The organism is Enterococcus raffinosus, assembly GCF_019175485.1.
GTDB lineage: Bacteria > Bacillota > Bacilli > Lactobacillales > Enterococcaceae > Enterococcus_A > Enterococcus_A raffinosus.
Genome location: NZ_CP072888.1, coordinates 808,014 through 923,356, shown reverse-complemented (window position 1 = coordinate 923,356; position 115,343 = coordinate 808,014). Strand labels below are relative to the sequence as shown.

110 protein-coding genes, 4 tRNA genes, 3 pseudogenes and 1 riboswitch (1 of these 118 only partly in view) are annotated in these 115,343 nt (G+C 39.4%); of the genes and pseudogenes, 33 read left to right on the top strand and 84 right to left on the bottom strand.

Annotated features, from left to right (window positions below; translation table 11 throughout):
* The 5 genes from J9537_RS04575 to J9537_RS04555 all read right to left on the bottom strand — a co-directional run.
* On the bottom strand, window positions 1-271 hold the 5' portion of the coding sequence (locus tag J9537_RS04575) for a PTS lactose/cellobiose transporter subunit IIA (RefSeq protein WP_218256881.1). 59 nt of this gene lie to the left of the window's left edge; 271 of the gene's 330 nt are visible here — the first part of the coding sequence; the start codon lies at window positions 269-271; its stop codon lies beyond the left edge, outside the window.
* A 23-nt stretch (window positions 272-294) separates the two neighbouring features.
* The gene (locus J9537_RS04570; protein ID WP_010746588.1) at window positions 295-612 is read right to left on the bottom strand and encodes a PTS sugar transporter subunit IIB; all 318 of its coding nucleotides are present in this window, start codon (window positions 610-612) and stop codon (window positions 295-297) included.
* Window positions 613-731: 119 nt separating this feature from the next.
* Entirely contained in the window at window positions 732-3,410 is a 2,679-nt protein-coding gene (locus J9537_RS04565; RefSeq protein ID WP_218256880.1) for a sigma-54-dependent transcriptional regulator, read from the bottom strand.
* 205 nt (window positions 3,411-3,615) lie between these two features.
* Window positions 3,616-5,691 (bottom strand): DNA topoisomerase III, encoded by a 2,076-nt coding sequence (locus J9537_RS04560; RefSeq protein WP_218256879.1) that lies wholly within the window; start codon window positions 5,689-5,691, stop codon window positions 3,616-3,618.
* A complete protein-coding gene (locus J9537_RS04555; protein ID WP_010746591.1) occupies window positions 5,630-6,001 on the bottom strand; it encodes a DUF1033 family protein in 372 nt (123 codons plus the stop codon). Before J9537_RS04555 ends, J9537_RS04560 begins: the two co-directional genes overlap by 62 nt.
* Before the next feature lie 241 nt (window positions 6,002-6,242).
* Here J9537_RS04555 and J9537_RS04550 point away from each other — a divergent pair, with 241 nt between their 5' ends.
* Entirely contained in the window at window positions 6,243-7,490 is a 1,248-nt protein-coding gene (locus J9537_RS04550) for a multidrug efflux MFS transporter (RefSeq protein WP_028021108.1), read from the top strand.
* A 78-nt stretch (window positions 7,491-7,568) separates the two neighbouring features.
* Window positions 7,569-7,799, top strand: a complete 231-nt coding sequence (locus J9537_RS04545; protein WP_218256878.1) for a hypothetical protein — start codon at window positions 7,569-7,571, stop codon at window positions 7,797-7,799.
* Window positions 7,800-7,846: 47 nt separating this feature from the next.
* Here J9537_RS04545 and mnmA read toward each other — a convergent pair whose 3' ends face one another.
* Window positions 7,847-8,965 carry a tRNA 2-thiouridine(34) synthase MnmA gene (mnmA, locus tag J9537_RS04540; protein WP_218256877.1) on the bottom strand — a complete coding sequence of 373 codons (1,119 nt, stop codon included), beginning with the start codon at window positions 8,963-8,965 and terminating at the stop codon, window positions 7,847-7,849.
* A gap of 183 nt (window positions 8,966-9,148) precedes the next feature.
* On the opposite strand from mnmA, the gene J9537_RS04535 reads away from it, so the two are divergent.
* Window positions 9,149-9,523 carry a GntR family transcriptional regulator gene (locus J9537_RS04535; protein ID WP_218256876.1) on the top strand — a complete coding sequence of 125 codons (375 nt, stop codon included), beginning with the start codon at window positions 9,149-9,151 and terminating at the stop codon, window positions 9,521-9,523.
* Window positions 9,523-10,899, top strand: coding sequence for a PH domain-containing protein (locus J9537_RS04530; RefSeq protein WP_218256875.1), 1,377 nt, complete (start codon window positions 9,523-9,525; stop codon window positions 10,897-10,899). The genes J9537_RS04535 and J9537_RS04530 overlap by 1 nt, the downstream gene beginning before the upstream one ends.
* Window positions 10,900-10,938: 39 nt before the next feature.
* Here J9537_RS04530 and lepB (J9537_RS04525) read toward each other — a convergent pair whose 3' ends face one another.
* The 8 genes from lepB (J9537_RS04525) to J9537_RS04490 form a co-directional block, all read right to left on the bottom strand.
* Window positions 10,939-11,481: a signal peptidase I gene (gene lepB, locus J9537_RS04525; RefSeq protein WP_218256874.1), complete on the bottom strand. Its 543-nt coding sequence runs from the start codon at window positions 11,479-11,481 to the stop codon at window positions 10,939-10,941.
* 137 nt (window positions 11,482-11,618) lie between these two features.
* Window positions 11,619-12,224 (bottom strand): metallophosphoesterase, encoded by a 606-nt coding sequence (locus J9537_RS04520; protein WP_010746599.1) that lies wholly within the window; start codon window positions 12,222-12,224, stop codon window positions 11,619-11,621.
* A 116-nt stretch (window positions 12,225-12,340) separates the two neighbouring features.
* Complete coding sequence (locus J9537_RS04515; RefSeq protein WP_010746600.1) at window positions 12,341-12,985, bottom strand: hypothetical protein; 645 nt, start codon at window positions 12,983-12,985, stop codon at window positions 12,341-12,343.
* A gap of 357 nt (window positions 12,986-13,342) precedes the next feature.
* On the bottom strand, window positions 13,343-13,663 hold the full coding sequence (locus J9537_RS04510; protein ID WP_218256873.1) for a hypothetical protein: 321 nt from the start codon (window positions 13,661-13,663) through the stop codon (window positions 13,343-13,345).
* 61 nt (window positions 13,664-13,724) lie between these two features.
* Window positions 13,725-14,072, bottom strand: a complete 348-nt coding sequence (locus J9537_RS04505) for a DUF1831 domain-containing protein (RefSeq protein WP_010746603.1) — start codon at window positions 14,070-14,072, stop codon at window positions 13,725-13,727.
* A 64-nt stretch (window positions 14,073-14,136) separates the two neighbouring features.
* Window positions 14,137-15,282 carry a cysteine desulfurase family protein gene (locus J9537_RS04500; RefSeq protein ID WP_218256872.1) on the bottom strand — a complete coding sequence of 382 codons (1,146 nt, stop codon included), beginning with the start codon at window positions 15,280-15,282 and terminating at the stop codon, window positions 14,137-14,139.
* 61 nt (window positions 15,283-15,343) lie between these two features.
* Entirely contained in the window at window positions 15,344-16,315 is a 972-nt protein-coding gene (locus tag J9537_RS04495; protein WP_218256871.1) for a ribose-phosphate diphosphokinase, read from the bottom strand.
* A 135-nt stretch (window positions 16,316-16,450) separates the two neighbouring features.
* Window positions 16,451-17,002, bottom strand: coding sequence for a hypothetical protein (locus J9537_RS04490; protein WP_218256870.1), 552 nt, complete (start codon window positions 17,000-17,002; stop codon window positions 16,451-16,453).
* A gap of 101 nt (window positions 17,003-17,103) precedes the next feature.
* On the opposite strand from J9537_RS04490, the gene J9537_RS04485 reads away from it, so the two are divergent.
* Window positions 17,104-19,011, top strand: coding sequence for a M13 family metallopeptidase (locus J9537_RS04485; protein WP_218256869.1), 1,908 nt, complete (start codon window positions 17,104-17,106; stop codon window positions 19,009-19,011).
* A 196-nt stretch (window positions 19,012-19,207) separates the two neighbouring features.
* On the opposite strand, the gene J9537_RS04480 is transcribed toward J9537_RS04485, so the two are convergent.
* The 7 genes from J9537_RS04480 to J9537_RS04450 all read right to left on the bottom strand — a co-directional run bounded on the left by J9537_RS04480 (window position 19,208) and on the right by J9537_RS04450 (window position 27,480).
* Window positions 19,208-20,044 (bottom strand): SDR family NAD(P)-dependent oxidoreductase, encoded by an 837-nt coding sequence (locus tag J9537_RS04480; RefSeq protein ID WP_010746608.1) that lies wholly within the window; start codon window positions 20,042-20,044, stop codon window positions 19,208-19,210.
* A gap of 92 nt (window positions 20,045-20,136) precedes the next feature.
* The gene (locus J9537_RS04475) at window positions 20,137-20,754 is read right to left on the bottom strand and encodes a hypothetical protein (RefSeq protein WP_218256868.1); all 618 of its coding nucleotides are present in this window, start codon (window positions 20,752-20,754) and stop codon (window positions 20,137-20,139) included.
* A 40-nt stretch (window positions 20,755-20,794) separates the two neighbouring features.
* Entirely contained in the window at window positions 20,795-22,915 is a 2,121-nt protein-coding gene (locus J9537_RS04470; RefSeq protein ID WP_218256867.1) for a hydantoinase/oxoprolinase family protein, read from the bottom strand.
* Between the two features lie 24 nt (window positions 22,916-22,939).
* Entirely contained in the window at window positions 22,940-24,268 is a 1,329-nt protein-coding gene (locus tag J9537_RS04465; RefSeq protein WP_218256866.1) for a citrate transporter, read from the bottom strand.
* Between the two features lie 144 nt (window positions 24,269-24,412).
* Window positions 24,413-25,717, bottom strand: a complete 1,305-nt coding sequence (locus J9537_RS04460) for an MFS transporter (RefSeq protein WP_218256865.1) — start codon at window positions 25,715-25,717, stop codon at window positions 24,413-24,415.
* 39 nt (window positions 25,718-25,756) lie between these two features.
* Window positions 25,757-26,608, bottom strand: a complete 852-nt coding sequence (locus tag J9537_RS04455) for a shikimate dehydrogenase (RefSeq protein WP_218257327.1) — start codon at window positions 26,606-26,608, stop codon at window positions 25,757-25,759.
* Window positions 26,609-26,625: 17 nt separating this feature from the next.
* Window positions 26,626-27,480 carry a sugar phosphate isomerase/epimerase family protein gene (locus J9537_RS04450; protein WP_218256864.1) on the bottom strand — a complete coding sequence of 285 codons (855 nt, stop codon included), beginning with the start codon at window positions 27,478-27,480 and terminating at the stop codon, window positions 26,626-26,628.
* Between the two features lie 279 nt (window positions 27,481-27,759).
* On the opposite strand from J9537_RS04450, the gene J9537_RS04445 reads away from it, so the two are divergent.
* The gene (locus J9537_RS04445) at window positions 27,760-28,662 is read left to right on the top strand and encodes a LysR family transcriptional regulator (RefSeq protein ID WP_218256863.1); all 903 of its coding nucleotides are present in this window, start codon (window positions 27,760-27,762) and stop codon (window positions 28,660-28,662) included.
* Between the two features lie 148 nt (window positions 28,663-28,810).
* Here the strand turns inward: J9537_RS04445 and J9537_RS04440 are convergent, their stop codons facing one another.
* Both J9537_RS04440 and J9537_RS04435 read right to left on the bottom strand, forming a co-directional pair.
* On the bottom strand, window positions 28,811-29,512 hold the full coding sequence (locus tag J9537_RS04440) for a hypothetical protein (RefSeq protein WP_218256862.1): 702 nt from the start codon (window positions 29,510-29,512) through the stop codon (window positions 28,811-28,813).
* A gap of 39 nt (window positions 29,513-29,551) precedes the next feature.
* Window positions 29,552-30,211: a hypothetical protein gene (locus J9537_RS04435; protein WP_218256861.1), complete on the bottom strand. Its 660-nt coding sequence runs from the start codon at window positions 30,209-30,211 to the stop codon at window positions 29,552-29,554.
* 183 nt (window positions 30,212-30,394) lie between these two features.
* A riboswitch (THF riboswitch) is annotated at window positions 30,395-30,491 on the top strand.
* Window positions 30,492-30,526: 35 nt separating this feature from the next.
* Between J9537_RS04435 and J9537_RS04430 the strand changes: the two genes are divergently transcribed.
* The 3 genes and pseudogenes from J9537_RS04430 to J9537_RS04420 form a co-directional block, all read left to right on the top strand.
* Window positions 30,527-31,057: a folate family ECF transporter S component gene (locus tag J9537_RS04430; RefSeq protein WP_010746618.1), complete on the top strand. Its 531-nt coding sequence runs from the start codon at window positions 30,527-30,529 to the stop codon at window positions 31,055-31,057.
* 317 nt (window positions 31,058-31,374) lie between these two features.
* Window positions 31,375-32,274 carry a WaaS/CpsH family glycosyltransferase gene (locus J9537_RS04425; RefSeq protein WP_218256860.1) on the top strand — a complete coding sequence of 300 codons (900 nt, stop codon included), beginning with the start codon at window positions 31,375-31,377 and terminating at the stop codon, window positions 32,272-32,274.
* Window positions 32,267-32,359: pseudogene (locus tag J9537_RS04420) on the top strand (helix-turn-helix domain-containing protein); the annotation flags it as partial. The gene J9537_RS04425 and the pseudogene J9537_RS04420, both read left to right, overlap by 8 nt.
* Before the next feature lie 124 nt (window positions 32,360-32,483).
* Here the strand turns inward: J9537_RS04420 and J9537_RS04415 are convergent.
* From J9537_RS04415 to agaF, 10 genes are all read right to left on the bottom strand, one after another.
* Window positions 32,484-33,419 (bottom strand): hexose kinase, encoded by a 936-nt coding sequence (locus J9537_RS04415; RefSeq protein WP_218256858.1) that lies wholly within the window; start codon window positions 33,417-33,419, stop codon window positions 32,484-32,486.
* An 11-nt stretch (window positions 33,420-33,430) separates the two neighbouring features.
* Window positions 33,431-34,423, bottom strand: coding sequence for a tagatose-bisphosphate aldolase (gene lacD / locus J9537_RS04410; RefSeq protein ID WP_218256857.1), 993 nt, complete (start codon window positions 34,421-34,423; stop codon window positions 33,431-33,433).
* Between the two features lie 12 nt (window positions 34,424-34,435).
* The gene (gene nagA, locus J9537_RS04405; RefSeq protein ID WP_218256856.1) at window positions 34,436-35,584 is read right to left on the bottom strand and encodes an N-acetylglucosamine-6-phosphate deacetylase; all 1,149 of its coding nucleotides are present in this window, start codon (window positions 35,582-35,584) and stop codon (window positions 34,436-34,438) included.
* Window positions 35,585-35,600: 16 nt separating this feature from the next.
* Entirely contained in the window at window positions 35,601-36,773 is a 1,173-nt protein-coding gene (locus J9537_RS04400; protein WP_218256855.1) for an SIS domain-containing protein, read from the bottom strand.
* A gap of 14 nt (window positions 36,774-36,787) precedes the next feature.
* Complete coding sequence (locus J9537_RS04395; protein WP_218257326.1) at window positions 36,788-37,516, bottom strand: GntR family transcriptional regulator; 729 nt, start codon at window positions 37,514-37,516, stop codon at window positions 36,788-36,790.
* Window positions 37,517-37,645: 129 nt separating this feature from the next.
* Window positions 37,646-38,689 carry a PTS system mannose/fructose/sorbose family transporter subunit IID gene (locus tag J9537_RS04390; protein ID WP_218256854.1) on the bottom strand — a complete coding sequence of 348 codons (1,044 nt, stop codon included), beginning with the start codon at window positions 38,687-38,689 and terminating at the stop codon, window positions 37,646-37,648.
* On the bottom strand, window positions 38,679-39,482 hold the full coding sequence (locus tag J9537_RS04385) for a PTS mannose/fructose/sorbose/N-acetylgalactosamine transporter subunit IIC (RefSeq protein WP_218256853.1): 804 nt from the start codon (window positions 39,480-39,482) through the stop codon (window positions 38,679-38,681). The genes J9537_RS04390 and J9537_RS04385 overlap by 11 nt, the downstream gene beginning before the upstream one ends.
* Window positions 39,483-39,506: 24 nt before the next feature.
* Window positions 39,507-39,989 (bottom strand): PTS N-acetylgalactosamine transporter subunit IIB, encoded by a 483-nt coding sequence (gene agaV, locus J9537_RS04380; protein WP_218256852.1) that lies wholly within the window; start codon window positions 39,987-39,989, stop codon window positions 39,507-39,509.
* Window positions 39,990-40,009: 20 nt separating this feature from the next.
* Window positions 40,010-40,285, bottom strand: coding sequence for a preprotein translocase subunit YajC (yajC, locus tag J9537_RS04375; RefSeq protein WP_218256851.1), 276 nt, complete (start codon window positions 40,283-40,285; stop codon window positions 40,010-40,012).
* A gap of 1 nt (window position 40,286) precedes the next feature.
* The gene (gene agaF / locus J9537_RS04370; protein WP_218256850.1) at window positions 40,287-40,724 is read right to left on the bottom strand and encodes a PTS galactosamine/N-acetylgalactosamine transporter subunit IIA; all 438 of its coding nucleotides are present in this window, start codon (window positions 40,722-40,724) and stop codon (window positions 40,287-40,289) included.
* Between the two features lie 1,871 nt (window positions 40,725-42,595).
* Here agaF and J9537_RS04365 point away from each other — a divergent pair.
* The 6 genes and pseudogenes from J9537_RS04365 to J9537_RS04340 all read left to right on the top strand — a co-directional run.
* The gene (locus tag J9537_RS04365; protein ID WP_218256849.1) at window positions 42,596-42,805 is read left to right on the top strand and encodes an SH3 domain-containing protein; all 210 of its coding nucleotides are present in this window, start codon (window positions 42,596-42,598) and stop codon (window positions 42,803-42,805) included.
* Between the two features lie 11 nt (window positions 42,806-42,816).
* Entirely contained in the window at window positions 42,817-43,029 is a 213-nt protein-coding gene (locus J9537_RS04360; protein WP_028021003.1) for a DUF2922 domain-containing protein, read from the top strand.
* Between the two features lie 68 nt (window positions 43,030-43,097).
* Window positions 43,098-43,481 (top strand): hypothetical protein, encoded by a 384-nt coding sequence (locus J9537_RS04355; protein ID WP_028021004.1) that lies wholly within the window; start codon window positions 43,098-43,100, stop codon window positions 43,479-43,481.
* A 48-nt stretch (window positions 43,482-43,529) separates the two neighbouring features.
* A complete protein-coding gene (locus J9537_RS04350) occupies window positions 43,530-44,147 on the top strand; it encodes a DUF2922 family protein (protein ID WP_218256848.1) in 618 nt (205 codons plus the stop codon).
* Window positions 44,148-44,230: 83 nt separating this feature from the next.
* Complete coding sequence (locus J9537_RS20780) at window positions 44,231-44,323, top strand: type I toxin-antitoxin system Fst family toxin (RefSeq protein WP_111945260.1); 93 nt, start codon at window positions 44,231-44,233, stop codon at window positions 44,321-44,323.
* Between the two features lie 152 nt (window positions 44,324-44,475).
* A pseudogene (locus J9537_RS04340) lies at window positions 44,476-46,020 on the top strand (IS1182 family transposase); the annotation flags it as partial.
* Between the two features lie 197 nt (window positions 46,021-46,217).
* On the opposite strand, the gene J9537_RS04335 reads toward J9537_RS04340, so the two are convergent.
* Together J9537_RS04335 and J9537_RS04330 are read right to left on the bottom strand one after the other, a co-directional pair.
* A complete protein-coding gene (locus J9537_RS04335) occupies window positions 46,218-46,775 on the bottom strand; it encodes a hypothetical protein (protein WP_218256846.1) in 558 nt (185 codons plus the stop codon).
* An 11-nt stretch (window positions 46,776-46,786) separates the two neighbouring features.
* Complete coding sequence (locus J9537_RS04330; protein WP_218256845.1) at window positions 46,787-47,734, bottom strand: hypothetical protein; 948 nt, start codon at window positions 47,732-47,734, stop codon at window positions 46,787-46,789.
* Window positions 47,735-48,114: 380 nt separating this feature from the next.
* On the opposite strand from J9537_RS04330, the gene J9537_RS04325 reads away from it, so the two are divergent.
* Window positions 48,115-48,570 (top strand): hypothetical protein, encoded by a 456-nt coding sequence (locus J9537_RS04325; protein WP_218256844.1) that lies wholly within the window; start codon window positions 48,115-48,117, stop codon window positions 48,568-48,570.
* A gap of 270 nt (window positions 48,571-48,840) precedes the next feature.
* Here the strand turns inward: J9537_RS04325 and J9537_RS04320 are convergent, their stop codons facing one another.
* The 18 genes and pseudogenes from J9537_RS04320 to J9537_RS04235 all read right to left on the bottom strand — a co-directional run bounded on the left by J9537_RS04320 (window position 48,841) and on the right by J9537_RS04235 (window position 73,351).
* Window positions 48,841-50,163 (bottom strand): LPXTG cell wall anchor domain-containing protein, encoded by a 1,323-nt coding sequence (locus J9537_RS04320; protein ID WP_218256843.1) that lies wholly within the window; start codon window positions 50,161-50,163, stop codon window positions 48,841-48,843.
* 275 nt (window positions 50,164-50,438) lie between these two features.
* Complete coding sequence (locus J9537_RS04315) at window positions 50,439-50,939, bottom strand: STM3941 family protein (RefSeq protein ID WP_280640438.1); 501 nt, start codon at window positions 50,937-50,939, stop codon at window positions 50,439-50,441.
* Between the two features lie 127 nt (window positions 50,940-51,066).
* The gene (locus tag J9537_RS04310; RefSeq protein WP_218256841.1) at window positions 51,067-52,122 is read right to left on the bottom strand and encodes a hypothetical protein; all 1,056 of its coding nucleotides are present in this window, start codon (window positions 52,120-52,122) and stop codon (window positions 51,067-51,069) included.
* Window positions 52,123-52,131: 9 nt separating this feature from the next.
* Window positions 52,132-53,214 (bottom strand): DUF5105 domain-containing protein, encoded by a 1,083-nt coding sequence (locus tag J9537_RS04305; protein ID WP_218256840.1) that lies wholly within the window; start codon window positions 53,212-53,214, stop codon window positions 52,132-52,134.
* A 74-nt stretch (window positions 53,215-53,288) separates the two neighbouring features.
* Window positions 53,289-54,080 carry a helix-turn-helix domain-containing protein gene (locus J9537_RS04300; protein ID WP_218256839.1) on the bottom strand — a complete coding sequence of 264 codons (792 nt, stop codon included), beginning with the start codon at window positions 54,078-54,080 and terminating at the stop codon, window positions 53,289-53,291.
* 52 nt (window positions 54,081-54,132) lie between these two features.
* A complete protein-coding gene (locus J9537_RS04295) occupies window positions 54,133-55,623 on the bottom strand; it encodes a coiled-coil domain-containing protein (RefSeq protein WP_218256838.1) in 1,491 nt (496 codons plus the stop codon).
* A complete protein-coding gene (locus J9537_RS04290) occupies window positions 55,623-56,333 on the bottom strand; it encodes a hypothetical protein (protein WP_218256837.1) in 711 nt (236 codons plus the stop codon). The genes J9537_RS04295 and J9537_RS04290 overlap by 1 nt, the downstream gene beginning before the upstream one ends.
* 114 nt (window positions 56,334-56,447) lie before the next feature.
* On the bottom strand, window positions 56,448-57,542 hold the full coding sequence (locus J9537_RS04285; protein ID WP_218256836.1) for a coiled-coil domain-containing protein: 1,095 nt from the start codon (window positions 57,540-57,542) through the stop codon (window positions 56,448-56,450).
* 16 nt (window positions 57,543-57,558) lie between these two features.
* Window positions 57,559-58,299: a hypothetical protein gene (locus tag J9537_RS04280; protein ID WP_218256835.1), complete on the bottom strand. Its 741-nt coding sequence runs from the start codon at window positions 58,297-58,299 to the stop codon at window positions 57,559-57,561.
* 32 nt (window positions 58,300-58,331) lie between these two features.
* Window positions 58,332-58,895 (bottom strand): signal peptidase I, encoded by a 564-nt coding sequence (gene lepB / locus J9537_RS04275; protein ID WP_218256834.1) that lies wholly within the window; start codon window positions 58,893-58,895, stop codon window positions 58,332-58,334.
* Window positions 58,896-58,930: 35 nt separating this feature from the next.
* Window positions 58,931-59,668 carry a hypothetical protein gene (locus tag J9537_RS04270; protein ID WP_218256833.1) on the bottom strand — a complete coding sequence of 246 codons (738 nt, stop codon included), beginning with the start codon at window positions 59,666-59,668 and terminating at the stop codon, window positions 58,931-58,933.
* A gap of 28 nt (window positions 59,669-59,696) precedes the next feature.
* Complete coding sequence (gene lepB / locus J9537_RS04265) at window positions 59,697-60,179, bottom strand: signal peptidase I (protein ID WP_218256832.1); 483 nt, start codon at window positions 60,177-60,179, stop codon at window positions 59,697-59,699.
* Window positions 60,180-60,217: 38 nt separating this feature from the next.
* On the bottom strand, window positions 60,218-62,371 hold the full coding sequence (locus tag J9537_RS04260) for a glucosaminidase domain-containing protein (RefSeq protein ID WP_218257325.1): 2,154 nt from the start codon (window positions 62,369-62,371) through the stop codon (window positions 60,218-60,220).
* Window positions 62,372-62,383: 12 nt separating this feature from the next.
* On the bottom strand, window positions 62,384-64,135 hold the full coding sequence (locus tag J9537_RS04255) for a sortase family protein (protein ID WP_376713197.1): 1,752 nt from the start codon (window positions 64,133-64,135) through the stop codon (window positions 62,384-62,386).
* 60 nt (window positions 64,136-64,195) lie between these two features.
* Window positions 64,196-64,870: a pilin N-terminal domain-containing protein gene (locus tag J9537_RS04250; protein ID WP_218256831.1), complete on the bottom strand. Its 675-nt coding sequence runs from the start codon at window positions 64,868-64,870 to the stop codon at window positions 64,196-64,198.
* Between the two features lie 3 nt (window positions 64,871-64,873).
* On the bottom strand, window positions 64,874-69,829 hold the full coding sequence (locus J9537_RS04245; RefSeq protein ID WP_245001288.1) for a SpaA isopeptide-forming pilin-related protein: 4,956 nt from the start codon (window positions 69,827-69,829) through the stop codon (window positions 64,874-64,876).
* A 22-nt stretch (window positions 69,830-69,851) separates the two neighbouring features.
* A complete protein-coding gene (locus tag J9537_RS04240) occupies window positions 69,852-71,654 on the bottom strand; it encodes a SpaH/EbpB family LPXTG-anchored major pilin (RefSeq protein ID WP_245001287.1) in 1,803 nt (600 codons plus the stop codon).
* Between the two features lie 587 nt (window positions 71,655-72,241).
* Window positions 72,242-73,351 (bottom strand): annotated as a pseudogene (locus J9537_RS04235) (tyrosine-type recombinase/integrase).
* Window positions 73,352-74,468: 1,117 nt separating this feature from the next.
* Here J9537_RS04235 and J9537_RS04230 point away from each other — a divergent pair.
* On the top strand, window positions 74,469-75,959 hold the full coding sequence (locus J9537_RS04230; protein WP_218256830.1) for an AcpB/EbpR/MafR family transcriptional regulator: 1,491 nt from the start codon (window positions 74,469-74,471) through the stop codon (window positions 75,957-75,959).
* A gap of 206 nt (window positions 75,960-76,165) precedes the next feature.
* Here the strand turns inward: J9537_RS04230 and J9537_RS04225 are convergent, their stop codons facing one another.
* Window positions 76,166-76,753, bottom strand: coding sequence for a hypothetical protein (locus J9537_RS04225; RefSeq protein ID WP_218256829.1), 588 nt, complete (start codon window positions 76,751-76,753; stop codon window positions 76,166-76,168).
* Window positions 76,754-76,780: 27 nt separating this feature from the next.
* Window positions 76,781-77,332, bottom strand: a complete 552-nt coding sequence (locus J9537_RS04220) for a DUF4854 domain-containing protein (RefSeq protein ID WP_218256828.1) — start codon at window positions 77,330-77,332, stop codon at window positions 76,781-76,783.
* Window positions 77,333-77,807: 475 nt separating this feature from the next.
* On the opposite strand from J9537_RS04220, the gene J9537_RS04215 reads away from it, so the two are divergent.
* The 3 genes from J9537_RS04215 (at window position 77,808) to J9537_RS04205 (ending at window position 78,075) form a co-directional block, all read left to right on the top strand.
* Window positions 77,808-77,880, top strand: a tRNA-Asp gene (locus J9537_RS04215).
* An 11-nt stretch (window positions 77,881-77,891) separates the two neighbouring features.
* Window positions 77,892-77,981 (top strand) — tRNA-Ser (locus tag J9537_RS04210).
* A gap of 6 nt (window positions 77,982-77,987) precedes the next feature.
* A tRNA-Ser gene (locus J9537_RS04205) sits at window positions 77,988-78,075 on the top strand.
* Between the two features lie 58 nt (window positions 78,076-78,133).
* Here the strand turns inward: J9537_RS04205 and J9537_RS04200 are convergent.
* The 6 genes from J9537_RS04200 to J9537_RS04175 form a co-directional block, all read right to left on the bottom strand.
* A complete protein-coding gene (locus tag J9537_RS04200; protein WP_218256827.1) occupies window positions 78,134-78,988 on the bottom strand; it encodes a DUF7916 family protein in 855 nt (284 codons plus the stop codon).
* On the bottom strand, window positions 78,985-80,037 hold the full coding sequence (locus J9537_RS04195; RefSeq protein WP_218256826.1) for an oxidoreductase: 1,053 nt from the start codon (window positions 80,035-80,037) through the stop codon (window positions 78,985-78,987). Before J9537_RS04195 ends, J9537_RS04200 begins: the two co-directional genes overlap by 4 nt.
* 37 nt (window positions 80,038-80,074) lie before the next feature.
* Window positions 80,075-80,401, bottom strand: coding sequence for a PTS sugar transporter subunit IIB (locus J9537_RS04190; RefSeq protein ID WP_010746631.1), 327 nt, complete (start codon window positions 80,399-80,401; stop codon window positions 80,075-80,077).
* Between the two features lie 12 nt (window positions 80,402-80,413).
* Entirely contained in the window at window positions 80,414-81,856 is a 1,443-nt protein-coding gene (locus J9537_RS04185; RefSeq protein WP_218256825.1) for a glycoside hydrolase family 1 protein, read from the bottom strand.
* A 97-nt stretch (window positions 81,857-81,953) separates the two neighbouring features.
* Window positions 81,954-83,396, bottom strand: a complete 1,443-nt coding sequence (locus J9537_RS04180; RefSeq protein ID WP_218256824.1) for a PTS sugar transporter subunit IIC — start codon at window positions 83,394-83,396, stop codon at window positions 81,954-81,956.
* A 3-nt stretch (window positions 83,397-83,399) separates the two neighbouring features.
* Entirely contained in the window at window positions 83,400-83,732 is a 333-nt protein-coding gene (locus J9537_RS04175) for a PTS lactose/cellobiose transporter subunit IIA (protein WP_010746634.1), read from the bottom strand.
* Window positions 83,733-84,011: 279 nt separating this feature from the next.
* Between J9537_RS04175 and J9537_RS04170 the strand changes: the two genes are divergently transcribed.
* The 3 genes from J9537_RS04170 (at window position 84,012) to J9537_RS04160 (ending at window position 85,543) form a co-directional block, all read left to right on the top strand.
* The gene (locus tag J9537_RS04170; RefSeq protein WP_010746635.1) at window positions 84,012-84,725 is read left to right on the top strand and encodes a GntR family transcriptional regulator; all 714 of its coding nucleotides are present in this window, start codon (window positions 84,012-84,014) and stop codon (window positions 84,723-84,725) included.
* Window positions 84,726-84,910: 185 nt separating this feature from the next.
* Complete coding sequence (locus J9537_RS04165) at window positions 84,911-85,105, top strand: hypothetical protein (RefSeq protein WP_218256823.1); 195 nt, start codon at window positions 84,911-84,913, stop codon at window positions 85,103-85,105.
* Between the two features lie 63 nt (window positions 85,106-85,168).
* Window positions 85,169-85,543, top strand: coding sequence for a DUF1801 domain-containing protein (locus J9537_RS04160; protein ID WP_218256822.1), 375 nt, complete (start codon window positions 85,169-85,171; stop codon window positions 85,541-85,543).
* Window positions 85,544-85,623: 80 nt separating this feature from the next.
* On the opposite strand, the gene efp is transcribed toward J9537_RS04160, so the two are convergent.
* From efp to J9537_RS04140, 4 genes are all read right to left on the bottom strand, one after another.
* Complete coding sequence (gene efp / locus J9537_RS04155; protein WP_010746638.1) at window positions 85,624-86,187, bottom strand: elongation factor P; 564 nt, start codon at window positions 86,185-86,187, stop codon at window positions 85,624-85,626.
* 172 nt (window positions 86,188-86,359) lie between these two features.
* Window positions 86,360-86,992, bottom strand: a complete 633-nt coding sequence (locus tag J9537_RS04150) for a YczE/YyaS/YitT family protein (RefSeq protein ID WP_218256821.1) — start codon at window positions 86,990-86,992, stop codon at window positions 86,360-86,362.
* 370 nt (window positions 86,993-87,362) lie between these two features.
* Window positions 87,363-87,860 (bottom strand): HD domain-containing protein, encoded by a 498-nt coding sequence (locus tag J9537_RS04145; RefSeq protein WP_010746640.1) that lies wholly within the window; start codon window positions 87,858-87,860, stop codon window positions 87,363-87,365.
* A gap of 130 nt (window positions 87,861-87,990) precedes the next feature.
* Window positions 87,991-88,752: a TrmH family RNA methyltransferase gene (locus J9537_RS04140; protein ID WP_218256820.1), complete on the bottom strand. Its 762-nt coding sequence runs from the start codon at window positions 88,750-88,752 to the stop codon at window positions 87,991-87,993.
* 139 nt (window positions 88,753-88,891) lie between these two features.
* Between J9537_RS04140 and J9537_RS04135 the strand changes: the two genes are divergently transcribed.
* The 4 genes from J9537_RS04135 to J9537_RS04120 all read left to right on the top strand — a co-directional run bounded on the left by J9537_RS04135 (window position 88,892) and on the right by J9537_RS04120 (window position 91,063).
* Window positions 88,892-89,164 carry an acylphosphatase gene (locus J9537_RS04135; RefSeq protein ID WP_010746642.1) on the top strand — a complete coding sequence of 91 codons (273 nt, stop codon included), beginning with the start codon at window positions 88,892-88,894 and terminating at the stop codon, window positions 89,162-89,164.
* A 104-nt stretch (window positions 89,165-89,268) separates the two neighbouring features.
* Window positions 89,269-90,204, top strand: a complete 936-nt coding sequence (gene yidC, locus J9537_RS04130; RefSeq protein WP_218256819.1) for a membrane protein insertase YidC — start codon at window positions 89,269-89,271, stop codon at window positions 90,202-90,204.
* Between the two features lie 233 nt (window positions 90,205-90,437).
* Window positions 90,438-90,623: a type II toxin-antitoxin system HicA family toxin gene (locus J9537_RS04125; RefSeq protein ID WP_010746644.1), complete on the top strand. Its 186-nt coding sequence runs from the start codon at window positions 90,438-90,440 to the stop codon at window positions 90,621-90,623.
* A gap of 53 nt (window positions 90,624-90,676) precedes the next feature.
* A complete protein-coding gene (locus tag J9537_RS04120; RefSeq protein ID WP_218256818.1) occupies window positions 90,677-91,063 on the top strand; it encodes a type II toxin-antitoxin system HicB family antitoxin in 387 nt (128 codons plus the stop codon).
* A gap of 95 nt (window positions 91,064-91,158) precedes the next feature.
* On the opposite strand, the gene J9537_RS04115 is transcribed toward J9537_RS04120, so the two are convergent.
* From J9537_RS04115 to J9537_RS04090, 6 genes are all read right to left on the bottom strand, one after another.
* On the bottom strand, window positions 91,159-92,358 hold the full coding sequence (locus J9537_RS04115) for an ABC transporter permease (protein WP_218256817.1): 1,200 nt from the start codon (window positions 92,356-92,358) through the stop codon (window positions 91,159-91,161).
* Entirely contained in the window at window positions 92,355-93,041 is a 687-nt protein-coding gene (locus J9537_RS04110; protein ID WP_010746647.1) for an ABC transporter ATP-binding protein, read from the bottom strand. The genes J9537_RS04115 and J9537_RS04110 overlap by 4 nt, the downstream gene beginning before the upstream one ends.
* Window positions 93,042-94,256: an efflux RND transporter periplasmic adaptor subunit gene (locus J9537_RS04105; protein ID WP_218256816.1), complete on the bottom strand. Its 1,215-nt coding sequence runs from the start codon at window positions 94,254-94,256 to the stop codon at window positions 93,042-93,044.
* Window positions 94,257-94,259: 3 nt separating this feature from the next.
* On the bottom strand, window positions 94,260-94,733 hold the full coding sequence (locus tag J9537_RS04100; RefSeq protein WP_218256815.1) for a hypothetical protein: 474 nt from the start codon (window positions 94,731-94,733) through the stop codon (window positions 94,260-94,262).
* Between the two features lie 369 nt (window positions 94,734-95,102).
* Window positions 95,103-95,438, bottom strand: a complete 336-nt coding sequence (locus tag J9537_RS04095; protein ID WP_218256814.1) for a hypothetical protein — start codon at window positions 95,436-95,438, stop codon at window positions 95,103-95,105.
* 325 nt (window positions 95,439-95,763) lie between these two features.
* A tRNA-Glu gene (locus J9537_RS04090) sits at window positions 95,764-95,835 on the bottom strand.
* A 241-nt stretch (window positions 95,836-96,076) separates the two neighbouring features.
* Here J9537_RS04090 and J9537_RS04085 point away from each other — a divergent pair.
* The 4 genes from J9537_RS04085 (at window position 96,077) to J9537_RS04070 (ending at window position 100,612) form a co-directional block, all read left to right on the top strand.
* Window positions 96,077-96,706: a CBS domain-containing protein gene (locus J9537_RS04085; RefSeq protein ID WP_010746651.1), complete on the top strand. Its 630-nt coding sequence runs from the start codon at window positions 96,077-96,079 to the stop codon at window positions 96,704-96,706.
* 11 nt (window positions 96,707-96,717) lie between these two features.
* Window positions 96,718-97,530, top strand: coding sequence for a pyruvate, water dikinase regulatory protein (locus J9537_RS04080; protein ID WP_218256813.1), 813 nt, complete (start codon window positions 96,718-96,720; stop codon window positions 97,528-97,530).
* 68 nt (window positions 97,531-97,598) lie between these two features.
* The gene (locus J9537_RS04075; protein ID WP_218256812.1) at window positions 97,599-99,533 is read left to right on the top strand and encodes a fructose-1,6-bisphosphatase; all 1,935 of its coding nucleotides are present in this window, start codon (window positions 97,599-97,601) and stop codon (window positions 99,531-99,533) included.
* 137 nt (window positions 99,534-99,670) lie between these two features.
* The gene (locus tag J9537_RS04070) at window positions 99,671-100,612 is read left to right on the top strand and encodes an AEC family transporter (protein WP_218256811.1); all 942 of its coding nucleotides are present in this window, start codon (window positions 99,671-99,673) and stop codon (window positions 100,610-100,612) included.
* Window positions 100,613-100,674: 62 nt separating this feature from the next.
* On the opposite strand, the gene glyS is transcribed toward J9537_RS04070, so the two are convergent.
* The 11 genes from glyS to hisG form a co-directional block, all read right to left on the bottom strand.
* A complete protein-coding gene (gene glyS / locus J9537_RS04065) occupies window positions 100,675-102,753 on the bottom strand; it encodes a glycine--tRNA ligase subunit beta (RefSeq protein WP_218256810.1) in 2,079 nt (692 codons plus the stop codon).
* 1 nt (window position 102,754) lies between these two features.
* Window positions 102,755-103,642: a glycine--tRNA ligase subunit alpha gene (gene glyQ, locus J9537_RS04060; protein WP_218256809.1), complete on the bottom strand. Its 888-nt coding sequence runs from the start codon at window positions 103,640-103,642 to the stop codon at window positions 102,755-102,757.
* 623 nt (window positions 103,643-104,265) lie between these two features.
* The gene (locus tag J9537_RS04055) at window positions 104,266-105,093 is read right to left on the bottom strand and encodes a histidinol-phosphatase (protein WP_218256808.1); all 828 of its coding nucleotides are present in this window, start codon (window positions 105,091-105,093) and stop codon (window positions 104,266-104,268) included.
* A gap of 15 nt (window positions 105,094-105,108) precedes the next feature.
* A complete protein-coding gene (gene hisIE, locus J9537_RS04050) occupies window positions 105,109-105,744 on the bottom strand; it encodes a bifunctional phosphoribosyl-AMP cyclohydrolase/phosphoribosyl-ATP diphosphatase HisIE (RefSeq protein ID WP_218256807.1) in 636 nt (211 codons plus the stop codon).
* Between the two features lie 108 nt (window positions 105,745-105,852).
* Window positions 105,853-106,611 (bottom strand): imidazole glycerol phosphate synthase subunit HisF, encoded by a 759-nt coding sequence (gene hisF, locus J9537_RS04045; protein ID WP_218256806.1) that lies wholly within the window; start codon window positions 106,609-106,611, stop codon window positions 105,853-105,855.
* Entirely contained in the window at window positions 106,608-107,327 is a 720-nt protein-coding gene (gene hisA, locus J9537_RS04040; protein ID WP_218256805.1) for a 1-(5-phosphoribosyl)-5-[(5-phosphoribosylamino)methylideneamino]imidazole-4-carboxamide isomerase, read from the bottom strand. The genes hisF and hisA overlap by 4 nt, the downstream gene beginning before the upstream one ends.
* Window positions 107,324-107,950 (bottom strand): imidazole glycerol phosphate synthase subunit HisH, encoded by a 627-nt coding sequence (hisH, locus tag J9537_RS04035; protein ID WP_218256804.1) that lies wholly within the window; start codon window positions 107,948-107,950, stop codon window positions 107,324-107,326. Before hisH ends, hisA begins: the two co-directional genes overlap by 4 nt.
* Before the next feature lie 13 nt (window positions 107,951-107,963).
* Window positions 107,964-108,557 carry an imidazoleglycerol-phosphate dehydratase HisB gene (gene hisB / locus J9537_RS04030; RefSeq protein ID WP_218256803.1) on the bottom strand — a complete coding sequence of 198 codons (594 nt, stop codon included), beginning with the start codon at window positions 108,555-108,557 and terminating at the stop codon, window positions 107,964-107,966.
* Window positions 108,554-109,612, bottom strand: coding sequence for a histidinol-phosphate transaminase (hisC, locus tag J9537_RS04025; protein WP_218256802.1), 1,059 nt, complete (start codon window positions 109,610-109,612; stop codon window positions 108,554-108,556). Before hisC ends, hisB begins: the two co-directional genes overlap by 4 nt.
* Window positions 109,609-110,889, bottom strand: coding sequence for a histidinol dehydrogenase (gene hisD / locus J9537_RS04020; protein ID WP_218256801.1), 1,281 nt, complete (start codon window positions 110,887-110,889; stop codon window positions 109,609-109,611). Before hisD ends, hisC begins: the two co-directional genes overlap by 4 nt.
* Entirely contained in the window at window positions 110,886-112,445 is a 1,560-nt protein-coding gene (hisG, locus tag J9537_RS04015) for an ATP phosphoribosyltransferase (protein WP_010746665.1), read from the bottom strand. The genes hisD and hisG overlap by 4 nt, the downstream gene beginning before the upstream one ends.
* A gap of 306 nt (window positions 112,446-112,751) precedes the next feature.
* On the opposite strand from hisG, the gene J9537_RS04010 reads away from it, so the two are divergent.
* Complete coding sequence (locus tag J9537_RS04010; protein ID WP_218256800.1) at window positions 112,752-113,180, top strand: hypothetical protein; 429 nt, start codon at window positions 112,752-112,754, stop codon at window positions 113,178-113,180.
* The gene (locus tag J9537_RS04005; protein ID WP_218256799.1) at window positions 113,161-113,535 is read left to right on the top strand and encodes a hypothetical protein; all 375 of its coding nucleotides are present in this window, start codon (window positions 113,161-113,163) and stop codon (window positions 113,533-113,535) included. The genes J9537_RS04010 and J9537_RS04005 overlap by 20 nt, the downstream gene beginning before the upstream one ends.
* A gap of 27 nt (window positions 113,536-113,562) precedes the next feature.
* Here the strand turns inward: J9537_RS04005 and recO are convergent, their stop codons facing one another.
* Together recO and era are read right to left on the bottom strand one after the other, a co-directional pair.
* Entirely contained in the window at window positions 113,563-114,339 is a 777-nt protein-coding gene (gene recO, locus J9537_RS04000) for a DNA repair protein RecO (RefSeq protein ID WP_245001286.1), read from the bottom strand.
* Window positions 114,340-114,411: 72 nt separating this feature from the next.
* Window positions 114,412-115,311 carry a GTPase Era gene (era, locus tag J9537_RS03995; protein WP_218256797.1) on the bottom strand — a complete coding sequence of 300 codons (900 nt, stop codon included), beginning with the start codon at window positions 115,309-115,311 and terminating at the stop codon, window positions 114,412-114,414.
* Between the last annotated feature and the right edge of the window lie 32 nt (window positions 115,312-115,343).

The window sequence follows — 115,343 nt, the reverse complement described above, 5'->3', positions numbered from 1 at the left end:
TAATGCCCGTCATCAGATGGTCCTGACTATGAACCGCTAACAATGTCACGGTCATTGGATTACCGCTAGCTTCTTCTGTCAATAGCCCTGTTTGAGAATGATGTGCTTCAACTAACGCCTGATCTGCTGCTGCAAGTTTTTCTTGAGCCAAAGCGAAGTCGCCATCTTTAGCTGCTTGAATCGCTTCCATTGCATCACTCTTTGCGTTACCAGCATTAATGATTAGACCCATTACTGCTTCTAATTGTTCTTGACTCATTGTATCGCTCATTTGCTTAGCTCCCCTTCTACTTCTTATTTCATAAGATTAAGCGCAGTATTTAAAACAGCTTCGCCGTTCATCATGCCGTAATCTTTCATATCGATAACATCGACTGGAATTCCTTTGTCTGCTAATTTTGTTTCAAATTGACCTTTCATAAAACGAACTTGAGGGCCTAATAGCAAAACATCGACTGGTTTGCTTGCGTCTTCTAATTTTGCATCTGCTTCTGAAGCTGAAACTGCGAAGATATCAGATTCTAATCCTTGATCAGCTGCTGCTTTTTCCATTTTAGTTACTAATAAACTAGTGCTCATTCCTGCCGCACAAACTAACATAATTCTTTTCATGTAAAACACTCCTTAGTTTTTAATTGTTCACTTTATATAAAGCAAGATGCGTGCCAACTTTTTTACCGCACAGAAGGCGCCGTGATAAGGTTTTCATTTTACACACAAAAAAACTAGGATTACACACTGTGCAATCCTAGTTCGATTCGATTATCTTCAAGAGTCTTTACAATGTAAGCAATGTCGTCTTCGGTAAAGCGAACCTCAAATTGTTTTTCAATCAGGGATAGATTGGCCGCAGTTTGATTAAAGCGGCTACGATACTGCTGGTGGAAACATTTGACATCCTCAAAAGCAGGACGTTCTTCCCCTTTTTTTATTTTGTCTACTAAGAACGCGATGTGTATACTCAGTGCCTGCATCGCTGTATTCTCGATAATAAGCTCCTGATCTTTACGAATTAATTGTAAAACATCGTCGATTAACAGGAACAACGTCTTTACATCTATCTCAGGTGAAAAGTTTTTAGTTAATGAATCCACCATTTCTGGGAGCGTGATCGTGCTGCCTAATAAATCTTGAAATTCTAGAATTTTATCCCGCTTGAATAAGTTCATGGCTGGGATAAAAGGAATTTTTTGATAATGAATTTCCATAGTGCCTACAATCGCTACAATGTCTTTATGTGTAATCAGCTGGTCGATACGATGCTTAAAGCTTTCTCGCTCCAAAGACTGCATTTGAATAATCTCAAATTCTTCCAAGTTAACGATTTGTGAGACGACTTCATTTAATCGTTTCGAAACACCTTCTCCGGTAAAGCAGGCTACGATAATAACTTTCTTTTCATCCTTCTGAGTTGGTTCTTCTAGACGTACCATTGTTTGGAACATGGAGATAACACTCGTATAGATTTCTTCTAACGAACGCCCTAACGTTGCTAAGCGCAAGCTTTCCAATACTAACATGGTACTTGCCATTGAAATCACTCGTGTCCGAATCCCCATTTCATGAAAGATTAGATTGCCGAAATTATTTGGGGAGCCCATATCTGTCAAAAGAATGATTCCTTCTGAGAATTCTTCCCGTTTCTTCTGGATGTAATTTTTAATTTGAGCATACATTTTTTCAGTATTTAACGTCAGCGGCATATTAAAGGCGATGCCATTCGTTGTTCCCAGAAGTTCTTGCACCGTCTCCAGCATACTCGAAGCTGTCGACTTGCCATGCATCACAACAAGAACTGCGACTTGCCGTTCATCGATTTGCTGTTCCTCTTGATTATCCATAGTAAGAAACATCGTGATAAAGCCGATCTCGTCTAATGGAATCATGATATTGTAGGCTTCTTCAATGCGATTAGATAATTCAATCGCCACTTGAAATTCTTTTGAATAGTTCCGACGAATATCATTCAAATTAGGATGTGAAATAAATTGATTCCCACGAATTCGTTCAATCGTTGAATTGATATGCAGCGCAAAGGCAAACCGAACCTTCTCATCATATTCCCGATTCATTTGAATCGAAGCAAAATCGTAAAGCTCATTGACCAGCTTCCAGAGGTCATCAGAAATAATTTCACGATAGGCATTGCTGTGAGAAAGTTCTTCAACATAAGTCTCAAAGTATTGATCCACATCATCGGAAATCAATTCTTCTAGATCGATTTCTGATAGGTTTTCCCGTCCGAGCTTTTCCAACTTGTACGTGATCGAATGGTAAACCTCCATATCTTTGTTAGGGTCTTGTCCCCAAACAACTTCCTCCGTACCTGGCTTTAAGGTTAAGTAAAGATTTCTCTTATCCATGAATGGCGTCAGCTTATCCTGAACCTCGTTCATTCGTAGTAACCCTTTTTGTACAACTAGAGGCAGGTCCTCTTCCACAATCATCAATTTTTCTGAATCGCTATTGGTTTGATGATGAAGGAAGGCCTTGGCACAGACTAATTTTAAATCACGTTTTAACTGACCAATATTCCCTTCTGCATTATATAGAAGAAATGCTAATAGACTTCGCTTATCAATCGCGATTTCCTGCATCAACCGATTCGCCTCTTGCTGTAGAAATTCTTTGATGATAGCTAAGCGTTCATCTAAAGAACGTTCCGCCAGAGAAGGCAACTCTATCTGCATTGGAATTCGACGATTAAATGTTGATAGGAACATAGAGCTGGTCTCGGTCGTTGCCCCTATAATCTGAACAGATGCTTGTTTCTCTTGTCCATCTCCTAAAGATCGAAAAGTCCCTTTATCAATGAAGGTGAAAAGCATTTCTTGTCCTTCTGGCGGCAGACGATGAATCTCATCTAAGAACAAAATTCCTCCATCCGCCTGTTCCATCAACCCAACCCGTGTTTCTTCTGCACCTGTAAATGCTCCCCGCTTCACACCAAATATGTGTCCATATAGGAGCTGAGGATTTTGTGCGTAATCTGCACAATTGAAAGTAACAAATGGTGCACTTTCGTCTAACACTTTAGCGGAGACAGCAAAACGATACATACATTCTGCAAACATCGTCTTTCCAGTTCCCGTCTCGCCAAAAATAATCGTATGTAATCCGCGTGGAGGATATAAAATAGCCGCTTTAGATTTTTGAATTTGACTTTTTAACGAATCCTCACGACCAATCAAATTGTCAAAGTTAATATGTCCTTCAGTCGAAACTGTCGTTAGCTGAAATTTTACTGGGCGACCGTCAATTTTTTTTACTTTTCCATCTTTCGTCAGTTCATTTAAGTAACGACTGACATTAGTGCGGTCAACACCTAGCTGCTCCGCCAGTTCTTGTGCAGTCTGTTCGTTAGGATTTGCTCTTAATGCGTCTAATACTTCATCTTTTCTAGATTTCAAAAAAATCCCTCCCGAAAATGGTATAAACCATTTATATTGTAACCCTTTTCTTTTTGAATTTCTAGTCTCTACTCATTCAAAATACCGCTGATCTATTTTACATTGAAAATAATTAAATGTATACAAAACTCTCCTTCTATAAGTCACTTTTTATAATCGTGACTTATAGAAGGAGAGCCGATAAAAATGTTTGAGTTATTTTTGCCTAATCTTTATTTTCCATCGCTGCTTTCAGTGCCGCAGCTAATGGACTTTCCTGTGGTTCTTCCTGTTCGTTCACTTTTTTCAGTAAGCGGCGCTCTTCATGCTTCGTCATTTTTTTCGAGCGTTCTTTCTTATCTAACATTTTTTCTGTCGTCCCGTCATATTTGCAACGGAAATACGAGCCATTTTTTCCATCAATGATTTCCATTTTGCGGTGACATTGAGGGCAGCGATGGTTCGAGACTTTTGGATCTTTCCGGCGGCGGTAACTACACTCTGGGTTCGTACAAATATAGATTTTTCCGTCACGAGTATTCTTTTCTCGCAGTGGCGAACCACACTCTGGACATTTTTTGGCAGTTATCGAGAAATCTTGATACTTTTTGTCGCTGTGTTTTACTTCACTGACAAGTTTCTTTGTATCTGATTCAATCTCCTGCAAGAATTGCTTACTGCTATACTTGCCGTTGGCGATTGCCTCTAACTGCTTCTCCCATTTTTCAGTCAGCTCTGGCGTCACTAATGAAGGGTTAACAAGCTCTAGTAATTGCTTGCCTTTTGGTGAAACCATCAAACCACTAGTCGTTCGTTCCATCAACTCAGATTTAATCAACTTTTCGATGATCTCCGCGCGAGTCGCTGGTGTCCCTAAGCTATGCTTTTCCATTTGAGCCAGCAGTGTGCCCTCATTCAATGGTTTAGGCGGTGTGGTCAATGCTTTTTCGATCGTAAAGTTCGGTACGATCTTCATTTCCTCAGACCATTGAATGGATTTTTTTGCTTCTTCTGCTGGTTTCCATCCAGCAACTAGAACTTTATTTTGACGGAAGGTAAAGGTTTCCTTTTGGAAGGTTACCGTTACTTTTTGTTGGCTCTCTTTATGTGCATCAGCGAATAAGCCCAAGAAACGGGTTACGATCATATTATAGATACGCTGTTCATCCGTTGAAAGCTTTTCGAAACGCGGACGTTGCTCTGTCGGGATCAACGCATGATGATCCGTTACTTTACTGTCTTGGAATACACGCTTCTGTTTTACTTGTGCCCCATTTTTGATATACGTTTTTACTTCTGGTGCAAAATCAATGATTGCTTGCAAACGTTCTTTCATCGTAGCCTTCATATCATTGGTTAGGTATTTGCTGTCTGTTCGCGGATACGTCACGATTTTATGAGTTTCGTACAAGCTTTGAACCAAGGACAATGTCTTTTTGGCTGAAAATTGATAACGAGCATTCGCTTCTCGCTGGATTTCCGTCAAATCATACGGCAGCGGTGCCGGCTCTGTCTTTTCTTTTTCCGTAATATCTGTCACGGTTCCTTTTTGCTTAGACAGCTCTTTGACTAATTTTTCGGCTGTTTCGCGTTCTGTGAGTCCATATGGATTCTTTTGATTAAGCTTAGCTTTTTGTCCTTCGACCTCTAACGAAATGACAAAATAATTTTGTGGACGGAATTTTTCGATTTTCTTTTCCTGCTGACGAACCATTGCAAGTGTTGGCGTTTGTACTCGACCAGCGGATAGGCTGTCTTCATATTTAACAGTCAATGCGCGGGTAACATTTAGCCCAACTAGCCAGTCTGCTTTTGCTCGCGCCAATGCAGAGTGATACAAATTATCATACTCTTTTGCGGGCTTCAGGTTTTTAAAGCCATCCTTGATCGCTTTATTCGTCTGTGACGAAATCCACAGGCGCTTCACTGGTTTTTCGAACCGTACATATTCTAAAATCCAACGTGCAACAAGTTCTCCTTCACGCCCCGCATCTGTTGCGATCACCGCTTCTGAAATATCTTTACGTTTTGCCAGCTGCTGAATGGATTTTAGTTGTCCACGCGTTTTAGGTAAAGGTTTGATCCCAATATATTTAGGAATCATCGGTAAAGTTTCCATCTGCCAGCTTTGCCATTCTTTATTCAAATCCTCTGGCATTTTTAGGCCCAATAAATGACCAAGGGCCCAAGTCACGACAACATTGGGTCCTTCAAAATAGTTTTTATTTTTTTGATTGGCGTTAAGCACCTTGCTCAAGTCTCTTGCAACACTTGGCTTTTCCGCTATAATTAGCTGTTTCATAAAGTTCCTTTCTGCTATCAACCGTTAATGGCTGTTCATCTTTTAATAGTGCAAGCCCCCAATACTGCTGTAAATAGTCATCACACTCTTCACACCAGCGTTCGTCCTGCTCTTTCCAAAATGCGCTCAAAAAATTATGCTTTGCATTACTATATGTATTGGTCTTTTGGAGTTCACTCCAACGATGTTCATAATAGGCTACTGCCGCGTCAAAATCTTCAAAAGCCGCGGTTTCTTGAATATCTTCTTGCCATTCTTCAAAGAACCACCAAGGTTCGTTATCGCCGTACATGGTTATTACTTGATACATCCCGCTACCCTTCTTTCCACCTCAATCATAAGTATCATGAAATAAAAATTCAAGAAAAATGTTTCCGGTTGAAACAAGTTCAAGAAAAAAATAGATAACCGCAAGAATTTTGCAGAAAAATATTGCTTTTTTCTTAATTCTATCCTAACACAAAGCGACAGGATTTTATATGGTCCTTAAGAGAGTTATAATGAAAATGTTTTTTGAAAATTTCATAGTTTTGAAAGAAGGCCTTCTCAATTTGAGTAAAATCAAAAGTAAATTATTTCAACCTCGTCCCACTTGGCAAAAGAATCTGATCGTTTTATGGTTCGGTACTTTTATGGCCGGCATTGGTTTTAGTCTGGTCATGCCTTTTATGTCCTTATACATAGATTCATTAGGCCATTATAGTAACCAACAGTTGAATTTTTGGAGCGGAATTACTTTTTCATCCACCTTTTTGATCACTGCGATAGTTTCTCCTTTATGGGGACGCTTAGCCGATCAGAAAGGGCGAAAGCTGATGCTGTTGCGTGCATCCCTTGGTATGGCAATCGTCATTAGTTTAATGGGAACTGTCAGTAATGTCTATCAGCTGATCGGCTTGCGCCTACTTCAAGGCGTCTTTTCCGGCTATATCAGTAACGCAACAGCCTTAGTTGCTACGGGAACCCCTCGCGAAAAGAGTGGTCAGGTACTTGGTACGTTAGCGACCGGTGCAGTAACTGGAAACCTACTTGGCCCACTAGTTGGTGGCGTCACAGCCTCAGTTTTTGGTTATCGTTTAACGTTTTTCATTACCGGCAGTATTCTATTTCTTGTCTTTTTGCTCAGTGTTCTATTCGTTCACGAAGAATTTACTCCGATCGAGAAGAAAGATATGATGCCTGCGAAGGAAATTTTTCACAGCTTGAAGTATCCACATGTCGTCATTGGCATGTTTGTCACCACCTTGATTATCCAAGCGTCGAATAACTCCATCAGTCCGATTATCAGTCTGTATATTCGGCAATTGATGCATAATCATGGCAACGTTACTTTAGTCAGCGGAATCATCGCTTCAATTCCTGGAATTGCCACCTTGATCGCAGCTCCTCGTTTCGGCCGCCTCGGCGATAAGATTGGCAGCGAAAAAGTTTTAGGAATTGGCTTGATTTTTGCGATGTTGGTCTTTTTACCGATGTCCATCGTTACGAATGTTTGGCAACTGGCTTTTTTACGTTTCTTGGTCGGGATCTCCGATGCGTGTCTCTTACCTGCCGTTCAAGCGCTAATTACGAAGTACTCACCCCAAGAAGCAGCCGGGAGAATTTTCAGCTATAATCAGTCCTTTCAAGCGGCCGGAAATGTGGTTGGCCCGATGATTGGTTCAAGCGTTTCATCAATCTTTGGATACCGCGGAGTCTTCATTTCAACCTCCGCTCTTGTTTTGACCAATTACCTATTGGTTCATCGCAACACGAAGGAAATCGCTGAAAAATATCATCAAACACAGCATACGCACTAATGTCCAAGACATATTAATGGCAACTTTTTCGTTAGTTTTTTATACTAATAAGTGATTCTAATGAAAGAAGTGAACAACATGCTTGAAGGCCAATTAAAGTTTTTAGACTTTTTCCTAAACAGTACGATTGAAGGAAAAGAAGACGAGGCAAAGGAAATCTTAGTAAAGAGTTTCGCAGATCAAGAAACAGAGGCACTAAGTCTTGAAGAATTCAAAAAGCTCCAAGAAAAGCTTTTTCCTCTGATCAAACCAGAGAAACTAAACGAAGTAAAAGTTGCAATGGCACATTTTGCTCAAAGTCTTGCATAAAAAAGTCATCGTCGAAAATCGACGATGACTTTTTTTGATCTTATCTATTAAATATATTGTAACTCTTTTGTTTCTTGATACGCGTGATCAATCAGACCGCCGCCTAAGCATTCCATACCGTCATAGAAAACAACAGCCTGTCCTGGTGTAATCGCACGAACAGGATCATCAAAGATCACTTCTGCTCGGTCGTCTTCCAATAAACGAACTGTTACCGGTACATCTTGCTGACGATAACGGAACTTCGCTGTACATTTGAATTCTTTTGGTCGGTCTTCGTTCGTAGTGAAGTGAATTTCACTAGCATCTAAACTAGTAGCATACAGTGCTTCATGATGGAAACCTTGACCGACATACAAGGTGTTCGTAGATAGATCCTTTCCTACGACAAACCATGGATCGTTGGTTTTTCCACCGCCGCCGATACCAAGACCTTGGCGCTGACCAATTGTATAGTACATCAAACCATCATGTGTTCCTTTTTCTTCACCATCTAAGGTGACCATCTTCCCTTTTTTAGCAGGTAGATAATTGCTTAAGAATTGCTTGAAATTCTTTTCACCGATGAAGCAGACGCCCGTTGAATCTTTTTTCTTAGCAGTGGCTAAACCAGCTCGTTCTGCGATTGCGCGAACTTCTGGTTTTTGCATGCCGCCAAGTGGAAACATCGTCTTCGCTAACTGTTCTTGTGACAATTGACTCAAGAAATAGGTTTGGTCTTTATTATTATCCACACCACGCAGCATATGGACAACCCCATTTTCGTCTTTTTCAACTTGGGCATAATGTCCTGTTGCTACATAATCCGCACCTAATTCCATCGCGTAATCTAAGAAAGCCTTGAATTTGATTTCCTTGTTACACATCACATCAGGATTAGGTGTGCGGCCTGCACGGTATTCCGCCAAGAAATATTCAAAGACACGATCCCAATATTCCTTTTCGAAGTTGACAGAATAATAAGGAATTCCGATTTGGGCAGCGACTTTCGCCACGTCCTTATAATCTTCTGTCGCGGTACAAACACCGTTTTCATCAGTGTCGTCCCAATTTTTCATAAAAATGCCGACTACATCATAGCCTTGTTCCTTTAACAACAAAGCAGTTACTGATGAATCGACGCCGCCGCTCATTCCTACGACGACTCGTGTGTTGCTGTTAGACACAGTATCACCATCATTTCAATATAGATTCCGAAAACTCTACGATTTGAAGGTCGCAACTTTTCAGTATGACGAATTATACAACATAAATCTTAAATTTTCGATAGATAATTCTTTGAGAATCGATTTTTATTGCTCTTTTGTATCATTTGTATTAATATAAATGATACAAAGGAGGGCGAGAAAATGATTTTAGAAATTGATCCCCATTCTGAAGAGCCCATTTACTTACAATTACGAAAACAGATCATTATCGGTATTGCTCGCGGCGAATTAAAGCCGAATGAGCAGCTGCCGACCGTCCGGCAATTTGCGGATGAGCTTGGTGTGAATACGATGACTGTCTCTAAGGGTTATCAACAACTGCGAGAAGAAGGCTATCTGATCACTGATCGCCGCAAAGGAACCTTAGTCGCTCCGCTGCCTGTCACTTCTAAGGTAACAAGCGAAGAAAATTTGACTTTACTATTGGCAGAACTTTACTTGTCTGAGCCTAACGAAAAAGCGGTTCAGGAAAAAGTTCACAGAATTTTGACGAGCTTCAGAAAGGACGATGCCTGATGTTATCTCCTCTTATTTTGGGTATATTAATTTTTTGCAACTTTATCATGGCTTTTACCAATTCAATAGCGGCTAAACCGCATAACTATGTCATCGTGGAAAATACATTTCCCGCAGATAAAATCGATGATCCAAAAGTTCTTTCTTTTAGAAAAAAATATCGGAAGCGCCAATTTCAACTGGCTTCTATCCTGACTATACTAGATTTGAGCTTGCTTATTCCTATGAAAGATTCGATCTTCATGATGCTATTCTTCGTTCTTATATTTATCACGATCGCTGCTGGCTACTTGCTGCAAATTCGCTACATCCGCAAGGGGCATCAATTAATTATAGAGAACAACTGGCAACTGACAGAACAACCGATTCAAGTAAACACAGCACTAGTCATCGAAAAAAATCGAAAACTTGTCTCTCCTTGGTGGTTTGCGGTCTCATTTGGACTCTTGCTTCTCTTGACGTTTGTCCTTCATAATCAAGGAATGGAAAGCTTGACTTGGGTCCTATTCATCACCTGTGGCCTTACCGTGGCTTTATTTGTTATCGGTTGGTGGGCTATTAGTCGATTACCGGTACGCGCATTAACAGATGATCAAACGATTAATCGTCAATACAATGACCTGACAAAATTCTATTGGTCAGCCTTTATGGCGGCGACAAGCTTCTTTGTAAATCTGATCATCTACCTTCCATTATTGACGGTGAATCTCAGTGATCGCTTCTTTGAGGTTTTAATGATCAGCGAATTTTTACTGATTTTTCTTTTCTGCGGTCTTACCTTCTGGTGGCTGTTTCGGTTACGAAACAAGCAGGATCAATTACTGACACAAACACCCAGTTTTCGCTATACTGGCGATGATTATTACTGGCGCTATGGCATTTATTACAACCCAGATGACAGACGGCTAATGATTCCTGATCGCATCGGGTTGAATATTACGATCAACTTGGCACGTGTAGGGGGGAAAATTTTTATCGGATTGATTCCGATTATATTGATTGCTGCTATGCTGATCGTAGTAGTTCCTTTATATGTGCTAGACTATCATCCTGATCCGTTAACCTATGAAGTAAAACAAGAAAGCGTCCTACTAGACGGTCCGTACTATCGTGAACAAAAAATTTCGTTCCAGGATATAGAAAAAGTGTCCCTAATTGAGCAGCTCCCTCCCACAGGAATGAAAGTCAATGGGCTTGCAACGGAGAACTACGCCATCGGCAGCTTTAAAGTCGGCGGAAAATCCGCAACGCTTTTTGTGGATCATCAATCGAAACCCATCTTAAAAATCACAACGAAAAAAAGAGATTACTATTATACTAATACTGATTCTTCTGTAACAAAGCAGGCTTACCAAAGCATTCAAGCACGTAAGTAACAGAAAACGCCCTCTTCAAAAATTGAAGAGGGCGTTCATTTATTCTACAGTACCCATTCGGTTGATGGGCCAAAAGACAAATTTAACATTGGTTAGAATGTCCTTTTGATTAATCATCCCAATGATTCGACCATCCTTGGAGATCCGACGATTATCTCCTAAAACAAAGAGCTGTCCTTCTGGTACCTTTTCATTGCCAAACAAGCTCTGCAAATCGAAATCAAAGGTCAGCGGTTCCCCATCGGTTAAGTTGCCTTTGTACTCATCCAAATAGGGCTCATCGTACTTCTTCCCATTGATGTAGAGCTGATCATTTTTGTAAGCAACCGTATCTCCTGGCAAACCGATCACCCGTTTAACATATTCTCTTCCCGGATCATCTGGTGCTGGAAAGGTCACGACATCAAAACGTTCGATTTTGGCATGCTTTAAACCAAACATCCGCTCACCATCATTCAATGTTGGCTTCATGGAATCTCCAATCGCCTCAACAGGTGTAAATACATAGTGACGCAAGGCAAGCACCGCTCCAATCATAACAACATATAAAAGAATTGTCTTGACTACTTCTTTTATTTTCACTTTTTCGCCTCCTTATAAACATCTCTGTTATCGCTTACTTCCACTGTACCACAGAGGCATGCCCATGAGAACGGCAAATTGGATTTTGCCATAAGATCAATGAGCGCAGAAAAAAGAAAGGAACAAACTGTCCCTTTCTACTTCAACTTCTTAATTTCCGCTTCTTTGTAATCAGCAATCTCATCAATCAAATTTTCAGAAATCGGTGTACCAAAAGGTAAAGAGGTCTTGAGAAATCCACGTTCCGGCGCATCGACACCCACATTGATATCTTCTGCAATCGGCATACTGTAGTTATGGATGTGCCCGTGCAGGTTTCGAATATTCAATGTCTTCCCTAAAAGCATTGGGTAATGAGTCAAATAGTACTGATGATGATTAAATTTAACGATCGCACCTACATCATGAAATTCAAACTTGTCTTCTCCATTGGGAAGCTTCGGATCATGGGAAGCTAAATATCGGAAAAAGGTGCGAGAATCATGGTTTCCCTTGATAAAAACAATCTTGCCTTTTAATTGAACCAATTGGTTTAAAATATCTCTAAAGCCTCTTTCATATTGCGGATGCATCGCTACATCTCCCAAATGATAAACCGTATCCTTTTCATTTACGACAGCATTCCACGCGTCGATCATTTGCTGATTCATCTCTTCCACCGAATCAAATAAACGTGGCGCAAAATCGTTGTCACCTAAAAGATTCTCGTGAAAATAGTGTGTATCTGATATAAAATATTTCATTCTCATCACCTACAAACGAATTCTGATTCTTATCTTTATTTTACCATCTCTTCTAAAAAAAAGCCCACTTGTCATCATTGCCTAGTCAGAGATTCTCGTGAAAAAAGGCTACCACTTTAAAACTGGTAGCCTTGCTTTTGTAAAAGCGTTTGATATTTTAATTTAATAATCGAAATGACTGCTTCTAGTTGCGTTAAATCTTCTACTTTCGTTGCATCGAATTCCTTTGTGCGCTTAAAGGATTTTCCTGTATCAATCAAATGGAAGATTTGATTCCACTTTTCGAATTCGGATAGATTTGTGATGTTGGCGATTGGAAATGCCGCGCCGTCACAAATTTCCCATAAACGGAAGATTAAAAAGGCCGTATCGATCACTTCAAATTTTTTTCTTTTCTTACTGCAGGCAACAATCACTTTTTCAGGATTGTATTCCAAGTACCAATCTAAGAGAATAAAAAAAGCTTCCCAACGATAGCTATCGCGGAACATTTTTTGCGTGTCGGGCATATCACGAAATATCAACGGAACCAAGTAGTTCTTCTTATATTTCCAACAAGGAATCCCGTCTATAAAGTAATCAACGTAACGGGTCAAATAACTGTTTCCCTCGTAATCACTAATATAATAATCCTCTACACCATATTTTTGGAACTCTTTCGTCAGATGGGCACAGTCTTCAATGGAGACGGTCAGCCCTGACAAGAGACGGAAATCAGAAATAATTTTGTGATGCTCGATTGTATGTATCTTGTGAACCAACTTCTCACCTTCGTTTCCAACAAATTTCTTAGTATCAGTGTACCATAATCTTTAAAGATTTAAGCTTTTAAGTACCAAAAATATTTAGAAAAAAAGGTGAATATAGAAAAATAGAAAGCGTATTATAATCTGATATCCGTGAATTTAATGGAGTAATCGAAAAAGAACGATTATTTCTAAACTAAAAATAACAACTGTTTTCAGAGAATGCAACTCAAAAAAAGTGTCCAAAAGTTTGTTCATCACAACTTTTGGACACCCTAAGAAGCCTTCTCTTTTCAATATTCACATGATTCTTCTTACTTCATTAAAAACGCTACTTGTACAGGAAGAGCAACTGATGACTCCCCTTGCTGTTTAAGCTTCGACGATCTTTTTCTTGATTCCTTCAAAATCGTTCTCCAAAACCTCGTTTCCCGACACCCATACAACCTTCGCATCTTTTGCTCGTTCTGCGTAAAGTGCTCTATTTGATCTAGGGATAACGATGACATCTGCCTGTGGGAGCTCCTCTGAAAAATCATCACTGATAAATTCAACCGTCCAATCGGGCGCTAGTATTTGTCTTATCCCTCTTTGAAATTTAAAGGGATGCATCAACGCAATCATTCCATTGGGCGAGCCAACAGTTTGCTGACGGTTATTAAATGACCATATCCAAATGACTTTCCTACTCATTCGCTTCAGTCCTTTTTTGTTTTGCTAATAAAAAACAGACCTCATTCATTAAATCTCACAATTAAACTTCTTCTTTTACAAAGAGCCCACGATCGATCATACCGTCCATCAGAAAGTAAAATTTTTCTTGAACCATTTCTTGCTTCGAATCTTTAAAGATATCTACTGCTTTTAAGCCATTTGCCGTTGTTACCGACATTTTCATCGTATGGATATCTTTTGATACCGTAATTTTTAGTTTGAAGCCTTCTTTGCTTTGTGGTGTTGCCTGTAAAGGACGAACCAATTGGAAGTTACCAGAACTTGTTTCTGTAAAGCCATTGTCTCGCAGTGTATAGCGTTTAGCCGTTGGTGCTAACGCATATTGATATTTTGATCCCTTAATCGTCGCTTTTTCTGTAAATGCCATTTACTCACCTCATCGTTTTTTTCTTTCACTCTTAATTATAAAGATAAGCATGAGCCATTTCAATCTACTTTGTTAGTTCTTGTAAACTAGCAACGAGCTGTTCAGCAAAATAGTCCACTTGCTCCATGGTATTTCCGTAGCCAAAACTTACACGTAGTGATTCCTTTACTTCCTGAGCGTTCTTTCCGTACATGGCTTCTAATACATGGGAAGGATCGATCGTTCCTGCTGTACAAGCAGAACCAGTTGAGACGGCAATGCCTCGTAAATCCAGCTTCATCAACAACAAATCATTGATAATTCCCTTGAAACGAAGATTCAGTACATGAGGCAGCTTATTGTTCAAATCGCCATTCACCTGATAGTTGACTCCTGCTTGATCCAAGGTAGTTAAAATCTTATGAGTGAATTGATCATACAGCGCGCGACGTTTTTCTCGTTCCTCTTCAGTCAGTAATTCAACCGCCTTTGCCATACCGCAAATCCCGGCCAAGTTTTCCGTTCCCGCACGACGTTTCTCCTCTTGTTCGCCGCCTCGAAGCAATGGAGGTAACTTGGCATCGTCACTTTTGTACAAGAAACCGACTCCCTTTGGCCCATTGATCTTATGGGCGGAGATACTCAAAAAATCAATCCCTAATTCATGAGGACGAATGAATTGATTGCCATAGGCTTGAACCGCATCCGTATGGAAATAAGCCGGATGTTCCTTCAACCGTTCTCCGATTTCTTTGATAGGCATCAAATTCCCAATCTCATTATTGCCATACATGATGGAAACTAAGATCGTATCTGGCCGCAAACTGGCGTCAAAATCGGCTAAGGAGATGTTACCTTTGCGATTTACTGGCAAATAGGTCACGTCAAACCCTTGCGTCTCTAAATACTTCATCGTATTAATTACCGCAGGATGTTCAATCTGAGTAGTGATCAAATGCCGTCCTTCTGCTTGTCGGCCAAAAGCGGTCTCTAAAATAGCCGTGTTATCTCCTTCTGTTCCGCCGCTGTTAAAGATGATCTCATGATATTTCACACCGAGACTCTTGCCGATCACCTCTCGCGCCATTTCCAATTTTCCGGCAGCTTGTCGACCAAAAGAATGAACACTTGATGGATTACCAAAAGTATCCGCCATGATTTCTGTCATCGTCGCGATGACTTCTGGATGCATAGGGCTTGTCGCCGCATGATCTAAATATATATTTTCCACAAACTTTTAAACCTCTCTTCATAGTCAGTGCTTCGACAAAAAAAGGGCTTAATGCCCTTTTTTATTCGAAATCTTTTTGTTCCATCGTAAACAATGGGCTGACTGATTCATTTTGATGGATACGTTTGACTGCTTCTCCCATCAGCACAGAACAACTAATAATGGATAATTTTTCTGGATGGCGCTCTGTATCAGTCAAGACAGAATCTGTAATGCAGATGTCCTTGATGTCCGCGGCATCTAAATTCTCTTTTGCTGGAGGTGATAGTAGTCCATGAGAGGCACAGGCAACCACTTCTTTAGCGCCAGCTTTCTTCAATGTTTTTGACGCATTGGAGAAAACCTTTCCCGTATTTAAAATATCATCCACCATAATACAGCAACGACCTTCGACATCACCAATAACGTAACCAGATTCAGGATTTCCCTCTTCTGCAACATCCACGATCGCGATGGCAGTATCCAAATACTCCGCTAGACTGCGGGCACGCTGAACACCACTATTTTTTGGAGAAACAACAACATAATCATCCCCAACCATTCCACGGCGACGATAATAATGCGCGAACAATGGCATCGTAAACAAATTATCAACTGGAATATCAAAGAATCCTTGGACCTGCACAGTGTGTAAATCAAGAGTCAAGACTCTTGTTGCCCCTGCGTCTGAAAGTAAATTCGCAATCAATTTTGCTGTGATCGGCTCATGCGGCTTTGCTGTACGATCCTGTCTGGCATACCCATAGTAAGGCAAGACAACATTGATTGTTTTCGCACTTGCTCGTTTTAACGCATCGATCATGATCAATAATTCTAAATAATAATCATTCACCGGCTCATTGGTTGATTGGATCAAATAAACATCGAATCCGCGAACTGTCTCTTCCAAATTAATAGCGATTTCTCCATCACTAAACTGCTTGACAGTACTTTTCCCTAATGGCACGCCACAGACATCGGCGATTTTTTCAGCCAATGGTTTATTTCCATTTAGGCTAAAAATTTTAAACTTTTCATTACTTTCTTCTGACATGGTGTCCCTCCAAGTATTTTTGTACCACCAGTTTAACATATTTTGAGTTATTTGATGTAGATTTTACTTTTTGTTTAGGCGGATAAATACGATGATTTGAAAAATTTGATCTGACATCTCTAATAAAATCCGCGGTCAGCTTCTTTGTGCCACCAAAGATATCGTGCCGTTTCCCCATTCAGCAGGAATTACTGCATCACTTTTACCCCAATTGTCGTGGATTTTATAAAATTTTTGTCCGTCCGAGTTTTCCATGAAGCCATGAACGACTACCCAATGATTTTTATAGCTGCTGCCAAACAATTGCAAGAGTCCGATCATCACAGGCTCTCCCTTCAAAATGCGTTTGGTCACACGCTGCCAAGACCCCGCCACTGTTCCGCGAGCACGATAAGAAATTCGATAGCGGCGAAAAAAGCGATTTAAACCTAAAGAAATCTGTAGCGGTACAGTTGGAAAATCAATCGGCTGCAACAAAGGCTGCAGCGCTTGAATCAGCGCTTCATTTTGTTCATTCTCTTTTTTTCTTAACCCATTCGGCAAAATACGGTCATCTATTTGATCTTGCCAATAGGCTAAAAGAACACTACTGGCATAGGTTCCACATAAAAAACCGCGCGGTGTTTTCCAATCACGGTAAGGTTCAAAGCTGTTTAGCTCTATCCATTGATCCATTGGATAATTCATTTTTGCCACCTCCGAATCATTTTCTTTTGTGTATCTTCTTAAGTTATATCATAATGGATAGTAGCTAAAAGAACTAGAAAAAAAGGATGGAGGAATCTATTTTGAACAAAGCATTAATCAAAGAAGATCTATATGAAGCGGTTAATGGCGAATGGATCAAGGAAGCGACGATCCCAGCAGACAAACCAGCAACCGGCGGGTTTCAGGACCTTGTAGATGGCATTGATGAGCTATTAATGGCAGATACCAAAAAAATGAGTGAGGACGCTTCACTCATTCCCAATGATTTGATGAAAGAATACATTGCCTATTATCGACTAGCCAATGATTATCAAAAACGGGATCAAGATGGCGCATCACCCATGCTCCCTTTATTGAAACGCGTGGAAGATGTAAAGGACCTTACGGAGCTCGAACAGCAATTAACCAGTTGGGTGCTGGACGGACTGCCTTTACCCTTTGGCGTTGACGTAGATGCGGACATGAAAAATACAAAAATCAATGCTTTATTTGCCGGAGCTCCTAGCTTGATCTTACCGGATAAAACTTATTACGAGGCGGAACATCCACAAGCGCTACAATTGCTGGCCGTCTTTAAAGAAATGACAATGAAGCTTTTTGAACTTGCAGGCTATGAAACAGCTGTCGCAGAACAAATCACAGATGAAGCCCTGCAATACGACAAATTGTTGGCTCCTTACGTAAAAAGTGCAGAGGAAAATGCCGACTACAGTAAAATGTACAATCCTGAAAGCGGCGACGCCTTCATTAAGCATAGCCAGCATTTAGATTTAAAAAAGCTATTGACTGGATTGGTCGGTGAGGTTCCCGAAAAAATCATCGTGACTGAACCTGCTTATTTTGACAAGCTAGATGAATTAGTGAATCCAACCACCTTCCAACCGATGAAAAGCTGGATGTTAGTGATGACGATCAATGCCTTGACGGCTTATCTCAGCGAGGAATTTCGTCAAGTCGGCGGCATCTACAGCCGCACACTTTCTGGCGCCCCAGAAGCCCGTTCACAAGAAAAAGCAGCGTTCTATTTGGCTTCCGGCCGCTTCGACCAAATCGTCGGCGACTACTACGGAAAGAAATACTTCGGCGAACAGGCAAAAAAAGACGTGGAACAAATGGTTCAACGAATGGTCGGCATTTATCAAGAGCGTCTAAACAATAATACTTGGTTAAGTCAGTCAACTCGTGAAAAAGCCATCGTTAAGTTAGGTACATTAGGTATCCATGTTGGATATCCAGAAAAGATCCCATCAATCTATACACAATTTAAAGTAACACCAGCAGAAAAAGGCGGCACTCTTTTAGGTAATGCGCTGCACTTCAGTCATCTTAAACGGAAAGAAGACTATGCTAAATGGAATCAACCTGTTGAACGGGATGAATGGGAAATGAGTGCAGATACAGTGAATGCTTATTACCACCCATTCCGCAATATCATTGTTTTTCCAGCAGCGATTCTTCAAGCGCCATTTTACAGCCTAGAGCAATCCAGCAGTGCAAATTTCGGCGGCATCGGTGCGGTAATTGCTCACGAAATCTCTCACGCTTTTGACAACAATGGCTCACTCTTTGACGAATATGGGAACTTGAACAATTGGTGGACAGCAGAAGATCAGCAGCACTTCCAGGAACTAGCTGATCAAATGATCGCTGAATTTGACGGTCTAGAAATTGCCGGTGGAAAAGTAAATGGCAAGCTGACGGTCTCAGAAAACATCGCCGATGCGGGTGGCTTGAGCTGTGCACTTGAAGCTGCTAAAAAGGACAAAGACGTTGACCTTGAAGGCTTCTTTATTAATTGGGCAACCATTTGGCGCATGAAGGCGCGCCAAGAGTACACACAACTACTTTTATCAATTGATGTGCATGCGCCAAATAAATTACGGGCCAATGTTCAAGTGAAGAATTTGGCAGATTTTTACCAAACCTTTGATGTCCAACCAACAGATGCGATGTATTTAGCACCAGAAAAACGAGTAAGTATTTGGTAATCTCTTTTTACCTAAAACAATAAGTTCGAAGAAAGCACTCCCTGTTTTCTTCGAACTTTTTTAGTTATGGAGATTAGCAATTGATTATATTTTCTAAGATTTCTCGTTAGGATACCTAGTTAAATCAACCGCAGGTATTTCTTTAAACCGCATAAAAAAGAACCCTGACAAATGTTGTCAAGGCTCTGGCGATGTATTAAGCTTTTGGTTTCTTAGAATCAATAGCGTATTGACGGCGACCGCCTGGTTTTGGTACAAGATCGCCGATCATATTCCCGAAGCCGCCTTCCACACGTAATTCGTGACCGTTCGTATAATCTGAACGCTTACTCGCAAGGTATAATACCGCATTCGCGATATCTTGTACTTCACCGATGCGGCGGTTGGCAGTCATTCTTCTTCTGCCTTCTTCTACTTCCGCATCTTCATAGAATTTCGTTGATAACGGTGTTTTTACGAAGCATGGTAATACACAGTTGCTGCGTACTCCATATTGTCCCCATTCACCGGCGATCATCTTAGACAGCATGTTCACACCCGCTTTACTTGGGCTGTATGCGCCTGAGTAAGTTTCCGGTGCAATCGAAGCAATCGTAGAAATGTGGACCATCCGGCCGGATTGCTGCTCGATCATCACACGACCAATTCGTTGCGAAACTAAGAAATACCCATTCAAGTTCACATCAATTGTACGCTTCCACTCATCCAAGGCTAAGTCCTCTAATGGACTGAAGGTCAAGATGGCTGCTGTTTGAACCAACACATCAATTCTTCCAAAATCTTCTTTTACCGTTTTCGCTAATGCGTCTACCTGCTCTTCAACTGTTGAATTGCAGGCATAGCCTTTCGCCTGAACGCCATATTTTTTAGCTAACTCTTTCGCATAGCTTTCAGTCGCTTCTTCATTTAAGTCGACTAAAGCTAAGTTTGCCTTTTGCTCCGCGAAGTCATTCGCGATTTTGCGTCCCATTCCACCTAAAGCTCCCGTGATTACGACCACGTCGCCTGCTAAATCTAACCATGATTTTTCCATTATTTCCGCTCCTTAAAGGTTTTCTTTCTTTAAATATACTGAATCCTACCAATGGATACTAATTCTTTTTTTCAATCAATCTATAGTCTTGTTCAATCAATCATCAGCAATTGCTTTGCTAGCTCCTGACTGTAATCAGGAGCGACTGGATAAAGCAAAAGTACATTTAATAAAATTGGCGAAAAGTTCAAATCTAATAACTCTTTTGCAAAGCTTGTCGCCGCGATTTCACTCAAGGAATGTACACGTGCCTGGCGTTTAAATGGCCCTGTTTGATAGGTCAATTGCTTTTGCGTCGTATAAGATTCCAGTTGATTTTCCAGATAATGATAGAGCTCGTGGGCTAATAAAATCTCCTCCACTCGCCGATCCTTCAAAAATTCCTGCTCCGCTAAAAAGGTTTCTGCTTCTCTCAGCAGACTCTGATTGATTCGAATTCGATTAGGTAATTGAAACTCTGCTAATACAAAACGAAAATTTTCCGCTTTTATTTCCTCTTCAAAATACTCAATCTCTATGGACTCTTGTTGGCAAAACGCCCATAAATCTGTCGAAGTAAATTCGCTAGCAGTCTCTCTGCCACATGCTATTGCTTTATTTAACAAATCCCAGCGTTGAGTTTCAGGAATTTTTTTATACAGATGATCTTGTGATAATAAATACTCCGCATATTTTTCATCTTTCTGATCCAATAAAGCACAAAAATTCATAAACAACGCCCTTTCTGATTTCTAGTTTCCTATCCCCTTGCTAAATATAACGGTTTGCGGCAATAATAATTATCTCATCGGTTCCCATAATTTCGCTCATCTCAATTTCCATTAACATGGTTAATTGAGAGAAATCGGTACTTGAAAAATCTAACAATCGTGGACCAACACAGAAATAGTAATCTGGTCGGATAATCAGATCACTCTGATAATTCGCCATGCTTTCCCACAGCTGATTAACGACCTCAAAATAACTTTGAATCGTTGTTTTAACTACTTCAGCGTGTTCACGTTGCACACGAATAAATCCTTTTTTATCAATGACACGAATCCCATTACCTTTTTTCGTACTGGTTCCATAAATATTAAAATAATCAGTTGAGTTCAGTAGTTTGATCTGTTCAGACGGCAAACGAAAATCCTGAACAGCAATTTCTCTAGCTTCTGCTTCTGTAGCTGCACTTTGCAGCTCTGTTGCTTGTGCAGCAGTAGAACCGGAGGCGCGAGCTGTTATTTTTTGCGTCTGAGGATCGATTTCAATATGAACTTCAACGCTGTCTTCCGTCGCTCCACTTTCAATTGCCATATCGGTGACTTCCTGTTTAATCGCCTGAATGTCCTGCTTCGTCGGACTAGGAACAATCCGCTCAACAACATCTTGGACCGCGGCTAAAGCCACACCAATAGAAGAAATTACCTCAGCATTTTCCGGAATTTTATAATTCAATTCCATTCGCTCTGCCGCAAACTTAATCAGCGATGCAACGCCACCGCCTACACCAACAAGCGTCATTTGATTTTTTTCTAATTGGTACTTTTTGGCCAGTGAGCGAATAACGGGTTCGATCTTTTCGACCGCTTTTGCCAAAATTTGACGAGCAACATCTTCTACCGTAGTATTCAGATATTCCGCTAAAGGGGCCATTGCCTTTCTTGCGGAATCCACATTCCCATATGAGAAATCTTCCTCCGTAACATACCCTAAAACATTGGCCGCACAGGAATTAGTAATCGTAATACACTTTCCACTCGCAAGTCTTATGGCTACATAATCTGCCGGATCTCCCTCTTTTGGTGAGTAAAGCTCCAGTTTTGGATCAATGATTTCTTCTTCAGGTGTATACACAGCGTATTCTAACCCCGCGATATGAGCGCTCCGGGGTCCGACATCCTTCACACCATTCTTGTTCACACGGATCATACTTCCGCCGGCGACACCTAAAACTCGGACATCCAATGAATTCACATAGGTTTTATGGCCTGATATTTCTGAATAATCAATGACCGGGCGACCATTTTTAATAACTCCTAGATTCGTTGAGGTTCCACCAACTTCAAAATAAATACCATTTGAAGTCCGTAAATACATTAAAGCCCCCATAACACTAGCGGCAGGACCCGATAGCATCGTTAAGACTGGACGTTTTTTCATTTCGACAACATCCATCAGTCCGCCATCTCCTCGCATGATCATTAGAGGAACATCTACACCAGAAGAACGGACACTTTCTTCAGTAGAATTAGCCGTCTCCAGCATCTTTGGCAGAATAGAAGCATTGATCGTTGCGGTACGCGTCCTTCGTGATAAACCATAGAGCTTGGTCATTTCTGAGGCTAAAGTCACTGGTATATTTTTTCTTCTAGCTACCTCAGCAATCTGTTCTTCCAAACATAGATTATCCACGCCGAATGCTGCTGATGCGACAAGCACATCAATGCCTTCTTTTACCAATTCATCAATTACTGTTTCGATTTCTTCTTCTGTAATATTTTTTTGTGAAATATAACGTGAAACCACGCGGATACTTCTACCAGTTCCTAAATCAATATCCTTTAGATTGGTTTGAGGACGCGCCAACCAACCTTCAATTCCTGCTTTGGCTGTACTAATAATCCCGATTTTTGCAACATCGCCTTCTAACAAAGCATTGGTCGCCTGAGTAGTACTGTGAGCAACAAAGACGACTTCTTCCGGTGCAATATCAAACTCCTCTAAACATTTTAAAAAGGAATTGACCACACCTTCAGCTACTCCTTGCTCGCTGTCATGGGTTGTTTTTACCGAAGATTTTCCGATAATTTCTTGGGTATCATTGTCGATTGCTACCGCTTTTGTATGGGTTCCACCGACATCGATCCCGATTCGAACACGTCGTTTCATGTTTGAGACACTCCTTTTTTAAATCTATAGCGGATTATTGAGGAAAAAGTTCGCGATTTCTAAAACTAACGCGACTGTTGTTCCAGGAATCAGCGCGACTTTCATATAATCTACCGCATTGATCCGATTAAAGCCCAATCCCCATGCATTCCATGAAATCGTAATATCAAAGTGAGCCATGCCAATCAAGACAGACGCAAATAAAGGATACAAAAAGGTCGTTGGAAAATTTGTCGTTTGACTCACCACAGCAAGCAGAGCCGCTCCTGAACCAATCAATGAAAGCGGTCCTTTGAACCAAGTCAATGGAGCCAAAATTCCAAAGGCAATACATAAAATTAACGGTGAAGACGGAATCCAGCTGCCAATAATTTCTTGAAAATAAGGTGCCGCGTAAACTGCCGCATCATTGAACATCGCCAAGGTGATCCAAAAAGCAATCAACGCTGACATATCCTTTACCCCTTCAGTAAATATCCGTGAGATCGTCCGACACACTTCACGAAAGTTCCCCGTCAATCCACCGCAAACACCCAGCCCATACAAGCTCGCTAAAATAAAACACAAAATCACAGGCAACTTAAATACAATCACCCCAACGACAGGCAAAAAAGGGGTAATGAGTGAGATACCGGGTGCATCTACCACTTCACTTTGCTTCACTGCTGCCCAAGAATACGTGAGATTTTCCATTTTCAAATAAACCATTGACGCTAATGAGACTACTGTAATCATCACCACAAAAGCCAAAATACCAAAAGGAAAATAGTCGTTATAGGTGTATTCTTGACCGCCGTTTGAATTTAAAAAGAAGGCGGAATATTGCCCAAAATTAATCGGGTTCAAAAAAATGCCCGCTGCGACTGAACCAGTAAAGGAGAAAAAGCCGACAACCTTTGGGATACCGATTGAAAACAGGATTGGTAAAACAATAACTGCAATCGCAATCACTGAGCCGCCTCCCGTCATTGATGTAAAAATAAACCCACTGATGATATTGACGATCGCTAAAATTACCGCTGGATTATCTCCTCCCAGCTCAACACTTTTTCGAATGATTGTGGCTGCAATACCAGTATCTAGTAAAATCCGCCCAAAAAAAGCGCCTAAGAAAATATTCATAACAGAAGCACCATATTTTTCTGGTGCCGTTTGATACACTTGTCCCAGCATATCGTGAACAGTCAATCCATCAAATGCCGCATTCGGTGATAGCAAGTTTCCAATAATTGGTAAAAATGTCCAAATCGTTGCCATAATGAAAAAACCGATCATTAAGTTATGACCTTTTATACAATAGATGACCATCCCTGCAAAGGAACAGATTAACAATAACCCAATTAAAATATTCATGGGTACCTCCTTCAAACCCTGAGTCTCTGCTTTCATAATTGACTATTGAAAAAACATTCACATGTTTATTCATAATATGAAAACAAGGAGGAGACTGATTCTCTAAAAATCAGTCCTTCCTCCGTAAGTATTATTCAATTCCTGTTAATCCTTCAGCTTCTCAAAAGCACTATAGCCAAAAATCTTTTTGTGCTGTAGAACAAGATAGCTCATCATAACGATTGAGATGACACCAAACATTAACAATAAGCCCATCATGATATACACCGCTTGGGCTTCACCTACTGATTTAGTCATGTAAGCGACAAAGTATGGTAAAGCCACACTGGCGATACTCATCCAAGTATAATAGATTCCTGTATTTCTACCTTTTCTACCTGGTGAGAACATTTGGCGAACACTTAGTCCAGCTTGCAACGCACCACCTGCTGCGAAGAATCCCAGACAAGCGATACTGATATAGATCACCGTAATATTATGAATAAGCAACACTGCAACCAAAGGAATCGTTGTAAAGATTGCATCGATGAACAATACCTTCACCGGATTCCATCTTAATTTACCCATCATAAAGGCCCAGAAAAGAACAGCGATAATAGACCCAATCGTATAAACAGACGTCAGACTCGCTGCCTGCATTTCTGTCATGCCGGCATTGCTCAAACCATATGCCTTTGTATATTGTTGGCCACCGTACATAATGAACATACAAACAAAACCGTAAAACATCGTAGTAAAATTAACCAGCTTGTTTGGTTGAACCAGCATCTTCGCTTTTGCTTCATCAATTTCTTTTTGAACCAAATCTTCTGAAGACTCTAACGCTTCCTCTACGGAAGAATCACTTTTCGCTTTTTTACTAGCCTTCATATCGTCATCATAAGCAAATGGGCAAAGAATTGACATAATTACACAAATAAGTGCCAATACTCCCGGTACGATGATACTCATAGAGTTTTGTCCAGCTTCTGCAAAACGAACAACCATTAATGGGAAGATTACCCCAGCGATGGAGACAAATAATTTAATTCCTAATAGTGCCGAAGCCGCATATTTAGGTGTCGCTTCTTGTGCTGCCGGATACAACGCCGCATCCCACATCCCTGAGTTAGCGATCCCAACAATGAAAGCCGCAACATAGGCGATATATACGTTAGTTGACAGTAATAAAACGACGAAGAACAGAAGATATAGCACAGAGCCTCCGACAGCCAACACTTTCCGACCAACCTTGTCTGAAATTTCTCCACCGATCCAAACAGAGATCAGCTTCCCGAAACCTGTAAACGTGATCGCCATTGAAACAGCCGCCGCCCCAGCGGTAGCATCTGTGTAGCCCCATTTGTCAAAAAAGTATGAGGCATTTTGACTCAGGCTCAGTGTCTGCATTCCGTGAGTAAAATAGGCCAAATACACAAAAATCAGTGACGGTAAATATTTCTTTCTCATATAATAATTAACTCCTACTCGTTTATTTAGCTCCAACTGCTATTTTTCTTTTGTTGGAAGTGCCTGTCCAGTGAAAATTTCAAAGGCAGCTTTTCCTTGCCCTAACAGCATTCCTTCACCAGTCACGGTGTCACAACCTTTTTCTCTAGCATCTTTGATCAGCTGTGTTACTGGAGGATTATATACCGCGTCTGCTACCACTAGTTTTTCATGAAGCATACTCGTATCACTGATTGGTGTTCTCGTTGAACCTTCACCCATTCCAACAGTCGTACCATTCACTAATACGTCTGCTTCAGCGATTTTTTGTTTCAATAATTCCGCATCTCCCAAATCATGGATGGCAACCGCTAAATCTGGATAGAATTTTTTGATCCGTTCTACTGTTTCTTCACCCTTCACAAAGAAGTCATCCTTGATATTGAAGATATCAATAGCAGCCGCTTCTTCGATCGCTAATTGAACCTGGATCGCTGTTGCCGCCCCACCAGTTCCTAAAACAACAAATTTCTTTCCTTTAGGATCCACATTATTCGCTTTCAGATTATCAACAAAGCCAATACCATCTGTGATGTGTCCGGTTAATTTTCCATCCTTATTTTGGAAGGTATTAATCGCACCGACCATTTGAGCCGCAGGAGATAACTCATCCATGTATTTCGCTGCTTCGCCCTTACAAGGCATCGTCACGTTGCCCCCAGGCATATTGAAAGTACGAACAGACTGTATTGCCTTTTCAACTTCGTCGATTTGCACATCGAACGCAAGATAAACAGCATCAATCCCTAATTGTTCAAATCCATAATTGTACATCGCTGGTGATCCTGAATGTCCTACTGGACTACCGATCAATCCATATAATTGTGTTTTACCTGATACGCCTTCTAACATATTTTTATCCATCCTTTTTAATCTTCTAGTAGTTCTGGCCAAGCTTGCTTGATAACATCTATACTTGTTTCATAGTTCATTTGAGCTGATTTTTCATATCCTAGGCTTAAGATTGGATCAGAGATCACTTCGGTACCAATCACACGAGGTTTGATGCCGTGTTCTTTGATTGCTTTCAAGAAACCAACGGTATCTCCCCAGCCTGTTCCCGGGCAAAGACGATCATGCATGGATTCATCACGTAAAATCGTATCTGGGTAGCGGCGTTCTAATACGTCACAGATTTGAACAGAGACCACTTTTTCTGCTGGAACTTCTTTTAAATCTTCCGCTAATGTTTCCGCTCGTGCCCAATGCCATGTATCTAGGATCAGCATGCCGTTGTCACAACCCGCGCCCTTGACAATATTCCAAGCACTCGCTAAATCTGGAACACCACTATACGGCATAAATTCCAAACCAATCACTAATTCCTTCGCCCGTGCGCACAATTCCTTGAAGGCCTGAATATGAACTTCTGCTGGATATTTTTCCATCAAACCACAGTTGATATGGCCTACGCCAAACAAACGAGCCATATGATAAACGGTTTGTTCTTTGAATTGCTGCAATAGCGTTTCTGGTGTTTCTTGCGTTTTATTTGGATCCGCCCATAAGGTGATATACTCTACTTCCGTCACCTTCATGTCGTTTTCTTCTAAAATTTCTAACATGCGTTCGTCAGAATAGCCTTGCTTGATAGCTAACATATACGTTTCAGCACGAAGACCAATGCCATCAAAGCCTGCTGCTTTCGCAATTTTCACCCGTTCTTCAAAGTCAATTTCCATACCCAAAGTATACGAACTGATCGTTAATGGTACTTTTTTCATTTCTTGCTCTCCTCCTAAATCGTCTCTCAGTTATTCAAAAGTTATTTCTTTCACATGCTAGGCTGCAGTCCCTTAATAAATGAAAGCTTTTTTGATGTGAAAACTATAGGGTCCATAATGTATCTGCTTTCACAATCAAATCTTGTTTTCATTTTAACGTGAGAATTTTTAAAATTCTAATTGGTTTTTCTCGAACAATCTATAGGTAAAACATATAGGTTTTGCTATACTTATAGAAAAGCTTTATGAAGTTGTTAAAAATACCCGGGAGTGAGGCAGATGAATTTACAACATTTGAAATATTTTGATGTATTGGCCAGAGAGCAGCATTATACCCGTTCCAGTAAAATACTGAATGTTACACAGCCAAGCTTGAGCAATGCGATCGCCTCTTTAGAAGATGAGCTAGGCATCACCTTATTCGAGAAAAAAGGCCGGAATGTGGTCTTGACGAAACCAGGAAAAATCTTTCAAGATTATGTCGCCCGTACTTTGGGTACACTGGATGACGGGATAGAAACAGTGACAAAAATCAGTAAAGGCAGCGGCTTTATCAGCTTTGCTTTTCTGCCCGTTTTAGGAACGACTTTTGTACCAAAGCTTGTTCGAGGCTTTCATGACGCAAATCCTGATAAAGAGATTCTTTTTGATTTTCATACTTCTTCTGGGGTAACAAAAGAAATCGTGGATGGCATCAAAACGATGCACTACGATATTGGTATCGCCTCCTACCTACCCGACGAACCTAGCGTAGAATTTCTACCCATCGCTAGCCAAGAATTAGTCGTTATCGCGCCCCTTGATCACCCATTAGCGCAGTTTGACAATATTTATTTGGAGCAAACACAACCCTATGAGCAGATCGGCTTCAGCAAAAGCAGCGGTCTGAGGAATGTGATTGATGAAATATTCAAAAAAAATAATTGCAGCTACAATATCGTATATGAGGTGACCGTTGATCAGGTTATTGCCGGCCTTGTCAGTCAAGGGTTTGGGATCGCTGTTGTGCCAAATATGACCATCTTGAAGCAACTGCCGTTGAAAACGATTCACCTAAAAAATGTGATACAGGATCGTTCCTTTTATCTAGTCACGAACAAAGAAGCCTATCTAACACCAGCGGTCATTAGTTTCAAAGAATTCGTCTTGGCGCATTCGGATCCGAAAGAGATCGTTTATTAAAAAACAAACTTGAAATCAACAAAGTGGAATTCATGATGTTCAATCCTCATTATATTAATCATTTTTTCTAATTTTCTGGAGCATACTAGTCTTCAACGTATTGCCCATTTAAAGAAGCAGGACGTTCTTATCGTCCTGCTTCTTTAAATTAACGACTATGGGCTCTTTTCTTTGAACGGATCAATGAGTGGATGGTCACTTCATTGCAGTCGTCCGCCATAATTTCTGTAAATCGGCGAACCCCGTCTTTCTCAAAAATTGTCAGCTTTGTCAGCATCTCAAATAATATATAGAGCTCCGCACCTGACTTGCTGATATCGGCATGTTTGAAGGTCACCATATGCTTCTTGCCATTCGCATCAGCAAAATATGCCTTATAACAAAAATCGTAATTCTCCTTATCAGCAAAAGCAGCAGCTCTCTGTTCTTCTGGATAGTTCTGTGTCGCATAGCTCAAGATTTCGTCGAATTTGTCATAAGTCGGTGCCGCAGCCGCACGAAAACACTTTGTTTCAGGACGAATCCCCCGTGTCCATTCCGAAAACTCCGCACGATTCTTGAACAGTCGATTTCGTACGATCTCCCATTCACTGTATTCAAAGTAGTCGTAGAAATACAAACAAAAATCGCGCTTTGTATTGTTGGGCTTGCCTTCTAAAAAGATTTTGCAGATCAAGTCTTTGCAAATAAAGGAGTAGTCATCCATCACCATCGCATTTCTCACTAGAAGAACCAATCCATATTCGATCACTACATCTTCATTTTTTGTTTCGTTATAGTACTGTTGAATCCTCTTTTCTAAAGAATCTCGATTCATTTGGAGCAGTTGTCTTTCTTGTAAAGGCTGCACGTTTTTCCCCCTCTTTCTAATACCATTGTTTTTTCTAGCTTATAGATCTCCCACAACTGTTTTGCAGTCGGGAAACACGACCTCCGCAAACTTTCGATTCCCATCTCTTTCAAAGATTGTCAGCTTTGTCAGAATCGTTAGCAGTACCTTTAACTTCTTAGTCGACATGCTGATATCCGCATTTTGAAATTTTTGTTTATGCTTTTTCCCCTGTGCATCCTTAAAGACGGTTTCGAAAAAGTAGTCGCAGCTTTCTTTCACTTGATGGGTATGGCTCCCATCACCGTAATAACGCTCAAAAAGCCAATCCCGTGCTTTATCCGTAGGCGCAGATGCTGCTCGAACACACGTCGTTTCGGGACGAATCAAGCGTGTATATTCCGAAAATTCCGCTCTGTTCTTGAACAACCGCGCTCTTACAAGCTCCCATTCACGGTAGTCAAAGAAATCATAGAAATACAAGCAATAATCTCGTAATTTATCACTTGGTTCACTTGTTAAGAAAATTTCCTTGATCAACTCTTGACAGACAAATGAATAATCATCCATCGTAATCGCGTTAAAAACTAGAACCGCCAGATTATATTCCAGTACAGCATCTGTATCATGGGTTTCTTCATAGTATTGCTGGATCCGTTTTTCCAAGTTCTCCCGCTTCATTCGAAACAGCTGCCTTTCATTCAACGGCTTTACAGACATATTCAGACCTCTTTTCTCTATAGCTTAGATATAGTTCTATCATACCTCTAAAATAAGCCGAAAATTACCCAAAATTAATAGTGAAAAAAAAGTTTTTCCGATAATTGAAAGTTACGCTTGAAAAGATTGTTTCCTTTTTCATTCTGTGCTAGTATTTCTTCAGGGGAACTCTCCCAAAAATAAATCAGAGTAGAAAATAAAGCGTTAAGTGCTGGAGGGATGGGATGTTGCCTTCTGGACGAAAGACTTGGTCTGCGGTTTTATTTTCGCATTCGCTGCATGAAGATGTAGCAGCCCTATAAGGAGATGCTAGAAATGAAGAAACACCTCGATGCTAGAAGCATCACAACGATGGCGCTATTGATCGCCATGATGGTCACTCTGTCTCGGATACTAGGAATTGAGACGCAATTTCTCAAAGTCAGCTTTACCTTTATCCCACAAATCATTATGGGAATGCTCTTCGGTCCATTTTGGACGGGGATCGGTGCGGTTATCGCTGATTTTATCGGTATGTCACTTTTTGCAAAGGCACCCTTTTTCATTGGTTTTACCATCAATGCCTTTCTTGAAGGAGCGATCTACGGATACTTCTTCTATAAGAAAGAGATCACTTGGAAAAACTCGATTCAAGCGGTGCTAGTTACGACGATTGTGATCAACTTGATCCTAACTCCGCTTTGGCTGGCGATGATGTACCATGTGCCATTGAACAGCTGGGTAATTTGGGCACCACGTTTGATTAAAACCGTGATTTGGATTCCGATTCAAGCCATCATCACCTATTTCTTAGGTGGCGTATTGCCCTACAAGCAATGGATCGCACGCTTCAATCGCGCACACTAATTTTATAGAAAAGATTACGTTTGTTTGAAAGTAGTTCTTTCTTTCACATCGTAAATTCCTTTAGAGGCTGTCTTATCCCATAGACAGCCTCTTTTTTGGTCATTCACAATTTTCACACTTAAGTAGGCTAATAGCGCCTTTTTAGAAAGAATAAAGGAGTCCTGTTCAATCAATATAGCGTGATGCAAACCGCACGTGAACAAAAAATTTTTCATTTCTTATGAGGTTTATGTGTTATTTTTCTCAAGCATAATTATCGCTATTGACTTTGGAAAGCGCTATGCTAGGTCAAATTTAATAAGAAAGCTGGGAGAAAAATGAAAAATTCTGATGTTTTGATTGTCCCTAAGGACCGTTCACTATACTTTTTCCCTGCCATCTCAGAAATGAGTGTTTGTTCAGGGAAAGAATTACTTGCAGCAAGCAACGAGACATTACGTCACTACTTGAAAAATTTTCAATTGATCATATTTTTAGATTTCGGCTTTGAACCAGAAATGGCGGCACGAATCCGCCCCTTCACAAAAGCCAAGATCGTTCTATTCTTCTGGAATCACTTCAAATTAGAGCATTATCGAAAATTGAACGACGCACAAAAAGAACCCGCAATTGATGAGATCTACCATTTCGATCCATTAGAAGCGCGGGATCTAGGGCTAAAACATAACAGCTCCTTTTATACACAATCAGTCGGTGAGTCCGTGCATAAGACTGAATACGATATTTTCTTTGGCGCCAATGACAATGGACGAAAGCAGCAGGCGTTGGAATTAAAAGACCGATTCGAGTCTCTTGGCCTTGCGACTCATTATCATATCCTGCCTAAACGAGGCAATGAGCAAGAAGGCTACTTGCCCTATAACGACTATTTGCAGCTGGTTAAACGCAGTAAAGGCATCCTTGAAATCCTACGTGCTGGCCAATACGGAGTGACTCTGCGAACATTCGAGTCCTTATTTTTGCAGAAGAAACTTGTTACAGCGAATGCGATGCTGCCTTTTTACCGGCTGTACGATCCGAGAAATGTCTTCATGATCGAACCAGATCTAAGTAAGCTGACGGCATTCTTGAATATCCCTTATCATCCAGCCGATCAAGAAATGCTGGATTTCTTCGAAGCTAAGAATTGGGTCAAACGCTTTGTTGATTACGATCCGACACTTTTTGAGGAGTTCGAGTATTACCCAGAGCTGATGGCGCATGAGAGTGCGTTGTAGAGGGGTTCGCTTTAATACGCCAGAAAGTATCTGCAGGATTTTGCAGTGCCAGCCAGGCGATATCATTGAATATGTGGAAGAGTAAGTAAAAAGTCGTGCGAGTGCACGGCTTTTTTTAGTTATAACGACATCTTTTTCCCAAAACATTCACTTCGAATACTGAAAAAAGAGTGTGACTATACGACTATCACACTCTTCCCAAAACTTGATTAAATTTTTTCGACTTGGATCTGTGAAAAATACTGCTCAAAGTTGTCACGATTAATATGCCCGGTTTTCTTCTCCAGCGTATTCAAAATCCCTGTCGTCATCGCGGTTTTGATCGTTGTCTCGGGATCATACTGACGACTGATCCCATACGCCAAACCAGCTAAAGTTGCATCACCTGAGCCTACTGGGTTGACGGCAGTAATTTTAGGAATCGACACACGATAAATGTCTTGCTGATGTTTGACTACCGCTCCTTGGGCGCCTAAAGAAACAATGACCCATTCGACACCAGTGAACAATTCATTTCTTAATGCTGCTTTAAAGGCCGATAAATCTTCTAGTGAAACACGTTGTCCTAAGAGCTCTTGGATTTCTTCAGCATTTGGTTTGATCAAGTAAGGTTTCTGCTCACTTAGCAAGCTTTGCTTCAGACTTTCGCCAGAAGTATCTACTAAAGCTTTCACTTCAACCTGTCCGGCTAGATTCAGCAATGTCTGATAAAAATCACTTGGAAAACCTTTTGCTAAGCTGCCGGAGATCGTTAAGCAATCGGCGCCAGACAAAAGCTTCTTAAACAGCTCTAAAAAAGCTGACTGCTCTGCTGCACTAACTGTCGGACCACTTTCCAAAATTTCCGTTTGCTTCCCTTCATGAAGAATGGCAATTGAGTTTCGCGACTCCTCTTTAATTGGTGAGAAACGATGAGAAATGCCTTCCTTGTCCAGCTGTTCCATGATAAACGCACCATGATGCCCACCGATCACTCCAGTAGCGATCACTTCGCCACCTAATTCATGAATCACCCATGTGACATTCAGCCCCTTGCCGCCGGCAGTCTTCGAAACCTTCGCTACACGATTCACGGTATCCAGTTTAAAGCTCGTTAGCGGATAGGAGACATCGATTGAGGGATTCATTGTTACTGTAACAATCATCCGTGTTCCTCCTAATCTCTTACTTGTACTTTATCGTGCCATGAACTCGCACATTGCTTAATCACCGCATTTAAGCTTTCGATATTGTGTTTGCCTTCTGTTTTCAACCATTCTCTAGCTGCAGCTTCACCTTTTTCAATAAACGGCGCCACACCATTTCTCCAAGTTGCACGTCCACAGAGGACACCGTTGAAGGTTGAACCGGAGTCCTTCGCAAATATTAGGGTCTCTTGGAAGAGCTGAGCTGAAACACCGGCGCTCAAAAAAATGAATGGCAGATGAGTCGCCTCACTCTGTTCTTTGAAATAAGTTCTCGCTTCTTCTTTTGAATAAACCGTCTCGCCTTTCGCAAAGCCCTCCACGTAGTTCATATTCACCGGAACCTCTACTTTTAAAACATCGACCTTGTATTGCGGCTTTGAAAATTCCTTCATCATGTCGTTCACTTTATGCGGTTTTACCTTTGCATAGTCAAGTGACGCAGCATCTGCGATGTTGGCATCATAAGAAACTAATTCTAAATAGAAAGGAATATCCTCCGCTACGCATTCACTACCTAAACGTTCAACAAAAACATGCTTCAAATGATTGATCCGCGCGTCTTCATCAATATCATAATAAAGTAGGAATTTCACCGCATCGGCTCCCGCATCTTTGATTCGTAAGGCGGACCAGTCTTCTAATAGATCCGGCAGGCGCCCCGGTGTAGAAGCATCGTAGCCCGTTTTTTCATACGCCAGCAGCAATCCTGCGTCCTCCGCCCGAACCTTGGCTGCGGGTAGACCATATTCTGGATCTAATAAGATCGAAGAGGCATAGGGCGTTAACTCTTCTGAGACGAATGCTTTGAAGGTTTCGATATGTTCGGCAGTCACTTCGGCTCCCAAGGCTTTGATCATTTTTTTCAATGCACCCCGCTGATCGATCGCTAAAGCCCCAATCAAGCCATCCGGTGTTGACAATCTGTCCATCGCTGCCTTTTTTCCTTTAGTAAGTTCTAGCATTTATTTTCGCTCCTAATCTTTCGAATACACTTTTTTTCCATCCAAATATGTTTCTGCCAGAGACAGCTCTGGTTCAATGATTAAAAAGTCAGCGGCACGTTCTGGTTGGATACTGCCGCATTGATCCTCAATCCCGACGCTCTTAGCTGGAACATACGAGGCCATCTTGATTGCTTCTTCGGCGGTCGCTAGATTCCAATCCACAACATTTCTTACGCCTTCAAACAATTCCAAAATACTGCCAGCTAAACTGCCTCCTTCTTTCAAGCGTGCCGCTCCATCCTTCACGATGACCGCAAATTCTCCTAAAGTCGACTCACCTTCTGGCATTCCGCCAGCCCGCATACAGTCGGTGATCAAGACGATCTGCTGGGAGGTTTTGGCCTTCAGCAACACATCCACCGCTGCAGGATGTACGTGATGCCCATCAGTGATCACCTCAGCAAAAGAGGCCTTGGTGGTCATCGCTGCACCTGCCATCCCCGGCTCCCGATGAGTAAAGCCGCTCATGCCGTTAAATGTATGAACAAAGATACTCGCACCCGCATCAACCGCCGCTTTCGCCTGCTGATACGTGGCCGAACTATGAGCAAGCGCCACCTTAACCCCTTGATTCGTCACTGTTTCAATAAAAGTTAATGCCCCTTCACGCTCCGGTGCAAGCGCGATTTTTTTGATTAAACCGCCTGACAATTCCTGCCAATGAGCAAAAGTTGCTAAGTCTGGATCTTTAAAATAGATCGGATTTTGTGCACCCTTATGTTCTTCCGTGAAAAATGGACCCTCAAAGAAGATGCCTTGGATCTTCGCGCCTTCCACGTCTTGGTAATGCTCTCCGATTAATTGGCTGACTTGATTCAAGCTCTCCACATCCGACGTTAACGTCGTAGGCAAAAAGGAAGTGACCCCGCAGCTTAATAAGCCTCGGGAAATTTCATTCAGACCGTCAAAATCCCCATCCATCACATCATGACCCTTATAACCATGAATATGAGTATCCACTAAGCCCGGTGCGATCCACTTGCCAGAATAATCCAAGATTTCACCAGTGGGTTCAGTTTTGCTGTAGCGTCCAAACAAACCATCCTTTACCTCTAGATAACCGCCTATTTCCATCCCGCTTCTTAAAAAGAAGCGATCCGCTTTGATATAATAATGCATCCTTTTCACTTCTTTCTTATTTGGAAAATTCGTGGATCGTCACACCTTTCACGACCCGATTGACAGTTCCCGTCGATGAAGGAGTATCAGGAGTATTGTTAACTTTGACCGAAGTCAATAAAGCAATCGTTTGCCCGATGACGATGTCTGCCAACGCTAAGTAGCCATCCGGCAGCAGCATCTCTCCCTGTTCAAAAGTAAAGGTCTTTCCGCTAAAGTTGCTCTTTCCGGCTTGACCAATCCCCACTACTTGAGGTGCGATCTTATCACCTGCTACCTCCTCCAAAATATCCAAATCATATTGACGGGTGTACTCATCATTATTCACAAAAACAAAGACCAACGTCTTGTCATTGATAAAGGATTTTGGCCCGTGGCGAAATCCCATCGATGAATCAAAGACAGTCGCGACCTTGCCTGCCGTCAACTCTAATACCTTCAGCTGTGCCTCACGAGTCAAACCAGCCAAGCTGCCAGAACCAAGATATACGATCCGGTCATAGTCACCTGCTAGGAATTGTTGGATATCTGCTTCTCTATCAATCACTTCACGGCCTAGCCTATTCAACGTCCGAACATAGGCTGCTTTGGTCTCCACCGCCGTTTGATCAAAAACCAAAAGTCCCATCAAGGTCATACAAGAAAAACTACCGGTCATAGCAAACCCCGCATCATTCGACCGTGACGGCATCAGCAACAATAAATTCCGGTCATCATCGGCCGCCGCTTTGGCTAAGCTGCCGTCTTTTGCACAGGTGATGGTCAAATGAAAAATATTCTTAACATAGGCATTTGCCACTTCAACCGCCGCGATGCTTTCTGGACTATTTCCGCTGCGAGCAAAAGAGACAAGTAAAGTTGTTTGGTCTGCAAATAAATATTCTTCTGGAGCCGCCACGATATCAGTGGTCGCTAAGCTCTCAAAAATGAAGCTGGTGCTATTCCCCGTTTTAGATAAATACGGCTTAAGTGTATCTCCAACATATTGCGATGTACCCGCACCAGTAAAGACAACCCGTACTTTACCATCCGCAGAGGCTTTGACCTTTTCTAGAAAAAACCGAATTTCCTCTTGCTGCTGTTGATAAATTTGGAACGCTTCTTCCCATAGTTCTGGCTGTTGTTTGATCTCACGAGTCGTGATCTCAGCCCCCATTTTTTCTAGTTCTGCCGTTGCTAATTGAAACATCAATGAATTCCTCCTTAATCTTTATGATGGACGATTTTATATCGAAACTGATCCGCCCGCGCGACACTCATCGTAAATTCAATGATCTCATTTTTCGTATTGTAGGTTTTTCGCAGCAAATTCAAGACTGGTGCACCTGGACAAATCTTTAAGATTGAAGCATCCTGTTCCTCAGCAATCCCTGCATAAAACTCTTCTTCGGCCACGCGGATAATCTGACGGTAATTCTCGCGAAAAATGTCATACATGGCTTTTTTCTCCAACTCTGCCTTCTCCAATGTCATAAAAAACTGCAAAGGTAAGTACGTCATCTCCAGCATCATTTCGAGCCCATCGGCGCATCTCAGACGTTCAATCTCGATCAACTTGGTTCCTAAGGTGACATTTAACTGCTCCGCTAAATACTTATTCGCTTCGATTTTTTGAAAACTCAAGACGTCTGTACGGGGTGTTTTCCCCAATGATTTCATTTGCTCCGTAAAGCTATAGGTATTAGACAAGTTCAGTGCCGACTCACGAATGTTCGATACAAAGGTTCCTTTGCCATGACGGCGATAGATATAGCCTAATTTCTCCAGCTCCTGCAAAGCCAATCGAACCGTTGTCCGACTCAAGCCATACGTACTGGACAACTCTCGTTCTGACGGCAACAAAGTATTCGCCACATATTCTTTTTCGATTTTCTCTTTCAGCAGCGTAACCAATTGGTCATACAATGGTTGATTTTTGACGTTATTACTCATATGCCAGTCCCTCTTCTTCATCATTTTCATTCACTCGCATCCTACTCACAACACACTGGTTACAACCAGACCCAGTAAGGCAAAACAAGAAATACCTCTCACCTTTGAGATAAGAGGTATCTAATTGGCTTATGATGGCCAGATATTCGGCCAAATGCCAAAGCCAGAGCCCAGCAAACCGATAATCAGTAGGAATCCAATACATTTCAATGGTGTCCAACCACGTTTTGACATTAGTAGATACAGCAGCATTGTCAGCGCCAATGGAATGATCTGTGGTAAAATGCCGTCCAAGATCTCTTGGATGTTGATCACTACCGGTGCTTCTTCGTTCCGATTGAAGGTCACTTCGTATTCACCAGAAGGTAATTCCTTGACACCCAAAGCTTTTTCATCTGTACCAGCATCCTGCACTTCATCCGTCAGCTTACCATTAGCATCTTTTTTATAAACAAACTCGTCGTATTTATGCATCTGACTTTCCGGTACCACTGCCGTCACGGAATGCACATTATTGGTTGTCCCATTCGGGATCTCGATATTCACCTTCGTCGCGCCATAGACACAAGTCAATGAGCCGACGACAAAGATCCCCAGTATACTTGCTGCACGAGTGAACTCTTTAGCATTTTCCGTTAAAATACCGATCGCATCAGTCCCCAGTTTGTAAGACCAGTTCATCAAGAAGAAACGTATAGCAAATTGAGCAACGTTGAATACCAACAAGAAAATAAATGGCGCAGCGATACTTCCGTTGATCGCCATATTTGACGTGATCCCCGCAGTAATCGGCACTAAAGTAAACCAGAACAACGCATCCCCAATCCCGCCTAATGGACCCATCGCTGCGACCCGTACCGCACGAATCGTTGGGATATCTGATTTATTTTGTTCCATTGATAGAACGATTCCCATTACAAAAGTAACTAAGAATGGGTGGGTATTGAAGAACTCTAAGTTGTGGCTCATTGAAGCGGCCAAATCATCTTTGTTTTTATGGATTTTCTTTAATCCTGGTAAAATACTGTACAGCCAGCCTCCGGATTGCATCCGCTCATAGTTGAAAGAAGCCTGTAAGAACAGTGAACGCCAGGCCATCTTATTCAATGTTTTTTGATCTAGTTGTTCTGAAGGTGCTTGATCCTTATATGTCTCTGGAATATTATATGCCATCCTCTTCGCCTCCTAAATCATTCGATACTTTTGCTGTTTTGAATTTGGATTGGATTTGATAATCCCAGAATGCTAACGCAAAACCGATGAATGCTAGAATCAACAATGCCGGACCACTCAAGCTCGGCGCTGCCATAACGATCGTGGCTAGCCCAAAGCCCATGAAGTAAAAGCCCCACATATCCCGTGACATCATCACCTTCAATAGAATCGCAAAACCGACATAACGCATCATGCCCCCAGCAGCACCTAAACCATCCATCAACCATTCTGGAATCGCATCAACTACCTGCTGACCAAAAGCGGCTCCGCCAATAAAGAATAAGGTAACAATCAAACCAAAGATCGTTCCTAAACCGAGCATCGCTAGATAGTTGATTCGATCAATTCCCTTCGTATTCGCTTCATGGGCATAGTTATCGGCAACGGTCATAACAGGAGACATCAAAGAGAAAATCAACGTAACGCCATATTGACCCAATAAAGAAAATGGAATTGCTGTCGCCACCGCTACAGTTGGTTCTAACTTCAATGTAATCGCCAAGATTGCGGCCATGATTCCCCCGATAACCGCATTTGGCGGCTGTGCACCGCCGACTGGCATATTCCCGATCGTCATCAACTGGTAGGTTCCTCCAACGATCAGACCTGTTTTTAAATCGCCTAGAATAAGACCAATGACCATTCCGGTTACAATCGGTTGATATAATGATTCCAAAAAACTGAACTGATCGATTGCAGCAATAAACGTTACTAAGAAGACCAATATAATTTGAGCAATATTGTAATCCATTCAATAATTCCTCCTTACTTCGATTTAACTGAATAGCTTGTTTGAATCCTCGATCGGTGTCGTCGGAACACGGCGAATTTCTAATTCAACACCTAGATCCTTCATCTTTTTGAATGCCGAAACATCTGCATCATCTACCGCAACCGTCGTAGCAACTTGTCGTTTGCCTTCTGCCATGTGCATATTCCCAATATTCAGTTTTTTGATCGGTACGCCTCCTTCCACTAGTTTCAAAACATCAGCAGGGTTCTCAGCAATAATAAAAATCTTTTGCTTCGCAGATGCCTTATGAATGATATCGATCGTTTTCTGGATCGAAAAATACCGTGTTTGTGCTCCCGCAGGTGCCGCCATATCCATTAAACCCTGACGAACCTTATCACCAGCGACCTTGTCATTTGCTACTAAAATCAGATTTGCTCCGATCGTCCCATTCCACTGTGTCGCGACTTGGCCGTGAATCAGACGATTGTCGATTCTTGTTAGTAAAATATTCGGTTCTCCCATTATGCATTCCTCCAATTGTTCTATTTAATAATGTCCGAAATAGCGTAGCGTGATACTTCCATGACTATTCCTGACTTTATTTCCAACTCAACAATTTCTTCGTCCACCCGTCTCAAAGTGCCCAATATCCCACTAGACAGCTGAACCTTCTGACCACTCTGTAATGACTGATGTAATTTCTGATAATGTTCCTTTCTTTTCTTGACCCCCTTGCGACTGACCAAATAGTAGATCAGTGCCATAATGATCAAAAAAGCGATCATAACGATTGAGGCTGCCAAAATACTTTGTGCCATGCTAGATCCCTTCTTCCTCGCTACTGTCTTCTTGCTGTGACTCGCCCAACCGAGCATGTATCAGACCTGTTCGGCCAACTTCCACCATTTGCTCCAGAAATTCACTGACATTCTCAACACCCAGACGCAATAAAGAGCTTTCTACTAGTAACGGCAGATTTGTCCCAGCGATCACTTCCACCGAATCTCTTTCATGGGCGGCTAACATCGCGGAGCGAAACGGCGTCCCGCCTAATAAATCAGAGAAAATGACCACACCATCACAAACCTTATCCAGTTTTTCTACCGCAGCCTGCATTTTTTCATCAAAATACTCCAACGTCTCCTCTTCTAAAAACGGCACAACTTCAAATTTTTCCTGCGGACCCGCGATCATTTCGACTGCCCCCATAATGCCCGGCGCAAAACTGCCATGTCCAGTTAAAATACATCCAATCATCGTCATCCTTCTTTCTTTTGTTTAGACTTTGATAAGAGAACCAAGCGGCTGGACTATGCTTAGATCCCTTTGTTTTTACGGTGTGATTCGCAACGTAAAGCTTGCGCTGATGCCAATACAGTTACTTTGTTCATTCCTGTTTTCAGGTCAGTGGTTTATTCGCTGTTGTGATGGAATCCTCGATATTTTTGCCAAAAACTAGTAAGCGCTTTCATAATTACTGTTAAAATTCTCTTGCTAGAAATACTGTAGCAACAAACAATATATGACTTCCTATCGCACCGGGATAGAATTCAGCTGCTGTGCTCTTAAAACCACCAATCTTGACTTGTTACAACCAGTTCAGCTATAATCACACCGCCCTTCCAGACTATTTCTTGAGTGGGTTGCTTCTTTTGATTCCTGATACTTTTGCTTTTGAACGTTGTTCCTTGTTCCACTAACCACAAATATATTTATCGAGACGCCAATACAACTCATTAAAGCTAGTGAAAAAGAATGAGACTAAATCATACCAATGATTAGTTTTTTCACAAGTGTTTAAAAGAACCATTTAAATAACTTCCTATAAAAATAGTAACGCACGAAAATGACAATGTCAACGCTTTCATAAAAATGGAATTTTTCTAATTATTGGTAGATACCACATAATAACTCAAGAGAACACCTATATTACAATTAATTTTATAAATATCAGAAACTATTCGAAATTATCGAATGTCATCGCTGGGAATTTGAATAAACCACAGTGCATCTCTTTAAAATCAAAGCAATTATGTATATTTTACTCTTAAATCATTTTATAGAAAATCACATAAATTCATAGTGAAAAACTTTCGAAAAAACTACAAAAATAAGTATTTTCGCAATAAAAACGACTGGTATCAATTACCGCTAAAAAAATCGTAATCAAAGACCAATCAGACTAACTGGTATAATATAACAATACAAGTAAAAAATAATTCGATAAAACATACTGATTTTACTTTTTTTTAGTTATTTTATGGTGATACTTTCACAAATTGAGGTAAGCAGAATAAAGCTGTGCTGAGACACGCCTTTTTTGCTTGAAATCAAAATCTAGGTCTTTCTCCAACTCAGCTTTGCTCATTATATTTTTTTCTAACAAATTCTGTTTTGCTAATTAGTCTAAAACATTAGGCAGATTTTTCTTGCGTTCCTTGGATTCATCTAATAAATCCTGATCGGCATACCTCCATTAATCAAACTCATAAAAAATCCCAGTTTTCATCAAGCTAGTCTCCATGACTGTTCTCTCCTTTATTAGATACAATCAAAGTAATGAGGTTCCCTTGTTTTCTAGTTTTAGTAATCAAAAAATACTTCAAATCAATATAAGCTCTTAAAAGAAAAAAGCAAAACTCTCGACAAGGAAAGTTTTGCCTTTTACTTTGCTTATGGATATGGAAGAAAATCTCTAGTAATAACTTATTCACCTTATTTTTTCCACGATCATATTATCCTTGAGTATTAACTGGCGGATAGTTTGCTTTTAGTCTTTTTTAATGATCGAGATATACTCAACTCGATATCATCTTTACTAGTCTTTTGGGAGCTGATGATACATGTCTCCCTAGACATTATAAAATGTGGACAGTGACTCAAATTTCGTAAATTCTAGAGCTATTAATCAGCAAAAGTACCTAAATGTTTATTTTACATTGTAAATCAAAGAGCAACTTCAATTCTCCTCTATCAACTTCGATTATTTAAAACGATCTTTCAACGTTTCTAGGAACTAAACATTCGAAATTGAGGGGGCTTGTTCGAAATTGCAAGTCGAAATTATTTTTATAATCCTTTATCTTGTAGTCACCGGCCGGAACAAAAAAACACATGGAGGAATGAACATGATCCAAAAACTAAGTACCAAATTGCAAGTCCACTTATCTGTCCCTGGAGTGGAAAAATTAAAGAAAGTCACTTTTTCAAACGTCGTGGAAAACCCTGAGGAAGCAGAAATCATCAAACTAGGGGAAATCATGACGGAGCTAGACCAAGACGACACCTTGCTAGATGGCGTGATCATCACCAGCCAATCTCGTGTGACAAAAAATTAGGAGGAAACTAGATGAAAAAACTTGTATCGATCTTTAAAACCAGCGGTGGCCGCTCCCAAACGTGGAGCTATCCAAATCCAGGAGAAGGCAAAGCGCCAGAGGATATCCGCAGTATCTTAGAAAAAATGACGTTGCTGCATTTGTTCAATAGAGATGGCGAAAAGTTGTATAACGAAGTCGTCAGCGCCAAATATGTAGAAACGGTCGAGACAATTATTTTTTAATGAATACACTTGAGGAGGCGCGGCTTAGCCGCCTTCCTCTACTAAAAAAAAAAGGAGGACACCATCCCATGAATGAACAAACCCTTTCGTACCGCCAATTATTCAATTTGAAATCAACCACCTTGGAAAAACGTATCAAAGAGTATTACTACAGTACACAAAACAGCAGCTTAACGATTAAATACATTCTCACTTTGAAAATACGGCACCAGCTAGGTGCGGAAGAGTTTGCTTTCATTTTGAAGGATCTTGTCCGTGAGATTTTTATGAACACCAAGGCTACTCGCACCATGAAGCGTTTCTTCTACTACTTTCAAGATTACTTCATGGCGCCTGAATGGCAAACGTTGAAAATGAGAACCTTCCCTGTCCGAAACTTCGGTGAAAAAGCCGTGTCCCTTGTCCGTTCCCTGATTGCCAAAGTCCGTCCCGATGAAACGAATGAACCTTGATAGAAGATGACCTACGTAAAGAAAAATTTGAGAAAGGAAAATACAGCTATGCGACAGGATTTAGTGGCAACCTTTACCAACGGTCTGGGAAAAACACATGACTGGAAATATAACAATCTAAAGAATGATCTGCCAATACCAGTAATCAAAGAAGCTTGCGAACTCTTAACGACGTTGGATATTTTTGAAGAAAATGGCGTAAAACTATTTGATTCCGTGGTTACGGCAAAGATCATCACTACCAAAGAAACCGAGATTTTCGATAAAGAAAAAGAACCCGAAGAAGCCATCTGCGAAAAAGAAAAAACGGTTCCTTCTCCAAAAATAGAGAAAGAACCGGAAATGCCCGCTGTTAAAACAGGAAACAGCTACAATTATTTGTTCAATAGATCGAGAACTGCGATTGCTAAAAGTTTGGAAGATCCAGCAGAAACGAGAAACGACTCCCCTTCATTAATAATAAATGCACCACAAATCGGAGAAAAGACGATTACATCATTAGAAAATACTGCTGCTGAGGATTCTTCTGATCTTTTGGCTGCGCAGTCAGATGTTCCCGAACAGAAAAGTCGGCAAAAAGGCTTTCTCGCTCGGCTTCGTCAAAAAATCAATCGAAACAAGGACGACCCAGATATCCGTTCTCGAAATGGTGATTCCAGCAGCTAAATTCTGCCCTTCTCAAATAAATTAAGCGTAGGTCTATCTTGCTCAAGTCGTCAGCCTCCACATCGGAGAGGAGGTGATGCACCTTGAGCGAGCTGATTCGATATGTCCTCGCTCCACTCTTTGTGGGGCTGATCATTGCCCTAGTCAACCATTGGTTGAGCGGGCGTGATCCATGACGACTGAAAATACTAGAGGCTGTGACATAAGTCTCAAAAAAAAGCACTAGAAACGACGTAAAAACGTCCTTTTCTAGTGCTTTTTGGGTAAAATAAAAGAGTACGGTAGCACCCGTACTCTAAATCATTCAATCCCCGAAAGGATCAAAATCATGCATACAAATTATAACATGAATCAACTCACTTTAGATATCACAACTTCTTATATTCCAAAAAAAGACAGCACTGCTTGGTTTATTAATGAACTCGTTGAATCTCTTGAAATCACGGATTCCTATCTTTTTGGTCGTCCCCGGAACTATGATTTGAGTGCGATGTTAAAACTGGTTCTTTTTGCCTATACCCGTAGTGTGTTTAGCAGTCGGAAAATTGAACAGTTGGCAGAAGAAAGCCTACCGGCTCGTTGGTTGACCCAAGAACAGATGCCTACCTATCGAACCATTGCCCGCTTTCGTGTTTCCAATGAGTTAGAAACATTGATCGAAAAAGGGTTGGATTCGTTGGTCCATTATTTAAGAGAGCGACAATTGATTAATGATTCGATTTTTATCGATGGAACGAAGCTCCTCGCAGATGCCAATAAATACAGTTTTGTTTGGAAAAAGACCACGCTCAACTATGACAAAATGAATCGTGAGCAGATCGTCTCTTTGATGTCTGAACTGAAAGAGGCACATTTAGCGAGTCACGTTCCTGAAGGAACCTCACTCACATTAGATATGATAGATGAAGTACTGACGAGGTTGGAAATACGGCTAGAAGAATTGGAACAAGAAGTACTTGAAACCAGAAAGGTTTCACCAAATCCAGCCAAACAGCAGCGCCGTTTATTAAAAGCACAAACACGAAAACTAAATGAACGGCGTGAAAAAATGGTCGATCATCAACAGCGCTTAGTTATTTGTGGTGCCCGCAATAGCTATTCAAAAACAGATAACGATGCCACATTTATGCGTGTCAAAGAAGATCCTATGCGCAATGGGCAATTAAAACCTGCGTTCAATCTTCAAATAGCCACCAGTAATCAGTTCATTTTGGGTTATGATGTCTATCAAAATCCAACGGATACCAAAACCTTTCCCACGTTTATAAAAAAATTGAACGTGGCGAATCGCCTCCCAATGCATATTGTCGCGGATGCAGGGTATGGTTCAGAACAAAATTATCGGTACCTTGAAGATGAACTACCGAACCACACTGCATTGATCCCTTACTCAACGATGTTGAAAGAACAGAGTAAGAAGTGGCAATCGGACGAACGAAAAGTGATGAATTGGACGTACAACGAACAAGAGGATTATTATCTTGATCCAAAAGGTGTTCGTTTTAATTTCAATGCGTACAGAACAGAGACGGATAAAGTCGATGGGTTTGTCCGAGATTTTAAAGAATACAAAGCAGAGAAATACACAGAAAACAAAGAAGTGATTCAAGAAGCGTTGACCCAAGGGGGAAATACACGCATCATTAAGGTCAATCCTTCGTTAGAATATTTTAAAGCCAAACAACGCACCTTGCTTTCAGAACCTGAAAATGGAAAAATCTACGCACAAAGAAAAATTGACGTAGAACCTGTTTTTGGATGGATGAAGGCTTGTTTGCATTTCACTCGGTACCATGTTCGAAGCATGGAAAAGGTGAAAAAGGAAACGGGCATCCTTATCATGGCATTGAATATGAGAAAGTTAGCGGCAATGAAACGGCTGGGCACCTTGGGTACATAGAAATTGGCGTCCATAAATCATTTACTGATTTATGGACGCCAATTTTTTCCTATTAAAGACTATGACTTATGTCACGGCCTCTTCAATAAGAAGAACTGGTCAAACAATCATTCCTATAATGAAGGAAAGAGCTATTGGAAAAAACTTCTCGATCACTTATTAAGCGATCTTTAACGATCGACGATTTCTATGCTTTTAATCATCTCATCGAAGTACTCCTTTTCTTTTGCCGTTAGCTCTTGCTTAGACAGAAATACCAACTGACCATTGATTTCTTCTGTTTCAAATTCATAGATTTTACCTGTAGCATTTACTGCTTCTGATAACTCTTCCCGATTGAATTGATGATAATTTACCATTGTTGTATCCGTTCTTTCTATATCTAGCACCTCTAGAGAGTAGGCGTTCGGTCGTTCAACGGCAGCTTTGTTATGTAGTGATAATTGAATCAACAACGAACTATATTTATCACTTTGCAAGATTAGCCAAGTGTTCCCATTCTCATCGCTCATATCTCCATCAGCTATTACGTTAAAATCAGAAATAGTTATCTGAAATAGTTTTTCTCCAATTTCGAATTGAGTAGTCTCTTCTTGCGAACTTTCTGAACTATTTGTTGATAATTCAATTGAATTTGAAGTGGTTTCATTTTTATCTATACTTTCTTTGCATCCGCTAAGAATAACTAATCCTGCGGAAACTACTAGCAGAAGCTTGATTGTTTTCATCTTTTCTCCTTTTACAAATGAATCTCCTCATTGAGATACTCCTGCAGCACCGTCTTAACCGATTCTTTCTCGCTTTCTTTTAAGCTGCTAGGCAAAATATGAGCGATATTCGTTCCTAAGAGAATACTGTCTTCAACGATTTTGAAAGGATAACGCTTTTCTAGGTCGTTTCGCTTCGTACTTTCAGGCTTTTCAAGCGTGTCTTTCGAATAGATGGCTTGTTCTGTGACAACCAGTCCATAGGGACCAACGAATGTGGAATCTGTAATGGCAAATTGGATCGTCTCGGCCTGTGGGATGCCAAATTTCTTAATGACTTTTCGGAAATGCTTCTGATGGGACTCATCACTACCCATTTTTATCAGGGAATTATTCTTAAGTCCTAATTCAGCAAATCTTCCTTCCACATCTCCTGCTTTGAGTCGTTCAATGTGAGCAATCTCCAGCGTTTCCTTCACAGTAAGAATATCGGTAATCGCTTCTCTCATTAATTGGGTTAGTTCTTTTTTGATTTGCGGAGAAAGAATGGTTTCAAGGTATTCCCAATCAAAGGCCTTCATCGCTTTTTCCAATACCTCGATTGCTTCAATTTTTGATGCCGAATAAGGATAGCTTAGCGGCAATGTGTCATTAAAAATACTCGCTTCTTTTACATAGATCATGTGATCCGTCAGAAGAAAGCCCGTTGCGTTAGCTTTTCGAGTAATTCTATTTTGTGCATTTGCACCTACGAAAAGAACAGGAATCTCACTTTTATCCAAAGGAAGAAAATCAGTAATCGCTTTTTTATAAACCTGACTCGCGTCTTCCCATACCTCTGGTTGATAATACGCACTAAAAACAAACTTTAACGCTTCCTCTGTATAGTCCTCATAACGAGTAGCTAGCTTCTTGCAGTAGCTTTTTTGGTAGTCGATTTGTTCATTCGACAATTCTTGTTCCTTTTTGAATTCTGTCATTCCCATCACCTTCCCTATCTTGAGTTTCGTTTACTCTTTCAATACTCCTTATAAAAAGAATACCTATTTTACCAGCATTGAGCAATACATCACAGGCGGTGATCAACCTGCGAAAAAACTTATGTATGCAACAAAAATCATAAATTATTGATCATTTACTTACTTTCTATCAACTCGCAAGCTTATTTTCTATATCCATTTTATTTAACGGCGCTCTTTTTTATTAAATGTGATGAACAATTTAATTGAAACTTCGCAAAGAAAAATTTTTTGCAAAAAGGTGGAAGTGTGACAAAAAACACCTTATTTATAAAACTTGTTGAATAATAGATTCTATCAAGCTGCTAATCCGTATAATTGAAGGCAAAAGGAGGGATTCTATGAATCAAAGGCAATTATCCAGCGAACCAGAAGTTTACACCTTTCGTGAACAAAAAATTCTTGATTATCTAGTATTTTTGAATGAGCATTATCCTACAGGTAGCCGTTATCCTGTTCGGCTTCTTCGCATTAAGGAAAAACGAATCGTCCCTAGTCATTATCCCGGCAGACGATGGTACCTTTGTCCAAACTGCAAGCATGTATTTTTAGAGGATCTTGGTGATTACACTTATTCATACCGTCCTCATGCCATAAACCTTATCGGAACTTATTTTGTTTACGAGGATTGGAAACACAAAAAAGCCATTCACTGCTGCTCGAAATCCTGTTTAGCTGGAGCTACCGTAAAATTCGCTATCGAAAGTCTCACTGAAGAAGGAAAGAAATATATTCATGTGAGCAATATTAAGCTGGATATCAATGCAATTATTGAGAAATTTCATTGTATCGATTAGGTTTTTGAATCATTATATTTTTTATAACTTTCAATTGACTAAGGATATATCTCTTGATGTTAATGGGCATGTTCTAATTCTAAAATCTTCAAAAAATTCTTTGCCCACAATTGTCTGCCTTTCATTGATTGTCAACCAATCTCCACAGAATTTCTATGATGATAAAAAATAGATTAGATAGCACAAACTATCTAATCTATTTTCTAGCTATAACGGTGTTTGAATAGAATATAATTTTTTGCTTAATACATCGTTTTATATTTGTTAACACTAAATAATAGTTTTTTTACGCTTAAATGCCAAATACAAGCTAATACCTAGTAAACCGACACCAAATGCCACAAACGATTTCGAATTTTTCTCTCCAGTTTTAGGCAATGTCTTTACTGGATCAATATGTTTTGTAGCTACTGGAATACTTTTTTGCTTTTTGATAGCTGTATTATTAGGAGCCTTTGAGGCTGTATTGGATTCATTTATTTTAGAAATAGTCGTCCCACCACTTACTTCTGGATTGCTAATTCCATTTTCTTTGTTGTTGATATTTTCCTTTGCGTCCAAAATAGTCAATGTTATAGTCTTCGAAATATCAATTTTTTCTCCACTGGCATCTGTTCCTTCAATATAGAATCTAATTTGATGTGTCCCCGATTTCACTAAGGTATTTCCTAAAACTGTAACTTGAATAGGTTCACCAACGACTTCATACCCAACATTCATACCTTCTGCATTTTCGAATGTTGCCCAGCTTAAAATATCTTCTTCTGTTAATTTATCATTAACATACATTGTTTGGTCAGATACCTTAATGGAAGGTTTACTAGTACTTGGTTCTGTTGTACTCGGTTCTGTCGTACTTGGTTCTGTCGTACTCGGTTCTGTCGTACTTGGTTCTGTTGTACTCGGTTCTGTCGTACTCGGTTCTGTCGTACTTGGTTCTGTCGTACTTGGTTCTGTCGTACTTGGTTCTGTTGTACTCGGTTCTGTTGTACTCGGTTCTGTCGTACTTGGTTCTGTCGTACTTGGTTCTGTCGGTACCAAAACTAACGCTCCCAGCGCTCTTTTCATCGAAGTTATATAAATTGAATAGTCTAAATTATAATCTAAACAATATTGTGCATTAGACAATGTTGTTTGTAGTTTAGCAATCGAATCTTCTGTATATAAATGTGCGTTAGCCACAGCATTATTCCCTTGATTAACTAAATCTTGTAATTCAGCTCGTAAAGCTTCATTATCTGTTGAAGCATCTGTATTGGTTGCTGCGACCGCTTTAGGAGTACTCGAACTCGTATTTGGTGCGGCCGTTGTAGGTGCTGATGGTGCAGGTGCACTTGATTTCGTTTCAGCTGCTGCTGGTGCGGAAGTGCTCGGTTTCGTTTCTTTAACTGCCGCTGGTACAGACGTATTTGGTTTTGATTCTGCAATGGCTGTTGAAACAGAAGTACTTGGTTTTGTTTCTCCAACCACTGCTGATACAGATGTACTTGATCCTGTTCCTGCTGATGAAGCATTTGCAAATGATACAGGCATTGATAATAAAATCGGCCCACATAATAATGTAATTCCTAAAACCCTCAATCTATTTTTCACAAAAATCCCCTTTTCTTTTTTTATATTTTTATTTAAAAGTATAGAAGTAATAGCTACTGTCTGTTGAATATGGTGAACTTCCCTCCTATAATAAATTGCTACTTCTAACTACTTTTCCCAAACTAATAAATTTATTTACGAAAAATGAACAACAAAGAAATCCAGCTAACTACTCCTCTGTAATACGAGTACGTAAAAAACTGTTAGACTTAATCCAGCAAAAAAATAGAGCTAAAGAAATTTCACTTCTAATGTTTTAGAAATTGTTTTTTCTACTAAGTCGTTATCCTTTTTTGACGAAATCGATTCATTTGTTTAATTAGCTCATCGTTTGTACAGTTTTTTGCTGAATAAAGATCAATAGTTATTGCTCCGTATCCCTTTGCCTTATTCATTTGAACTTTTTTTTGATTTTTTTTTAACATCCCCGCAAGCAGGTGCTTGTCTTTCACAAGATAAATCGAGACATACCATTGACCCGCAATTTGCTTTTTCTTAATTTTTTTAATTTTGTTCCATGGAATAAAAAGGCTGTGGTTATTGAAAGAAGTGTTGTAATAATATATTCCCTGTGTATTTAAGAGAACAATCTTCTTATTTTTTATCTGTCTAAAAAATATGGAAAGATAAAAAATCAAAAATAGTTCTGGGATAAAGGCATACATGTTAAATAATCTGCACACGAAGATAACTCCTATGAAACAAGCACTTAGACCTAATCCCGTATTTCGTACTTGTCTCCACTTACTTTGATATACTACAAATTCTTTTTCGATTTACTTAGCCACCTTTCGTAAAAACGGTTTAGATTGTTTAATAAAAGGCAAAAATAGCTATCGTTTATCATTTGTTAAGACTGTTAATAAAAGTATTGAAAACTAACAACCACGCTCATTCATGCTGCTATATAATATTTCCTGAATGTTCAGCTGACCACTGATCTTGATGAGGCTGATTAATTTTTACAAATGTCTTATCTTCCCAATCTTCAGGGCTTTGAATGTACGTCTCAAAATCAATAGTCTCTACTAACCACTGTTTCGTATCACTATCAAAAATAAGTGTTACTGTCGCATTATCATTATTAACTGCTATACCGATAGGAATATTTTCTTCTGTTTTAAATTTTAGCTCCAGCTTATAATCCGTGTAGATGTCGAAACTTATTTTATTTTTTTCGCTATCGCTAAATTTTAAAGAGCTATTATTTAGAATGATTTTCTGATATCTTTGATTCACACTTTCCAAGTAGGGTTTTAATGTTTCAAATGACTTTATTGTCTCCTTTTTTTGTTCCTCGCTTACCCCGGTCAGATCTTGAAAATTTAATTCTGAAGCTATTGCTGTTCCCATTGATGAAAAATAGTTAGACACTCTTGATCCCAAATAATTTTGGAACTTCCTATCATGCAGATATAAAGAACTATCATCTAGTTCAAAGGTATGATTATCATTGAGGTCCTCATTCTTAGAAAATTTCGTAGTGCCAAATTTTTCATTGGTCACTAAATAAGTGATTCTATACTTTCCTGCTATTAAAGGACCAAACTTATTCCCTTTTTTTCTATCTAGAACTTCATTTCCTACGGTTATTTCAATTTTTGAAGGAGAATTTTCGTCTAATGTCTCTACATTTAGGTATTTTGGAATAGGGAAAAAATACTTCTTTTTATACCATTTTTCACTATTAATTTTTTTGAAGGAGGAGCGGTCTAAAAAAATCTTTCTTACTTTTTTTTCTGTTATTTTTCCCTTCAGGCTGTCTTGAAATCGATCATAATCAACTCGTCTCACTTTTTTTTGGTCGGTGAATTTAGGACATATTTCTTTAAAACGACTATATTCGTCTTCCTTTAATGCCGTGGTTAATTCTTTTATCCTATAGTTTAACGAGTTCCTATAGCCCACATATCCACTTGCAAATAGTACTAATACAAAACTGCTGAGAATCGCAATCATTACTTTTTTTTATTCATCTAAGCCACCCATGAAAATAGATTTTAGATCATCAAATTGATAATTATCGCTTGAACTAGCCGTATCGATCTTCCACTTGTCTTTCTCTTTCGTAAGAATCAACTTGTAGCCGTCTTTAGGCATGTACTGCGGTTGTCTTGGCGTTGTTTGATCAAACTTTGTTGGTAATTGTTGAATTAGATATTTTTCACTATCCTGAACGGCTTTGTCATAGTCTTCGTATTTTCCTTCATTCTGCTCAACAAACGTCTCAACAATTGAACTGGCGTCTACATCATCAAAGCTAAGAACTGTGGGCTTGACTGTGATCACTGCTTTGTTTGGAAATAGTGCTTTTACTTCGTAATTAATTTCTGCTTTTTTCTGATTTACTTCTTCAAATTTTGTTATAAGTGTTTTTACTTCATCGTCAGAAGGGACATAGGAATCAAAATTATTTTTTAGTTCTTCTGAAAATTTTTGATTGAATTCATTGTGCTCTTTTACTAAATCATTACTGAGCAGTTCACTTTTTTTATCCGTCTCTTTCCCTAAAAAGACTTTGTTTAGATATTCTTCAGTTGCTTTTTTTACTTGATCGGAAGAATCTTTAAAATCTTTTGTGTTCACATCTACCACAATATCTTTTTCCTTCTTTTCAGAATCAGTAATCATTGGGGCATAATGTAGCTCGTACTTTTTATCTTTATCTACTTTGAAAATGACATACCCTTTTGTTGATTTTCCTCCCGAAAGATTTTCCATTTGCAACGTTTGAAAGTCACTTTCTGTGGAGTAGATATTTTTATTTGCAACTTTATTTCCTTCTTTATCGTACAGATTCAAATCATCTTGAATAATATTTATTGGGTCTTTCGTATTATTTTTAATTGATACATCCAATGCCAAATACCCTTCACCATCATTTACAGAATCACCTTCTTGCAACACATAAGTTCCAGAAACTACTTTTACTGTTGCTTCTTTAGAAGAAACTTCCTTTTTGTCGTTAGTACTTGCAGATTGGCTGCCTCCGCAAGCAGTGAATATAAAACATGATAGAATGAATAGACTTCCTAAAAAAAATTTTTTCATTTTGAACTTCTCCCTTTTTGTTAAAAGCTATAAAGCCATTTATTTCGTTTTATAGAATTGTTTTTAATTATTTTTTAAGCATAAATAGAGTGTGTTAAAATCTCATCTGATTGTAGTTTGATTAGTAATTCTTTATCTATGCGATATCCTTTTCCCCAAAAAGTATGGATGGCTGTAGCCTTTAAAGGGGTTTGTTGAAATTTTGTTTTTATTCTAGAGATCGTACTCGAAAGAGAAGCTAGATGTGACTTATTTGCATCCTCTCTCCACAATTCACGGCAGATCTCTTCTCGTGACACAATTTGATTTCCAGCATTGATCAATATAGCCATAATCTTAGCTTCCGTATGTGACAAACGTTGTAAAACTTCAAGATAAAGCGGAACATCACTTCTATCATTTTTTGAATTTTGAAATAAATGTGGCTGCAAAGAAGTCACACTGCGTGATAATTGAATTTCTGTGCGTTCCTTTATGTGTTCATCACTTTGTTCAACAAGAGCACCCAATGATGATAAGCATTCCCTCAATTCATCAAGAGAATCTTTCGTTGAAATAATTGCATTTAATAGGCCAATCTCTAAGTAATGTTGATCAATTTCAGTAACTTTTGTTCCCACTTTACGAATTATTGATAAAGATAAGGGCTTGAAAAAAGTAGTGAGTTTGGTAAGCTCTGATTCACTAATACTTTCGCTCAAAATAACATATTGAAATAATTTAAATAGATCTAAATTATATTTTTGCTCGATACACTCGTTAAACAGTTTTGTCGAACAGTACACTTCGTAATTTAATAGTTGTAATTTGTTTTGCAGTTCTCGTTCTGTCAAAATATTTTTAGTTAAAACCAAAACTCTATCCATACCTAAACCATCCATTCTTTTTCATTTTCAACTCTACAGAATGTGACTCCTCTTAAGTCTGTGCATTACTCATTAATGATCCTTTTGCTAATTGTTCAACCTTTTGCTCAAGATCAGTATAAATATCTAACACTGTCTCTTTTGACTCTGAAACTTCTAATAGAATTTTTCGTGCGCGATTGCCTATGGTTTCAACTTCTAATTCTGCTTCATCAATTAAGCGTTTGGCCTCTGATTGTGCTTCTTCGATTGTACGATTCGCTTGCTTTTTCGCAGAAAATAACACTTCACCAATTTCCAATTGTGATTGTGTAGATTCTTCTTTTAACTTATTTATTTGTTCAGTCAACTCTTCAATTTTCCGCTTTGCTTCAACTAATTCGTCAGGAGAAAATGAAAGTTCTTCGGTTTGCTTTACCAACAATTCTTCAAATTGCTGTAATTGTTGATTTTTTTGGTTGAGTACTTCCTCAGTAGTCTTTAAACGCCTAGTAACTTCTGCTTTTTCAAGTTGAACTTCTTCATATCTATTCGTTAATTCTTCTACTTTTTCAGTTAACTCCTTGATCGGCTCTAGATCATCACTCACTGAACTCTGTTCAGTCAATTCCTGTATCTTCTCTTTTAGTTCTACAATTTCTTTTTCAGCTAAATGAATAAGTAGTTCTGTATTCTTTTCTGCAGATTCATCTAGTTCATCGCTAGTATCAAGCTCTGACTCTAACAAACGAATCTTCTCTTGCGCTTGTTGAAGTGCTTCATTCAATTGTTCGATTTCCTTTTTATGTTGTTCATCCGAAGTCTTTTTTTCATTATTAATTTGATCTTGTTTTTCCTCCATACTCACTAATCGCTCCTCTAAATGCTTTTTTTCAATAACATTTTGCTTTAATTGATTTCTCAATTCTGATCGTTCTTCATTCAGTCGATTAACCTGTTGGATAACACTCGTATATCGCTGTACACTCTCAAAGTGTTGTTTTTTCACTTTTCTTATTTGATTTTCAGCTTTTAAAAGAGCCGCTTTTTGATTCTCACATGTTTCATTCAGTTTCTTGTATGCTTGTTGAGGCTCTGTTTTTTCGAAGTTTAATTTCTCCAATCGTTCCTTAAGGATAGAAATTTCTTTTTCTTGGTTCTCAAGGGTAACTGCTGTTTGTTGGAGAACTCGTTTGTCTTCTTCACTAGTTTCTGTCCATTCTTGTTTTTGAATCTGATAACTTGAAAGTTGTTCTCTTAATTGAGATATTTCTTGCTTTTGGTTTTCAATCGTTTCTTGATAGGTAGTCTTTTTTACTTTTTCTGCTTGAAGCGCTTTACTCTGTGTTTCTTTTAGCTCCTCTAATTCTTTAGATAATCGTTTATTATCTGTTAAATAATCTTCTTGCCGCTGAATCGCTAATGTTAATTGTTCTTTTAGGTACTCATTTTCCTTACTTTGATCCTCAAGCTCCAATTGCTCCTGTTCAATCTCATCATTCGTAAACTCTTTGATTTCATCAATCAAACTTTTATTGAAAAACCAATTATTTTTTTTAGCCATCAGCCTTTTCCTTTCCTCAGTTCCGGTTGAAATCTGAATTGCCCCTCATTATCTTTGACGTAAATCCCTTTATATAGATCGTTCCCCTTTTGATCATTGATTTGAATCTGCACTTCAGAAATTTTTTCTATTTCTTCGATTTCTTTAACAAAAGCGGAAATATTTTGACCGAGAATAACTAGATTCGCTTGTTTTGCAGCTACCGTACCTGTCAGTAATAGCGTCAGGTAATCGGCTTCATTTGCTGAAGAAAAGATAAAATTAGCTTGATCAATATATGGATTAAGTTGATTAGATAGTGATTTTTCTAATTGATTTTTTTGAGTAGCTGTTTGATTTTCGCTGACTAAACTATTTTTTAATCCTAAACCAGAGGAAGGATACCTTTTTAATAGAGGGCCTGCAGCCACATTCTCTTTCATCGTTTGAATCTCAGACTGAAATTTCTGATTGTTCGCTTGTACATCCTTCATGCTCATTTCCAAACGAAAAATCGAACACGTCGAGACGATAATCACTGCAATCATTCCAGTGAACAAATAGGTGAGGCTCTTCCTTAATTCCTTCTGTTTAAATTGCACAAACTTCGTTTTGAAAAGGCGTGACGTTTGTTTCACCGAGATTTGGTTTAAACGATAATGAATGGTTAACCGATAGGCTAAGCAGAGGGAGATGATCCCCATAATGATCAAATATCCTGTAGTAAACACCCTCATTATCCCTCCTTAAATAATCCACTGATTTGTTTCTAGCAACCAAAATAGGTTGTTGTATATATTTTGAGAACAAAGAATATTTGCTTTCTCGACTCTTCCCTCTATTGGTTAAGACTCTTTGGGTGAAAATTTAGACGTATGAGAATAATCGAAATAGTCAAAAGGTTTTTCTACTCCCTCAGTTGAAATCACTTCATTTTGAGCCAGCTGATCGACACGGCTTTTCAATTCATCATAGATGACCATGATTGCTTGACGGGATTCATCCACTTCAAATGAAATTTCTTTTGCACGGTCTTGGATCGTTTGGATCTCCTCTTCAGAATGCTGAATAATTCGCTGAGCATCTAATTTTGCCTTTTCTACCATACGATTCGCTTGTTTTCGAGCAGCCACTAAAACTTCTCCTATTTCATGTTGTGAATACTGTGCCTCTTGCTTTAGCTGCTCATTCTCTTTTTGAATAACCATAATTTGATGCTGCAACTCGGAGACTACTTCCCCTTCAATCGAAGAATCTCGTTGTTCTTCAATTAACTGTTGTATCAAGCTTTCCTTTTCTTCTAATGCCTGTTCTTTTTCAGCGATCCTCCGCTCAACATCAACAATTTTTTCATCTTTTTCATGAAGAATTTCATTTAATTCTTTGAGTTGTCTCTCAAATTGTTGATTAGAGACTTCCTGCTGTGACGCTTCAACTTTTTGCTTCATTTCTAAATCGTTGTATTTTTTTTCTGATTCTTTTAATTCTTGTTGAATCGCTTGGTAATCTCCCAGAGAAGCAGTTAAAGCTTCAATCTTTTCTTCTGCCTTCGCTAATTGTTTTTTTATACTGCTGGAGTCTTGTCTCTCTTGTAAATACTGTATTTCTTTACGATTTTGCCGAATTTCAGCCTCTAGATTTTGGATTTGTCGTCGATTCTGAATTTTATCTTCTCCATTTTGCAGGATCGTTTGCTTAAAATTTTCGTTTTCTCTTAAAAGGCGTTGTTTTTCTTCAGTTGCTTGTTTTTTGTACTGTTCGAATGCTTCCTCTTTTTCGTGAAGCATTTGCTTCAATTCTGTGAGGTCTTCACTTGTTTTTTCAACTTCAGATGTAGTGGGGGTAGGGGCATTCATCATGACATCTTCAGGAACAGAATTGATCTCATCAATAATATTTTTATTAAAAAACCAACCATTATTCTTTTTTTGTGCGTTCATAGTTCTCCCTCTTTCTTTACTCGTCTTCTTGAATTAGCTTAAAGTCTTCATTTGCGTTTTCTCGTGAAAATGTACAGCTGTAAACCTTTTGCTTATTTTTATCGTTCATCAAATTCATTTGAAAAGTGATTTGAGTTAGCTTTTCCACATTCTTGGCTTCTTTAGCGAACGCTTTAATATTTTCTTTGATCTGTTTCCTATTCTCTTCACTGCCTGAATCTCCAGCTAACGCAATATTTAATGTTTGTGTAGGAATATCTAAAACAATCAGTGTGGTAGACAGGCCAAAGTAAGGACTGACTTTTTCTGATAGGTCATTTTCAATTTCATATTGCTTTTCACGATTTTCATCAGAAAAAAGTTCTTCCCAAGAATAACCGCTTAGCCCAACCCCATTTGACGGATAGGCTTTGATAGGCAACTTGGTGGCAATCTTCTTTTGTTCCTTCTCCACTTTATAGATACGATCCTTCAGCTCATTATTCTGTTCTCCAAGAAGAACCATTTGATCGTTCATTCGAAATACGCTATAGGTGGTCAGGGATAATCCTATTCCCAAAAGCAAAGACAAAAATAGTAGTGCTGAAACATGTCTGCTTTGTTCCATTTGCTTCACATAATCTAGCTTTCTTTGAAAAGATAACGGTAAATTTCTAGGCAGCTTCAATCTATCTAATTGCCATTTAATCGCTATGCGTCGAAAACAAAGTATGAGTACCACAATCAGTACTCCTGCACTAATCCAATTTACAATCACCGCTTTTCTCCTCTTTTCGTATCATTCTCAGTCTAATTCTTTAGTATTGATGGAAATTGAAACTGAACCGTCCCTTCAATTGATTGTTTAGGGACAAAACCAAATGCTCGACTATCCTTTGAGACATCCACATGATCTCCAATAGTGAAGTACACATCTTCTGGAACAGCAGTCAATGACTTAATCTCTTCAGAGACGGATGGAGACAATTGAAAGGTATAGGTGGTCTCAAAGTCGCCCTTTTCTCCTACACTTAGAACAATCCGATCATTACGAACAAATAGTTTGTCCCCAGGCATTCCGATCACCCGCTTTACAAACGTTCCCTTTTCTCCTTCAACCGAAAATGCGATCACATCATAGCGGATAATCGTCTTCTTCTTTTTTACTAATACCGTGTCTTTTTCTGTTAATGCCGGTGTCATTGAAGTCCCTGAAATGGAGTGAATACTATACGCCTTTCTCACAAATTGTCCCGAGACAAACATGACAACTAACAATGAAAGCGTCAATATAGTCAATACAAGACTCTTAACTACCGAGCGTCGATAAGGACTCTCTGCTTTTTTTGTTTGACGAGAAGGGACATTTGTCATGAATTTCCTTGCTCCTTTCTACTACTTTAGTGCCCTTATTTTTGAACAGTAAAGGGATTATCTGCTTCCTCTCTTGAGTACGTTTCATCAATCAACGCACTATTTTTCTTCCCTTCTGCAGTCAATACTTTAATGTGAATTTTCATCAATTGAGGAATCAATTCTGCTTCCTGCACAAAGTATTGAATATTTCTTGCAATTAATTTTTTGTTTTCTTCTTCTTGTGTGTTGCTAATTAATGAGATAGATAGCGTTTTAGGGGATCTTTCCACGTTCGTAAGGACCCTTGATAGGCCAAAATAAGGTCCCATTTTGGTTGCGATCTCTGTTTCAAGTTCTACTTGTTCCTTATTGGCGCTTTTTTTATCAACGATTTTTTCCCATGCCAACTCCTTCAGACCAATACCTTCTTCTGGGTATTGCTTAACAGGCATCTTGGAAATGAGCTGTTTTTGCTCCACTTTTAAGGTGTGGACCTCTTCTTCCAATTGCTGAACCTGGTTCTTTGTATAGGCAAATTTACTCGAAAGAAGTACCACGATTGCTACTACTAAAAACAAAGCGATCACTATGCTTAGAAAAGTATATTGAGTGTATTTCTTTTGTTTTTGCTCTTCGATTTTTTCATACAAGCTTAGTTTTTCAAGTAAATGTGGAGGAGTATTCTTATTACTTCTTATTTGGTTCAACTTCTGTTGTTTCGCTAATTGATATAAAAGAACAATGAACAATGCGATCAAGAGTACAAGGCATATCCCACTAAGAACAAACAATCAATTTCCACCTCTCTAGTTAACTTCTCTATTTTTTTGTCCATAGGACTCTTTCCATTTTTCCTTCGATGTGTTTCTCAGAGATAAGTCCAAAGGAACGACTATCATTAGAAATATCAACATTGTCTCCCATAACAAAATAAGAATTCTCAGGAATCGAGGTTCGATTACTTAGCTTCTCTGCGACATCCTTCTCTAATTCAATTTGCATTGTTGTTTGAAACTTATTCCTATCGCCTAAATCAAGCGTCATCATATTGTCTTGAATGATATAAGTATCACCAGGTCGACCAATGACTCGCTTGACCAATAAATCACGTTTGTTTTTTTCGGAAAACGCGACAATAGTATATCTTTGTATTGGCATTCTCTTATTTATTAGTACCCAATCCCCATTGCTCAATGAGTGCTCCATTGAATTACCTGAAATTGGGTGGATAATAAACGTCATACGGATAAAGATAACAACTAAACTCATGAGAATTAGCGCTGGAACAAAACCAAAAGTCATCCTTTTTATTCTCAATTCTTATTCTGGTCCCTTCTCTATCACTTCGGTTCAATATAAGAAACGAGGGTTGATTTTGCTAACTCATTATTGATTACTCGGTAAGAAATCGTTGTTCCACCCACGACATTTCCTTCAGAAATAAGGATTCCATCTGAAGTGACTGCCTCAACAAACGCGACATGTCCATAGCGAGGATCAGACCCCGCGGTTCCTGGAGAGAAAGAAATTAAATATCCCGCAGTAGGTGTTTGGGTCACCTTGTAACCTAGTGCACGCCCCTTACTTCCCCATTCACCGCCATTTCCCATAAAGTCATCTACTTTTTTCCCTAGTTGAGCAACACGGTTATAGGCGTACCATGTGCATTGACCAACAGGATATGAACCCGAAGAATTGTAGTCCTTTCCGTCATAATCGGGAAATTTCATTGCTGAACGATACTCTGCTGGGATATTTTCTTTTCCTTGCAGTATGGCACTTGTTTGAGTTCCCTCAACACTTTTTGGAGCATCATATTGTGTTAAATGATACGCAGCAATCAATGAACTGATCTTTCTATTGTATGATGTATCTGTGGCATATTTTCCTGTCAAAGCGTCAGCAGCTCTCAGATAGTTTTTAGCATTTGATCGCCAGGCGGTTGAGTAATAATTCTCATTTCCTTGTATCCCTGATCGAATGAGTGTGACATAATCCCCTAAGGATTCGCCATAGTTCGGATAACTTCTAAATGCAGCGTTGATTGAATACATTTCACCGCTACCGGCATCCTCTTGTGTCGCAAAATTCACAAAAGAGCCTTTAAACGTTCCTTTTATCCCAAATAGATTGTGATATGGCGCAACGGATAATTGACTTGTTCCTGATCCACTTTCCAATATTGCTTGGGCGATCATTACTGAGGCAAACACATCGTATTTCAGACCTAAATCCCGAGCGTTATCAGAAATTTTTTCAATAAATGCAGTGGTTTGATCATTTTGTTGAATATCCATAGACGCTGGATAGTTTTTTTCTACTTCCTTTCCATAGTCAGTCATCGTTAGGCTCGTCATTTTGCTAGATTGAAAGGCTGTTTCTGGTTCATCAGAAGTAAATTTTTCGATAACGATTTCACCGAAAGGCTTCTCCTCATCTTTTTCTTTGTTTCGATAACTTAAATAATAGTCATCACCTAAATACATCCCGATTAAAGCGTCTTCTTTGTATAACAAATCCCCAGGTTCTTTTGTCTTACTGTCCGTTTTTTTGATATTACTGAATTCTTGACCAAATAGTTTCGTCGTAAGTTCATTTAATAAATTTTCCGAAGAATCAATTTTCACGTTGGATTCTTCTATTTTTCCCACTAAATGAATCCCTTCATAAATTAGAATTGCCTTATTTCTATCTTCAATTGTTTTCAATAGAGGTAATTCAAACCCATTCAAATCTGACTCCGCTACCTTACTGACACGAAGTTTCTCAGCAAGCTCGATTTTTTCCCCATGCGAAGAAAGCCCCAGCGTCTCGCCAGGATTACTATAAGTTGGTAATGCCGGTTGCACATTGACAGAAAACGGCGTTGGGTCTGGTGAATCGACTATAGCTTGACTAGGACTATTTACAGATACTTCTGAACTAGCTTCTTTTTTTATCGAGCCTTGAGTTCCTTTTTCTGGTTTCGAAGGTACTTTTGTTTCCTCCCTCGAATTAGAAGGTGCTGTTGATGACTCTTTCGGACGACTGCTACTTGAAGAAGTGACTGTACTGCTAGTGATTGTTGTATTGCTAGATGTCGTTTCGGTTGAACTAGTTTCGACAGAGGTCCTGCTAGTATCTGTGGTCTCCACACTGCTTGTTGAAGTGGAGGAATGTTCACTGCTAGCATCGACTTCATTATTGGATGTTTCCAGTGTGGCTGAAGTAGACTCAGCTTTTGATACTGAGGCGGACGACTCTTGGTTTTTTTCTTCCTTTTTCCCTTCTGTAGAAAGTTCTCCATTTTGACTCGCCGTTTCTTTTATTTGTTCTTGCTCTGAACTACTTGGAGGAACTGATGCAGAAGACTCAACCGTCACATTGGAATTTGTCGTATTGCTAGTTTCTTCAATTTTTAAAACTTCATCTGCTTTTAATTTTTCTCCGAATAAATTATGGAGAGTAAATGCACTGAGCCCAAGAATACATAGAGTTAGCAGTTTCTTTTTCATCATTTGTTCTCCTTAACGCATTAGACTGAAAAATAAGATCGGTAATAGAAAAAATAGGAACATCGGAATGATCGTTTGTAACGGATCTGCTACAAATCTAGCGGCAATCGCCATTGAGAAGCTTTCGAATTCGGTCACAGGTTCCTTTTTAACTACTACACCATCAGACTTCTTATCACTTTTTTTTAGATCCATTTGTTTTATTTGAGTCTCCGACGAATCGTCTAGTGGTTGGACACTTGTCAGTTTTCCTTGAACAACGCGACGATAAATTGTACCAATATTTCCTTCACATCGAACCAAAGTTATTTTCGCTTCTTGCTCATTTGACTTTTCTATATAAGACACCTCGGTATCTTTGACAACTTTATTTAAATTCACTTCATAGATGTAGATATCTTTGTAATCTGTAGCGTAAATCTTATCCCCATCCTTTAGTTTTTCTATTCTATGCAAGAGTAAGTCTTGATCATAGATATTATGAGCAAGCAGGACATAGTTATTCTTACCCAACTGCTGATCCAGTTTGTAAGTCGCTACCCCAGTTAATAGATTCTCGTTGGCAAGCCCTGCTAAAATTGGTAAATCGATCTGTGCTTCTGGAATGACTAATTTTCCGATTCCCCAATTATTAATCGTATCCTTTGTTACAGCCTTTGCGTGAGCGTAGTCCGCGACACTCACACTAGCAATTTGCTTTTCTTCATAGTTTGCTGTACTTATTTTATTTAAATTGTAGTCACTTAATGACTCTTCTTTCCCTATATCCGCCGCTGAAACCGTGGTTTCTTGTTGCATGTGAGCATAGCCGTAGATTGCTACTGCAAGGACAGATGACATAATGATGAATAGTAAAACAAAATAACCCTTTGTCACTCTAAAGAGTAATCTCAATCGTTTTCTAGCTTTTTCAGCAATTTTAGGATTATCCGATCTAAATCGTTTCACTTGATAGCGATAGATCAAAACCAGAATTAAAAATAGCAGGACATTGATTCCTATTGTTCCTAATACAATCGTTTGATAACTCCAGAGGTTACGCTTTTTGATTTTCTTTTTCATCGCATCTTTATAAGGAATTCTATGCCCCGTGACGAGTAACCGATATGTATTAATCCCAGGTGGCGTACACGTCAGCAATGTTACTTGGTCCTTTCCAGGAACAATTTTTACTTTGTCAGCTTCACTCGGCAAAATTTCCTCAAAAGAATCAATTTGATACGCTAACCGTTTTCCAAGAATATTGATGAAAAAAAGATCTCCTTCAGTTAGATTACGGATATCTGTGAAAAGAACCTGATTCTTAACCCCACTATGTCCAGTTATAACAGCTCGAGAATTTTTGCCGCCTACTGGCACTGACGATTCTTTTAAATGTCCGAGTCCTTTGTCTAATGTTTTAAAAGAGGTGCCATGAAAAAAAGGCATTTTTTTAATATCAATAGCTGGAATATCGATGGTGCCCATTACTTTGGAGCTATTTTTTAGCACAGATTCATAAATAATCGGCTCTTCTTTTTTTCCTTGTTGTTTCTCAAAAATATACTTGTTGTATTCTTTCGCTAACCGATATTGTTCCTCGCGCTCCTTTTGGCTCATCTTCTCAAGGACATTATCGTAAGCAGTGGAGGCTTGACTTCGTTCACGATTTGCTAAATAATTGCCAACTATTGGATACAAAAGAATAGCTACACCAGAAAAGATCATTATTATCGCAAATTTCATTAATAAAGAGTGGGAACTTTTTTTTCGATTTTTCACCAAACTACTCCCCTTCTTTTTAAAAGAAGAAGCGTGGATTCCCAACGCTTCCTCTAGATACATTTAGTAATAATGTTTCTTGGATCGCAGCATTCGAATACCTATGACTCCCATTAAAGCTAAAAAAAGAATGATCACATAAAATGAGTAGTAGGAGCCGATCGTACCGCTTGTTTGTGGGATACGTTCGGGGCTAGTTCCATTTCCCGTTGTTGCTTTTTTGGGATCAATAGCTGCTCCTCCTGCTATACTCGATTTTGGGTAAAGATAAACATCATTTAGTGCCTGACCATTACGCTGGGGCAGAGGAAGCTCCAAGATAACTGGTTCCATTGGCTCTTTGATTTGATTATTTGCTTTTTCTATCACACGGTATGTTCCCTGAACCAATCCTGGGAGTTGGGCCTGACCATTACTATCTGTTGTAACCGTCTTGGTGAAGGCGTCCGCTCCTTGTATAGCTTCAAACTGAGTTGTTCCATTGACAGGAGACACACGGGTAATCTCATAGCTGATTCCTGGAAGCAGTTCAAATGATTTCCCCTCTTTGTTCACTGCTTTTTCGGCTTTTGTTCCATCTACGGGTAATGGATTTCCTGCTAAATCAGCATCGGTCAGTTTGTACTTTACAATCGTTACACTGTATCCTTGGTCTTCAGCAAATACCTGAAGCGGTGATGAAAAGCTGATTACCAGAAGGAAAAGTAGGGAGAGCCCTTTATACAATTTCTGTTTCATTGGTTACTCTCCTTTCTTTTTTGGTTGACGATAGTAATACGTAATACCACCAAATCCAGCAGCCATCGTTATTGCTGCACCAATTAGAAGCCCAAACACCCATTTATTTGCACCAGTGAAAGGCAATTCTGTTGACTTATCATCTGAGGCAAATAAAGCAACATTCTGATTTCCTTCTACAACTTCTACATCAATCAATTCCTTGATAAGCTCATACCCTTCAGGAGCCTTCGTTTCCTTAAGCTGATAGCTTCCTTTGTACAGATATTCGAACATCAAATAGCCATTTGTATCCGTATCAGCGGTCGCAATGGGTATCGTTTCCCCTTTTTTATAGATTTCAAATGTTGCGCCTTTTAATGGCTTCCCGGTTGCTTTTTCTTCGTCACTTAGCTTTCCATCCCCATTTGCATCAACTGCGCTGCCTGTTTCAAATTTAAAGAGACGGATAGTTGCCGGACGAATTAATCCGAGATTCACATTTTCAATTTTGTACGTAGGCGCTTCGGCATTCTCGATACTATTCAAATCTTTTAACAGTGGTGCCTTGTATCCAGGCGTTTTATAGGTATCCGGGTCCGCTTTCGAGTTTTTTGTTGGATCGTCCCCAACCTGCTGTTTTGTGACATGGAATTCTTTTTTCTCTACACGGCTACCTATAACAAACTCCGCAACATAGGTTCCTTCTGGTATCGCCGCAAAGGTATATTTTCCATTTTTGTCCGTTTTAATCAACGAGTTTCCAGATGAATCAACAAACTTTTCACCTGTTAAACTAGCTTCAACCAATTTATCTTTGTAATTTTCATCAGCCAAGCTTGTTCGATAAAGTTTTACTGGGATATCCTTAGCAAATTCTTCTAGGCCACCTGCTGATTTATTCCCAATTAACCCATCCAAATTATCGTCATACCAAACGACACCTGTTAACTCACGTCCATAAACTCGTGTCCAGACTGCTTGTGATTCTACCGGCATATTTAGCCTGGAGTTCATACTTGCATCATTGACAAATACATCTCCAGCTTTTTGAGCTGTAGGTTTAACCTTCACTGTTAATTCGACTTCCTTACCAACATCTAACGAAGGAACTGAAACTAGGACAGCTTTCGCATTCTTTATAGCAGATGCTGCAGTCGTTCCCGAGACATAGTTTGACCATCCTGAAATAGTATTTGGATCTGTCTTTTCATCCGCTGAGGAATTCGTATAACTGATGGTGGCTGCAGGCTCGTTAACAGAAATTTCTTCAATCGTGTAAGTTCCTGAAAGCTTGGTCCCTCGAGAGTCTCCATCATAAGGTAAGACATCTAGTAACTTGGCTTCTGGAATTGCAGCGGCACTGTTATTCACCATCTTCACCTTATAAGTAATCATGTTATCCACACCTAGAGGATCCGTTTCGCCAAGTTCGATTGCTGGTTTATTGGCCTTCTTGCTTAAAATGACTTGCTGAATTAGCATAATAATGAAATCATCTTGTGAAGAGCGAATCCCTTCAGTACTTTTATCATTTAATGTAGGATTCCCACTAACCCACATTTCTCCAACAGTTTTAACTACAAGACTATTCGTATATCCACTCTCTTTAAAACTCAACTGAGAAAAATCTGATTTTGCTTTAAATTTTACTTCTATTCCTAATTTCCGTTGGTCATTAGTTAATTCACTGAATACCCAACGAAGGCTTGTTGTTCCGCCCTCGTTCACTGTGATGGTAGGTTCTGGTAATTCATTCCCATTACCATCGACTGAAGAATCAGGTTTGTAAGAAATACCTTTAGGTAGAGTGGTTGTAAGGGCTCCATCATAAGTAACCGTATCACTTCCAGTCATTACTCCGGTTACTTTTATATCAATATCTTGATTTGATTGATAAACTTTTTCAAATACCTCAGTCTTAGTAGTAATAGCCATGTTTTTTACATAGGCACTATCGCCAATAAAATTCCAATAATCCATGTAATCAGTGGCTTTACCAACAATATTCCCCGAGCTGTCAAATCTTGTCGGGACATATGTTCCATATCCTTTAGCATTTGTATAAAAACCATTTTTTGCTGAGGAATAGCCATTGTTTGCTGTTTCTGCTGGTGCTTGATATAAAATATCACCATTCTCTTTAAAAAATTTATGTGAGCCTGTAACCACTATAGGTTGACCGCTTTTACTTTTGTCTCCAGAATTAGCTATGACTATTACAGGTACTTTCATTCCAACTGTCAAATTTTTGTAGACACTTGGATCATGATCATAAGCTGCTTCAGCATAAACTGCACTAATACTCCCTTGTTTTTCTGCCTCATCAGGAGAATCATACCAATCGTACAAAAGTTTATCGGAATCGACTTGCGATACTCGCATTGTATAAGGTGGTGTCTGTTTTAAACTTTTTGCTATTCCATACTTTAAAATATAACTCCCATTTTTTGTTGACCATAGATCAAAAAGTGCAGCTCTCGATTTATCATATTCGAATGCTGTTGGATCCCATTCAAGTATAGAATTTGAACTTTTTGCTATAGTAGTGTTAGATGAAGCATCATACCTAGATAAATATACTGCTTGTCCGGTAGAAACTTGTGAATTACCAAAATTTTCGACGGTTCTGCCTTGACCTGGGGTTGAACTAGAGTAATAACTTCCTTCTATTTTGTATCCACTGTCTGAAGGAGATAAAATTGTAGTATATCCCCAATAACTCCCACTGGGTGTAACATTATTTTGATAGGAAATAGAGGAATCATTAGATGTCGATATTCCATCATACGAAACTTTATCGACATATAAAGTCATAGTATATTGTGTCCATTTATTAGCAAGACTCGCATTTATAGTTTTCGTTTTATCCCAATAAAAAACCATTTCTAAACTAGAGAAGCTTTTGGCCATTGCTGTTTGTGTCCTGTTTCCAGTCATATTGTAAGTATATGGATTCAAAATACCAACATAATTACTATTTGAAACATCTGTTGTATATGTTCCATTCGTACTTACAAAATCTCCAGAGTTATATACGCCTATTTTTTCTACATTTTCTTCGGGTTGAGACATATATATTGCTCCCGTATTTGCATTAGGTATATCTAAAGGTCTTGTAAACTTATCGACATTAACTGTTCCAGTTTTCTTCCAAGAACCTTGACTACGATTGTTGATTGCAGGTGCATATGCTTTCATTGTAAATGGGTTATACTGTGCAGTTGTTAAATCGCCGGCGTTAGCGCTACCTTTTTGCTTTATTTGATAAGTAATTGGTCCTTTTGGAAAAGTTGAACCCTTATAATCTTTTTTTCCGGGCAATGTTTGTAATGTTGTTGCTATCCCAACGTCATAGGAAGCCACTTTATCATTAGTTACTCCAAACACAGAGCTATCTTTTACTTCTCCCTGAGTCAATTGAACACCTACAGATGGTTTTGCTGAGACTGTTGTTATGGGTGCTTTTAAATTTGATAGAGAATTCACATCATATACTGCATTAATATTCTCTATTTCACCAGTTTTCACATTCTTCGCATCCACTATTTCCAACTTAATTGTCGGTTGTATTTTCACACCTTGATTAGAACCATAAACATTCAGAATTACTGGTACAAAAACTTGACCAGAATCGGATATCACAGACTCCATAACCCCTCTAGAAGATTGTGAGGCATCTCCTTCGGCACTATCAATGTATGTACCATTTGCAATTTCTCCATGATTTCGTGGTATAGAATCTATAACTTCCACTGCATTTGGCATCTCAGCAATTACACGATATCGAATATCAGTATATTCAACGTCTTTCCTAATGTTTTGAATTGAAAAGGATGTCAGATAGCTTATTTGATCAAAAGTCCTAACAATATCATTGTCTTCCCTAGAATCATTACCGGGAGAATCATCATTATCAAAATCTGCTGTTCCTGTCTTAACAGATAGATTGGCATCTCGGATAATAATTGGTGAGTCCTGTTCAGATTTGGTCTTAGCTTCAATTTGAGCTGCAGTATTTTTCAGAAAAACTGGTTTTTTTAGAGAATCTTTTTCTGTATAATTTCCTTTTTCAAGTTCCTCATCTGTTTTGTCGGTTTCTTTTGTTTCAACAAACAATACTCTTTCATAGCTTTTTGGTGAGCCTATTGGTACCTGAGCAGACGACTCTTCCTCACCAGTTTCCTTTTGAACAGGCGGATCATTTTTATTCTCCGTGCCTTTCGGATTTTCTTCTTCAACAGTCTTTGTTTCTTCTGACGGTGAACTCTGATTAACAGCCTCTTCGGATAAACTGCTCGTTTCCTCTGTCAATGATGGTTGTGTTTCTTCGGAGACTTGTTCAGACGAATCTTCTTTACTCTTAGTTGATTCTTTTGTTTCTTTATCAACTATAAAGTCCACAAGCACCTGGCTTTTCTTTTCGTCTTCTCGACTTTGTAGCTCCACTTTAGTCGCATTTGAACCATTTCGCTCAACACGTAAATATAAGCTGCTTCCTTTTTCTAAATTCAAATAGTATGAATCTAGTTCTCCAGAGGACGTAATCTGTGCAAATTCAGGAGCTTTTTCCTTAATTTCTGAACTTTCTGTCTTTGAATCACTTGAGGCTTCATTACTGGCTTCCTGTCCACTGTCACTATTATAAAAAGTAGACATATAATTCTTCTCATCGAAAATGGAAACCGTTAATTGTTCGTTTTTCTCATCGATTAAAGTGAGTGAATAGCCAGGATCTTTTTTTACCTTATAGAGCCCAGTCTCTTTGGCCACGACCTTGATCAAAGCGCTATTTTCAGTCGTCTCAATCAGCTGATCTTGACCTTTTTTATCTCCTATAGGTGAAACATCAACCAAATCACGAGAGCTTAATGCTTTTAATATTGGACCTTTAGGAGTGATCAAAAAAATGATCACTCCTAAAAGGATAATGATGGGAAGAATTATAAGCATTTTTTGTGACTTATTTACTTTCTTCATTGTTCCCATCCTTTCTTAGCTTCTATACTGCACGTCTTTTTTTATCAATTACAACTGCTGTAGTACCAATTGCAATGGCTCCTAGAGCAATAACAATCATAAGAGTCATACCATCTCCACCAGTAAATGGAAGATCTGTTTTTTCTTTATTTTCTACATCAACAACTAATTCGGCAGCCGAATCCAGAGTAACAACAACTTCAACTGGGTTCTTTAATAATTCATAACCACTTGGTGATTTTGTTTCGACAATCCAGTAAGATTTTTTGATTTTGTCTTTTTCCCAGGTTGCTTCAGATGGAATAGAAGGATCTTGTTTCCCATCTCCATTACTATCTGTAAACCAATCAAGTTTAAGACCATCGAATTTTGCTACTCCATTTTCATCAGATGTAGTCGTCAAAAATGTAACACCATTTGGTAACGCTGGTGTTGCAGTGCCATCATCATTTAAAGTGTATGATTTGCCATCTGAAGCGAGATATTTTTTCGCATCTGCATTCTCTTTTGTTTCAGCAATATAGAACTCCGCACCTTTTAATTTCTTCGATGTATCTTCAGAAGATTTGCTGATTTTAAATCCACCATCAAAATATTCTGGTTCATCACTTGTTCCTGTAAAAGGTTTTTGCCCTGGAATCAAGTAGTTTACATCGTATTTATTTGAAATGGTTCCATTGAAGTCAGTTAATGCCTTCACTTTATAAACAACTTGAATCTTTTGATCTTTATCTGACTCAACCTTCTTCATTCCTTCTTGAGTTAAGCTGACAAGAACTTTTTTGGCAGAGTTCGCATCTGCTGTAACTTTTGCAGGGGCGGCTACTTCGGTACCGTTTAATGACACCTTGTACTCTTTACCATTTGTCAGTGTCGTCCATGTAGTCCCGTCTTCTCCCAAAACACGCACTTCAACATCTTCTAATGCCAATCGTGTATCAATATCATCGACTACTTCAAAATAATCTGCATACACTTCAGTTCCTGCAACAACATCTAAATTAGGTAAAGCATTTCCTTCTCTATCGAATCTGTTAATAATTGTCATATCTTCTGGTACTTTGTTATATAAGCCTTTTGGCAGTTTGGTTGTCGCTTCCCATTGGAAGGAATTCCCTGCTTGAATCGAGAACCCCTTTCCACCTTCTACTGTCTTGTCTAGCTCAGTATCGGTTACAATGTTTTTTGGATAAACATGAACATCGTAAATCAATTTACCTGTATCATCACGTTTAGTTTGTGGCAAGTGTACAAAGAATGGCGCCATTGGCGAGCTAACTTCTTTACGTTTTCCGTCGGCATCCGTATAGTAGTAGACTTCTTTGCCATCTACAATTTCAGGTACTTCTCTAACTAAGTAAATGCCGTCTGCAGCTTTTCCTGTTCCAACATCAAAGGTTAATTTACCTCCAGCATCTGTTTTACCTGTCAGCTTAGTAAAACTGGTATCTTCTTCCCAATCAGTTCCTTTTGTAGTTGTTAATGGATCTGTCAATGGTTTATTTGATAAAGGTTTCACTTTGATAATCTCAAATGGAACATCTTTCATTAATTTTTTCCCATTTAAGTCAGGAGCTTTACTTGGATCTGGATTTACACCATCTCCTCGTTCACCAAGTTCAGCAGTACTATTAATCTCATACTTCCAAATTGTGATAGAACGTTTAGATGTATTATCAGAAACTCCATTTGAGCTAATATTCTGCCCTTCTGCATGAGCTACCAGAATATCACCCACTGGCGCCATTACAGCCAAACTGGTAAATAGTGTTGTTGTTACAGCAACTCTTGCCAATAAATATTTTCTCTTTTTCATTTTTTTCATAACTCTTTCTCCTTTTACTAAATAATTCTTTGATTAACCCATAAATAACTTGTTGTTTCCTACAAAGAACTGAATGATTTTTTAATGGCAAACACTCCTTTCGAATTTGACTTCAGTTGCAACAATATAGCTACCATACATTCAAAAATAAAGTGAAATATGTTAAAATATTAGTACTGGTATACGAATATTTTCATCTGTTTTTAGACTTTATAATGCATAGACTTTAGTACGATGTAGTTGTTTCAACTGATTTTTTTTCTTGTTCCTGACACAAACAAGAAAAAGAAAAAAAATACTATTAAATACGCTTGGATTGCCACTCTTTGACGGTTGATGACGGCTTAAACTTTTTTCTAAAATAAAAAAGCTGTGACGCATACTGTGCTTTTGATTACTACAATAAATTTAAACGAATTAGCCATTGGGTTATGGAAAGGCAAAGAGCCTTTATTTTTTTGTTATGACTTTCGAATGAAATTAGATAAAAAGACGTTCCAAACTCAAATTATGAGTTTGAAACGTCTTTTATTTACAGTTTGAAGCTAACTCAGTTGAGTGACATTTTTTGTCCTTTCGAGAAAAAGTTAAGCTAAAAATTTTTCCATATTATCAATAGTTTGTATCCTTTGCTCCATCATCGAATCAGCATAGATATCTAATGTCATTTTTGCTGAAGCATGTCCTAATAAAGAACTAACGGAGGCAATATCGGCATTTGATTCTAAACAACGTGTAGCAAATGTATGTCTCAATTGATGAAAATGAATGTGTTGAAGCCCTACATTTCTTCTTATTTTATGAAAATGGTATGTAATTAGCCGTGGTTCACAAGGCTTATTTTTATTAGAAAAAACATATATAGTATCGTTTAAATTATATCTTCTTAATAACCATTGCTTTATATCCTTACTCATCGGAATTCTTCTAACAGATGTATGTGTTTTGCTTCTTGAATAAAGTAACTTTGTTTTGTTAATGGAGCCTTTTAACGGGATACGTTGCAGTGTATGTTCCACAATAATATAGTTTTCTTCAAAATTTATATCTTTCCATTTCAATGCTGATAGCTCTCCTATTCTTAAGCCTGTTCTTAATGAAATTAAAACAGCTAAACCATAGCTGTCTACTGTCTTATAAGCTTCTTTTTCCAATTTTTTTTGTTCTAACGTTGTTAAGGCCCTAATTTTTTTTCGCTTCTCTGAAGGTAGTTCAATAAACTCGCAAATATTCTCTGAAATAAACTTCTTTTTTACAGCATATGAGATTATATTATTTAGTATTCTAAAGACCACCTGAATAGAACTAGGTGAAAGGCCATTGCTTTCCCATGTTTTCACTACTCTTTCTAAATCTTCTGTACTCAGTTGATTAAGTTCAATATTACCTATTTATGGCAAAATATATTTTTTTATCTTGTGAGAATATCCGGCATAAGTTGATTGTTTTACTCGTTTCTCGATAGACATTAACCATTGATCGATCCACTCTTTTACTGAAATCGCCAATTCACCATGCAACTCTATGATTTTTTGGTATTTCAATTTGTAGGCATATAGTGAATCTCGAACTTCATGATAACTTTTACCGTAAACATAACCATAAATGATTTTTCCATTTTCTCGTCGTCCTTTTATATACCTTCCTTCCCATCTACCATCTTTTCTTTTATAGATATTCTCTCCGCGTTTTCCCATATCTAAACCTCCTATAGTTATTCCTGACGGTTTAAGCGACGGCTTTTATCAGGTAATGAAATCAATATGCTTATTAATTTTAGTTTTATTTAAAGTTATATTTTAACTCAAAAAAAATCAAATTTTATTCTAATAAAAAAACTGTTGACTGCAAAATGGTATTTGATTATAATCTTATTAGAATTATGAAACGCATGATAAAGTTTAGTTACTATTTTTCTTGTTTGTGTCAGGAACAAGAAATTTTTTTTGTTCTAATTAGATTAAATCTGTAGTAATAAACGTTTTCAAAGAAAAAGAAGAGAAAATATCTCTTCTTGGTCTGATAGCCATTCCGCGCTTGAATTAATTCCCCAAAATTAAGTTCCACGTTTATATAAACAGAATAATCCGTAATTCCATCATTTTCTCTCTCCTAAGTAAGGTAGTTCAGCATTTTAAATGGGTTAACACATCTAGTCTCTCTTTGTATATCGATTACTAACCACAGTAAAAAAATTCTTCTTTATATCTAGAGTTGTTGGAAAAAGATATGGCTCTCCCAATGAACAAAAAATACTGGCACTTAAATGTTCCATGTCTGATAGCGCTATTGTTGTTTTTCCTTTTTTATAAATTGATTTTGAATTTCTTTATTCACTCACAATTCTACTAACAAAAAAGGACGTCCAAAACATATATACATCTTCTTAACTACTAAACATAGATTCTGAAGAGCTCTAAGATTATTGTGATGTACAAGTTTTGAATTCATTTAAATCCTGGTACATTATTTTACGATATAAAAAATCTATCAATTCGTGTTTTTTGGTCGTAAGAAATACTCTTCTTTTTGTATCTGCTCTCCTTTAACGAAAATTTTTTTGAAAGTAGCTTAATTTATACTTTGTTTATTCATTGATGAATGTACGTATAAAAAACTTATTTGAAACACTCACTTTCCTATTTAATATTATCCAAAAATATTCATCTTCATAATCACAATTTGATATTTATAATTTATGTTTTTGATGGTAATTCTGATTGTTTTACATTATGAACTGTTTTATTTAAAATATTTTTAACAGTAGTTTTTTAATAAAAAAACTTTGATTTTGTAATCATTTGGAGAGGGCTCATGAGAACAGGAAACGTACATTTTGGTTTTATTTCTGCTGATGAACAGTTAGAAATACGGATCATAAACTATTTAGATCAATGTCCTCGGTTTGTTACAGTTAGTGAATTATCACGTGAATTTAACATTACACAAACTAAAATCCGAACGATTCTAAAGAGATTAGAAGACCGTATTTATAAATTCAATCACCCAAATTTAACTTATACCTTATCAAAGAAAAAGGGTGTTAGTTTCAGCACTCCTGAAAAAGGAGATTTGAAAGAGCTCAGTGCTTATATAATAAGACAAAGCCCATTAGTACAACTTTTCTCATCTATTTTTTTTGAAACCTTTATTAGTGTTGCTAGATATTCTCAGAGGCATTTTCTTAGCGAAGCGACTGTTCGTCGGTATTTAAACAAGATTCGAGAAATTTTGAGAAATTATGATTTAACTATTGCTAAAAGTAGTTTTGAAATCGCTGGGTCCGAAAATCAAATTCGTTTTTTTTTATTTATATTCTTTTGGCGGATTTATCGTGGTGTCGTTTGGCCTTTTCTTACAGTTTCTGAACAATCTATTCATGGGTCTGTTAAAATCTTAATTGAAAAAAACATCATCAAACAGTTAGTCCCTATAGAAGAACGGCGAGTAATGTATTATATCGCTATTTTGCGTATTCGCTTAAGAAATAAACACTTTATTTCTATGGAGAATCAGCAGTTAGAACAAAGTTTTCATGAGACATACTTCACCTCATATTTCTCACTTTTAACTAAAACTAATTTTTCAAATAAAGAAGAAGCTCACTTTTCCTTTAAGTTTTTTTTAGGTTTAGATTGGTTAAAACCATTGAGACAACAATATTTTTATGAATCTAAATATGAGAGTGTTACCTATAAATCTACACAAACTTTTTTTAAATATTTTGAAGAGGATTTTTTTATCATCCCCTCTGATAAAAAATTGGAGCTTGAACTTTTTATTTTCCGGACCCACACTCTCGCACGAATGTTTACTAAGTTTGATATGGATGAGAATGGACTGTTTTACGATGATATTCTTTCTATTTATTATCCAAATTTGAAAAAGCGATTAGAGACTTTTATTCGAAAACTGCAGAACTCTAAAGATGTATTATTTTTAGAAATGAAATTTCTGATTATTCATTATGCTGAACTCGTTTTAGTTATTGACAAACAGACTTGCTTTGAAAAGGAAATCTTATTAACTTTTGATTCAACTTTACCTAAATATTTACAAATTAACCAAATCAATAGAATCCAGTCATATTTTGAAAGCTTTTTCAACTTAATAATTATTCCTATTGATTCGATCTCAAATCCCGAAAAGATTGATTTTGTTTTAACATCTATAGCTCTTACTGACTATTCAAAACTTTTTCCAAATGCTCAAATATTGATACTGAATCGTATGATTCTTCTAAACGACTTCCAAACAGTTGAAAATGCTCTTTTAAAATTTCTTGCTCATACACCGAATTCGTAATCTATCAATTATTTGATTAATTACTTAAAAAGCAGCACAAATTCGTTATACTTACGAATTTGTGCTGCTTTTCGATCTCTTAAACTAATTATCTTACATTTCTTTCTCTGAAAAACATCTATTTAGCTACAAACCTTATGCTTGTTTTGTTCACATCACCTTTTCAGGCAAGCCCAAACATTCACTGTTCAAGCTTCATATATTTTTTATATAGCGACAAAGGAATTCAGCATCTCATCAACAACTTCGCTGTTTCTCTCAAAGAATGAAGGAAGACCAATCATGTTAATAACAACATAATCTGTCTCGGTCTCTACTATATAGAAACGAACCTTTCCATTCATCCCTTCAGAGTTTCCAGTTAAGTCGTATAGCACACCTTTATAATGCGTCGTTTGGTACGGTTCTTCATTGACGGTCTCTTCATTTATTTGAAAATCTTCTGTTGAAGTAATTTGTTCTCGTATCTTATTTTTAAATGTATCAAAGCCATCAACATCGGTCTTCTTTAATCCATAGATCATCAAGCCATCTGAAGTCTCTTCGTTACTCGCGCTAAAGGAAAACTCTTCGTCTTGAAGAACTTCCCAATTATCTAGAATTTTTACTTTATAATTTGTTCCTTCAATTTGAAAATCGACATCCTTTAAGACAAGCTTCTTTTCCGAAGAGGAAGTTTCTACTGAAGAAGATACCTCTGTCTGTTTTTCTGAACTATCCGTTTCATTTGTTCCACCAGAGTCGCAAGCTGCTAGTACGCCAAGCAGCAATGTTAAAATAAATAATTTTTTCATTCGTATACTCTCCAAGCCTTCGATTTTTTATATAGGATCTTCCTCGCTAGGAATCGCATTTGTATCTTCTTGTGTAATCATAATATTCCCTAATTCTGTTAGATCAGGTCTTAGATAGATAACTTGGATTTTGGCATCAGGAATCATTCCGTTTACAGAATCCATGATGGGCTTCATTTGTTCTACCATCACTGGTTTTAATGCTGCAGCATCCATGATTAATCCGTCATCCTCTGCGAATGTAAATTTATAGATGATCGTATGATCATCTCCAGCAAGAATTTCTATATTCGAATACACACCACTAAACTGCTCCTTCATCATAGGAAGCTGTGTTTGGGCAGCTCTGATCATATAATCAAATATACTGGAGTTTGAATTCGCTCCTTCAGGACTGACAGACTCCTCTGCGAAAGTTATTTCAGATGAAGCGGTAGTGGATGATGATTCTGACTTTTGTTCTGTGGATGATTCTTTGTTGGTAGCGTTTTTTGCGTTTGTGCCACTCTCGTTAGCAGAACACGCTGCTAAATTCGTAAGCGCTACCCCTATAACCAACATTTTTACAATCTTTTTCATAATAAACCCTCCCATTATTTTTATTAGCTAAAGCAGTAACCCTTCCTATGCCTTTAAGCTAATACAACCCTGAATCATGATATTTTTAACTAATCCTCAGTAAATCCTGATAGCTGTTTTATAAAAATTATTCCCTACTATTAAAATAGCATATGTCATAATTAAAATGAATAAAATTTTAGAATAAATACTAATAAAAAACATTATCACCCGGAATAAATAGTTTTAATAAAAATATTTTTAGTTTTTACCCAAAAAAATAATTTCTTTAAATATAATAAATAAAAGAACGTTTTTCTTGATTTCTTTATACGGTTCTTGATAATACTTGCTCTAAAACGTTGTTTAATTTTTATCATCTGCTTGTTTTTATTAAGTTTTTAAACAAAAATACACAACATCCTCGTTATTTTATTCAGCTTTCGTTGGTTGCGAAGAGAACGGTCTTTCGCTATACTATTTCTTGTGTCATAGAGGTTCCGTGGTGTAGGGGTTAACATGCCTGCCTGTCACGCAGGAGATCGCGGGTTCAAATCCCGTCGGAACCGTTGATCCTAATGGAGGATTACCCAAGTCCGGCTGAAGGGAACGGTCTTGAAAACCGTCAGGCGGGTAACACCGTGCAAGGGTTCGAATCCCTTATCCTCCTTCTTTTGGGGAAGTACTCAAGTGGCTGAAGAGGCGCCCCTGCTAAGGGTGTAGGTCGGGAAACCGGCGCGAGGGTTCAAATCCCTCCTTCTCCGTACAAAAAAACTGCTGAAACTTAGTTAAAGTTTCAGCAGTTTTTATTTATTCTAGGTCTTATCGATTCGCTGAGCGTGCCATGCGAACAAACGTATGACGTCTGCCGCGAATAGCTACAGAAGCTTCGAAAATTGTGGTAGGTACAGCCATCCCGGAGACTCCGGCATCACCTAACTCAAAGACATCTGCTCCGGCTCGCTTAGCCGCAAGCGCCATTTGTTGGATGGTGTCCTTATCCGTACCTTCTTGTGAGGTTCCAACTGTACAAGAAACTAACGCTCCCTTTGCTCTTACTTCCGAAATGATTTTTGAAAGTCTTGCTTCAGTAACTCCGGCAACTGCACCAGGACATGGCAGTACAAGCAAGTCCACGCCTGCTTCAACATAGCTCAATAGATCATCTAATGACATATCCATTCCATGACTGTATACCGGATTCAGCATCAATAGCCCTTGATAGTCTTCTCTTGTTAATCGAATATCAGAGATGATCCGTTCAGGTGTTGCTTCCGGCTTCACGTAAGCCGTTAAGGAAAGAAAGTCTGGGCCTTTCGAGAGCGCTTCTTGAATGGCCGCTTTATTTACTTGTTTGAAGGTCGGGATGCCATCTGCGATTTCTAAGTTTAGTCCTATTCCTGTCCCTGTTAGTTCTCTCAACTGGGATAAATGGTCAATCTCGCCGATACCACTGATGGTCATTTTTTGAACATCGATTGCCTTCAGTAACAATAAATCTGCGCCAAAGGCAGCCGCCATCTCCCCATTTGTCACTTCAGGATATAACGGCGTCGTTTCTGCCGCGATATCTGTTAAGATGACTCTTCCTTCTGAGGCTTTAATGGCTTCCTTTAATTCCAAGGGGGTCGCGTCTTTTCCATAATCTGAAGCGGTACAGGCTAGAATTCGTTTCATACTAACGCCTCCATTGTGTAAACACTTGGGCTGGATTGATGGAACCCTGCTTCCAAGATCTGGATATTCGTTAATGCTTCTTCTTGTGATACTAATGGCTCCGCACCATTTTTTAACGTTTCGTAGACAGCGTCATAATAGCGTCCGTAATCGCCTACTGGTGTTTTTATTTGTTTTTCGATCCAATCGCCATTGGCATTTTTATAACGTGCGATTCCGTAGTACATGACAGAATCTTCGCCAAATCCTGGTGATCCCGGCATTATTCCAGCTTTTAAATCATTCTCCTGCTGGTCTTCTCCATATTTTACAAAGGAGCCGTTTTCTCCATGAAGAATAAATCGCGGATAACTGCTAGCTACGACATGATTGGTTTTTACTTTTACTTTAAATGTATGTCCGTAGTGCAGATCGACATCAAAGTAATTATCAACCCCTGATTCTACTTCATTGTTCCGAATATCATAGGCAACCTTATCTGGACGGCCAAAGAGTGCGATCATACGATCCATCAGATGAATGCCTAATCCGTAAAAAGAACCGTTTTCTTTTACCCCAGGCTCAGTAATAATTCCTGGTCTGTAATAATCAATATGCGTCTCTACTTCATTCAACTGACCTAAAAAGCCTTGTTCGACTACTTGCTTCACTGCTAAGTAATCCCCATCGAACCGGCGATTTTGATAAGGCATAACTAATACGCCTCGCTCTTTGCCAAGTTCAAAAAGTTCTTTGGCATGCTCCAAGGTATCACAAAAAGGTTTCTCGACAATGACAGATTTCCCAGCTTGAATAACCTTCTTCGCCAATTCATAATGCGTGTGCGCAGGAGTACAGATTGTTATTAATTCGATCTCTGAGTCCGTCAACAACTCGTCAATCTCTGTAGTAAATTCAACACCCTTTTCCCGATACGGCGCAGCCAATGCTTCGTTAATGTTTAGATCAAAAATCTTCTTCACCCGCAGGTTCTCTCTAATAGTGATATACGGCAAATGATACCGATTGGCACTCTTTCCAAATCCAATGAAACCCATAGTAACTGTCATGATCTTCTTCCTTCCAAATCCATCCTGATTGTTTTTTCTATTCGCCTTGCTTCTCACGATTTTCTCGGATTAGCATCAAGGCTTCTTTTAAAATTTTGTTCGCATTTAGTCGGCCAAAATCCTCTGCATTGATTGCTTGAACAGGAATTCTCGTTCCTAAACGCTCCGCGATCGTATCTCGCATAAACGCGATTTGCGGACCTAATAGGACAATATCCGCCTCTTTACTTTCGGTATCTACCTTGGGTTCAGAAACAGCCCAAATTTTTACTTTTAATCCATTCGTATCCGCGACTTCCTGCATCTTCTTGACCAAAAATGAGGTGGACATTCCTTCGTTACAGCATAATAAAATATTTACCATGATCGTTCCTCCTTAAAGTATTTTTCCATTGCTTTGAATCACCTGTTTGTACCAATAATAAGAATCTTTCGGGATTCTCTGAAGGCTTCCTTCCATTGATTCATCCTGATCCACATAGACGAAGCCATATCGTTTTTGGTACCCATTTAACCAACTCAACAAGTCTGTGTAACTCCATGTGTGGTACCCGATTACTTCGACGCCATCGGAGATCGCTTCTTGAATCGCCTGTACATGCTGTCTTAAATAGTCGATCCGATAAGAATCATGGATCTCGCCATCTTCTAATTTATCGTATTCCCCTAAGCCGTTTTCTGTAATCAAAATAGGCAGCCGATAGCGACTATTCATTCTCCGCAGAGCAATTCTTAGGCCTATCGGATCAATCGTCCAATCCCAATTCGTCGTTTCAACAAACGGATTATTGACGGTCTTTTGAACCCCTGGAACACCACTTTCAACAGCAGTTCCCTTTTTCCCCGTGGTGTTCATCTGATAGTGATCCCCATTGGCGATCCCATCTAATGGGTTCCAGGCATTTGTCGCTGATTGATAATAGTTCAGTCCTAAAAAGTCTGGCTTCGCAGAACGCAGCAGCGCCATCTCTCCCGGTCGGATATCAATGGTAATCCCTTGCTCCTTTAAGTACCGTAGTACCACACTTGGATACTCGCCATATACATACACATCCATCCAGAAATTTGCCAATAGCTCTTCAGCATTCTCAGCGGCTAAAATATTCTTCGGATCACTATCGATGGCATACTGTGGCGTATAAGCAAAGGACGGACCAATCTTGCCGGACATCGCCATTTCTTTAAACTTTTGGATCACTTTCGCATTTGCTAGATTGGCGATGTGATTGACGTTATAGAAAAGCTGCGGATCTTTTTTACCTGGCGGGTGTGTTGCAATCTGCCAGCCTTGATGAGTGAAAACATTTTGCTCGTTCAATGACACCCAATAATTTACCTTGTCTCTAAAGGTGTGAAAGAGAATCTCTGCGTAGTTGACAAAATCATCAATGATCTTTCTATTTTCCCAACCGCCATATTCTTCTTGCAATGCTAACGGCAGATCCCAATGATAAAGGGTCAAAACGGGCTCGATCCCATTCGCAAGCAGTTCTTCTACCAGATCAATATAAAACTGCAAGCCTTTTTTATTTACTTCACCCCGGCCCTGGGGAAGAATACGTGTCCAGGCTACTGAAAATCTATACGCCTTCAAGCCTTGCTCCTTCATCAGTTGGATATCTTCTTTCCAGCGATGATAATGGTCTACCGCCACGGCTCCATTCGTTCCTTTATACGTTTTGCCTGGTATCGTTACAAACTCATCCCAAACGGATTTTCCTTTTCCATCCTCGTTCCACGCACCTTCAATCTGATACGCCGCTGAGGCAGATCCCCATAAAAAATCGCTGGGGAAGGCTCTTAATTGCAAATGCTCCATATCCGTTCCTCCCAAAAAATAGATAACTCACTTTATATTCTTCTCTTACTATTGCGTGATTCTCTGTTAAACACCTTTACATAACTCTACTGATTCGTTACATAAAATCGGTGAAGTCTGAAAATTCATCCGATGCTTCTACTGATGCAGCGGAGGTTGCTGTTGCCGTTCGCTGCTCTGTGTTTGACTCACTACTGACACTTGGCGTCTCAGTCACAGGCTCTTCTACTTCAACACCCATGCTGTTTTCATACGCTCGTAAGAATGGGAAGTAGATCATCACCATCATTACGATCAACAACACCTGTAGGATGACGTTTCTAAAGTCTCCGCCGCTCGCCACCCAAGCATTAATCACTGGCGGCATCGACCACGGCACGTAGACGACAATCTTGGAAACAAGTCCTGCCCAAGTCGCGAAGTAAGCAATCGTGAATGAAATCAATGGGCCTAAAATGAATGGAATCATAATCAGTGGATTAAACACGACAGGAAATCCATAGATTACCGGTTCATTGATGTTAAAGAGCCCTAATGGTCCTGTCATTCCAGCAAATTGGCGGTTCACTTTCTTCCGACTAAAAATGAAGATCGCGATAATTAATGCGATGGTCGATCCAGTTCCGCCGATATGTCCATAAAGATCACGAAACGGAAGAACAATAATATTCGGAATTTCCTGATGATTCGCAAATGCCGCCGTATTTTGGTTCATCGCTACTAACAAAGGGGGTTCCAAGATAGGATTTACGATTCCACTTGGATGGATCCCCAATGCAAAGAGCAAGTTAGTAAAGAAACACAGGATAATGAAGCCTGGCAAACTAGTCGTCAAATGAATCAATGGCGCTTGAATAATTTTGTTGATAAGTTCATGAATTTCCATGTTCGTCAATTGGTGAATACCAAATGAAAGTAACGCAAAGATCAATAATGTGATCATGATTGACGCCATTGCTTCAAAACTTTGCGATACAGCTGGCGGAATTCCGTTTCCGCTGAATTTTAATTTCAACTTGTCACTCTGTGAAATTCTGACAAAAAGCTCAGTGGATAAGATCGCAGCGAATATCGCTACAAAAATTCCCGCCGTTCCTAAATATGAAAATGGTGCGACCCCGCTGATTTCGACTGCCTTCTCTGCCCCGTTTGGTACCACTGAATTAGATAGCGGTAAGAAAATCATGATTACGGCAATCGTCACTAATGAACTGAAAATTGGATTGTCCTCGCCACGATTCTTCGCTAGGCTGTTGGCAATCAATGCACCAATCATGAGGGAGTAGCAATTCAATGTCCCATTAATAATCTTGTTCCCTAATTCTTGCCACGTTGTCAAAGTCTCTGCCGAAACAAAACCGGCGATCCAGCCAGTATCCGGTGCAATAATGATGTTATTGATCAGAATCATGATCCCTGCCAGTACTAAAAACGGCACAGTAGAAACAAATCCGTCACGCAATGCTCGAAAATAAATCATTGAGGCCATTTTTCTCGCAAAGTTGTTGATTCCCTGTAACACCTTATTTTCCTTCTTCATTCATTACGCCCCCTTTTCATCGTGAAGCTCGTACATTTTTTGATACATCTCAACCATTTTTCCTGCCATATCATGCAGCAAGCTCGTAGTCATCAATTGATCCTCTGCATGTACCAACAGCAGCCCCAATTCCACCTTCTCGCCACCGGCTTCTTTTTGAATCATTTCGAAATGAGCATTATGAGCACTAACAAACTTTTCCTTTGCGGCAGTCAATTGTTCCTTTGCTTCATCAAATTTCCCTTCATTCGCTAACCCAATTGCTGACATAATCAATGATTTTGCTTCCCCAACAGCCGCAATAATCCTAAACGAAATTTCCTCCATACCTTCCATAACTCTCTTCCTTTCCAGTCATTCTTTAAAATAAAAAATAAGTCCTTAATCGTCATCCCTGTTATCCGGTCTCTCCACCTCCAACTACCTACCAATTCCAGAAAGCGCATTCTTCGATTAAAACTATATAGTTTTGCAAATGATATGTCAATAGTTTTTTTGCTAAAAAAATCAAATCGTTGATATATAAACAATTTAACCATATTTATATCTATATAGTTTAAATATTTTGAATTCGTGTTATACTAATCTTGCAGAACGTTTACAAGGAGAAAAAGAATGTCTACAACAGTCAAAAAATATACCGAGATTTATCAGCAAATTAAGCAAGATATCGAATCTGGTGTCTATAAGGTCAACGAAAAATTGCCGCAAGGCCGGCTTTTAGCTCAAAAATATCAAGTAAGTGAATTAACGATCACAAAAGCGCTCAATGTCCTCGTGCGTGAAGGCTATGTCGTGCGACGAAGAGGATCTGGAAGTTTTGTTAAAGATTTCCAAAATGGAAATGTAACGAAGTTTTCTCCATTAACAGGCAGCTTTTCTGTTTATGACGGCAAAGTAGAATCCGTAATTATTGGGTTTTCGACAGAGATTCCAGATAAAGCGTTAGCCGAAAAACTCAGTATCAGTGAAGAAACACTTGTTTATAAAATCATTCGTATGCGAAAAATCGAAGGCGTTCCGTCGATTATTGAATATACTTGGATGCCTACCAATGTGATTACAGGCTTAACTATGAAGGAATTGGAGACGTCGATTTATAAATATATTTCCGACACATTAAAGTTGAAGGTCAAAAGTGCTCACGTTCACATCGCTGGGATTCGACCTTCGATCCTTGAAAAAAGTTATTTAAATCTAACTGACAATGACTTTTTGATGAGTGTCGAACAGGTGGCTTATCTAGATGATGGTCGTATCTTCGAATTTTCGATCGCCAATCACATACCTAGTGAGTTTAATTTCGAAACAGTCCTGATCGCTGATTGATTTTTGGTTAAAATCATCTTCAACAACAAAAAAACTGCTAAAACCTTTAGGGATTTTCAGCAGTTTTTTTGTCCTCTATAAATCGACTTATGTTTAATGTTTTAGTTATTCAGAACCGTGTTCTTTGACTTTTACTTGTAGGAATATATGCATAGGAGTAAACTAGTATAAAAAGGAGATCGCAGATGAATTATTTGTTTGGTGTTATTTTCTTGTTGCTTAGCATTTGGCAATTGGCAATGACGAAGCGCTCATTCTCGAGTCTAAAGAAAGATGGTAATGAGAACACTTCCCCCTTCATCCTATTGGGATTATGGTTTAGCTTTATTATCGGGATAGTCTTTCTTTTAGCCGCTGGTTATTGTATGTTTCGTTTGTAGTTTATTTTAATAATGAAAGACGGCCGATTTTAGTTACGATTACTCATACGATTGGAGAACAGGATGCAAAAAACAGATATCCATACTTTATATTCGAATTACTCTACATTGGAAAAAGAGAAACTCGTTGAGCTGCAGGAATTGATTCATGAAGTTGCTAGAGAGGCGAATGTAGAAATAAATGAAGGCCTTAAGTGGGGACAGCTTTCTTTTGCCTCTCCAAAAGGAACACCCATTCGAATTGATAAATATTCTGATACTCAGATTGGGTTCTTCGTACATTGTCAAACCACTTTGGTTGAAACATGGCGTTCATTATTCGCTGACACCTTGTGCTTCTCAAAAAATCGGGCGATTCTTCTTGAACTCAATGCGCCCTTGCCTAAAGAAGCGCTAAAGATTTGTATTGATCATGCATTGAATTATCATTCGAAATAAAGTGAAAATGTATCATACAGTTTTTTTCTACTAAACAAAAAATACCATGAACACAGGCTGCGTTCATGGCATTTTTACTATTATTTATTCGCGCGTTTTTGGTAAGTTCCTTCTGCTGTATTGATTTCTAGCATTTCGCCTTCTTCAATAAAGTCTGGAACGTTTACGACTAAGCCAGTTTCCATTGTTGCTGGTTTTCCTGAACCAGTAACAGTCGCGCCTTTGATTGATGGTTGTGTTTCTACAACTTTCAAGACAACGGTTGTCGGTGGCGTTAATCCGATCACTTCGTCTCCGTAAAATTGGATTTTTACTTCCATGTTTTCAAGGATGTATTTCATTTCTGATTCGATCGTTGAAACTGGAATTTCATATTGTTCATACGTTTCAAGATCCATAAAGATTGCGACATCATCTTGGCTGTATAAGTATTGAACAGCCTTTGTTTCCATCATCGCTTTTTCAAATTTTTCTTCAGGACGGAAAGTGGTATCATACGTTGAACCTGTACGCACATCGCGTAATTTCATTCGCATAACCGTATTTCCTTTACCTGGTTTGTGGTGGCTGGCTTCCAATACTTTGATCAATTTTCCGTCTTGAATGAAAGTCATACCTGCACGTAAATCACTTGCTGAAATCATTAATAAGCACTCCTATTCTTATTTTATATGCTCGAATGCTTCGATAGGAACATTCGATGGATCGTCCTTTTTCTACGATTCTACGATAAAATGAACCTTTATTATTGTAGCAAATAACCCCAACACTTACTAGGGAAAATTATCTATCTGTTCGGATTCTCAGATTAGGCCTCTATTTTGCTTCCTGGACTCGGAAGAATTTTACTTTTGGCAAATGATTCAAGGTCATTTCCAGTGACGGCCCCATTAACAATAAGACAATCAATGTACCGAACCCGATGTGCCCTCCTAGTAAAAAGCCTGTCAAAAAGAAGAGAGCATCTAATACGATTCGTGCGACTTTCACCGAACTATTCATTACACGCTTCAACAAAATCATCAACGATTCATACGCAGCCGAGCCTGCATCAGCTAATAAATAAATTCCGGTTCCGATACCAAAAACAATTGACCCTGCAATAATTGATACATATCCCGTCCCATCGGGAATCGTGTGCAAAATTCCCATCCAGTCCAGGATATTCAGGCAAAATCCCAGACCAAAGCTGTTGATCAGACTGCCAATCCCAATCATTTTACGATCATAGAAAAAGATGATGACAAGGATGATCCCATTAAAGAGCATACTCACTGTGCCGAATTGCAAAGACACATGCTGCAAAATTCCTAAAACTAACGTACTAATTGCATCGGCACCTAGCCCGCTGACAACAATCAAGCGAACCCCAACTGCGGCAATAAAGGTTCCCATGATGGCAAAAAATAATTGCTTTGCTAAATTTGGTTTGATGATTCCATACCTCACTTTCTTTAGTTAAGAACGTTCAATTTTTCACTTAGGTAAACTGTTTTACTTAAAAGGCTTTCATAAAAGAATAACTTTAAAAATGTGACTGACAGCTAACTCGGGGAGGAAATCATTTTCGTACGCATATCACCACGCTAAACCGAACCAGCTAAGATACTCATATCAGCAGTTAAAGCATTCTCACATTAATAAACTGCGAAAAGCGTGACTGACGGCTAACCCCGGTGATGGAAATCATTTTACCAAATACGTGTAAAATGATCCTATTTTCGTACGCATACCATTTTTCTAACCTGCTTTGCAGGGAGAAAAACTGGCAAAAACAAAGGCACCAAACATTTTTTGTTTGGTGCCTAGCATTGATTTATTAATTCCATTCTTTCTTTAGGCGTGCTTTGTAGGAATTGAATCTATCTACTAAAGGCACGGCGGCTTCTTTAATGGCGCAATACTTGTCGACCATAGTTACGATGTAGCTTTCCTTATATTTAGGAGGAGTAATTGTAGCGCCCCACATATGCTTAATAATAATATCACGTTCAAGCTCAGACAATTCAGTGATCTTCTCTGCATTCTTTACAGCGATCCGTGGATGCATGTAAGCATGTGAGCCTTCATCAAACTTCGTTGTCCGCCAATCATAGTAAAACAAATCATGCAATAACCCTGCACGAGCGGTTGCTCTTGCGTCGCCATTGAATTGTTTTGCTAATTTGTAGCTATTATAAGAAACACTGATTGAGTGCTCCAACCGTGTTGAATTCATATGTTGAGTGTAATTTGCTAATCTTTGTACTTCCTCGGTAGCTAATAAATCTTCAATATAAGAAACGTATTCTTCATCGTCACGCCAGTTTTCTGTCATGGATATAAAGCCCCTTTTCGTTTGTCTCTGTGGCTCATTATAGCACGGTGAGGAAAACTTGAATAGGCTTCCATGAGTTTGTGAATAAAGTTTAACAGTTCCTTAATAACAGTTATCAAATTGTGAACTTTTACTTAAGTAATTGGAACATTAAGATTCCTGCTGCTATCGCAACGTTTAAAGACTCCGCTTGTCCCTTAATTGTAATATAGAGATTCTGATCGGTCATCGCTAATACTTCTGGTGAAACTCCTTGACCTTCATTTCCCATCACCAGCGCAAAATCAGACATTTTCTCTGCTGTTAAATAATCCTTTGCTTCTTTATCTAGCGCCGTTCCTAATACAGGATGCCCAACCTTTTGAAATTGTGGGATTATTTCTGTTAGCTCTCCGCTTTTTACGGATAGATGGTATAAACTGCCTTGAGTACTGCGCAGTGTCTTCGGATTATATAAGTCCGCGCTTCCCTGACCTAAGACAACCCCAGTAAAGCCCGCAGCGTCCGCTGTGCGGATCATTGTCCCAACATTGCCAGGGTCCTGCACATTATCCAGCAATAACCAAGCACCAGAAAAGTCATTTTCTTCATCCTTAGGCATCTCCGCCACCGCGATTATTCCTTGTGGTGTCGGCTGACTGGCTAGTGTTTTCAGCACCTCGTCAGAAACAACATAATAATCCGTCAGATTTTCCTCGATCCATTCGGACCATTCATTCAGTCCACGTTGGCTGATAAAGACTTCTTTAAAGGCGACCTTCGCCGCTTTAGCCTCTTGGATCAGATGGAAGCCCTCCAATAAATAGCTTTGCGTTTGCTGGCGGTATTTTTTCTGCTGTAATTTTTTGGTTTCTTTGATTAATGTATTTTTACTCGATTGAATCTCCTTCAAAATGCTGGCCTCACTTATTTTATGTCTTCTTTTCTGTACAAAATCGCTCCGTCTGTCATTATAACACGCGAATTCTTGTCTCAACCAGCAAAAGTCGTTATCATGGAGAGGAAGAAAAAAATAATTAGGAGGGTTTCTTATGAAGATGCATTTAAATGTTACTGGACGTGTTCAAGGCGTCGGCTTTCGATATACCACGTATCAATTAGCAGTTGAGATTGGATTAACTGGTACGGTTAAAAATGAAGAAGATGGCAGTGTGACCATTGAAGCTGTTGGTACAAAGGAACAAATGACTGAATTTCTTGAAAAAATCAAAAAACCGCAAAATCCGTTTGCCAAAGTTTCCCATGTTGAGCAATATGAAGACCCTACCATTAAAGACTACGACCAATTCAACGTGGTCTATTAAAAAAACGACAAGGTTCCCTGATTTTCCCGAATTTCATTGAAAAGGGCTGGGTTATCTAGTATAGTATTTCCTGTATAAATTTTTATTAGCAGAGGAAGAAATAAATGACAAAATTTAAAAATTGGCTTTTAGGCTCCGGCCTTTTGGGTGTTCTTTTACTATTATCGGGCTGTGTCCGCTCAAATAGTGATGGTACGCCAGATACATCAGGTCTTGTCTATCGAATGCTGGTTGTTCCATTAGAGAATTTTCTGAACTGGATGGTTAACAATTTCAACTGGTCATACGGTTTAGCGATCATCGTTTTAACGATCATCGTGCGCTTGATCATTATGCCATTGGGAATCAATCAATCGAAAAAATCTCTGATTCAATCAGAAAAAATGCAATCCATCAAGCCGCAAATTGATGCAGCACAAGAAAAAGTAAAACAAGCAACTACCCAAGAAGAACAAATGGCCGCACAACAAGAGATGCAGGCTGTCTATAAAGAAAACAATGTCAGCATGATGGGCGGCATGGGCTGTTTACCATTACTGATCCAAATGCCGATCTTCTCCGCATTGTATTACACGGCTCGTTTTTCTGAAGGGATTCAGAAATCCAGCTTCTTAGGAATCGACTTGGCAAAACCAAGTATTATCCTGGTTGTCGTCGTCGGTGTGGCTTACTTATTACAAGGGTATATCTCATTGATTGGTGTTCCTGAAGAACAAAAGAAAACCATGCGCAGTATGATGATCGCCTCTCCATTGATGATCGTCTTCATGTCCTTCACCTCACCTGCGGGTGTGGCACTTTACTGGGTAGTCGGTGGTATCTTCAGCTGTCTTCAAACCTTCATTACAAATGTCTTGATGCGCCCTCGTATCAAAGCACAGATTCAAGAGGAGTTGCGAAAGAACCCACCAAAACAAGTGGTCACAAAACCAATCAAAAAGGCTGAACCGATCCAACCAAAACAAGTCAATCAGCCAAAGAATAAAAACAAGAACAACAATGCGAACGGACGAAACGCCGGCAAGCAAAAACGTAAATAATCAATGTTAAACCATCGCTCACAGGCGATGGTTTTTTTATTTTAGTCTTACTTGCTTCGTTCAATTTTAAATTTTTTTCGTAATTTTAATAGAAGTATATTTAACCCTCACGTTTGTTTGATGTTCCATCCACATAAAATGAAGTTTTTAGCAACAATGTTTAAAATATACGATCATTACATTTACACGTATTAAAGCACGTGTTAAAATTAAATGTGTAAAAGGAGATAGATATGGATGCTAAGGAGCTAGCCAAGATTCTTAAAAACGACGGTTGGTATTTTGATTCTCAACGTGGAAGTCATCGCTACTACAAACATCCCATAAAAAAGGGCAAAGTACCTGTCCCATTCCACAGTCACAAAGACATCCCTATTGGAACACTCAACAACATACTTAAACAAGCTGGCTTAAAGTAGTTAGCTATTTTTTTAATTCTGTCTCCTATAATAATTTGAAAGGATGGATTCATGTGGTCATTTATTATGCTGTGTTCGATTTTGCAGATGATGGGATCAATGTTGTTTTTCCAGATTTGAACAATGCGGCTACATTTGGTGAAAATATGCATGAGGCCCTCTATATGGCTAAAGATTTACTAGCAGGTTGGCTGATTGATGCTGAGGATGAAAAGCAAGCTTTTCCTTCACCTACTGATCACCGAAGTCTGAGTGTAGCAGCTGGAAATTTATTGATCCCAATTGAAGTTGATTTATCCTTTTACCGTAAAAAATTTGAAAGTAAGCCTATCAAAAAAACATTAACTATTCCAAAATATTTAAATGATTTAGGCAATGAAGCAGGAATCAACTTCTCAGCTACACTAACTGAAGCATTGAAGGAAAAATTAGAAGTTTAGCATTTGCTAGGCTTCTTCTTCATTAAAAAAAGCTATCTCAAATTTGAGATAGCTCATTTTACACTAAAGGCTTATTCACCTTACGATACTCATATCTACCGTAGAATATCAATCAAATCTTTCTTAGCTGCTTCTGAAGCGGGCATGACTGAGAAGATCAGTCCAATTCCGCTGGAAACGCCAACGGCCAGACAAACAGTAAACAGATCAACGGTAACTGAGATGTCCATCACATTGCCGATCGCATAGGCGACGATCATTCCCAATAAGTAGCCAATGAGTCCTCCAACAAGAGTCAAGGTCATTCCTTCTAATAGGAACTGCATGCGAATCGCTCCACGAGTTGCACCTAGCGCCCGACGAATCCCAATCTCCTTTGTCCGCTCCGAAACCGAGATGTACATCATGTTCATAACGCCAACACCTGCGATAAATAGCGAAATTCCCGCCACTGCACTGATGAACAGCGTGATGCTGTTTAGCACCTCACTGATTCCATCCGTCATCATGGCCATATTCGAAACCTGGTATTCCCCTTGCTGACGCATCGCTCCAGCGGATTCCAGCTTCTTAATTGCCTTATCCGCAACCTTATTCAGTTGGCTGCCATCGGCTAACGTAAGTACGACAGCACTCTTATCCTGTTCGTTGCCAAAAAAGTGAATATAGGTTTGACGAGGTAATTGTATTTTAGTCGAGCCCATTGAGAACATGGTTTCATCTGCTCCAGATGGAAAAACCCCAATGATTGTAAAAACTTGTCCATCCAATTCAAAGCCCCGACCAACAGCGCCTTTGGCAGAACCGAACAGCTCTTTTGCTAAGGCAGAATCAATGGTGACTACTTTGTTTTGCGTCTGATTATCATACATGGAAATGGTCCGACCATAGCGTACGGCCTTCCCTTTTTTTGAAACGACTCCTACACGATAGTTTTTTGTCTTATCCTTCACTTTAACGTCTTTATAAATATAAGACAAATCGTTTTTCGGATAAGAGACCGATTCCACCCCGTCAACATTTTTCAAAATACTGAAATCAGACGCTTGGATCATGTCAATATTAGAATAATAAAGAGCCTGGTTGCTAGGCACAAAATTGATATTTACTTCTAATTTCTCCGAGTCACTGGCAGTCAAACTCTCAATTGTATCTCGTTCAAACCCGCGACCAATGGACAAAATCGCAATTACCGCCGCAATCCCGATCACGATCCCAAACATAGTCAATACACTGCGTTTCTTGTTCTTAAAAATCGAACCTAAAGACGAGCGCCAATTCACGTAAAACTTCATTCTTCGATCACCGCCCTATCCTCAGTAATCGCACCATCTCTGATTTTTACCAGTCGTGTACAGTATGGAACTACCTCAGGATCATGGGTTACAAGAAAGATTGTCGCGTGATCTCGTCGATTCAGTTCCTTAAACAGCTCCATGATTTCATTTGATGTGTGAGTATCCAACGCGCCAGTTGGTTCATCGGCAATGATAAACTTTGGCTGATTGATTAACGCTCGAGCAATGGCGACCCGCTGCTGCTGTCCACCAGAAAGCTGACGTGGATGCTTCTCCGCTTTATCCGCGATCCCGACTTTTTCTAGTGCTGACATCACTTTTTCCTTCGTCTGATGGAAGCCGTAGCCATTATATAGCAGAGGCAGCTCAACATTTTCATAGACCGTATAATTTTCGATCAGGCTGAAATTTTGAAAGACAAAGCCAACCATTTCGTTGCGTGTTTTGGATAAACGATCATCGGTTGTAGTGACTAGATTCTCATCTTCAAATAAATACTCGCCTTCAAATTTCGTATCAATGAAGCCTAATAGATTGATCAATGTTGATTTCCCTGAACCAGAAGGACCCATCACAGCGATCATCTCCCCTGCATCAGCTTTCAAATTGATGTCTTTCAGCACATGCAGCGATTCTTCATCATTGCGGTAGTACTTGTTGATATTTTTTAGCTCAATCATTTAATCCACCGCCACTTCCTGACCATCTCTTAATGATTTATCAGGATTTGAAATGATGCGATCGCCATCTTTGAGACCATCCTTCAAAAGAAAATACTCGCCTTTGTCTTCTACTTGAACAGTGACTTCACGAACTTTTCCTTTGCGATAAGCAAAGACATAGTGAGTATCGCCCGTTTCCATGACTGCCTTCTTCGGTATGCGAATATCATTCACCGGCAGTACGACTTGAACATTGTAGCCATATTGCAATGCTTCTGTCGGCTTCACAATGAAACTATAATTGGAAACCGAACTGTTGGCTGCGGTTCCTGCCGCTGCCGCTTGACTAGCTGCTTCTGCTTGATCTGGCAATTTATTTACATGGGTGATTGTTCCAGCGATTTCCTGATTAGTGGTAATTGGTTTGATCGTCACGGACGCGTCTTGATGTACCTGCGGATAATCATATTCTGAAGCCTTTGCTTCTACTGTCACCTCATTGCTGACAACCTTCACAACAGGAACAGACGGATCATTTTTGCCTTTTTCATTGATATAGGCGATCCCACTTGTCGCGCTGGCAACGGTTGAACTGATCTTACCACGGATCGTGTTCACACTTTGATTTGCCGCACTCAATTCTACATTGGCGCTTTCCAATGCCTGTCGTGCCTGCACAACAGCATCGCTCGCTGCGTCCAGACTGCTTTCATATTGTGTCATTTCTTGCTTGTATTGTTCTTTTTTCACAGCGCCATCTTCACTATTCTCGTTCGTATTGTTATAGTTATTGGTCGCTTCATTCAGTTTTTGCTGCTCTCTAGCTTGCTTATCTTGGGCGATTGCTAGTGTTTCTCTTGCGTTAGCTACCGCAAGATTTAATTTATCTAGATTGGTACTTTGTTCATCTGCTTGTGCTTGATATTCTGTATTTGTATAGCTTAACAGCACAGTTCCCTCAGTAACTTCTTGTCCATCTTGAACATTGATTTCAGAAACTTTTCCTAATGTTTGGTCAAAATAATAATCCTGCGTATGGGTCGCTTCCACAATTCCGTTAAAGGTCAATGGATCAGACTTTTTCAATGTCACTGTTTGAAATTGATTTTCCTTCACGTTGTTGCTCTTCATTTGAGAATAGACAAATGCCCCGATAAACAACACCAATGCGAGAACACCTGCAAGGATACTCCAACGGATCTTTTGCTTTTTCGTCATTTTTTTCTTCTTCATCTACTACTCCTCTGGCTCTGCTTTAAATAGATGGACGATTACAAGAATCGCTGGGATTAAGAAAATGAATTGGAATACTAATCCCACGATCGTTGTCATGAAGGACAGATCCATCCCCTCAATCTCCATTTTAGGTTGCATAATGAAACCAATTGCAGCACTTAACAGACTCCAACCAATATCAACGTAATAAGGAACCTTTGTAGGAATTATCTCATCCGCTAACTTTTTATTCGCCATAAAATAAAGAACAAGTAAAGCAATAGTGATAATCAAAGAAAGAATCGAAATCACTTTTATTAATGGGCTATTTACATAATCGAACATTTGCTGTGCCATCGACCCCATCAGCTCATAATCACTCATTTTAGGATTTAATGTTTTCGGTAATCCTATCAGACTAGAAATAAGTGAAAATAGTCCCAAAACTATCAAAACCATATTCCACGTTTTTGCTTTTTTCAAATGCTTTTCCATTTCATCACTCCATCCAACAATTTTCAATTATTCATGAAAACAGCGCGACAACCCTAAGCACTTATTTCACAAATTAATTCCCATTATACTACTAAACTCAATCCATTTTGAAGAAAAATCCTGAAAAGAAGCTTTTTAGTCCTGAACGTACAAAATCAATAAAATCAATACTCTGATGCGTTTATTCTTTCTATTCTAATTTATAATTTTCAATCAAATTTATATCATTTTAAATCGTAAAGTCTATGAAAGATTTCTTTCACAATCCATTGAAAATAACAATCTTCCACTATTCGTATCTATTTAAACTAGTGGTATAAATTTTTTTGAAATAAGGATTTTTTTCCGAAATAAAAATAGCGATTCAGACTATCTGATCCTGTTACAGCAAATGCCGATGATCGCACAATCAAATAGGAAACTATCAAAGTGGAGTGGATGATTGCTAATCAACCCACCTGTATTAAATCCTCCTGGACTGACAAAGCCCGACCAACCTGCAGGAAACATAAACGATGCCGCCAACTGTATACCGTTGAAGAGGAGAATAATCAGCATGCTCCATGCTAAAGCATCAAAAAATCTTCTTCTTTCTATTTCATCATAGCGATGAAACCCAACCAATGCTCGAAACATTGTTACCGCACCTACTATTGAATAAACCATGAATCCTAAAAAAACTATTTGCATAACCAATCCGATCATTCTCTGTTCCTACCTTTCATTTGCGAGTAAAGATATCTTTACTTGAAACTCTATCACTCAATTCTAGATAAGTAAAGATATCTTTACAAAATTGATTCAAAGGACAGAACGCTTATTTAAAAAAAAACCCCCTGACTATAGAAGTCACGGGGTAGCTTTCAATTAGATGATGGATAAACCATTCATTTTAAGATACGCAGCTAGTCTTTCCTTACATGATCTTATTGCATGTGCGCTAGGTACTCTTATCCACGTATTCAAAACCAAAAAAAAAGAGCTGAGCTCTCAGCTTACATACTGAATGCTCAACTCTCTCTTACTATTATAACCCGTACGGGATTTGAACCCGTGCCTCCGCGCTGAGAACGCGGCGTCTTGACCCCTTGACTAACGGGTTAGTATTTCTCAACAGAAAGAATTATACTGCTAAACGATTTTTTTAGAAAGTATTTGCACTTTATTTTTCCAAATTATTAAATATGTGTTTATTTGACCATTCATGTTGTTTATATACTTATTACGTGTATAATAGGTTGTGTATTCAAGTCGTTGCTTTTCAGATGAGCTTGAATAACCCACCAAAGAAAAAGAAATTCATTTTTTCTCAAAGAAAAACGAATGTATTACTAGGAGGACCTATGAATCTATCACAAAGGCAAGAGAAAATCATTGAGATCGTCAAACGCGATCAACCGCTAAGTGGTGAAAAAATCGCTGAACACTTAGGAATTTCACACGCTACTTTACGAACGGACCTGTCCTTCTTAACCATGGCAGGTATTTTGGAAGCCAGCCCTAAAGTCGGCTACACCTACACAGGTGTGGGGATCGAACAATTCTTGTTCGACAAAATCTTTTCAGTAAAAGTCGAAGAAATCATGCTGTCCCCTCTGTTAACACCGCAGGATACCTCCATTCATGACGCGATCACAAATATGTTCATGTATGATGTAGGCTCGATTTATGTAACGGATAAAGAACAGCAGCTAGTCGGCTTATTATCTCGCAAGGATTTGCTGCGGGCTTCACTAAACAGCAACCTGCAAAATACACCTGTTGCAGTTGTGATGACACGAGCACCTCACCTGCAGACGTGTACAAAGGACTATACGATCTTAGAAGCCGGTGCAGTTTTACTGGATTATCAAGTGGACTCATTGCCGGTAGTCAGTGAAGATGATCCAAAAAAAGTGATTGGAAAAATAACGAAGTCACGGATTTTCAATTATATTATGCAGCAAGCAAAACAAACTGAAACCAATCGATAGGAGCGAAAAAAATGAAAAAAAGTGTCCCATTATACATGATCTCTGATTCAGTCGGTGAAACCTCACTAAAATTAGTGAATGCCGCAGCAGCTCAATTCCCTACAGTGGATTTTGATTTATCTTATCGTTTCCCTTTTACTAAAGATGAAGAAGAACTGAAAAGTATCTTAGGTGATGCCTTAAAGGACAGTGCGGTTGTCGTTACCACGTTGGTCAGTGATAATTTAACTCAAATCGTGGAAGATTTCGCTGAACGTACAGGCTTGCAATACATTAATTTAATGAGTCAGTTCATGGATATTGTTCACCAAAAAACCGGTGTTGCTCCATTACAACAAGCCGGTGTCGTTCATAAATTGAATCAGGAATATTTTGATCGTGTAGCTGCTATTGAATTTGCTGTGAAATATGACGACGGAAAAGACACGAAGGGCTTCCTGGAAGCGGATCTTGTTCTCTTAGGGATCTCTCGTACTTCTAAGACACCGTTAAGCATGTATTTAGCGAATAATCGGATTAAAGTGGCCAATTTGCCATTGATTCCAGAAGTTCCTCTACCTGAACAGATCAAGGCCGTACCAAAGGAGAAAATCATCGGTCTTGTCATTGAACCAGAAGTTCAGAAGAAAATTCGGATGAGTCGCTTGAACTCTTTAGGCTTAGCTGAAAATTCTCGTTATTCAGATATTAATCGCATCAAAGAAGAATTGGATTATGCGTTAAAAGTTTATGATGAATTAGGCGCCTTCACACTAGACGTTACCAATAAATCAATCGAAGAATCTGCAACACTGATTTGCGAACATTTGGACAACGCGTTATAAACAAGTTCCCTTCTACTTCTTACTTCGAATAGTACGTGTACGAGAATATATAAATAAGGAGCGTATCTATGCTATCGACCCGTGACAAATATTATCAAATGTTGGAGAAAGAATTTAGTACCAAGGAGGCGATCATGACTGAGTTAATCAACCTAGAGGCCATCATGCATCTGCCCAAAGGAACCGAACTTTACATCAGTGATATTCATGGGGAGTTCACTGCCTTTGACCATATTTTGCGTACTGGTGCAGGGAATATCAAGGAGAAAATCAGCCTGCTTTTCGGCGACCGCTTAACTGAACACGAAAAAGACAAACTGACGATCCTTGTGGCTTACCCGCGAGAAGCATTGGATGACAAAGACTTTTATGCCTATCGTGATCGTTCATGGTATCGTAAAAAAATTCGTCAGCTCTTAGAATTGCTGTCCTTTTGTTCCACTAAATACACGCGTTCTAAAGTACGGAAGGCCTTGCCAAAGCAATATGCCTATATCATTGAGGAATTGATGTATACTGATACGAATTATACTGATAAAGCGGCTTACTTTGATCAAATTTTGGCGCATCTGTTGGATTTGGAGCAAGGTCGTCCCTTTATCATCGCCTTATGTCAGAGCATCCAGCGCTTAGTCGTAGACCATCTCCACGTTGTTGGTGATATCTATGATCGTGGACCAGAGGCCGATAAAATCATGGATCGACTTTGTCAATTGCCCTCTATTGATATCCAATGGGGCAACCATGACATCCTCTGGATGGGTGCGTATGCCGGTTCTCGCGCGTGTCTGATGACCTTATTGCGGATCGCTGCACGCTACAATTATCTGTATGAGATCGAACAGGCCTATGCACTCAATCTTCGGCCATTATTCATGTATGCTGAGGAGCACTATCAAAAGAATCCCATCTTCACTCCGAAAGAAAAGAACAGCAGCGAGAGCTATTCCATTGAAAGCTTGGACAGTCTAGAAAAAGTTCACCAGGCTTTGTCGATTATCCAATTCAAATTGGAAGGACAGCTGATTAAGCGCCATCCTGACTTTGAGATGAATGACCGTTTGCTGTTTGAAAAAATTGATTTTGATAAAGAAACGGTTAACTTAGCCGGTAAAGACTATCCTTTGCAGGGAAGTTGCTTCCAAACCTTACAAAAAGATGTTCACGCATTGACCGAGCAGGAAGAATACGTCGTGGATACCTTACTAAGCTCCTTCCAGCAATCAGCCAAAATGCAGGAGCATATGCAGCTGCTGTTAAACAAAGGATCAATGTACCTAGTCTACAATCAGCACTTGCTTTTCCATGGCTGCTTACCGTTAAAAGCTGATGGTAGCTTTCTACCACTGAATGTTGCGGGAAAAGATTATGTTGGAAAAGATCTGCTGAACTTCTTTGAAGAGCAGATTCGCTCTGGCTGCCAAAATCAGAAGACCGATAGTTCACAGGCGGACTGGATCTGGTACTGCTGGTCTGGCAAAATCTCACCACAGTTTGGGAAAAGTGCCATGACTACCTTTGAACGGTATTTTATCGCTGATAAAAAGACCCATAAGGAAATCAAAAATCCTTATTACCAATTTCGCGACACTCATGATACCTGTCAGATGATTTTAGAAGAATTTGCTTTGTATTCGTCGAACTCGCGGATCATCAATGGACATACTCCGGTGAAGGTGAAAAGCGGCGAATCACCAATCAAAGGGGAAGGCATGCTGTTCGTGATTGACGGTGGACTCTCAAAAGCTTATCAAAAAACGACTGGCATCGCAGGCTATTCGCTGCTGAATAATTCGTATGGTTTCCAGCTCGTCACCCATGATCCCTTTGAATCGGTCGAAAATCTATTAGCCAAGCAAGCCGATGAAACCTCCTTGAAGCGAGTGATCGACAAAGACTTGAAACGCATCCTGATCAAAGATACGACGGTCGGTGACAGTCTCGAAGAACAGATTGAAAATCTGACTGGACTATTAAACTATCAAGACCAAAATGACAGCTAGCTCATTATTAATGAACTATTTTTCGTACGCATAATATTTTTCTAATCTGTTGAAGTAGGAAAAAAATGGTCAACACGGGTACCATCAACAATTGATGCTACCCGTGTTTTTCTGTATAGTGGATGCGAGGTGAAAAAATGGTTTCTGCATATATTAATATCTTTTTTATTTTTGTCTTAATGTTCATCGGTTATGTTCTAACCTATAAGCAATGGTTTTCAAACCAGATCGGTGATGCCTTCTCTAAGCTCGTCTTACAGATCGCGTTGCCCTGCAACATGTTTTTAACGATCACTAAGAACTTTTCCCGTTCGGAGTTTCTCCATCTTGTTGGTGGTATGGTGATCCCATTAATTTCTATGCTGCTGACCTTTCTCGTCAGCTTTATCTATTGCCGAATTTTTCGGGTTACTCCCGCTCGAAATGGAATTTTTTCTACAATGTTCACCTGTTCCAATACAATTTTCATTGGACTGCCAATTAATCTGGCGATTTTCGGTGAACAGGCCGTTCCGTACGTACTTCTCTATTACATTGTCAATACCACAATCTTTTGGACGTTGGGCATCTACTTTATCGCTCGAGACAATCCTCAGATTGAGCAGGCCACTGTCAATTTCCACCTGATTCCAATTTTGAAGAAGATTTTTTCTCCGGCGCTGCTGGGCTTTTTGCTTGGCCTGTGTGCCGTGCTGGTCAATCTTTCTGTATCTGATTCGATCGCAACCTTCTTAGGATACCTCGCGAATTTGACGACGCCGCTGTCAATGTTTGTCATTGGCATCATCGTTTACAATGTAGGAATTAAAAATCTGACCTTAAACAAAGACATTGTCGGAGTTCTCGTAGGACGTTACGCCATCTCGCCGCTCATCGTTTGGCTATTAGGGCAATGGATCAGCGTGCCTCCTTTGATGCTTTCCGTATTTATTATCCAAGCAGCGATGCCGGTTCAAAATTCCGTACCGATCTTGGCCCGTTCTTATGGAGCGGATCAGCAATTCGCCGCTTCTTCTTTAGGCTACTCCGTTCTCCTCTATCTGGCGTATATTCCGCTATTATTGAAATTGATACTATAAAAAACCTTCGAGCACAAACTCGAAGGTTTTCTTTGGCTTTCTACACAAACACTAACTTTGCTCTATTTGGTAATGATCTTATCAATACTTCCTAAGGCATCAGCCATACGAGCAATAATTGCTAATTGATTCAAACGGTTGTCACGAATTCTTTCATCGTCTACCATGATCATCGTTTCGTTGAAGTAGCGTTCAATCACTGGACGCAGGTTCGTCAATGTTTGATAGTTTTCTGCCATACTTTGGTTGGCAAACTCATCTTGCGCTTCCTTCACTGCTGTGTATAATTCCTTTTCGCTTTCGTTTTCAAACAGCTTAGGATCAACTTTGAAGTTGATGGTTTCAGGATTCATTTTCTTCGTTAAATTAATGACCCGGGTCAAAGCTTCCATCGCTTCTTTGAAATGCTCATCCGTTAAATGTTGGCTAAAAATTTGTGCTGTCTTGAAAATTTGTACCAAATCATCTTGGCGAGAATCCACCACAGCATCAATGATGTCGTGACGGATATTGTGCATTTGCAGACGTTGACGCAGACGTCCCTTGAAGAACTCAATGAATTCTTTTTGATCACGATTAAAATGAATCCCGTAATCTAAAACATCGTTGTTAATTGCATCTACAATTGCCCCTTGCATATCAGTGAATGGGAATGTCCAGCCTTGTGCTTCGACAATCCGTACGATTCCATACGTTTGACGACGCAATGCGTAAGGATCGTTTGAGCCGCTTGGAATCATGCCCACAGCGAAGAAACCTAGTACACTGTCAATCTTATCAGCAATCGCTAAAACAGCACCAATCGCTGTTTTTGGCAATTCTCCTTCAGAAGAAATCGGCAGATAATGCTCCCGTATTGCTGTGGCAACAGCTGGAGTCTCTCCCTTCAACAAAGCATATTTTTCTCCCATGATCCCTTGCAACTCTGGGAATTCTCCCACCATATTGGTAACCAAATCGAATTTATAGATTTCAGCGGCACGCTTCAGATCCGTTAATTCTTCTTCGCTCAAACCAACTTGTTTTCCGATGACTTGACTGATCAAGCCAACACGCTGCATCTTTTCATACATGCTCCCGATTTTTTCATGGAAGGTCACGTTCTTCAATTTTTCAACGCATTCCTCAATTGATAATTTCTTGTCTTCTTCAAAGAAGAACTCGCCATCTTCAAGACGTGCAGCCAAAACTTTTTGATTGCCTTTAATCACATTGTCCAGCTTCACGCTGTTTCCGTTACGAACAGAAATAAAATGAGGCAGCAACATTCCTGCTTGGTTGCGCACTTCAAAATAGCGTTGATGTTCCTTCATGGAAGTAACTAAAACTTCTTCTGGAACAGATAAGAAACGTTCTTCGAAATCACCGACAAAAGCCGTTGGATATTCGACTAAGTTTGTGACTTCTTCTAATAAATCAGCATCAAGATCGATGACCCATTTATTTTTCTCTGCCAGCTCTTCGATTTGCTCCACGATCATTTGTTGACGCTTATGAGCATCAGCGATCACGAATTGCTCTTCTAGCTTCACTTCGTATTCGCTAGGATCAGCAAGCTCAACTTGATCCCCTAAGAAGCGATGGCCTTCTGTCGTACGACCTGTTTGTACATCTAGTAATTCAAACGGAATGACTTCTTGATCTAACAATGCGACGATCCAATGAATTGGACGAATGTATTCAAACATTGTATCGCCCCAATGCATCATCGTTGGGAAGTTCATGCTCTTAACAACCTCTAATAATCCAGTTAGTACTTCTTTGCTTTCTTTCCCATGAATATATTTTGTCACGTAAACATATTCCACACCATTCAATTCACGGAAAGTAATCGCGTCTGTCGTTAAGCCTTGCCCACGGACAAAACCTTCTGCCGCTTTACTCCAGTTGCCTTCTGCATCCAATGCGATTTTCTTCGCTGGTCCTTTGACTTCTTCTTGCACGTCATCTTGACGGTCAGGAATATTCGTTACACGAATCGCCAAACGTCGAGGCGTTGAAAAGCTTTCGATCGATTCGAAGGTTAGACTGTTTTCGGTTAAAAATTTTGAGATTTTTTCTTCTAATTGTTTGATGCTTGGCCAAACCACGTGGGCTGGCATTTCTTCTAAACCAATTTCTAATAGTAGATTTTTCGCCATCTTATTTGCCCTCCTGATTCAATAATGGGAAGCCTAATTTTTCCCGTTCAGCTACAAATATCTTCGCAACTGAGCGTGCCATGTTACGAATGCGTGCTAGATAACCCGCACGTTCTGTAACAGAAACCGCTCCGCGAGCGTCTAATAAGTTAAATGTATGGCTGCATTTTAAAATGTAATCATAAGCTGGATGTACGAGATTTTCATCAATACAACGCTTCGCTTCTTTTTCGAATTTTTCGAAATTGTCTAAAAGCATCGCTTGATCACTTTCTTCAAAAGAATATTTGGAATGTTCATATTCTGGCTGCTTGAAGATTTCGCCATATTTAACCCTAGTACTCCATTCCAGATCATAAACGCTATCCACTTCTTGAATATAAGAAGCCAAACGTTCCAACCCATAAGTCAATTCAGAGGTGACAGGATTTACTTGAAGACCACCAACTTGTTGGAAATACGTAAACTGTGTAATTTCCATACCGTCTAGCCAAACTTCCCAACCAACACCGGCACAACCCATCGATGGATTTTCCCAGTTATCTTCAACGAAACGAATATCATGTTCTAATGGATCAATCCCTAATAAACGCAAGCTGTCTAAATACAGCTCTTGAATATTTTTTGGTGAGGGCTTCATAACTACTTGAAATTGGTGGTGTTGATACAAACGGTTCGGGTTTTCCCCGTAACGGCCGTCTGCTGGTCGACGTGATGGCTCAACATAAGCGGCACGCCATGGTTCTGGTCCAATAGCTCGTAAAAAAGTATACGGACTCATAGTTCCCGCTCCTTTTTCCGTATCGTAGGCTTGCATCAGCATACAACCATTGTCTGACCAAAATTTTTGTAATGTCAAAATCATTTCTTGCACAGTTAACTTGCTCATTCTGTTTCCTCCTGTATATTTTCTATGTAACTTTATCCATTGTTTTATTGTCTAACTGCTAGCTCATATCAAATGAAATCATTTTTCAAAAACACCAAAAATAATCCCTATTTTCACCACGCACACGATTCCACTAACCGTACTAAAAGTACGGAGTGGAACTCGCAAAAAAGTCCCCATGCCGAAATAATCGACATAGGGACGTATTAACGCGGTTCCACCCTACTTCCAAGCAAAGGCTTGGCAGCTTTAACTAAACGTGCTCACAAACGCCAACAAAATCTGCTTCCCTGCTTGGCTTCCACCGATCCAAGCTCGCTGTGATCTTCCACAAATTTCTAAATTTGATCATCGCACCTATTCAACTTGGTTCTATAATAGCGACACCAGACCCCTTTTGTCAAATCTTTCTGTCATGAGCGTTTCGCTTTTCACAGTTTTGCATAGTACAAGAGATTTGATTAATCTATTCGCTCAATCAATAGATGAGCCGTTTAGCGAAATCGTATGCGTGCGATAATAGATTTATTTTTCTGTTTTCGAAAAATAATTTCCTTAAACATGAGCTAGCTGCGCGTTTCGCTTTTCGTAATGTCTATGTTACAAAAGACCTTTTAAGGGAGCTAGCCAAAGGGGATTGGCTGAAATAGACCATCCTTTAATTGCATTGTCTCCGTAAATCCGATGGTCTTTAATAGTTCAACCGTTTCTGGAAAATGACAAGTTAAGGTCGTCGTCTCGTGGCTATCGCTGGTAATAATGATCGGGCAGTTTCTTTCCTTTAGTTGTTTCAATAAAAATGGATTAGGATAGGGTGTTGTTCGCCAGTTGCGAGAAATCGCGCCAGTATTGATCTCCACCATACCATCATAAGTTTCGATGATATCAATGACGTGATTCAGCGCCTGTAAAGCAATCGCTTGGTACTCTGTTCCTTCTTCATCCAACCAAGGTTGTTTTTCATTAAATTTCGTAATCAGGTCAAAATGTCCAACGATCTTCGAGTGGTTCTGGTTAATATGCTTAACTACGGTGTCATAGTAATCGCGCACCATTTGCATCTTATCCCCTTGGTACCATTCGTCCAGAGTCTTCATCAAGCTTTCCGGACTCTCATCGACACTGCGGAAGATTCCTTGACGCGGTGGGAAATAATGCACAGAACCTATTGTATAGTCGTATCCGTCAATTGGATCCGCACTGTAATAATCCCATTCTAAGCCTAGGCTGATTGTTAATTTCCCTGCCAACTTTTCCTTTAAATCACGCAATGCTGCTTGATAGGCCACTTCATTTTGTACACCAAGACAGCTAGGATCAAAAAGTGCTGGTGAATGACACGTAAAGCCTAAATCTGTAAAGCCCAAATCAATCGCCGCTTGTGCCATATCTTCTAAAGTATCTTTTCCATCACACCAAGTACTGTGCGTATGAGCGTTTGAATAAAACATCGCTGACCTCCAATTTTACTGCATCCGTTCTTGCTTCACCTTTTTATCGACAACATGCCGATTGGCTAATTCTTGACGTACCTCAGTCAAGTCAATCCCCATCTCAACCATCAATACAAGGACATGATACACCAAATCGGAAATTTCGAAAACAGTCTCTTTGTGATCCTCTTTCATCGCGCCGATCACTACCTCAGTGGATTCTTCTCCGACCTTCTTTAAAATTTTTTCGACACCTTTTTCAAATAAATAGCTCGTATAGCTGCCTTCTTGGGGAGCTTCCTTGCGCCCCTTGACAAGCTTGTACAAAGCATCAATTGTTGCTTGCTGATAAGCCTCACCGTATAAGAGTTCATTAAAGCAGCTCTCCGCGCCAGTATGACACGCTGGACCATCTTTTTTCACCTTCGCTACTAAGGCATCCTGATCGCAATCTAGTTTTAACGAAACAAGATGCTGATAGTTTCCGCTGGTTTCACCTTTGCGCCACAATTCTTTGCGGCTGCGTGAATAGAAGGTCATTAATTGATCCTTCAATGTTAATTCATAGCTTTCTTGATTCATATAAGCTAATGTCAGTACTTCATTGGTTTCGGCATCTTGTACGATCACCGGAATCAATCCTTGTTCGTCGAATGTTAATTCAGTCATCCCATGCCCTCCTTGTTCCTATAAAATGTAATCATTTTTCAAAATACGAAAAAATGAGGTTAATTTTCATTCAGTATACCATTCTGCTAATCTTGTAGAACTGACTATCTAAACAATGCGGACAGGAATATCCGCCGTCATCAATTGTTTTTTCAGATCAGGAATTTTTACTTCCCCATAATGAAAAATCGATGCAGCTAAGCCAGCCTCAATTTTAGGCAATTGAAACAGATCAATGAAATCTTCACTTTTTCCAGCACCACCAGAGGCTACGATCGGCAACGTGGTAATCTCACTGACAGCCTGCAAGAGTTTCAGATCAAAGCCTTGCTTCACACCGTCTGTATCCATGCTGTTGATGACTAGTTCGCCCGCTCCTAATTGCTCACCCTGACGAATCCACTCTAAAGCTTCCATTCCTGTATCTTCTCGTCCACCTTTAGCAAAGACATGCCATTCATCTCCGACACGGCGAATATCTACTGACAAGACCACACATTGACTGCCGTAGCGCTTCGCCCCCTCTTCAATCAGTTGAGGACGGCGAATCGCACCAGAATTAACGCTGACCTTATCCGCGCCACAATTCAAGACGCGTTCAAAATCAGACACTTCATTAATACCACCACCAACCGTCAACGGAATAAAGACCTCAGAAGCGACACCCTTCAAAATATCAGTGAACAACCCTCGCTCTTCCGCCGAAGCAGTGATATCATAAAAAACCAGCTCATCGGCTCCCTGCTCATTATAAAAACGCGCTAAAGTCACTGGATCATTGACGTCCTGCAGCCCAGCAAAATTGACTCCCTTAACTACACGGCCATCGCGAACATCTAAACATGGGACAATTCTTTTTGCGATCATTGATCGTCACCCCCAGCTTGCAAGACCTCTTCCAATTTTAAGCTTCCGTTGTAAAGCGATTTTCCAACGATTACACCGCTTATCCCTAATTGTTTTAAGCCTTCAATATCCTTTAATGATGCGACACCGCCAGAGGCTACGATTTCTATATCTAATTGATTCAATTTTTGATACAGCGGCAGATTAATGCCTTCACCCGTTCCATCACGAGAAATCTCAGTGAAGATGATTGTCTCTGCACCCCAAGCAGCTAGTTGCTGACAAAATTCAAAGGCATCAGTCTCTGTTTTCTCCAGCCAGCCTTCTACAGCTACCTTTTCATCTTTGGCATCGACCCCGATAGCGATCTTACTGCCGTATTTTTTTAACATCGCTTGTGTGAACGCTGGATCTTTTTGCGCGATTGTCCCGAGTATTACCCGATCCACCCCTGCAGACAAGCAATGTTCGATCGTTTCCTCGTCACGAATACCGCCACCTACTTCTACAAAAAGATTGGTGTTCTCAGCGATTTTTTTTGCGATTTCAAAATAATGAAGCTTGCCAGCTTTGGCACCATCTAAATCGACTAAATGCAGGAATTTTGCTCCTGCTTTTTCAAAGGATTGCGCAAAAGCTACAGGATCGTCGCCGAAAACTTCCTTTTGCCCATAGTCCCCTTGATACAATCGAACGACTTTCTGGTCTAGAAGATCAATTGCGGGAAAAATTTTCATACCGGCACCTCCGTAAATGCTTTTAAGATCGTTAATCCGACATCGCCGCTTTTTTCAGGATGAAATTGCGTCCCGAAAACATTGTTATTCTGTACAATACCTGGAATAGAGATTCCATATTCGCTGTCCGCGACTAAATGTTCTAGACAATCCGTCGCATAGTAACTGTGAACATAATAAACAAAGTCATTTTCACCTAAAGACTTTACCAGTGGACTTTCAGCATTTCGCACGTCCAATTTATTCCATCCGATCTGCGGTACTTTTAGGTCAATCTTTTTTTGATCAAAGGCCTCTCGCATCGAAACGATCCGGCCGGGAATCAAGCCTAATCCAGGATGCTTCCCGAATTCTTCACTTTTATCAAATAAAAGCTGCATGCCCAGACAAATTCCTAAAAACGGTTTGCCTGAAGCGGCTAATTCTTGAATCGGTTCGACTAGCGATAATTCCTCCAGCTTTTTCCGTGCATCGCCAAACGCGCCGACACCAGGTAAGATAATTCGCTCTGCTGCCTTCAGTTCCTCTAACGAACGTGTGATTTTACATTCCACACCTAAATATTCCAATGAGCGTGACAAACTAAACAAATTGCCAACGCCATAATCAATAATTGCTAGCATCGCTTGTCTCCTCCTAGTTTATCGTCCCTTTAGTGGATGGAATCTCATCTGGTGCCAATTGATTGATCGCTACGGCTTCTCCCAATGCACGCCCAAATCCCTTAAAGCAAGCCTCCACAATATGATGGCTATTTTTTCCAGCGATTTGATGTAAATGGATCGTCGCACCTAGTTCACGAGCAAAGGCAATGAAAAATTCTTCTACTAGCTCTGTATCAAACTGCTGCCCAATCTTTTCACTAGGAATGTCCAGCTCGACGACTGCCATACCACGACCACTAATATCGATGGCTGACATCACCAATGCTTCATCCATTGGCAACAGCATACTGCCGTAACGTTTGATTCCACGCCGTTCGCCTAGACTTTCTGAAAAAGCCCGACCGATCGCGATGGCGACATCTTCGGTTGTATGATGCGCATCTACTTCAATATCTCCATCACAAACAAGTTCAAGGTCAAAACGGCCATGACGAACAAACAGCTCTAACATATGGTCTAGAAAGCCTACTCCCGTTTTAATCGTTTGCTGTCCGGTACCATCCACAGTCAAAGAAAGCTGGATCTTCGTTTCGGATGTTTTACGTGTTACTTCGGCCTTTCTCATGCTTTCACCTCATTTAGTATTGTTGTCAAGACAGCGATCAGCTGCTCCATCTGCTCTTTCGTTCCTACAGTAATTCGCAAGTAGTCTTTTGTTCGTGGTTGATTGAACCAGCGCACGAGGATTTTCTTCTCTCTTAAAGCCAGAAAAAGACTTTCGCCTGAGAGTTTTGGATGCTTCGCAAATAAGAAATTTCCTTGACTGTCCGTTTGTTCGAATCCTAGCTTGGTTAACTCCTGCTTGCTCCACTCTCTGACCTTGATCGTTTCTTGAACCTTCTGATCCACATACACTTGCTCCTGCAAGACAGCACTACCCGCGGCTTGCGTCAAGCTGTTAACGTTGTATGGATTTAAACTGAAACGCAGTCGATTCAAATCCGCAATTAAATCCGTGTTCCCTATTCCGAAGCCCAAACGCGCTCCCGCCAATTGACGAGATTTCGAAAAGGTTCCTACGACAAATAGATTCTTGTATTGATTAATCAAAGAAACCATTGATTTTCCGCCGAAGTCGATATAAGCTTCATCAACGACCACCAAACGATCTGGATGACGTTCAAGAAAGGCACAAATATCGTTTTGCGGCAAATAGATGCCTGTTGGTGCATTGGGGTTCGCGAAAATGACCGTTCCTTTTAATGCATCGTACTCAGCTAAGTCTAGCGAAAAATCTTCTTTTAACGGAACCACAGTGGATTTCACTTGATACAGTCCACTGTAAACTTGATAAAAACCATAGGTTACATCTGGAAAGGCAATGCCTTTTTCAGTAAAGCCTTGGAAAATGTAAGAGAGGACTTCATCACTGCCGTTGCCTAGAAAAAGCTGCTCCTGCTTCACCCCCAGATATTTTGCTAAAGGCTTTGCGACAGCCTCCACTGCAATATCTGAATAACGATTCAATTTCTGAGCGGCCTCTGCTACTGCTTTTTGAACATTAGGCGCTGGAGGATACGGACTTTCGTTTGTATTTAACTTAATGTATGCTGCTTCATCCACCTGCTCCCCAGGTGTATAAGGCGTTAAATTCTGATACGTTTGATTTAAAAAGCTCATGCATCCTCACCTCTTCGTACCTTCATTGACCGCGCGTGCCCCATTAGATCCTCGGTCTCCGCAAACAATTCTACCGCTGGTCCAACAGCGTTCATCGCCTCTTCTGTGTAATAAAGATAGCTGCTTTTCTTAACAAAATCATCCACTGAAAGCGGAGAGTAAAATCGGGCTGTTCCTTCTGTTGGCAAAGTATGGTTCGGACCGGCAAAATAATCTCCCAATACTTCTGGCGTGTGGTGTCCCAAAAAGACACTGCCGGCATTCTCAACTTTACCTAACAAGGCAAAGGGTTCAGCCACAGACAACTCTAAATGCTCTGGTGCAATTTGATTCGCAATCGACAGTGCTTCATCTAAGTCTTTAACTAAAATAATTTTACCATTATTTTCAATAGCCGCTGCCGCGATTTCTTGTCGAGGCAATACAGCGAGTTGCTGTGCGACTTCTGCTTGAACCTCTTCAATCAAGGCTTCTTCTGTTGTTACTAGAATTGCTTGGGCTAACTTGTCATGCTCTGCCTGTGCCAGAAGATCCGCTGCGATCCAACGAGGATTCGCGCTGTGATCCGCCACAATCAACACATCACTAGGTCCCGCAATCATATCGATATCTACTTCACCGTAGACCATTTTTTTAGCCGTAGCGACATAGATATTACCTGGACCTACGATTTTGTCTACTTTTGGAATGGTCTCTGTTCCGTAAGCAAGTGCAGCGACCCCATGAGCACCTCCGACTTTATAAATCTCATCAACTCCGGCAATGGAAGCAGCCGCTAAAATAGCGGCAGGAACATTGCCTTCGTTATCTGTGGGAGTCACCATGGCAATTTTCTTAACGCCAGCAATTTTTGCTGGCAGTACATCCATTAATACAGTACTAGGATAAGCCGCCGTTCCCCCAGGGACATAAACCCCTACTCGAGCTAACGGAAGGATGCGCTGCCCCATAACTACGCTGCTATCTTCTGTCGAAACAAACCCTTGGCGTACTTGTTTTTGATGAAAGGACCAAATATTTTCTTTTGATTGCTCCATCACCTTTAGTAATTCTGGAGAAACTGCCTTTAATGCTGAATCGATCTCTTCTTGACTGACCGCTAAGGAATCCAAAGCTACATGATCGATTTCTTCGATTATTTGATAAAGCGCTTGATCCCCATCCGTTTGGACACGCTTGATTATTTTTGATACAACATCAGAAACATCGGCAGTTTCAGAATATTTCCGTGCTAAAATCGTTTTTAGTGGCACTTTTTGTGTTGAATAAACTCTCATAGCTGCTTCCTCACCTTCTCGATCACCTTTTGAATTCGTTCCTGTTTAAATCGCCACGTCGCGTTATTAATAATGAAACGAGCAGAAGACGGAGCAATCTCTTGAATTACTTTTAAATCATTCTCCTTCAACGTTGTACCCGTCTCCACAATGTCTACGATCACATCGGATAACCCCAATAGCGGTGCCAGTTCAATTGACCCATGCAGATGAATCAATTCCACGGAACGGCCGAGACCTTCATAAAACTCTCGGGTAATTCGCGGATACTTGGTGGATACTCGCAACGGTCGGGAGAAGTCTTCTTCAAAGTCGTTATGAGCAGCCACGGCCAATCGACATTTTCCCATATGCAAATCAAGGAACTCAATGACTTCGGCCTTACTTTCCAATAAAATATCTTTGCCTACCACACCGATATCCGCCGCACCATGCTCCACGTAGATCGCTACATCACTAGGCTTCACTAAAAAGAAACGCAATTTATTGTCCTCATCGCAAAAAATCAGTTTGCGATTTTCTTCAAAAACGCCTTCTGCTGCCACACCGGCCTTAGTGAACAGCTCATAGACTGCGTCACCCATCCGTCCCTTCGGTAAAGCGATATTCAAATACTCAGAGCTTTGATTATCTGACGGCAATTTCTGCCCCACATGATTTAGTTTCATTCCGAAACCGAGTGCTCCCTGATCCTTTCCTTGACGGCTCATTAAACGATCATAGCGACCACCATATAAAATGGTTTCTCGCGCTTCTTTAATAAAGCCTTGGAATAAAAGGCCGCTATAATAGTCGGCATCATTCATAATAGAGAAATCAATTCGCAAGCGAATCTTGTCGGATAGTTTTTCTTCCTGCAGCGCTGTATATAGTTGTTTCAATTCTTCTAAGCCTGCTTGAGCCTTAGGATACGTCGCTAATAGTTTCTTCGCTCGTTGATATTTCGTTTCAAAATTCCCGGATAGGCGAACCAATTTGGCTAAATTTTCCGATTCCTCTTTAGACAATCCAGCTTTTGCCGTCAGCTCATCCATGCCGTGAGAGCTCTTATCACGTAGACAGTCTAAGACCCTCTGGCGATCCTCCTCTGGAAAACGATCACAGATCCCATTCAAAATCCCCATATGAGAAAGGTCTAACGTCCCTTCACCCACTTGAGCCAAGCTTTCCCAAGCCAATTTTAAAACTTCTAGCTGATCTTCCCAGGTAATGTCGTCAATGATTTCTAAACCGATTTGATAGATTTTTTGGTATTCTCCGGCCTGTCGGTCGTGACGGTACACATCCTCGACATAATAAACTTTTCGTGCTTCACCCGCAGGTGTATTTTTAGCGATCGATAAAGTCACATCCGGCTTTAATGCCATAGTCCGTCCATCATTTCCCGTGAAGGTAATAATAGAAGAATTCCGCAAAAAATTGTAGCTCTGCTGATAATTTCCATATTCTTCAAAGTTATTTAAGTGATAAGGATGAAAATGATGCTGAGTATACAACTTTCTTAGCTTCAATTCGATTTGTTCTTCTGGTCTCAGTACTTCCCATAATTCTTCCACATTATCACTCCTAATTATGTATAGTTTCTATAGAAAAAATCCTCCAATGTGAGGCGACTCCTTTTATGGCTTAAATAAAAAAGAGCGAACCAATTTTCTTTTAACAGCCGCAAACATTAGTGTTTTCTAACAATATTAATTGTTTTGCCATAAATTAGCAATGGTAATCTGTGAAAGAACGCACTTTTTGCTAAAAGTTCGAAAATAAATGAATCAATAATAGAAGAATTTCTTAGATTCTTTTTAGAAACCTATCTGTTTTCTGCTATACTTTTGGTAACTTGATGCAGATTGGAGGAGTGAGAAATGTTTACTAAATTAAAGAAATGGAATCATTCGTTTAAATTATTTATGATTAAAAGGCCTTTCTTGTATACCCTATTTTTACTAGCGATTTTTCTCATTACGCAAATGATCATCAATGTCTATAGAAACGAACCCATACTAGCGAATTTTACCAATAATCTAGCTGTATTTTGGATTCTAATCGTGGGTTATCTCGCCTCTTGGCTATCAAAAAAGCAGGGGAAACAATTTTTGATTTGTTTTCTCTTCACCTTCACTTATTTAATGATTCAAAGTATTCTTGACAAAAGCATCGTAGATTATACTTCCGTGCTTATACTTTTATTCCTAGCTCTTCTGTTAGGCGGTATTTCATGGATGTTAGCTGACACTGTTGCCTCGCGAAAAAAAGAATTGGAGAAATCTGAAGATGAATCAACCAACTCCTAAAAACAGAAAAATCAATAATCAATTATTAGTCCTGTATATATTCTTCGGATCACTGCTATTTGATTGGTCTCATGATCTATTTACAAATGGCTGGTCACTTAAGCCCCTCTTCAATATCACGGCTATTCTATTGTTTTTGATAGCTTCTTACTTGGTTGAAAGGAAAACGAGCTTATCCCCTACAGCACGAGGGCTGTTCTATTTTCTTTACTTTCTGATTATCGGAACAATCGCTTCTGCAATCATCTATAGCAATCAATTAAATGGTCAAATGCTGTTCCTGTATTTATTCCTTTCTTTTGTGGGCACTCTTATTTGGCTATTTGTTTGTAAAAAATTAAGAGCAAAAAAATAACCTGCAACACCCATTAGGTTTTGCAGATTACTCTTCTCTTGGTTTTAGCACGTCTTGCCATTCACTCATTTGATCAATAAACTTCTTGCTTTTTAAGTGCAACCCGATATATTCCTCATAGAGCTGATCCAATGTCTGGCGGATCGCTTTTTTTGTTTCCAGCTTTAAATTGATGGTATTGATGTTTTCGTAGGTGATGCTGTTAAACATTCGAAGAAAATAGATTGCTCGTGGATCGGCATGGTAGCGATGCTGGTCCAAATGCCAATGCTCTTCACAGAGGATCCCATTGTATTTCGAAGAAAAATCAAATGCGCCAGTTCTTTTCCCGCAGACCCCGCAGGCCTGCCAATTCAGAGAAATACCAAAACGCTGCATGATCTGAACTTCGTAGATATTCATGATCGTCTCGCCGTCCGCTCCCTCATTCATCCGCTGCAATGCCTCTCGCGTAAATCCATACAGCGAAGGGTCATACACGTGGTCTTCAATTGCCGCATCTGCTAATCCTAAAATATAGGAGCCATAAGCATTTAAAAAAATGTCTTCCTGCAATTTACGCATAGGTTGAATTTCTTTCGCACTATTCAGGAAAGAAAGCCCCTCTGTTTTCAGATTTCCGATGAACACCGCTTCGGTAAACGGCTGAACGGCTGTCTGTAATGGATTATTGGCTCGGTGGATCCCCTTGGCGAAAAACATGACCTTCCCCGCTGATTCTGTAAATATTTTGATCAGCTTGTCCTTTTCCTTATAATCCCGACTAAATAAAATGATGCCTTTTGTTTCACCAATTTGCGCCACAACTTCACCTCCCATTATTAACTGTTCGACTTACAAAAAGCTCCACGAAAAAAATCGTGAAGCTCCTTTTCTTTAATAATCATCTTTGCGATAGCCATAATCTTGCAGATACGTTTGCTTATCGCGCCAGTCTTTTTGGACTTTCACCCAAAGCTCTAAATAAACTTTGTCTGCTAAAAGGGTTTCGATATCCTTACGGGCCTGAGTACCGATATTTTTCAGCATCTTGCCGCCTTTTCCAATGATAATCCCTTTTTGCCTTGTCCGCTCTACAATAATTGTCGCTTGTATATGGACCTTATCATTTTCATCTCGCTTCATTGATTCTGTAACAACTGCTACAGAGTGAGGCACCTCATCACGGGTCAGACTCAATACTTTTTCACGAATTAATTCAGAAACGATAAAGTATTCCGGATGATCTGTAATTTGATCGTCAGGGAAATATTGCGGACCTTCATCCATTTGATCGACTAAAACTTCTAATAAATGTTCCACATTATTTCCTTCAGTCGCTGAGATCGGGATGATCTCTTTGAAATCCATAATCGTACGATAGTCATCAATGATCGCTAGCAAATCGTCTGGATGGATTGTATCAATCTTATTGATCACTAGGTAAACTGGGACTTCCTGTTGGCTTAAACGCTCCAAGATGAAATCATCTCCGCGTCCACGCTTTTGATCTGCACTCACCATGAATAGAATCGCATCAACTTCACGCAGAGCGCTGTAGGCCATCTCTACCATGTAATCCCCTAAGCGATGTTTTGGCTTATGAATTCCTGGCGTATCAATGAAGACCACCTGTGCCTCAGGAGTCGTATAAACCCCTTGGATTTTATTTCTAGTGGTTTGTGCCTTATCACTCATAATGGCGATTTTTTGTCCTACAATACGATTTAATAAGGTGGATTTTCCAACATTTGGTCGACCAACAATCGCCACAAAGCCTGATTTATGTTCTGTCATATAAAAGTCCTTTCTGAACCTTTGGTAATTAC

Excerpts from the sequence above, each read along its gene's own strand:
- J9537_RS04570 (WP_010746588.1), bottom strand. The coding sequence starts at position 612 with ATGAAAAGAATTATGTTAGTTTGTGCGGCAGGAATGAGCACTAGTTTA.
- J9537_RS04560 (WP_218256879.1), bottom strand. The coding sequence starts at position 5,691 with ATGAAACAGCTAATTATAGCGGAAAAGCCAAGTGTTGCAAGAGACTTG.
- J9537_RS04555 (WP_010746591.1), bottom strand. The coding sequence starts at position 6,001 with ATGTATCAAGTAATAACCATGTACGGCGATAACGAACCTTGGTGGTTC.
- J9537_RS04545 (WP_218256878.1), top strand. The coding sequence starts at position 7,569 with ATGCTTGAAGGCCAATTAAAGTTTTTAGACTTTTTCCTAAACAGTACG.
- J9537_RS04535 (WP_218256876.1), top strand. The coding sequence starts at position 9,149 with ATGATTTTAGAAATTGATCCCCATTCTGAAGAGCCCATTTACTTACAA.
- J9537_RS04530 (WP_218256875.1), top strand. The coding sequence starts at position 9,523 with ATGTTATCTCCTCTTATTTTGGGTATATTAATTTTTTGCAACTTTATC.
- J9537_RS04520 (WP_010746599.1), bottom strand. The coding sequence starts at position 12,224 with ATGAAATATTTTATATCAGATACACACTATTTTCACGAGAATCTTTTA.
- J9537_RS04510 (WP_218256873.1), bottom strand. The coding sequence starts at position 13,663 with ATGAGTAGGAAAGTCATTTGGATATGGTCATTTAATAACCGTCAGCAA.
- J9537_RS04505 (WP_010746603.1), bottom strand. The coding sequence starts at position 14,072 with ATGGCATTTACAGAAAAAGCGACGATTAAGGGATCAAAATATCAATAT.
- J9537_RS04495 (WP_218256871.1), bottom strand. The coding sequence starts at position 16,315 with ATGTCAGAAGAAAGTAATGAAAAGTTTAAAATTTTTAGCCTAAATGGA.
- J9537_RS04490 (WP_218256870.1), bottom strand. The coding sequence starts at position 17,002 with ATGAATTATCCAATGGATCAATGGATAGAGCTAAACAGCTTTGAACCT.
- J9537_RS04480 (WP_010746608.1), bottom strand. The coding sequence starts at position 20,044 with ATGGAAAAATCATGGTTAGATTTAGCAGGCGACGTGGTCGTAATCACG.
- J9537_RS04475 (WP_218256868.1), bottom strand. The coding sequence starts at position 20,754 with ATGAATTTTTGTGCTTTATTGGATCAGAAAGATGAAAAATATGCGGAG.
- J9537_RS04470 (WP_218256867.1), bottom strand. The coding sequence starts at position 22,915 with ATGAAACGACGTGTTCGAATCGGGATCGATGTCGGTGGAACCCATACA.
- J9537_RS04465 (WP_218256866.1), bottom strand. The coding sequence starts at position 24,268 with ATGAATATTTTAATTGGGTTATTGTTAATCTGTTCCTTTGCAGGGATG.
- J9537_RS04460 (WP_218256865.1), bottom strand. The coding sequence starts at position 25,717 with ATGAGAAAGAAATATTTACCGTCACTGATTTTTGTGTATTTGGCCTAT.
- J9537_RS04455 (WP_218257327.1), bottom strand. The coding sequence starts at position 26,608 with ATGTTAGAAGGCGTATCAGGTAAAACACAATTATATGGATTGATCGGT.
- J9537_RS04450 (WP_218256864.1), bottom strand. The coding sequence starts at position 27,480 with ATGAAAAAAGTACCATTAACGATCAGTTCGTATACTTTGGGTATGGAA.
- J9537_RS04445 (WP_218256863.1), top strand. The coding sequence starts at position 27,760 with ATGAATTTACAACATTTGAAATATTTTGATGTATTGGCCAGAGAGCAG.
- J9537_RS04435 (WP_218256861.1), bottom strand. The coding sequence starts at position 30,211 with ATGTCTGTAAAGCCGTTGAATGAAAGGCAGCTGTTTCGAATGAAGCGG.
- J9537_RS04430 (WP_010746618.1), top strand. The coding sequence starts at position 30,527 with ATGAAGAAACACCTCGATGCTAGAAGCATCACAACGATGGCGCTATTG.
- J9537_RS04425 (WP_218256860.1), top strand. The coding sequence starts at position 31,375 with ATGAAAAATTCTGATGTTTTGATTGTCCCTAAGGACCGTTCACTATAC.
- J9537_RS04415 (WP_218256858.1), bottom strand. The coding sequence starts at position 33,419 with ATGATTGTTACAGTAACAATGAATCCCTCAATCGATGTCTCCTATCCG.
- lacD (WP_218256857.1), bottom strand. The coding sequence starts at position 34,423 with ATGCTAGAACTTACTAAAGGAAAAAAGGCAGCGATGGACAGATTGTCA.
- nagA (WP_218256856.1), bottom strand. The coding sequence starts at position 35,584 with ATGCATTATTATATCAAAGCGGATCGCTTCTTTTTAAGAAGCGGGATG.
- J9537_RS04400 (WP_218256855.1), bottom strand. The coding sequence starts at position 36,773 with ATGTTTCAATTAGCAACGGCAGAACTAGAAAAAATGGGGGCTGAGATC.
- J9537_RS04395 (WP_218257326.1), bottom strand. The coding sequence starts at position 37,516 with ATGAGTAATAACGTCAAAAATCAACCATTGTATGACCAATTGGTTACG.
- J9537_RS04390 (WP_218256854.1), bottom strand. The coding sequence starts at position 38,689 with ATGGCATATAATATTCCAGAGACATATAAGGATCAAGCACCTTCAGAA.
- J9537_RS04385 (WP_218256853.1), bottom strand. The coding sequence starts at position 39,482 with ATGGATTACAATATTGCTCAAATTATATTGGTCTTCTTAGTAACGTTT.
- agaV (WP_218256852.1), bottom strand. The coding sequence starts at position 39,989 with ATGGGAGAACCGAATATTTTACTAACAAGAATCGACAATCGTCTGATT.
- yajC (WP_218256851.1), bottom strand. The coding sequence starts at position 40,285 with ATGGCACAAAGTATTTTGGCAGCCTCAATCGTTATGATCGCTTTTTTG.
- agaF (WP_218256850.1), bottom strand. The coding sequence starts at position 40,724 with ATGATTGGATGTATTTTAACTGGACATGGCAGTTTTGCGCCGGGCATT.
- J9537_RS04365 (WP_218256849.1), top strand. The coding sequence starts at position 42,596 with ATGATCCAAAAACTAAGTACCAAATTGCAAGTCCACTTATCTGTCCCT.
- J9537_RS04360 (WP_028021003.1), top strand. The coding sequence starts at position 42,817 with ATGAAAAAACTTGTATCGATCTTTAAAACCAGCGGTGGCCGCTCCCAA.
- J9537_RS04355 (WP_028021004.1), top strand. The coding sequence starts at position 43,098 with ATGAATGAACAAACCCTTTCGTACCGCCAATTATTCAATTTGAAATCA.
- J9537_RS04350 (WP_218256848.1), top strand. The coding sequence starts at position 43,530 with ATGCGACAGGATTTAGTGGCAACCTTTACCAACGGTCTGGGAAAAACA.
- J9537_RS04335 (WP_218256846.1), bottom strand. The coding sequence starts at position 46,775 with ATGAAAACAATCAAGCTTCTGCTAGTAGTTTCCGCAGGATTAGTTATT.
- J9537_RS04330 (WP_218256845.1), bottom strand. The coding sequence starts at position 47,734 with ATGACAGAATTCAAAAAGGAACAAGAATTGTCGAATGAACAAATCGAC.
- J9537_RS04325 (WP_218256844.1), top strand. The coding sequence starts at position 48,115 with ATGAATCAAAGGCAATTATCCAGCGAACCAGAAGTTTACACCTTTCGT.
- J9537_RS04310 (WP_218256841.1), bottom strand. The coding sequence starts at position 52,122 with ATGATTGCGATTCTCAGCAGTTTTGTATTAGTACTATTTGCAAGTGGA.
- J9537_RS04305 (WP_218256840.1), bottom strand. The coding sequence starts at position 53,214 with ATGAAAAAATTTTTTTTAGGAAGTCTATTCATTCTATCATGTTTTATA.
- J9537_RS04300 (WP_218256839.1), bottom strand. The coding sequence starts at position 54,080 with ATGGATAGAGTTTTGGTTTTAACTAAAAATATTTTGACAGAACGAGAA.
- J9537_RS04295 (WP_218256838.1), bottom strand. The coding sequence starts at position 55,623 with ATGGCTAAAAAAAATAATTGGTTTTTCAATAAAAGTTTGATTGATGAA.
- J9537_RS04285 (WP_218256836.1), bottom strand. The coding sequence starts at position 57,542 with ATGAACGCACAAAAAAAGAATAATGGTTGGTTTTTTAATAAAAATATT.
- lepB (WP_218256834.1), bottom strand. The coding sequence starts at position 58,895 with ATGACAAATGTCCCTTCTCGTCAAACAAAAAAAGCAGAGAGTCCTTAT.
- lepB (WP_218256832.1), bottom strand. The coding sequence starts at position 60,179 with ATGACTTTTGGTTTTGTTCCAGCGCTAATTCTCATGAGTTTAGTTGTT.
- J9537_RS04260 (WP_218257325.1), bottom strand. The coding sequence starts at position 62,371 with ATGAAAAAGAAACTGCTAACTCTATGTATTCTTGGGCTCAGTGCATTT.
- J9537_RS04250 (WP_218256831.1), bottom strand. The coding sequence starts at position 64,870 with ATGAAACAGAAATTGTATAAAGGGCTCTCCCTACTTTTCCTTCTGGTA.
- J9537_RS04245 (WP_245001288.1), bottom strand. The coding sequence starts at position 69,829 with ATGAAGAAAGTAAATAAGTCACAAAAAATGCTTATAATTCTTCCCATC.
- J9537_RS04240 (WP_245001287.1), bottom strand. The coding sequence starts at position 71,654 with ATGAAAAAAATGAAAAAGAGAAAATATTTATTGGCAAGAGTTGCTGTA.
- J9537_RS04230 (WP_218256830.1), top strand. The coding sequence starts at position 74,469 with ATGAGAACAGGAAACGTACATTTTGGTTTTATTTCTGCTGATGAACAG.
- J9537_RS04225 (WP_218256829.1), bottom strand. The coding sequence starts at position 76,753 with ATGAAAAAATTATTTATTTTAACATTGCTGCTTGGCGTACTAGCAGCT.
- J9537_RS04220 (WP_218256828.1), bottom strand. The coding sequence starts at position 77,332 with ATGAAAAAGATTGTAAAAATGTTGGTTATAGGGGTAGCGCTTACGAAT.
- J9537_RS04200 (WP_218256827.1), bottom strand. The coding sequence starts at position 78,988 with ATGAAACGAATTCTAGCCTGTACCGCTTCAGATTATGGAAAAGACGCG.
- J9537_RS04195 (WP_218256826.1), bottom strand. The coding sequence starts at position 80,037 with ATGACAGTTACTATGGGTTTCATTGGATTTGGAAAGAGTGCCAATCGG.
- J9537_RS04190 (WP_010746631.1), bottom strand. The coding sequence starts at position 80,401 with ATGGTAAATATTTTATTATGCTGTAACGAAGGAATGTCCACCTCATTT.
- J9537_RS04185 (WP_218256825.1), bottom strand. The coding sequence starts at position 81,856 with ATGGAGCATTTGCAATTAAGAGCCTTCCCCAGCGATTTTTTATGGGGA.
- J9537_RS04180 (WP_218256824.1), bottom strand. The coding sequence starts at position 83,396 with ATGAAGAAGGAAAATAAGGTGTTACAGGGAATCAACAACTTTGCGAGA.
- J9537_RS04175 (WP_010746634.1), bottom strand. The coding sequence starts at position 83,732 with ATGGAAGGTATGGAGGAAATTTCGTTTAGGATTATTGCGGCTGTTGGG.
- J9537_RS04170 (WP_010746635.1), top strand. The coding sequence starts at position 84,012 with ATGTCTACAACAGTCAAAAAATATACCGAGATTTATCAGCAAATTAAG.
- J9537_RS04165 (WP_218256823.1), top strand. The coding sequence starts at position 84,911 with ATGAATTATTTGTTTGGTGTTATTTTCTTGTTGCTTAGCATTTGGCAA.
- J9537_RS04160 (WP_218256822.1), top strand. The coding sequence starts at position 85,169 with ATGCAAAAAACAGATATCCATACTTTATATTCGAATTACTCTACATTG.
- efp (WP_010746638.1), bottom strand. The coding sequence starts at position 86,187 with ATGATTTCAGCAAGTGATTTACGTGCAGGTATGACTTTCATTCAAGAC.
- J9537_RS04145 (WP_010746640.1), bottom strand. The coding sequence starts at position 87,860 with ATGACAGAAAACTGGCGTGACGATGAAGAATACGTTTCTTATATTGAA.
- J9537_RS04135 (WP_010746642.1), top strand. The coding sequence starts at position 88,892 with ATGAAGATGCATTTAAATGTTACTGGACGTGTTCAAGGCGTCGGCTTT.
- yidC (WP_218256819.1), top strand. The coding sequence starts at position 89,269 with ATGACAAAATTTAAAAATTGGCTTTTAGGCTCCGGCCTTTTGGGTGTT.
- J9537_RS04125 (WP_010746644.1), top strand. The coding sequence starts at position 90,438 with ATGGATGCTAAGGAGCTAGCCAAGATTCTTAAAAACGACGGTTGGTAT.
- J9537_RS04115 (WP_218256817.1), bottom strand. The coding sequence starts at position 92,358 with ATGAAGTTTTACGTGAATTGGCGCTCGTCTTTAGGTTCGATTTTTAAG.
- J9537_RS04110 (WP_010746647.1), bottom strand. The coding sequence starts at position 93,041 with ATGATTGAGCTAAAAAATATCAACAAGTACTACCGCAATGATGAAGAA.
- J9537_RS04105 (WP_218256816.1), bottom strand. The coding sequence starts at position 94,256 with ATGAAGAAGAAAAAAATGACGAAAAAGCAAAAGATCCGTTGGAGTATC.
- J9537_RS04100 (WP_218256815.1), bottom strand. The coding sequence starts at position 94,733 with ATGGAAAAGCATTTGAAAAAAGCAAAAACGTGGAATATGGTTTTGATA.
- J9537_RS04095 (WP_218256814.1), bottom strand. The coding sequence starts at position 95,438 with ATGATCGGATTGGTTATGCAAATAGTTTTTTTAGGATTCATGGTTTAT.
- J9537_RS04085 (WP_010746651.1), top strand. The coding sequence starts at position 96,077 with ATGAATCTATCACAAAGGCAAGAGAAAATCATTGAGATCGTCAAACGC.
- J9537_RS04080 (WP_218256813.1), top strand. The coding sequence starts at position 96,718 with ATGAAAAAAAGTGTCCCATTATACATGATCTCTGATTCAGTCGGTGAA.
- J9537_RS04075 (WP_218256812.1), top strand. The coding sequence starts at position 97,599 with ATGCTATCGACCCGTGACAAATATTATCAAATGTTGGAGAAAGAATTT.
- J9537_RS04070 (WP_218256811.1), top strand. The coding sequence starts at position 99,671 with ATGGTTTCTGCATATATTAATATCTTTTTTATTTTTGTCTTAATGTTC.
- glyS (WP_218256810.1), bottom strand. The coding sequence starts at position 102,753 with ATGGCGAAAAATCTACTATTAGAAATTGGTTTAGAAGAAATGCCAGCC.
- glyQ (WP_218256809.1), bottom strand. The coding sequence starts at position 103,642 with ATGAGCAAGTTAACTGTGCAAGAAATGATTTTGACATTACAAAAATTT.
- J9537_RS04055 (WP_218256808.1), bottom strand. The coding sequence starts at position 105,093 with ATGTTTTATTCAAACGCTCATACGCACAGTACTTGGTGTGATGGAAAA.
- hisIE (WP_218256807.1), bottom strand. The coding sequence starts at position 105,744 with ATGACTGAATTAACATTCGACGAACAAGGATTGATTCCGGTGATCGTA.
- hisF (WP_218256806.1), bottom strand. The coding sequence starts at position 106,611 with ATGATCGCAAAAAGAATTGTCCCATGTTTAGATGTTCGCGATGGCCGT.
- hisA (WP_218256805.1), bottom strand. The coding sequence starts at position 107,327 with ATGAAAATTTTTCCCGCAATTGATCTTCTAGACCAGAAAGTCGTTCGA.
- hisH (WP_218256804.1), bottom strand. The coding sequence starts at position 107,950 with ATGCTAGCAATTATTGATTATGGCGTTGGCAATTTGTTTAGTTTGTCA.
- hisB (WP_218256803.1), bottom strand. The coding sequence starts at position 108,557 with ATGAGAAAGGCCGAAGTAACACGTAAAACATCCGAAACGAAGATCCAG.
- hisC (WP_218256802.1), bottom strand. The coding sequence starts at position 109,612 with ATGAGCTTTTTAAATCAAACGTATCAGAATTTAACGCCTTATACACCT.
- hisD (WP_218256801.1), bottom strand. The coding sequence starts at position 110,889 with ATGAGAGTTTATTCAACACAAAAAGTGCCACTAAAAACGATTTTAGCA.
- J9537_RS04010 (WP_218256800.1), top strand. The coding sequence starts at position 112,752 with ATGTTTACTAAATTAAAGAAATGGAATCATTCGTTTAAATTATTTATG.
- J9537_RS04005 (WP_218256799.1), top strand. The coding sequence starts at position 113,161 with ATGAATCAACCAACTCCTAAAAACAGAAAAATCAATAATCAATTATTA.
- era (WP_218256797.1), bottom strand. The coding sequence starts at position 115,311 with ATGACAGAACATAAATCAGGCTTTGTGGCGATTGTTGGTCGACCAAAT.